Origin of the sequence: Mesorhizobium sp. B3-2-1, from assembly GCF_006439515.1 — a bacterium.
GTDB lineage: Bacteria > Pseudomonadota > Alphaproteobacteria > Rhizobiales > Rhizobiaceae > Mesorhizobium.
Window position 1 is genome coordinate 164187 of sequence record NZ_VFTI01000005.1, and the last position, 105024, is coordinate 269210.

Consider the following 105024-nt stretch of genomic DNA (forward strand, 5'->3'; position numbering starts at 1 on the left):
GAGCCATCATACGGCCTGGGTGCCGGAGCACTTCATAGGCGGCCACCCCGCCCTCGACCTTTCGAACGCCGTGTTTGATAGGCGCGACCCGCCGCCCCACAATGAACTCTTCACGTCCCCTTGGGACGTCGGGGCGTGGTTGCTCGCTGCCGGGCTGGCCGACGAGGGGGAAGCAGGAGCGGTCGCCGAAATACGGGATCGGCAGTTCCTCATCGACGTTCGTGAGATACGGGAATCGTCCTACGCGCTGTTTGAGGCGATCGCCTCGGACGTGGAAACGCCATTGCGGCCGCTTGGTCTTCTATTCACACGCGCCGCACGTGCGCTGGGAACCGAGCAAGTCGGATGCGATGGGACGCGGCTCGATCTCTCCTCCCATCAATGGGCCGACCCCGCCCTAGTGACCGCATTCCTTGCACATCTATCGATCGAGGCTTTTTTTACGCTGCCTCGCGCGAGGCTGCATGCATGCCCACGGTGTGGGTGGCTATTCGTGGACACCTCACGAGGCGGGAAGCGCCGCTGGTGCAGCATGCGGACTTGCGGGAATCGCGAGAAGATAGCCCGCCATCGGGGCCATCCGCCATCTTAACCGTCAAGACCGACAATGCGTTCCGGGCGCGATGGCGCGATTGGTGGCTGGGACGTCCGCTTTTCGAAACGACCAGGAACCACTCGACGGCTGGTACTGGACTCAAGCCGCACGAAGGCAATGGATTCCAGGAAACTTCCGAGACCGGAGAGAGTGCGGCATCATCATGATTGCGATCGGAAGGAACAATGCGGAAAGGGCCTCGTTGGTGGGGTGGCACGTTTGCTTGTAGATTGCTGCTGATGAAACTCGAGGACGAAGCCCGCCACAAGTCCGAAGATGTGGACAATGCCGTCCTCAAGGACTTCGTGCTTGCCTTGCAGCGGCGGGTCGAGGTGAACCACGACTTCGATATCCCTTATCTTGCCGGTTACAGCGAGGATGGGCGAACCGTCTATATCGACCGCCACTTACCGCGAACCATGGCGTCGAAAGGCCGGGCAGTAAGGCTTGCGCCCTTTTTGGTCACGCATGAGGTGGTCGAGAAATCGCTCTTGGATAAATTGCGACTTCACTATCTGCATGCCCACCAAATAGCGCTGCGGACGGAGCGAGATGCCGTCCTCGCAGCCCGTGTTTCATGGCAGGCTTACCAGGCCCTGATGAAGAGCAACGAGAAGCCCATCGACGAGGAGAAGGTGAAGGCCGTCCCTCACGACCTCGACCTGACGCCCTATCGAGATTTGAAAGATTTCCCAGTGCTGGATCGGTTGGTCAAAGCAGCCCAAGGATCGAAAGGGCAGAGATCGCAGCCGTCAGCGAAGAACCGCGCCAGATGATGAGTGGGCGAAAGTGGGCTGGACCTCCTTCGCTGTCAAGGCGTTGAGGCGCTACGCTCCCGTTCCGCCGACTGCTCGGATCAGCGATTGACACCGCGCGTGGCGTGAATACGGCGCAAAGCCAGCATTGATCGGCTCAAGAAGGGAAGAAGCGAGACTTTCTTGAATCCAGAACGCCCACGCCATCCCCTCCCCCTCACACCGCGATCTGCAGCGTCCCGTGGCGCCGCACCTCGGCCTCTATCTCCCTCACCAGCGTGTCCAGCGCGGGGTTGCGGGCGTTGCGGGCGCGGCGGATGACGTAGGCGAGGTCCGGGGGCTTGGGGAACTGCTTGTCGACTATCTCCATGCCGGGCTGCAGATGCCGCTGGCTGAGCAGCGCGACGCCGAGCCCGGAGGTCACGCCGGCGATGATGCCAGCGGCACTCGAACATTCGAACACGATCTCGAACACCGTTCCCTCGTCCTGGCCGAGATCTAGGCCCCAGCGGCGATAGAAGCAGTTGTCGTCGAAGGATAGGAACGGCACCGGGTCGCCTTTCACCAAGGTCAGTTCGGGCGACTTCACCCAATGCAGGCTCTCGCAGAAGAGCAGGATGTCGGTGGGCCGGACCTCGTGCTGGAACACCTGGATGATGGCCGCGTCGAGCGCCCCCTCGCCCAGCAGCTTCTGCAAGGCAAGGCTCATGCGCACTTGCGTGCGCACGCTCACCTCTGGGTAGAGCCGGCGAAACCGGCCAAGGATGCGCGAAAGATCCGTGCAGGTCGTGTCCTCGGTCATCCCAAGGGCGATTTTGCCTTGCAGCGTGCTTTTCGACAGGCTCAGGATCGCCTCGTCATGGATGCCCAGGATGCGCCTGGCATAGCCCAGCAGATCCTGCCCTGAACTGGTGAACATCGGCGCATTGGCCTTGCGGCTGAGGATTTCGCAGTCGAGACTCGCTTCCAGCCGCCTGATCTTGTGGCTGACGGCCGACTGCGACAGGCCCAGCACCTCGGCCGCGCGGGTGACGCCGCCATGTTTCTCGATCGTCACCATCGCTCGCAAGGCATCGACATCCAGGCGGCGGCTCATCACTCCAGCCATGACAATCCTCGTTCGAAACGAAAACAACGCTCCAGATCCTGGCCCGGAACCGGTCCCGGGCAAATGGATATGCCAGATTTCGTGGCTATTTCATGGATGCATCGAAATTTGTCATGTGCAAACGCCAGCGTGCCGCCATAAGTCCGCCCCGGCACCCATTCAACGCAGAGACCGCATGACGCTCCCGAAACATCAGCCCCTGCTCTGGCCGCTCATGGCGGCCGCGCTGGTTGTCAGCTGGAGTTCCGGCTTCGTCGGCATCCGCTACGCCAGCGAGAGCGCCGACGTCATGCTGGTGCTGTTCTGGCGAACCTTGATGTCGGGGCTGGTCCTTCTGCCCTTCGCGCTCATGATCGGGCCGCGCATCGGCGCACGTGCCTTGATGCAGCAGATGGCCTTCGGCGTGGCGATGATGTTCCTCTATCTCGGCGGCTTCGCGCTTGCCATCGGCCAGCGCGTGCCGACCGGCCTGGTCGCGCTGATCTCGGACCTCGTCCCTCTCGCCATCGCGGCGCTTTCGCAGCCCATACTGGGTCACCGGCTGACATCGAGGCAATGGACCGGAACGGCGCTCGGTGTGCTCGGTGTGCTGATCGTCTCGCTGAACAGCCTCAGCCTCGGAACGGCGCCGGCCTGGGCATATATTGTGACCATCGCCTCCATGATGGTCTTCGCCCTGGCGACCGTGCTGCAGAAGCGGATGGGGACAATCGACATGCCCATCCACCAGAGCCTTTGCATCCAATGCCTGACGGCGGCGATGCTTTTTGCCGCCTGCGCCGGCTGGAATGGCGGGCTGATGCCGCCCCTCGATGGCCGGTTCGAGTTCGGCATCGCGTGGCTGGTGCTGTTTTCGACCTTCTTCTGCTACGGCGTCTATTATGTGAGCCTGCGCCTCTACAGCGCCGCCCAGGTCAGCAGCGTGATCTATCTCAGCCCGCCGGTGACGATGCTGTGGGCCTGGCTGCTCTTCGGCGACCCGCTTTCATCGGCGATGGTCCTCGGCCTTGCGGTGACACTGTTCGGCGTCTGGCTGACATCCTCGCGCGGCACGGCATCGAAGGGCGAGGCAGGTCCGACCCCGGTCGGGCAGCCCGTCGGGCAACCGGCCGATTGATCGTGATCCCGCACCAAAACAACCATCCAACCCAAGGGAGTGAACCCCATGAAGCTGACTGATTTCAAGGCCCTCACCTTCGACTGCTACGGCACCCTCATAGATTGGGAATCCGGCATGATCGACGCCCTGAAGCCGCTGACCGGGCGGGTTGGCCGCGGTCTGAGCCGCGACGACATCCTGCAGGCGCATGCAAGGCATGAATCCAGCCAGCAGAACTGGACGCCCCAAAAACGCTACTGCGATCTTCTCGCCGTCGTCTACAAGCGGCTCGCCGAGGAATGGGGCGTCGTGGCCACGCCGGAGGAATGCATCGCCTATGGCCAAAGCGTGAAGGACTGGCCGGCCTTTGCCGACACACCCGCCGCCCTGCAATACCTCAAGCAGCACTACAGGCTGGTCATTCTCTCCAACGTCGACAATACGAGCTTCTCCTTCAGCAACAGGAAACTCGGCGTCGATTTCGATGCGATCTACACGGCGGAGGACATCGGCTCCTACAAGCCGTCGCCTCGGAATTTCGACTATATGCTCGAAAAGCTGGCGACGCTCGGGATTGGCGACAAGCAAGTCCTGCACACGGCCGAAAGCCTGTTCCACGATCACACCGTCGCCAACCGGCTGGGCCTCGCATCATGCTGGATCCACCGCCGGCACGCCGATCAGGGTTTTGGCGCCACGATGCATCCCGGCGACATGCCGAAAGTGAACTTCCGCTTCGACAGCATGGCCGACCTCGCGAAGGCACATAGGGAGGAATTGCGCGCCTGACGGAAGAGCCGCCGGGCCATCCCTCGCGCTGAAATCAGAACTCACCGGACGGCCGTCAAGTCTTCTTACGGGCGGCGCCGCGCTTTTCCGCCCGCCCACCGGAACCCCACAAGGCGCGGCTGAGCAAGCCCCTGCGTTTGCGCGGGACAAGATCGATATCGCTGACGAGCTTGGCGCCGCCCCTGCGCCGCTCGAGCGTGATCTTGCGGCTGTGGAACGCCTCCAGCTCGGCCCGGTGCGCCACGCTCAAGATGGTCACATTGGGCAGTTCTTGGATGATGGTCTCCATCATCCTGTCCTGGCTCTTCTCGTCGAGTGCCGCCGTTGCCTCATCCAGCACGACGATATCGGGCGCGTGCAGGAGGAGCCGCGCGAAGGCCAGCCGCTGCTTCTCGCCGCCCGACAGGGTCTGGTCCCATGGCGCCTCTTCGTCGATCCGGTCGCCGAGATAACCGAGCCCCACCTTGTCGAGGGCGGCCCTGATCTGTGGAACCGTCCAGTCGTCGGCAGCACCTGGATAGGCGGCCGCCCGGCGCAGCGTGCCCGAGGGAATGTAGGGACGCTGCGGCAGCATGAACAAGCGCTTGCCGGGGTGGAAATCGACGCTGCCGCCACCCCACGGCCACAGCCCCGCTATCGCCCGCACCAGCGTGCTCTTGCCCGTACCGGATTCGCCGGCCACCAGCAGCCGTTCGCCCGGTTGGATCACGACCTCGGTTTCCTTGACCACGGCGGTGCCGTCATCGAGCGACACGGAGAGATTGTTCAGGCTGAGCATCGTATCGTCCTTGGTCTCGCCATGACTGATGCGTCCGAGCGCGTCGCTTTCTTCCGCGCGCTCGAGCCCGTCGAGCGACATCATCAGCGAGGCGATGCGCCGTGCCGAGGCGTTCCAGTCGGCGAGACGCGGGTAGTTGTCGACCAGCCATCCGAACGCGCCCTGCACTATGGCAAAGGCCGATGCCGCCTGCATGACCTGCCCAAGCGACATCGAGCCATCGAGGAATTTTGGCGCGCTCAAAAGTACCGGCACCACGGGCGCGAACAGGCTCGACCCCTGGGAGACCAGCGCCGTGCGCATGTGCTGGCCAGCAAGCATCGCCCACCGCTTCAGCACGCCGGCGAAGGTCCTGTCGATGCCGCTGCGCTCCTCCTCCTCGCCGCCGAGCAAGGCAATGCTCTCGCCGTTTTCGCGCACGCGCGTCAGCGTGTAGCGAAATTCCGCTTCCACCTGGTTCTTCTGTTCGGAGAGTTCGACGAAATGCCGGCCGATGACCACCATCGAGGTGGAAGTGATGGCCGCATAGATGACCGCGGTGATGACGAGGAAGCCTGGAATGGTGATATTCGCCCCGCCGATCGGCAGCGTCAGCGCGCCGCCGATCGTCCACAGCACGACGATGAAGGTCGAGGCCGCCAGGAAGGCGTTGAGGACGCCGGAGACGAAATCCACGGGCGATTCGGTGGCGATCCGCAGATCCTCGGATATACGGGCCTCCGGGTTCTGGTGATCGCCGCGGACGAGATTGAGCTGGTAGTAGCGGCCGTTGGTGAGCCAGCGGCCGATGACCGATGTGGTGAGCCAGGAGCGCCAGCGACGCTGGATCGTCATGCGCAGATAGACCTGCGCGACGACGAGGCTGACGCTTCCAAGCACCAGCGGTACGAACACGGCGCTCAGGAAATAGACGGTCGGCGCATTGCGCTGTTCGATGGCGTCGAAGATCGCGCGGTTCCAGACATTGATGCCGTATTGGAAGCCGACATTGACGCAGATCAGGATCAGGAGCCCGATCGTGCACGGCCAGGCGAGCTTGTCGCCGCGCCGGCTCCAGTAGCCGCGCGCGCTGATCCAGAAACGCTTCAGCAGGTATTTCTTGCGCGCCTGCTCGGCCTGTTCGGGGCTCAGCTGCGGATCGGGTTCCGCCGCCGCTGGCGGCGGCGGCGCCTCGCCCACGACTTCGGATGCGACCTCGACATCGGGTGCCTTCTCCCGGCGGGGCTTCCTGGCACCGTTTGGCTTGGCGCCGCCGGCCGGCTTCGGTTTGGGTTTGATGTCTGTCACGAGGGCCATAACGGCGTGGAAATCGGAAGGTTTCATCGTCCTTCGCCATAGGACGCCTCCGGCCGTGCGAAGGCTATCCTGGTGCCCCGATATCTGCCACGCCGCGCCAGACCTCACCGCCGCACAATCGCCACCAAGCCACGCGAAGAGCTTGTAAAAACGGAGGTTCCACGATGCGTCTGGTCTGGACTTTGGTGTTCGCGCTGGCGAGCGGTGCGGCCTATGCCACTTCGCCGGAGGACGACTACATCGCCGCCCGCGACAATGCGATATCGGCCATCGCCGCGATGGAAAGCGCGAATGCCCCTGTCGAAACGCTCGATGCGGCCAATGAGAAGGCCCGCGCCGATCTCGAACAGCGCCTTTCCGCGCTTCTCGGGCCTTTCACGGTCCAGGGTTTTCCGGCGGCCGGCACGATCAACATCGAAAGCCTCAGTTCCTCCGATGTCGGCTTCGGCATGCTGGACGGACTTCGCCACGGCACCGAGGACGGCCCCAGCATCGTGGTATCGACGCGCGGGCTGGTCGAGCGCTGGCTGCGGTCACGCGCCGCCGAGACGGACGCCGATCTCAAACTGCCCACCGACTTCGACGCGGCGCTGAAACTCGATGCCTTCTACACCCAGGCCATCGGCAGCGATGCCGCGTTCACCGGCACGCTCGACTTCACCGTGAAGAAGCCTGACGGCGCCGACATGGCGATCGCCCGCCTCGGCGGCTGGGCACAGGATGTCGGGCCGAACTACGACCAGGAGGTCGTCGTCACGGTCGTCAAGGGCAACAGCGTCATGATCGCCGAGGCGCCCGCGACCGTCCCGAAAATCGCGGCCTGCGACGCGGTCTGGACCGCCGCCGATGCCGCCGCCCAGAAATTGATCAAGCAAACCACCGGCGACAGCGATGAGAATACATCCGATGCCGCCGACGCCGCCTGGGCAAAAGGCGACAGCGACTTCCGCGCCTGCATGGGCAAGAACCTGCCCGACAACCCCGTCTTCCCCGCACTGCTCGCCCAGGCACAGACGCTTGCCGACCACATGGCGGGGAAGTAGGGCGCGGAAGCTGCCAATCTCCCCCCCAGTGGGGGAGATGCCCGGCAGGGCAGAGGGGGGCGCGAAGGATCTCGGCTTACCAAAAAACCTGGGAGCAGCACGGGGTCGGCTGAGATGTCGGCGGGACAGCGCCCCCCTCTGGCCTGCCGGCCATCTCCCCCACAAGTGGGGAGATTGGAAACTTCGGCGCCGACGCCGATTCTTGCCCCCCTTGTCACCCCCGCACCCCATTACGATATTGTCGGCGCGCTGGCCTTGCTGAACGCGGTTGCCAGCACGGTTGAAAATGGTTGAAAGGAAGTCCCGGACGCGCCATGGCGCGACGGGCGGATGAACAGCGTGGGAAACTCGGCAATGACGACAGACACAAAAGCGACGGAAACCAAGGCATTCGAGGCGGATGTTTCGCGGCTGCTGCATATGATGGTGCACTCGGTCTATTCCGATAAGGACGTCTTCCTGCGCGAATTGATCTCCAACGCCGCCGACGCCTGCGAAAAGCTGCGCTTCGAGGCCGTCAGCCATCCGGAGTTGCTGGCCGACGATCCGAAGCCGCGCATCTCGATTTCAGCCGATCCCGACAGCAAGCTGATCACCGTCGAGGACAACGGCATCGGCATGAGCCGCGACGACATGACGGAGGCGCTGGGCACGATCGCGCGCTCGGGAACGCGCGCTTTCATCGAGCGCGTTGGCTCCGGCAATGCCAGCGAAGACACGCAGCTCATCGGCCAGTTCGGCGTCGGCTTCTACTCCGCTTTCATGGTGGCGACCCGCGTCGACGTCATCAGCCGCCTGGCGGGAAGCAATGAGGCCTGGCGCTGGTCGTCCGACGGCAAGGGTTCCTACGAGATCGCGCCCGCCCCGCTCGAAGCAGCACCCAGGCGCGGCACCCGCGTCGTGCTGCATCTGATGGACGACGCGGTGTCCTACACCGGATCCTACCGGCTCGAGCAACTGGCCAAGTCGCAGTCGGGCCATGTGCCGGTGCCGATCACGTTCATCGAGAAACCCGGCGCCGAAGCGCGCGACATTGCCGACGGCACAGCCCTTTGGATCAGGCCGAAGAGCGAGATCAAGCCCGAGGAATACACGGATTTCTACCGCAGTGTCGCCGGCCAGTATGACGAGCCGGCCGCCACGATCCATTTCCGCGCCGAGGGCCGGCAGGAATACAGCGTGCTCGCCTTCGTGCCAAGCTCGCGTCCCTTCGATCTCTTCGACCAGGACCGCAAGGGCCGCATCAAGCTCTATGTGCGCCGCGTCTTCATCACCGACGATGCCGATCTGTTGCCGCGTTACCTGCGCTTCATGCGCGGGCTGGTCGATTCCGCCGACCTGCCGCTCAACGTCTCGCGCGAGATGATCCAGGAAAGCCCGCTGCTGGCCGCGATCCGCAAGGGCCTGACCAACCGCGTGCTCGGCGATCTCTCAAAGCTCGCGGAGAACGAGGCCGAGACCTATGCCAAAATCTGGGAAAATTTCGGCGTCGTCCTCAAGGAAGGGCTCTACGAGGATCATGAACGCCGCGAGCAGTTGCTGAAGCTTGCCCGCTTCCGTTCGACCGCCTCGGGCGAAAATTGGCGCGGCCTTGCCGACTATGTCTCGGCGATGAAGGAAGGCCAGAAGGCGATCTTCTTCATGGCCGGCGACGACCGCGCGCGGCTCGAAGCCTCGCCGCAGCTCGAAGGTTTTCGGGCACGCGGCATAGAAGTGCTGCTGCTCACCGACCCCGTCGACAGCTTCTGGACGTCGATGGCGCCGGAATTCGACGGCAAGCCGTTCAAGTCGGTTACGCAAGGGGTGGCCGAACTCTCCGAGATTCCCTTGCTCGATGATGCCAAGAAGCCGGACGCGGCGACGCCCGAAGTCGATGGCTTCCTGGCCTTCGTCAAAGCGGCGCTTGGCGACGCCGTGTCGGATGTGAAGCCTTCCGACCGCCTGACCGAAAGCGCGGTCTGCCTGGTCGCGCCCGAGCACGGTCCCGACCGCCAGTTCGAGCGGCTGCTCAACGCCGCCGGCCGCCTCGACAAGACGGCCAAACCGATCCTCGAAATCAACCCCCGCCACGAGCGCGTGCTCGCGCTCGCCGGCCTCGGCGACGACGAGAAGGCCTTCAAGGACGATGCCGCCCACCTTCTCTACGACGAGGCGCGCGTGCTCGACGGCGACAAGCCCGCGGATGCCAGGGCGTTTTCCGAGCGCCTTGCCCGGCTGATCGCGCGGGGTATCTCGAAGGGCTGAGGAGCGCCGGCCAGCCCTCGTCGACAGGTTTGTCGATCGGGTCACGAGGCGGCGCTACGCAGCGACGCCGCCTTCAAGAATTCGACGTCTGTCGCAGCCGGCGACGAGCTGAAGTCCACTGGCTCAATCGCCTGGTGTAGACATCGCGCCTGCAATCACCCAATCTTGGCCTCGGGAACAAAACAGCGCTTCAAAGAAAGCGCGGACGTCCGGGTGCTCATGAAACGACGATGGACATTGTATGATCCACGGCTGGCCTGGATGCTCGTCGCGCCGGTGCTCCTGCTGCTGATCTTCTTCCTGGTGCTGCCGATCGCCGTGATGGCCGGCTATACCTTCTTCACCTTCGTCACCGCCGGCGTGGAAACGAGCGCGCTGACGACGGCGAACTGGCACGAATTCCTCACCGACAGCTATTATCACGGCTTCCTCCTGAAGACGCTGAGGGTCGGGGCCATGACGGCGCTGCTGTGCGGAGTGCTCGGCTATTTTCCCGCCTATTTCATCTGGGCCACGACCTTCAAGCACAAATGGCTGCTGCTGCTTTTGCTGATCGTGCCGTTCTGGATCAGCTTCACCATCCGCACCTTTTCCTGGATCAACATTCTGGGCGAACAGGGCGTCATCAACGTCGCGCTGCTCAAAATGGGCATCATCCATGAGCCGCTGCAGATGCTCTACAATGAAGGCGCGGTCATCCTGGGGATGCTGCACTTCCTGCTGCCCTACATGATCCTCAACGTCTATGTCAGCCTGGAGAGCATTGATCGCACGTTGATTTCGGCGGCTCGCTCAATGGGCTGCACGAGCGCGCAGGCGTTCCGCGAGGTCACGCTTCCGCTGTCGCTGCCCGGCGTGGCGGCGGGCCTGCTGCTCTGCTTCGTGCTGGCCGCCGGCAGCTATGTGACGCCGCAGCTTCTCGGCTCGGGCCGCGACGCGCTGTTCGGCAACCTGATCTACGACACCATCATGGGCGAGCTGAACTGGCCGATGGGCGCCACGCTTTCGATCGTGCTGTTCGTCGTGCTCGGCTTCTTCGCCGCCGTCTACACGCGCTACATGGGCATGTCGCAGATCGTCAAGGGGCTTGGCGGATGAAGGGATTGGGAGGGTGAGAGAAACACGGCGCAAGCAGGAAGGCAGATGGGCCTGGCGGCTGACCGGCTTCGTCACGGTCTGCGTCTACATCTTCATGTTCGCGCCGATCGTGGCGACGGTGATCCTGTCGTTCAACGCCTCGATGTTCGGCGGCTTCCCGATGACCGGCTTCAGCCTGCAATGGTACGGAAAGCTGATGGCCAACGAGGCGGTGCTGGCCGCCTTCCGCACGTCCTTGTGGATTGCGTTGGTCACCGCCATCGTCACCACCGCGATCGGCGTCACCACGGCATTTGCCTTGGTCCGCTTCGATTTTCGCGGCAAGCAGGCGCTGAGCACGCTGGTGATCCTGCCGGCACTCGTGCCCGAGACAATCCTCGGCGTCGGCTTGCTGGTGCTGATCAAGGCTGTCGACCAGCCGCGAACCATGCTTCTGCTGGTGCTCGGCCATATCCTGCTTGCCGTGCCCTATGTGGTGCTGATCGCCCAGGCGCGCATGATCGGCATCCGGCGCGTCTATGAGGAGGCGGCACTGTCGCTTGGCGCCTCGCGCTTCTCGTCCTTCCGCGAGATCACGCTGCCGCTGCTCATCCCGGCAGTGGTGGGCGGCGCCCTGCTCGCCTTCACCATCTCCTTCGACAACACCTCGGCCAGCCTGTTCTGGCGGCCGGCCGGCGTCGAGACCATGCCCACCCAGATCCTTTCGATGCTCAAGATCTCGATCAGCCCGGAAATCAACGCGCTCGGCACCGTGATGATCCTGGTGACCGTCGGCATCCCGCTCATCGGCGGCCTGATCCTGCAAAGCCTGACAAAACTGAGAAGACGTGGCGAACCAAAGGAGGAAACACAATGAAAATCACCACCACCAAGCGGCTGGAACGGCTGCACGATCGATATGCCAATGGCGACCTGAGCCGCCGCACTTTCCTGACGCTGACCGCGGCCGCGGCGGCATCGGCGGGCCTTTCCATGCCGTGGATGGGCCGGGCGCTCGCCGCGGTCCAGGAGGTTCGCTTCGACGGCTGGGGCGGCACGGTGCAGGACGCGATCGACAAGTTCGCCTTCCAGCCCTACACGGCCAAGACCAAGATCAAGGTGGTCCAGGGCACGTTCGGCGACGAGGACGAGATCATCACCAAGATCAAGACCGCCAAGCCCGGCGACTACCAGGTCATCCATTCTTCCGGCGTCAACTACTACATCAAATATGTGAATGGCGGCCTGACCTCGGAGATCAACGAGGCCAACATTCCAAATATGGCCAATGTGCTGCAGCCGATGATCGAGCCGTTCCGCAAGCTGACGCCAAAGCTTTCGGCCGTGCCCTACGACTACGGAACGACGGGCATCGCCTACAACACCAAGGTGATCTCGCCGGAGGAAGCCAAGGAAAAGGGCGCCGGGCTCCTGCTCGACAAGAAATATGCCGGCAAGGTCGGCGGCTATTCCGACATGACGACGCGCGTCTGGTACGCGGCGCTCGCCACCGGGCAGGACCCCAACAACCTCAAGGACATGGACGCCATCTGGGCCAAGGTGCGCGAGACGCGCGACCTCGCCAAGAAGTTCTGGAGCTCCGGCGCGGAACTGATGGACCTGCTTTCCAAGGGCGAGATCGTGGTGACCGACGCGTGGTCGGGACGCGTCGCCGCGCTGCAGGACCAGGGCCATCCGATCGGCTATCTCGATCCGGCCGGCTCCTATGCCTGGATGGAGGATATGCTGATCCTGAAGGGCTCGCCCATGGCCGAGTGCGAAGAGCTGATCAACTTCATGCTCGACCCGGCGACCTCGATCGCGGTGGCCGAGGGCCAGAGCTATCCCCCGTCGCTCGACCCGAACAAGGTCAAGCTGACCGAGAAGATCGAGAAGCTGCCGGCATTCGACAAGACCGGCACCATGAAGTCGCTGACCTTCGCCGATCCGACCTACTGGGCGACCAACGAGGACGCCTGGACCAAGCAGTGGAACAGGATCTCCAAAGGTGCCTGAAAGCCAAGGCACGACACTCCATCCCCGGCCTGTCCTGGCCGGGGTAGCCGGCGCGAGCGCGGCCGCCGAGGCAAACAGCCCGGCGGTCGAGTTCCGCGACATCGACATCGCCTATGGCAAGTTCGTCGCGGTGCGCGATTTCTCGCTCTCGATCCGCAAGGGCAGCTTCGTCACCCTGCTCGGGCCCTCGGGCTGCGGCAAGACCACGATCCTGCGCTCCATCGCCGGCCTGGTCGATATTTCGGGCGGCCAGATCATGATCGACGGGCGGCGTGTCGACGACGTCCCGATCTACAAGCGCAACATCGGGCTGGTCTTTCAGAGCTACGCGCTGTTCCCGCACAAGAACGTGTTCGACAACGTCGCCTTCGGCCTGAAGTACCGCAACGTGCCGAAGCCCGAGATCGCGCGCAAGGTCGGCAAGGCGCTCGAAATGGTGCGGCTGCCGGGCAGCGAGAAGAAGCTGCCGTCGCAACTGTCGGGCGGGCAGCAGCAGCGCATCGCGCTTGCCCGCGCCATCGTCTTCGAGCCGCAGGTGCTGCTGCTGGACGAACCGCTATCGGCGCTGGACGCCAACATGCGCGAGGAGATGCGCGTCGAGATCAAGAAGATCCAGAAGGAAACCGGCATCACCGCCATCTTCGTCACGCACGACCAGGAAGAAGCGCTCTCCATGTCGGATCGCATCGTGGTGATGAACGCGGGCGCCGTGGAGCAGATCGGTACTCCGGAGGAGGTCTATGAGAGGCCGGCCACGGCCTTCGTCGCCGACTTCCTTGGCAAGGCCAACATGCTTGCCGGGACCGTGAGCAGGTCCGGCCAAGGGACGGCAGCGGTGGTGCTTGGCACCGGTCAGACGATCAACGTGACCTGTCCAAGGCCGCTCGGCGACGGCAGCAAGGTCACTGTCGTGGTGCGGCCGCAGAAATTTTCGGTCGGTGCCGGAGCGAGCGCCAACCGGCTCACTGGCCGCGTCGTCTCGGCCTCGTATCTGGGCGGCAGCGCAATCTACGAGATCGACATCGGCGGCAGGACCAACCTCCGCGCCAACGCGCCGATCACCGGCCGCGTCCTTCGCGAAGGCGAAACGGCCGACCTCGGATTCGATGCCGAGGGCTGCGTTCTGCTCGACGAGGGCGGGCAGCGGATTTCATAGGCGCCGCACTCACGTCGCGAACTTCATTGTATCGCCGCATCGCCTGGCATGCGGTTTGGATGCCTGAGATGGGTCGGCGTGATGCCGATCTGCTGGCGGAACACGCGGCTGAAATGACCGGCATTGGTAAAGCCGCAGCGGTAGGCGATTTCGCCGATCTGCAGGTCGCTGCCTTCGAGCAGCGACTTCGCATGATGCACTCGTAACGCGAGATACGCCGCCATCGGGCCGATGCCGAGTTCCAGCCCGAAGAGCCGTTCGAGCTGGCGCCGCGAGCAGTTCAGGCGGCTCGCGATCTCGGCGACCGACAGTGTCTCCTGGAGGTTGCTCTCCATCAACAGCAAAGCGCGCTTCACCGCCCGGCTCGACGCCTCCGGAAACAGGTCGCCAACGGGCTGCACGTCCCTGCTGCTTCTGATGCGGTCGAGCACCAGGATCTTGGCGGCCTTTTCCGCCGCCTTCTGGCCGATGAACTGGGACACGAAATGGCCCGCGAGGTCGGCGGCACCCGTGCCGCCCGCGCATGTCGAGCGGCCCCGGTCGACGGAAAACAGGCTGTCGGCGTGAGCGTTGACCTCCGGGAACCGGCTGCGGAAGTCCTTGATGTGGAACCAGCTGACGGCGGCGCTGTAGCCGTCGAGCAGGCCGTAGCGCGCCAGCACGAAGCTTCCCGTGCAGAGCGCCGTCAGCGGCACCCCCTTCCCAGCTGCCCGCAACAGGAAGGCCTCCTTTTCGGAACTCAGGCTGCGGTTGGTGTCGAGCAGGCCGCCGACCACGACGACATTGTCGAAATCCTCGGGATTGCCGATGCCCCCGGTCGGCAGCAATTCGACGCCGCAACTTGCCCGGATCGGCAGACCGCGTTCGCCGACGATCTGCCAGTCGAACTCTATCCTGCGGCTGCGGTCGCCCTCATCGCCCGCCAGCCGCAGCGTGTCGATGAACAGCGACAGCGGCGACAGGGTGAAGTCGCGAACGAGGAGAAACGCAAATCGCCTGGCCATTGTTGTCCGGAACCGCCTTGTCTCAAGCTTATTCAGCCAGCACATTATCCTGGAACAGCGGACGATGTGTTTGCCAAAAGCGGCACCGGACTCGCTAAGGCTGGGTAGCGCCATCTGGACACCAAAGCCTAGGATGTCGCATCCTCTTCTTGGGACAAGGGGAGACTGCAATGGCCAGCAAAGTCAGGGCTATCCCAGCTTACACTGCCAAGGATTATCCTCATATCCGCCAGCTTTCCGGAGCCGATGATATGCCGGCGACTTGGGAAGAGTGGCATGCGGCTTTCGAAGCTGCCAAGACGGAGAGGCTCCGCCGGCGCGAATTTACCCACGCCAAAGTCCTCATCAGACCTGGAAAATTCAAAGGGTGGCTTGATGACAACTCACTTTCGGCTTTGGAGCATACGAGACAGCTCTACGCTCAGGAGCTCCTGGATACGAAACTGGCGAGACGGGAAGCGGACCGCGAGATGGAGCGAATGTTAATCGTTTCGCAACGACAATTGCTATTCTATCGGCCGCGACGCGTAGCGTACCACGACCCCGTCACCAAAAGCTCATTCGGTCTGATCCATGCGGTCATAGCCGGCTTATATCTCGCCTGGATGGCACATCATTGGCTTGGTTGAACCCGCGTGCCATCTCTCATAAAGCGCGGGCTAAGTTTGCAGATTTCAAACTGATGCACTACCCCCGCCTGCGCATGCCTGGGGAACTGTTGATCCTGATTTCGGTTGTCTGTCGTGCGAACGATCGTTCCACGGCAGGCACCTAGTGAGCGAAAAAGAGACATGAGCCCTGCACACAAGAAGCGCGGCTCCTTTCGGAAGATCCTGAGCGGCATTGCGGCGAAAATTGCCACCGCCCCCGATCGCAGGGCCGAGCAAGGCACGGGCACCGCGTCGATGGTTGCCGAATGGCCGCTGCCACCATCGGCGACGCTTGGCTCCTCCTTGCGTCTGAAAGGGATCGAACGCGAAATTCGAGCCAAGCTGCCGTGGACGGTGCGGAAATTTGCCAAGGCCGAGACGGGCCGCATTGTCTTGCGCCCGGTGCAGACTGACGCGGATGCGTTTGAGGCCGCCTCGGCAACCATCTCCAGGACGCTGGAGGGAATCGAGGCGCTGCCCGTGCTTCCGCGAGAGGCGGAGGACATTCTCGCCATCTCGTCGCGCGAGCGTCACAAATGGCTCAGGGATGGTCGCCTGAAAAGCATCGGCACGCGCACCGTGAAGATGCGCGGGCGATCCAAGGCCGTGACCTTCCACGTCTTCGATCCACGTCACATCGAGGACATTCTCGACCGTGACCTGGCGACCGCCTGGCGGGAGGAGGATGCGCTGGAAGCGTCCGAGAACGACGGCGCGGGGCCGGCAAGGCCGCACTGACGCGAGCTGGAAAGCGGACGGGCAAGGCGCGCAAGACCAGAAATTCGGGAAAGGACGATGCACCAAAGCTCGAAGGTTGGGACATGTTCGAGGCAGAGGGATTGCTACGTTAGAAGCAAATCCGTGGCGGTTTTCAGGTTATGGATATTTCGCCTTGTCTGGGCCGGCGGGGCTCAAATCGCCCTGTAACTCCTTCGGCAGGGGAAGGCTCGAACATTGCAGGTGCACGTTGCGGGCGAGCAGCTTTCGTTGCTTCTGCTCGTGCTCCTTGGTCGCCGCTATGATTCCCAACCCGTAGGGGCCAAGTGCGACGAATTCCCAACCCGGGTGCTGTTTTTCGCGGACCGCGTAGTCCGAAGCCGCCGCTCGGGCTTGCTGGCATTGCGGCGTCGTCCATTTCTGGTCCTGCTGCGAAAGCGAGGCTCCATAGTCGACCGGAGAGGTCGCGCATCCAGCCATCGTCGCGGCCAATGCCGACAATGCAAGCCCCGTCACAATTCTCATCCCAAACCCCTTGCCAACCAAAGAAAGTACACGGGCGCCTCCATCCCACAACGAGACCGCCGAGACCAGAGAGCCGGCTCGTTTCGTTGCGGTCTTCCCGCCGCCGGCTGAGAGAGAACGGGCGAAGGTTTCTCAGAACGCCGTTTCCTCGCCGCTCAATTCGTTCGGCAAGGTAAATTGGCCCTGCCAGGGAACAATCCATCATTTCGAAGGTTGGAGCGTCATATCCGATGGACGCTTCCCATGCCCGCGAACACTTTCAGTCGCCGCCAGATCCTGACAGTTGGAGCCTCGGCGGCGGCATCGGTGACGCTCGGCGCGAATACGGCCGCTGCACGGGAAATCAAAGGCGGCGTCGACGACCCCTGGCTGCCGCATCAGGCCGATGCGCCCGTGCCGCTCGAAAACCCTGGGTTTGCCTTCTTCACGCCCGCCGAGGCCGCGTTCGTGGAGTCGGCGACTGAAAGACTGATCCCTGAGGACGACCTCGGTCCCGGCGCCAAGGCGTGCGGGGTGGCACTTTTCATAGACCATCAGCTTGCCGGCGCGTATGGCCGCGCGGGCAATTGGTACATGCAGGGCCCGTGGGCAAAGGGCGAGAAAACGCAGGGCTTTCAGTCGCGAATGACGCCCGCCGATCTCTATCGCGCGGCTATCAAGGCGATCGACGAACACACGATGTCGGCGCAGGGGGGCAAGCTGTTCGCGGACCTCCCGGTTGAAGCGCAAGATGCGATGCTTTCGGACCTCGAGGGTGGCAAGGTCGATCTCGGCGGGGCAGACGCCAAGACCTTCTTCCAGATGCTTTGGCAAAACACCAAGGAAGGGATGTTTTCGGACCCGATCTATGGCGGCAACAAGGACATGGCTGGCTGGAAGATGCTGGGCTTCCCGGGCGCGCGCTACAACTACCTGGATTGGGTTGATCGGCACGGTGAACGCTATGACCAGCCGCCAGTCGGCATTCGCGGCAGGCCGGCGTGGAACGGCGCGGGATAACAGGCATGGCGCAAAGGCTTCCCGGCGTCGACGTGCTGCTGGTCGGGTTCGGCTGGACCGGGGCGATCATGGCGCAGGAGCTTACCGCCGCCGGCCACGACGTGCTGGCGATCGAGCGCGGCAGCTGGCGCGAGACCAGTACCGATTTCGCGCCGTCCTTCATCCAGGATGAATTGCGCTATCGTTACCATGGACACCTGTTCGAGCAGACCGCGCAGGAGACACTCACCTTCCGCAACACGCCCGACCAGACGGCCTTGCCGATGCGACGCCTCGGTTCGTTCCTGCCGGGTACCGGCGTCGGTGGCTCGATCCTGCACTGGAACGGCCAGGCGTTCCGTTTCCTGCCTTACGATTTCGAAATCCGCCGCCAGACTGCCGCTCGTTACGGGGAGGCGATGATCCCTCCGGATATGACGCTTCAGGACTGGGGCGTCACCTATGACGAACTGGAGCCTCACTACACGCGTTGGGAAGAGCTGTGCGGCATCTCGGGCCAGACGGGCAATCTGAAGGGGCAGAAACAGGCCGGAGGCAATCCTTTCGAAGGCCCGCGCTCCAAGCCGTACCCGACACCTCCGATGAAGCAGACTTACGGCCCCATGTTGTTCGGCGAAGCGGCCGCATCGTTGAAACTGCACCCGTTTCCGTGCCCCTCGGGCAACATGTCACAAGCCTATACGAATCCGCTGGGCGTCAGCATGGCGCCCTGCACCTATTGCGGCTTCTGCGAGAAATTCGGCTGCGGGAACTATTCCAAGGCGAGCGCCCAGACGACCATCCTGCCGGTGCTCATGCAGAGGAAGAACTTCACCCTGCGGACAGAGTGCGAGGTGACGCGGATCAACCTCGACGGTTCCGGCGCGCATGCCACTGGCGTGACCTATGTCGACGCCCATGGCAACGAATTCGAGCAGCCGGCCGAGCTCGTCATCGTCTGCGCCTACATCCTGCACAACGTGCACCTTTTGATGGCCTCGGGCATCGGCACCAGATACGATCCGGCGACCGGGCAAGGAACGCTTGGCAAGAACTACTGCTACCAGCTCACCCCTTCCGTCGACGTTTTCTTCGACGACAAGCTCCTCAATCCCTTCGTCGGCGCCGGCGCTCTGGGCATGATCGTCGACGACTGGAACGGCGACAATTTCGACCATGCCGGCCTCGGCTTCATCCACGGCGGCTACATTGGCGGCTATATGACCACCGGCAGGCCGATCGAGACGGAGCTGCTGCCGGAAGGCACGCCGAAATGGGGGGCCAAATGGAAGCAGGCGTTCGTGAAGAACTACCTGACCTCTATGTCGCTGTCCCTGATGGGGTCGGTAATGCCCAACAAGGCCAACTATCTCGACCTCGACCCGACCTATCGCGACGTCTACGGGCGCCCGCTGATGCGCATGACCTACGATTTCAAGCAGAACGAGTTGAAGCTGCAGGATTTCGCCATGGGCAAGATGGTGGACATCGCAAACGCTATGAAACCGCGCGAAATCAAGAAATCGCCACGCGGCCCGCACTACGACATCGCGCCTTATCAGTCCACGCATAATACGGGCGGGGCGATCATGGGCGTCAACCGGCGGGAAAGCGTGGTCAACCGCTATCTCCAACACTGGGACGTGCCGAACCTCTTCGTCGTCGGCGCCAGCGCCTTCCCTCATAACAGCGGCTATAATCCGACCGGCACGGTGAGCGCGCTTGCCCTATGGGCGGCAACGGCAATCCGCGACCAATATCTCAAGCATCCCGGCCCATTGGTCCAGTCATGAGGCAGCGCGCGCTCCTCACCCTTGCCGCCAGCGGCGCTCTGATCGGCGCGGGAATGCTGGTGTTCGGTCCGCTCGCGCATGGCCAGATCGGCGATTTCTCCAGACAGGAGCGCGGCCGCGAGCTCGTCGCCGCAGGCGATTGCGTGGCCTGCCACACGGCGCCCGACGGCAAACCCTTCGCCGGCAACAGGCCGATCGGAACGCCTTTCGGCACGATCTACTCGGCCAACATAACCCCCGACGCGGAGACCGGCATCGGCGCCTGGAACGAAGAGCAGTTCTACCGCGCGATGCATGAAGGAGTTGCCTCCGACGGCAGGCGGCTCTACCCGGCTTTCCCCTACCCGTGGTTCACCAAGGCGACGCGCGGAGACGTCGATGACATTCGCGCCTATCTGCGCACGCTGGAGCCGGTGCGCTCGACGCAGCGTCCCAATGAATTCACCTGGCCGTTGAACCACCGCATCGCAATGGCAGGATGGAACCGCTTGTTCTTCACTCCAGGCGAATTCAAGCCTGACAAGAACCAGTCGGCCGACTGGAACCGTGGCGCCTATCTGGTCGAAGGCCTTGGCCATTGCGGCGCATGTCACACGCCGAAGGACGTCTTCGGCGCCGACAAGACCTCGCAACGCTACCAAGGATCCGAGATACAGAACTGGTTCGCGCCGAACCTGACCAGCGACAAGCGCACCGGCCTCGGAACTTGGAGCGATCAGGATATTGTCGCCTTCCTGAAGGCCGGCCATAACAACCGCACCACCGCATACGGCCCGATGGCTGAGGTCGTGAAAGATTCCACCTCCAAAATGAGCGATGCGGATCTGAAGGCGATTGCGATCTACCTCAAGTCGCTGCCGGCTGCGCCCGCCGAGGAGCCGTCCGCTCCCCAAGGGGATGCGATGAGCGCGGGAAAGAGCATCTATGGCGACCAATGCTCAGCCTGCCACCAACTCGGAGGTGACGGCGTAAAGAACATGTTCCCCTCGCTGAAAGCCAGCGCTGCCGTACAGTCCCGCCAGCCGCTTTCGGTCGTGCGGCTCATCCTGAACGGCGGCCATCCCGCGTCCGGTCCGGCAATTCCGAACGCGCTGTCGATGCCGTCGTTCGGGTGGAAACTCTCGGACAATCAGGTCGCCGCGGTGGCGACTTACATCCGAAATGCCTGGGGAAATCAAGCCGAGCCAGTCTCCGCTGGGGACGTCAAGGCGCTGCGCGATTCAGTGCAGGCCGTAAACAGCGCCTACTAAGGCTGAACTATTGTGGGCAGCGGTTGTCCGGGTGTTCCGGCGAGAGCGCCGTGGTCAGATTCGGTCCGCCGCTTGGAACCAATGATGGGCAAGACTGTTCAGTTGTAACTTTGATGCCACGCTGACATTCTTGCCGACGGCCACCTTCAGGAGCTCCATCATGACTATTTCGTCTGGATTTCGTTCGATCGCCGTAGCCGCCATCGCCACCGCGGGCGTCAGCCTTGCCAGCGCCGCGCATGCCGACAGCGGTAAGATCCGCTTCTCCGTCTACAAGGCGGCGTTCTTTGTCGGCGGCTCCGGTGGCGAGGGCACGCTGACCTTTCATGGCCGCAGATATCCGATCTCGATCGGCGGCGTCTCGGGCGGCCTCGCCTTCGGCGTCTCCAAGACCTATTTCCAGGGCACCGTGCGCCACATCAGGCGCGCCCGAGACGTGACTGGCGTCTATGGCGCGGCCGGCGGCGGCGGCGCGCTCGGCAGAGGCGCCCAGGTGATCGTGATGACCAACGACAAGGGCGCCCAGCTCGAACTCACCGGCAGACAGGTGGGCCTGCAGGTCAACGCCGATCTCAGCGGCATGAGCATCTCGCTGAGGTAGGCCATCATTTCCAGAAGCGCGTCGCCATGATCACGCGACGCGCTTCGGCGCATCCAACGAAAACTCGAATCAGCTCCGCAAGCCCGGCGCTTCCTGTCCCGTGCGCTCGACATATTCGGTGTAGCCGCCGCCATAGGTGTGGATGCCTTCGGGCGTCAATTCGAGCACGCGGTTCGACAGCGCGGCCAAAAAGTGCCGGTCGTGCGAGACGAACAGCATCGTGCCTTCATATTGCGACAGCGCCTCGATCAGCATCTGCTTGGTGGTGATATCGAGGTGGTTGGTCGGCTCGTCCAGCACCAGAAGGTTGGGCGGGTCGAACAGCATCAGCGCCATCACCAGCCGCGCCTTCTCGCCGCCCGACAGCACCCGGCATTTCTTCTCGATCTCGTCACCGGAAAAGCCGAAGCAGCCGGCGAGCGCCCGAAGCGGCGCCTGGCCGGCCTGCGGGAAATTGTCCTCCAGCGTCTGGAACACGGTGCGCTCGCCTTCGAGCAACTCCATGGCGTGCTGGGCGAAATAGCCCATTTTCACGCTCGGTCCCCGCGCCACCGTGCCGGTGTCGGGATCGGAGGCGCCGGCCACCAGCTTCAGGAGCGTCGACTTACCCGCGCCGTTGACGCCCATGATGCACCAGCGCTCGCGGCGGCGGACCTGGAAGTCGAGCCCTCCATAAATGGTGCGGCTGCCATAGGCCTTGTGCACGTTCTTCAAGGTCACGACGTCCTCGCCGCAGCGCGGTGCCGGCTGGAACTCGAAATTCACCACCTGGCGGCGCTTTGGCGGCTCGACGCGGTCGATCTTGTCGAGCTTCTTGACCCGGCTCTGCACCTGGGCTGCATGCGAGGCGCGCGCCTTGAAGCGCTCGATGAAGGCGATCTCCTTGGCCAGCATCGCCTGCTGGCGCTCGAACTGCGCCTGTTGCTGCTTGTCGGCGATCGCCCGCTGCTGCTGATAGAATTCATAGTTGCCGGAATAGGCGGTGAGCGATCCCGCATCGATCTCGACGATCTTGTTGACGATGCGGTTCATGAACTCGCGGTCGTGCGAGGTCATCAACAGCGCGCCGTCATAGCCCTTCAAGAACTGCTCGAGCCAGATCAGGCTTTCCAGGTCGAGATGGTTCGACGGTTCGTCGAGCAGCATGACGTCGGGCCGCATCAGCAGGATGCGGGCCAGCGCCACGCGCATCTTCCAGCCGCCCGACAGCTTGCCGACATCGCCGTCCATCATCTCCTGGCTGAAGCCGAGACCGTCCAGCACTTCGCGCGCGCGTCCGTCCAGCGCATAGCCGTCGAGCTCCTCGAAGCGGTGCTGCGCCTCGCCATATTGTTCGATGATCTCGTCCATCCGGTCGGCCTGGTCGGGATCGGCCATGGCCGCCTCGAGTTCGGCCATCTCGCCCGCCACGTCGCTCACCGGCCCGGCGCCGTTCATCACCTCGGCCACCGCGCTGTGGCCCGCCATATCGCCGACATCCTGACTGAAATAGCCGATGGTGACGCCGCGATCGACCTGCACCTGGCCCTCGTCCGGCTGTTCCTGGCCCGTGATCATGCGAAACAAAGTCGTCTTGCCGGCGCCGTTCGGTCCGACGAGGCCAATCTTCTCGCCCTTCTGCAGCGAGGCCGACGCCTCGATGAAGACAAGCTGACGGCCGTTCTGCTTGCCGATGTTTTCAAGTCTGATCATGGGAATTCCAAGGGGTATCGATGCGGAATTGGGATTTGCCCGCGCCCTTACGCGAATGACGATGCCGGGGGAAGAGGCAGAAGCGCCGCAGATGCCTGACGGGGCGCGAGGCGCCGATCTCCTCAGCGGGGGAAATCGGCTGTCTGCATAGCCGCTCTCCCCTGCCCGCGCATATAAAAATCGACCGGCGGTCGAAATCCGTCAATGTCGAACGACTTCGGGTTGGCGGCCTGCACGGCCGACCATCGACAACAACAGGACAGGACCACGGCAATGGCCAAGATGCTTGTGATTTACAAAACCCCGGCCGATCCGGCCGCGTTCGACCGGCACTATTTCGACGTTCATATACCGCTCGCCAAGAAGCTCCCCGGCCTGCGGCGCTACGATGTCAGCAGGCGGCCCATGATCAAGCTCTCGGCGGGCGAGATGCCGTATCTGGTGGGGACACTATATTTCGACAGCCTCGATGACATCCGCGCCGCATTCACCAGCGAAGTCGGCGTCGCCTGCGCCGCCGACCGGCGGATATTGGCCCCGGGCGACGACGATCTGACGATGCTGCTGTTCGACGCCGACGAAGTGTGAACCCAGCCTCCAGAAACACTCCAGAAACAAGATTCAACATCCGGGAAAAACTGGCGAAAAGATCGTCTGCGATAACGATCCCGTGGCGGCCGGACAGCGGCCGCCGGACAACGCCAAGGGATATCGCCTGCAATGCAACGGGGATGGATGGGCGCCGTGATTGGCATTTCGCTTGCCATGCTCGCGGTCGCACAGCCGGGGGCGGAGGCGGCTGTCACCCGCAGCGAATATTGCAGCCGGCTCGGTCTTCAACTCGACGGAGCCATCCGGACCAGAGCCGAACCCGGCGCCAGCGCGGGCCAGATCGCAGAGGTAACGGCGCTCCAGGACAAGGCGAACCGGTTCTGTGCCGCGAGCAAGCAGGCGCAAGGCATCCGGACCTACGCCAACGCTCTGAAGCTCCTCGGCGTGACCCCGGTCGACCTCGACCAGTGACGGCAACTACCCCTGGAAGACCCGTCATGAACGGAGCGGCTTTTTCCTGCGCGCAATGCCGCGAGCGGTCCGCCCCCGTCCGCTCTCATGTCCGGAGGGATTGGATGGAAAAACAACCAGTTGCCCCAATTTCCCGATTCAGATGCTGAACGCGGTAACCATCGCCGAGCGCCGCTCTCACTTGCCCACAACTTTCCGACCGTGCCGCCGATCATCCCCGCGCCGAGAATTCCTATTTCTGATCGTCGCCTCCTGTTCAACGACCGCCGTCACCACGGCAGCCTCTTGCCATCGCGAAAAAAGCCGCCGGTCGGGCCGTCGTCCGGCAAGGTCGCGGCCCACACGATGCCCGCCGCCCCTTGCGCCACCGGGCGTCCGCCCGGTCCACCCATGTCGGTGGCGACCCAGCCCGGGCAGATCGCATTGACCAGCACGCCCGAGCCGCGCAGTTCCGCCGCCAGCACCCGGGTCAGCGCATTGAGCGCCGCCTTCGAGGTCGAATAGGCCGGCGCGCCCGCCCCCATCGAGGCCAGCGAACCGCCTTCGGAGGAGACATTGACCAGCCTGCCATGGCCGCCCGCCCCGAGCAGCGGCGCGAAGGCGGCCGCGGCCCGCCAGGCGCCGAAGACATTGGTCTCGAACGCCTCGCGGATGACGGTCCAGTCGGGCCGCAAGGCGCACGAGCCGGTGTCGTAGTGGATGGCGGCGTTGTTGATCAGCACGTCGAGCCGGCCGAACCGGCGCTGCACGTCGTCGGCTGCCCTCGCCGCAGCGTCAGGCGCGGCGACATCGAGCGCAATGGCCTCGACGGCGCCATCGAGCCCTTTCGCCGCCGCGTCGCCCTTGGCGAGATCCCGCACGCCGAGCAGGATGGTGAAGCCGAGTGCCGCGAGCTGCCGCCCGGTTTCAAGCCCGATTCCGCGATTGCCGCCGGTGACGAGGGCGACTTTACTGGTGTCCATGGGAAGCCTCCTGTCGGTCATCTCAGGGAAAATGGCCATCTACTTCTTTCCCTGAGGATAGATCGTCTCGCCACGCTTCAGCATTGCCACGAAGGTTTCGATCTTCTTCTTGCGGCCGGCCTCGGTCTTCATGTTGTGGGTCCGGAAGGCGAGCGAGAAGCGGTTCTGTGCGCTGAGCTTTTCCAGCATCGCCTTGGCCGCCGGCTCGGCATCGATCGCCGTTTGCAAATCATCGGGGATTTTCATCTCCTTGCCACTGCCATAGGCGCGCGCCCAGCGCCCGTCGGCCTTGGCTGCCTCGACCTCTCTCAACCCATGCTCGGTCATGCGGCCCTCCTCGACGAGGCGCGCGACATTGTCGACGTTGATCTTGCTCCAGATGCTGTTTTTGCCGCGCGGCGTGTAGCGCTGCAGGAAACTGTTCTCGTCCAGCCCCTTGCGCACGGCATCGATCCAGCCGAAGCACAGCACGACATCGATGGCTTCCTTCGGCGTGATCGACTTCAGTCCCGACCCGACCTTGTGCACCTTGATCCACACTTCGGTTTCCGTGGCGTGGTGTTCGCTGAGCCAGGCGTAAAAGCTCGCCGCGTCGGGAAATTCCTTGTCGGGATCGACCTTGACCGGCGCCATCAGTGCGCTTGCCCAATCAGTGTCGTTGTCGCTGGCGTCGTCCTCATCTTGCCTCCGGCATCGTGCGATTCCCGGCATCATCATGGCATGGTTCACCGCCAGTTTTGTCAACAGTGGAGCACGCGGCCGCCAGGCAACGGAACGCACCATCCATCGCCGCGTTGCGACAAGAGTGCAATCGCCATGGAGGATCGCGATGGCCGTGCAGACGGTTTTTGCCCAAGTCAGCTGCTCCGACCTCGAGCCCAGCATCGGTTGGTACGAAAGACTCTTCGGCAAGCCGCCGTTGCGCCGGCCGATGCCCGGCCTTGCCGGATGGCAGTTCACGGAAAGCGCCGAGGTGCAGCTCTTCGAGGACAAGGAAAAAGCCGGCACCTCGGCGCTGACGCTCGGCGTCCTGCCGCTGGCGCCGGAGCGGCAGAGACCGGTGGATGCAGGCCTCGAACCCGGCCCGATCGAGAAGGCCGACGATTTCTGGATCATGCGCATGCGCGATCCCGATGGCAATCTGGTGGTGTTCGCGAGTGCGGAGCGGGAATAGAGCCGCCGGAGCCCCAGGAGCTGAGCTCGTGCTCTACACCGGTGTCGGTACCGCCGGCGTCAGTCTGTGGCGGCGCATGATCTCCATCATGCTGGCCTTGTCCGGCGGGCCACCGGCGGCGGCATGGAACATTGCGAAAATCTCGCGAAAATAGTCTGGGCCGATCGCCGCCGGTGTCACGACACACAGTACCGTTGCGTCGTCGGCACCCTTGTTGTCGAACCGGTGGACGGCGCCGCGTGGAATGCATAGCGCCTCTCCCGGCCCGACATCGATCGCCTTGCCGTCGACGGTCCAGGTCAGCACTCCGTCAACGCCGTAGATCGTCTCTTCATAATGATCGTGGCTGTGCGCCGGCGCCAGCAGCCGCGATCCGCCAGCCACTTTTAACTCGAAGGCGGCGATGCTGCCGTTCGAACTGTCGCCCGTCACCAGGAAGCGAATCGATAGCATCTTGTCGCCGATGGTCTCTTCGGCTGGATTGACCTGAAGATTCATGGATGACATTGCGCAAACTCCTCCGGTAAATTACATTTACTAGCAATCAGTAAACTCAATTTACCGGATCGTCAATGCCCACCTCCACCGAAGTACTGCAGACCAAGACCGAGGACCTGTTGATTGGCGCCTTGCTGCGCGTGCCTGCCCAGGCAATCCAGCGCCGGCTGATCAAGGAGCTCAACGCCGCCGGTTTCGACGAATTGCGCCTGCCGCACATGGCGGTGCTGCAGTTTCCCGGCCCGGATGGCGCGCGGCCCGGCACGATCGCCGAGCGTGCCGGCATGAGCAAGCAGGCGATCAACCAGTTGCTCAGCAGTCTGGAAAGCTATGGCTATCTCCTTCGCTCCGACGGCGAAGGCAGCGCGCGCGTGGTGCGGTCCACCGAGCGCGGCCACGCCGCTTTCTGGAAAATGGTCGACATATTGCGTGACATCGAAGAGGAGTGGCGCACGGAACTCGGACCGGAGCGCTTTGCCCAACTGAAGGCACTGCTGTTCGTCGTCTGGGACAGCCCGCTGGTGCGCTGAGAGAGATGGCGCTCATATGCCGCCGGCACCATCGGCATCTCCGATGACACCATCGGTTTCTTCCGTTTCCGCTTTCCGCCTCGACCTGCCAATCCCCTGCCCTTGTCCCAATCCAGCAAAGGCAGAGCGAAATGCATCTTTCAAACCAGAAAGTCCTGATCGTCGGCGGCGGCTCCGGCATGGGTCTCGCGCTTGCAAGGCGCTGCCTCGAAGCCGGGGCCAAAGTCGTCATCGCCGGGCGCGGCGAGGACAGGCTGCGGCAGGCACGCGAGGCGCTGGGCAATCCCGCCGCCCTCGAAACAGCCATTGTCGACATCACGCGGGAAGACCAGGTTGCGGCCTTGTTCGCCGGGATCGGCGGTCTCGACCATATCGTCAGCACCGCCGCCGATATCGAAGGCGCCTACCGGCTGTTGCCGGAGCTCGATCTCGAGGCGGCGCGACGCGTGGTCGACAGCAAGCTCTTCGGCCCGTTGCTGCTCGCCAAGCACGGCGCGCCAGGGCTGGCCGTGACCGGCTCGATAACCTTCGTTTCCGGCATCGCCGCCTATCGCCCGGCCGCGCGCGGCTCGGTCGTCGCCGCCGTCAATGCCGCGCTCGAAGGGCTGGTGCGGGCGTTGGCGATAGAACTCGCACCGGTCCGCGTCAACGCCGTCTCGCCCGGCTGGGTCGATACCGGGATTTGGGCGCAGGTGGCCGGCGACAGGAAGGCAGAGACGCTTGCGGCGATGGCCGAGCGGCTGCCGGTCGGCAGGATCGGCCAGCCCGAGGACATCGCCGACGCCATTTTCTTCCTCATGGGCAATGGATTTACGACCGGCACGACGCTGCATGTCGAGGGCGGGCATCGCTTGGTCTAGCTGACGATGGCTTTCCCGGAATTGTTTGCAAACAAGGCCTTGGGGCGGTTCGCCGATTCAGATCCTGAGCCGGCACCGGAGCTTGCCGGCGCCAGTGTGTCGCGCGCGGCGGCAAGCAGGTGCCGGAGCGCCGGCGGCTGGACGCGCCGGCGCCGCCAGATCATCGTCAGCGGCGCCGCTTGGGCTCGGCCAGGCCACGGCAGTTCGATCAGTTCACGACGCTCGAGCGCGTCGCTGACAGCCAGACGTGGAACGAGGCCCAGCCCCACGCCGGCCGCCACCAGCCGGGCAATGGCGCCGATGCTGCCGACTTCGGCGGCAAGTTCCGAGGCACCGATGCCCGCCTCGGCGAAGGCGGTATCGAACATGTGCCGGTAGATGCATCCAGGCTCCGTCGCCACGAAACGTTTTGCGGCAAGGGCGGCAAGGTCGCACGGAACCAGGTTCTGCCCCGGCGCTGCGACCAGCACCAGCGGTTCGGCCGCTATCGTGTGCCTGGCGAAGCGTTGATCGGCACCGCCCTTCGAGGCATCGCGGCGATCGAAGCAGAAGGCGACATCGATGTCGCCGTCCTCCAGCTGGCGCAGCAGCGTGCCGCTGTCGGTCACCTTCATCCGCACCGCAATGTCAGGATGACTGGCCTGGAACTCCGGCAGCCAGGGCGCCAGCCGGGCCGAGGCAATCGTCTCCAGCGCACCGATGGTCAACGCGCCGCTGGTCTGCCCGGACGCAGCCTGAACGGCGGCACGCGCCTCGCCGTCGAGCCGCAGCAATTCTTCCGCGACGGGCTTCAGCGCCAGACCGGCCGGCGTCAGTTCCAGCCCCGCCTTCGAGCGCGCGAACAAGACAGCACCCAACTCGGCCTCCAGCGACTGGATCTGGTCGCTGACGCTCGACTGAGCGAGATGAACCGTCTCGGCGGCGCGCGTGATGTTGCGGCTGCGCGCCACGGCAAGAAAGGTCTTGAGCAGTCTGGGATGCATTATCGATGCAACGCCGCTACTGCAGCTGCGGCTTCTTCAAAAAACTGCCGCGATCGGCGGACTTGACGCGCAGCCAGGTCTCGCGGCCGTCACGCACCACCCGCATCGGGATCTCGGCACCGGCCGAACCGCTTTCCCAAAGCTTGCGATAGAAATCGGCGAGCCCATCGACCGTACCGTCGCGGACCTCGGAAATGACGTCGCCTTCGCGAAGGCCGGCCTTGGCCGCCGGGCCGCCCTCGGTCACACTCATCACCACCACCTTGCCGTCGCTTTCGGCCGAGAGCGCGCCGAGCCACGGGCGCGGCGGCTTGGCCACGTGGCCACGCGTGAGCAGGTCGTCGAGGATCGGCGGCAACAGGTCGATCGGCACCACCATGTTGATATCGGCAACCTCGCCGGCGCGGCTCATCTGCAGGCGCAGCGAACCGATGCCGAGCAGCGCCCCCTCGGCGTTGAACAACGGCGCGCCGCCCCAGGACGGATGCGCCGGCGCGATGAAGATCGCCTCGTCGAGCAGATACTCCCAATAGCCGGCGAATTCCTGCTTGGTGACGATCTTGGCCTCGACCGACCGACCGATGCCGTCGGCAAGCACCACCGAGTCGCCGATCCTGGCCTTGCCGGCATCGCCCAGCGCGACTGCCGGCAGACCGGTCGGCGCCAGCGCCTGAACGAGGCCGAAGCCCGATTCCTGGTCGTAGGCCAGCGCGTGCGCCGGGATGACGCGCCCGTCATGCGAGGTCAGCCAGACTTCCTCCGCCTCGGTGATGAGATAGCCGATGGTCAGCACCAGCCCGTCATCGCGGATGACGACCCCGCTGCCTTCCCGGAGTGTGCCCAGCGCGCCGGCGGTAAACGCGTCCTCCGGAACGGTCGCCCGCACAGCAACCACGGAGCGCGGATTGGGATTGATGGTCATGATTTTGTCCTGCGATGCGAATGCCTGGCGGCTTCTTCTATAGGTATGCCACGGGGGAGATGCTGCAAGGGGTGAGAAGCGGTGGCCATAGGGCGAACGCCCGGCAGGGCGATGCGTCGCGCCCCGCATTGACAATAGTTCAACACAAGTTGAACTTCTCTCTCCGCAGCCCTAGCTATGGGTGACCTGCCCCTCCTTCCACGATACGAGAGCCGACATGACCGAATACACCCCGCCGAAAGTATGGACCTGGAACAAGGGCAATGGCGGCGCCTTTGCCAGCATCAACCGGCCGATCGCCGGACCGACGCATGACAAGGATTTGCCCGTCGGCAAGCACCCCCTGCAGCTTTATTCGCTGGCGACGCCGAACGGCGTCAAGGTGACGGTGATGCTGGAAGAGCTCCTGGCACTTGGCCACGAGGGCGCCGAATACGATGCGTGGCTGATCCGCATCAACGATGGCGACCAGTTCGGCAGCGGCTTCGTCGATATCAACCCGAATTCCAAGATCCCGGCGCTGATGGATCGCAGCGGCAAGACCCCGGTGCGCGTCTTCGAATCCGGCTCGATCCTGGTCTATCTCGCCGAAAAATTTGGCGAATTCCTGCCGGCCGAACAGCCGGCCCGTGCCGAAGTCCTGTCCTGGTTGTTCTGGCAGATGGGCTCGGCCCCCTATCTGGGCGGCGGCTTCGGCCATTTCTACGCCTATGCGCCGGCAAAGTTCGAATATGCCATCGACCGCTTCTCGATGGAGGTTAAGCGTCAGCTCGACGTGCTCGACCGCCGTCTGGCCGAGGTGGAATATCTTGGCGGCACCGGCTATTCGATCGCCGACATGGCGGTCTGGCCCTGGTACGGCGGGCTGGCGCTCGGCCGGCAGTATAATGATTCCGCCACCTTCCTTTCGGTGCACGAGTATAAGAACGTGCAGCGCTGGGCGAAGGCGATCGACAAACGACCTGCGGTAAAGCGTGGCCGCATGGTCAACCGCGCCTTCGGCGAACCGGCCATGCAGCTGCACGAACGCCATGATGCCAGCGATTTCGACACGAAGACACAGGACAAGCTGGCCGCCGAGTAGATTCGGGACAGCTGTCGAAGGCCGGCGTCAAAATAAAAAAAGCCCATCACCAGCGTTAAGTCGGTGACGGGCTTTTTGCTTGATGCGTGAGACGGATCAGTGCAGCACCTCGACGACCTGACGGGTATCGGGGTCGACCAGCACGGTCTCGTCATTGATCACTGCCACTCGGTACCTGACGTTGGGAACTTCGCGCAGTTCGACCTTGTCCGGTACCGGCGAGCCGAGCTTGAGTTCGACGCCGAGCAGGTTCACCGACGCCAGCGGCTCTCTCTTGATGTATTCGCGAACGACCGTTTCCTGCTCTGGCTGCACAACGACGGTGCTGTCCGCCAGGGCCACGCCGGCACCGCCCAGCAGGACGATGGCAGCTGCGGCACTCGTAAGATAACGTTTCATGACAATCTCCATGGTTGGCGATTCCAGTCCCGCCCTGGAGGAAAACTCGTCCGTAACCCGGAGGTTCCATCCCTTTTCTTGAAATAAATATGGCAAATAACCAACAATATGCCACATTCTTTTAGCGCCGAGCGTGAGGATGTCAGCAAAGTTATGCTTTGCGTGCGCCAGAAATTTCTACATGTTATTGACAGAAGCAAAAACGTCATGCCTTGAAAAGGCGAGCGAAGACGTCTTCCGTGGATGGTTCGGTTCGCACACCGTCTTGCCGATAACTAACGTGTGCAGCCGGGTGTCGTTCCGAAGACCTGCCGAGCGTCCAAAAAAGGCTCGCGCCGGGAGCAGAGCGAGCCACCAAAGACCGGTGGAGGTGGCGCCTCACCGGGTCACGGCACGAAAACGCCGGCGTCGGCATCCGGTTCCAGCGGGGCGCGTAGCGTGGCTGCACCGGATGCAACGATGTCGACTTCATGGCGTTGGTGTCCTGTATTTTTCCGGACGAAATTTTCAGCACGGATATCGCGCCATGGCTCCCCGTCCTCCCGTCACCAAGCACCCCTTCACGCTGGTGTTTGTCATTTTCGCGTTCATGGCGCCGCTTGTCGGCCTTGCCTGGGGCGCTCACGAATGGATAGGCTGGTAGCCAACCGGTCCAAGCGGCTTTCAGCGCATCGCCTCACCAAAACGTGACCGTTCAATAATATAAGCAGCCTCTAAATGACCATGGGCTGATGGTATTTAACACGAGCTGTCGCCAACCCGGCGGCCGGAACAGGGGAGGATGGATCCATGAATATCAAAACTGTCTGCCTGGGAGTGTTGGCTGCCACCGTGATTGCCGGCTCGGCACTTGCTGGCATTCTCGACGAGCCGAAGATGATGGCACCCTTCTTCACCGACAAGACCATGAAGACCATGAAGTCGGACGCTGCCATGAAGAAGGTCTGGGCGAAAATGTCGAAGAAGAACCAGACCGCGATGATGAAGGAATGCCAGGACGCCGCGATGAGCAAGCCGCATGCCGAATTCTGCGCCAAGCTGAACGCGCTGGCCGGCCACGCCTGACGTCTTTAGGCAAGGGATGGCGGACCCGCGAGGTTCGCCATCCCAGCCGAGTTCAAAGCCGGACGCGATCCCTACGCAGCGGAGGCAAGGTGTTGACCGAATCCTCGCTTGCGGCGGCGTCTTGTTCACGCCTGTAGATCAGCCCCAGGACGAGCACGAAGTAGCCGACCTGCAAGACAACCAACGTCACCACTGTCCAGGCAAGCGCCTCCCAGAACGAACCGGTGGCCATATAGGCCCAGACCGCGATAAGGATCGTGGTCGCTGACATCCCGACGAGAAATGGCCCAAAATACATCAGCCTTCAAGATCGCCGAAACCGTTCCTGTCCCGGCGACTCCCTCCAAATCTCCACACCTGCACACAGGCTTTCATTATTTTAGCAACTACGCAAGTACGCGATCTCCGGCTCGACATCCACGTAGAAATTCGTTGCGCGGCGGCCTTGGCAGGAGCAGTTTGGTGCTCACGGACCGCGGTAATCGGGAAAAGAAGAAGACCGGGGGGATCGGGGAATGACGCTCAAGCTTATCGGAGCCGGTTTCGGCCGCACCGGCACATGGTCGACCTTTGCCGCGCTGAACAAGCTCGGCCTGCCCTGCTACCACATGCAGGAAGTGATCATAAACAAGGCCAATAAGGGCCATCTCGATTTCTGGCGCAAGGTGGCCAACAGCTCGCCAGGCACCCAGCACGACTGGAACCGCGTGTTCGCCAACTATACGGCCACCGTCGACAATCCAGGCTGCTGCGTCTGGAAGGAATTGATGGCCGCCTATCCCGACGCCAAGGTGCTGCTGACGCTGCACCCGCGCGGCGCCGAAGCGTGGTATGAAAGCACCATCGATACGATCTACTTCACCGAGAACCTATGGCAGTTCAAGATCCTGGAATGGCTCACCCCGTTCGGCCGGAAGTTCGGCGACATGTCGCGCAAGCTCATCTGGGGCCGCACACTGGCCGGCGTCATGGGCGACCGCGACAAGGCGGTGGCCCGCTACGTCAGCTATGTCGACGAAGTGAAGGCCGCCGTACCGCCGGAAAAGCTGCTGGTCTACAAGGTCAGTGAAGGCTGGGGGCCGCTCTGCCATTTCCTCGACGTGGCGCAGCCGAACGAGCCCTTCCCCAACCTGAACGACCGCGAAACGATCAAGAAGATCATCCGCGACATCATCAAGGGCTCCTACATCATGCTAGGGCTGACGGTGGCCGCCATCGCGACGGTGATCGCGGCATTGTGGTGGTGGCTGGGCTAGACTCGCCGCAAAAAATTGAGATGCGTGGATCAATGGTCATCTGCGGCAACGCCGATGTGATCGCCTTGGAGCTCGGCTTGGTCTCATCGCCTGAATTGCGCCGCCTTGCGACGCCTTCGCAATCGCCATGGCCTCGTCATCATGGCGGTCAGAAGGATCGCACGCTGCGCCCAGGGAAGGCTGCTGTGCCAGATTTCCCTGAGCCCTGCGGCCCTGAGGGCTCTTCGTTGGGTTCGGTGGTGGGTCCAGGCCTTGCTGATGCTCCCTGGGCGATAATACTTGTGACATAGCACCTGCGGCACACGCACAAAGGCGCCGAGCAACGACAGATGCAGAAGCCAAGTCCAGTCGGCGCAGTATTCGCCTTGGCTGTTGGGCTTTATCCCGCCGCTGCGATGGAATGCCCATGCCCTGAACAGCCCGCGATTGGGGACCCACCAGCCATGCGGCTGTTGCGCCATAACGAGGCCCCGCGACAGGCTATTATGAAGTCCCGACAACCGGTCGAAGGTGCTGGTCGCGCTGTCGCCGTTGACCTCGATCACTTCCACGTCGCTGTAGGCCAGCACCGCCGAGGGATTGTCCTGCAACGCTCGCACAAGCGTTTCCACATACGTTGGATCGACAACGTCATCATGGAAGGCAAAGAACATCAACTCACCTTCTGCACCGGCCATGAGATCGTTGGTGTTCCTTAGCCACCCGAGATTGTGTTGCCGGTTGAGGACACGCACATTGCGGTGCCCTGCGGCGAATTTAGCGACGATCTGCGGCGTGGCATCGGTCGAGCGGTCCTCGCCGATCAATATCTCCAGGTTCGGCCATGTCTGGGAGGCGAGACTGTCAAGCGTGCGGGAAATGAACGCGGCCGCATTATGGCACGGCACCAAAGCCGTAACCCGTGGGTGCCAGCCGGGCTGGGTGTGTGTGTCATGCATTCAGCCAACGCCGTAAAGTTGCTTTGCCAGCATGTCAGCAAGCCAGGGAGCAGTCGAATATTTTCCCGTGTCGACGGACAGATAATTGCCGCGCCGGGCAGTGCCAAACAGATCACGGCGGTGAATCGTGGCGCCGAGGTCGCTGAGAGAGCCTTGCCCCTGTGCAAAGACGAACCCGCCCCGGATGTCGATTGTCTGTGCCGCTTCGAAGAGGCGAGAGGCGTCCGGGATCAACCTGGTGATCTCCGTGCGAACCTCATCGACGAAGAACTGTCTCCGATTCACGGCGATTTCGTCGGGTTGTGCTAACGTCAATGCGCCGCTTTGCGCAACCAAGCCAGTTGGGTACCATGAGATATAGAAACGACGCCCGTCATAATTCTTGATGTCGCCAAAAGGACCGAGCGCAATCACCGATGATACAACATCGACCGGCCGGCCGGTGCCGCCGAACAGGCTAAGGCGATATCGGTGAGACCAGCCGGGGCTTGGTTCGATACCCGCAAGCCGATCGATTGCAAGCCGGCCTTCCCAAAGGCAGTTGACGACGACGTCGAATGTCTCCCTCCCGGTCTCAGCCGCAACCCGCCATTGCCCTTCGATTCCATCTGTCGGCGTCGCCGAGAGGATTTTCGACCTCATTCGCAGCGAAATGTTCGGTTCGCTCCTCACCACCTCGACCATCCGATCGGCGATCCACTGAGTATCGACCGATCGCTCAGGCACCCGGAACCCGGCGACGATGTCGTCACTATCTGTCATTGCGGCAAGCTCGGCTCGCGAAAGACGCACGGAACCAGCTTTTGACACGTCGACCAGATATTGCGATGCGTCCGGATGCTCACGCAGCAGCGCATCCACTTTACGAAATGTGCCAGACAGCGTCTGCGCATCGACTACCGAACGGCGATGGACAAGGTAGACATCGTCAGCCGGGGTCGTGTGTGGCCGAAGATCTTCGTCGAGCAATTGCGAGATGAGCTTGCCGAAACGCAGCCCGCCCGGAATGACATGCCTTGCCGTGCGCATCGAGGGGTCGGCACCATAGAGGTAGCCCAAGTGGATCTTCCCCTCGTTCCAACGGCTGGCGCAGCTGAGCGGCTCGTCCTCCTTGTCGAAGAGCGTAACCGCGCAACCCAGTCTTGCCATCATGATGGCAAGGCTGGCGCCCATGATCCCGGCGCCAAGGATCGCCACTCTGCCGCGAGTGAGCTTCATGGGCAACAAACCGCAGCGCACCGCCGCACGGCGGCCTCTGCGCAAAGCACCTGCCGGCCTTCAGTCATGGCTGCCAATTGTCTCGGAGACACACTTCCGTGGTCATTGGCCCGACTCCACATCCAACAAATAGCCCTTCGGGTCATACTCCGTATCGCTGAAAACGATCATGGTCGGATTGTCGCCGTGATACGTCTGGCTCGACCAGACCGGCGCTTCGATGAGCACGGCCTTGTTTGTTGAATCCAGAACGATCTGCTCGACCTCCTCCCGATACCGAAGCGCAATGTATATCTCTCCGGAGACATGCATGAACAGCTGTCGCCCCGTACGATGACCATGTCCTCCCCTTGTCGTCCCGTGCGGTGCGGTGACCACAAACGCCCTCCGCGGTTGAAAGCCGAATCTGCCGAACTGAACGAGCGTCAGGACCCCCCTGGCGTCACGATGAACCGATATTGAGATTTCTGCGACCTTGCCGCCAAACAAGACCCGGTCCGCCATCGTGCCCCCTCCCAAGCCTGTTATCCTGCCGGTGTGCGGCCAGGATGGCGACGTCGTTCTTCGATGTGGATAATGATAGCAGCGCCGGCTGCCGCACAATTATTTTCTAATGCATGTCGCCCGGAAGTGTCCTCGGCTCCGGATAGCGACATGCATAAAATCAGAAGCTTACAGCAGGTCAGGCGAATCCTATTCGCCGCGACATGCTGTAACCGATCAACCAGAACAAGGCCGGACGGCTGGCGCTTCGGCGCCGCTGCCAAAGTGACAGCGCGCGACCATGCGACTTGATTTATGCCAGGGCTGACCCCAGGAATTGACCGGGGTACTGCCGGACGGGTCACCAGTCCATGGCCGTTCGACCAGACTTCCCCTTCTCACATGGTGGTGAGGCCGATTGATTATATCTCGATTGGATGAAATAGCGGAACGTCCAATGGACATTGCCGGAACCGAACAGGCCCTCTCGGACCTTTGCGCACACCACACAAGACCTTGGTCCTATAAGGAAAACCGGATGGTTCGATCCGCGCCCGCGCAGGCAACGCCCGCCGGTCGGTCCAGAGGCGCCAGCACTTTGCCATCCCGCGCCATCTCCTACCGCACGCCCGCCTCATGGTTGGCCGACCATACCCCGCTAGGATGCCGGGCCTTGCAGCCCCTGCCTATTCCGCTTTCGCGGAAGTTTCGGCCGTCATCCAATGTGCGATGGTGTTGTTGCGGCGGTACGAGCCGCCCTGGTTGGCGCGGGCGCCGAGCACACCCCAACAATGCGCCCCCCGCCTGCGTCGACCATGGCAAGCGCCTGGGTACCACGGCTTTGCTGCCAGCCCGCTGGGCTGCGAGCTTAGCGCCAGAGATGACTTGCGGAAAGGGTCGCGTGCGGCCGTCAGGAGTGACGACAAGGATGCGGGCGCGGTATCCGCTAGGCTAGGGAGAGATGGGCAGTCTGGCCGAAGAGCCTGGCTCGCCGATGGGCGCCGCAGATGACTAACCGGTTACGACCGGCAGCAAGATGTATGTGCCACAGAGACAGAGCGATAGTATCAAGGCGGCCGCAACTACTCCTGCGTAGGCGGCACCTTTATTCTCGTTCAGGCGCTGTTCCTTGGTTGGCCAGAGACTGTAGACCAGCCAGCAGGCAAATAGCGTCAAGACCACGGAGCCCCCGAACATAAATAACTCAAAAGCGCGAAAATTATAGTGCCTGAGAATCGTACCCCCTATGACAATTGGCAGCGCGATCAACACTCGCATCTTGAAATGATGCCACAAGTCGGATTTCGCCATCGTATATGATTGTTGCCGTTGCTATTCGCGATTCCTAGCCTCTAAAAGCTTAAAGTTTCTGCTCACCCCAATTCCACCCACACCGGCGCATGGTCGCTGGCGCCGTCCTGCCCGCGCACGTCGCGGTCTATGCCCGCCCCGTTCAACCGGCGCACGAGCGGCTTCGACAACAGGATATGATCGAGCCGCAGACCGGCGTCGCGCGGCCAGCGGTTCCGGCGGTAATCCCAGAAGGTGTAGAGCGTCTCCTTCGGATATTTCTTGCGCAACGCATCGGTCCAACCTTGTTCGAGCAGCGAGGCGAAGGCGGCGCGGCTTTCCGGCTGCACCAGCGCGTTGTCGTCATAGGAGCGTGTGGCATAGATGTCGCGCGGCTCGGGCACGATGTTGTAGTCGCCGGCCAGCACCACAGGCAGGCCAGTGTCGAGCAGTTGTTCGGCATGCGCCTCCAGTCGCGCGTGCCAGGCGAGCTTGTAGGTAAATTTCGGCCCCGGTTGCGGATTGCCGTTGGGCGCATAGAGGCAGGCGATGATGATGCCGTCCACCGCCGCCTCGACGTAGCGGCTCTGCCGGTCGGCATCGTCGCCGGGCAAGGCATCGCGGGTCAGCACCGGTTCGGCACCGCGCGCGAGTATGGCGACGCCATTCCAGGTCGGCTCGCCCTTCCACACCGCGCCATAGCCGGCGTCGGCAAGCGCGGTGCGCGGAAACTGCGTGTCGCGCGCCTTCAATTCCTGCAGGCACACGACATCGGGTCTTGCGGTGGCGAGCCATGCCAGCAGGTTGTCCAGCCGGCTGTTGATGTTGTTGATGTTGAAGGAGGCGATCTTCATCGGGGATCAGGGGGCGATCCTGCCCGCCCACGCCTTCACCGTCTCCGCCAGCGTCGTCAGATGATCCGCGGTCGAGAAACCCGAAATGCTCTTGCGCGGCTTGAGATCATGGTCGCCGTCCTCGAGCCAGATCACTTCGATCGCATCGGAAAGACCGTAGGTCGCGACCTCGTCCTTCGTGCCGAACTCGTCGCGCGTGCCTTGAAAAATCAGCGTCGGCGTCTTCAGCCCGGCGAGATGTTTTGTCCGCAATTGCTCGGGTTTGCCGGGCGGATGGAAGGGATAACCGAGGCAGACCAGTCCCGATATCTCGCCCTTGGAAAACATCTCGTCGGCGACCATCGAGGCGACGCGCCCGCCCATCGACTTGCCGCCGATGATGAGCTTGCCCGTCACACCCTTCGCCCTGAGGTCGGCGATCGCCTTGATGTATTCCGGGTTCACCGTCTCGGCGCGCGGCGGCGGCTTGCGCTGGCCATAGCGGCGGGCGGCCATGTAGTGGAACTCGAAGCGCGCGACCTGGAACCCGACGCCGGCGAGCGCCTTGGCGGCGGCGGTCATCGAGGGGGAGTCCATGGAGGCACCCGCGCCATGCGCAAGCAGGATGGTGACGGGAGCGGTGTCGTGGCCATCGAAGAGGAAGGTGGTCATGGAAAGCCCATCTTATGGAAGCCGAGTTCCTTCGCGTTCAAGCACGACCATCGCGATCCTTCATCCCACAACGACTATGGTTGCGTAGGGGCTCCACGACAAACCCGCGACTGCAGATACTCGACCTGTGCAGCCAGCCATTGGGGCCAGCCTGCTGCATCAATCCCCCGGACCCACGTACAGGCAGCTTCTGGCCCGCGAACCTGTTCCATCAGGCAATAGTATGCAGTGTCCCGCCATGAACCGCACAGATTTGGGTAGGCATCCATCGTCTCCAGCGCCGAGGGCCAATCGTACCATCTCCGAATCCAATTGCCGACCTTCCCCTCGAGATCGTCGACGCACCGGGCTGTGAATTTGTCCAGGTCTTGTTCGTTGGCGACCCAGAAGGTGCCTCGGCTGGACGGTCGGAAATCTCCATGGATTCCTTCGAAGGCAACTCTGGCAAATACCTTGCTCTTCGTTGGAACGGCACCCTCGAATTTGACATTATACCAATTGGCCAACTCCCCAAACAACCTTGCGAACTTCTTCCACTTGAACACAGCCACCAACGAGCAGTCATATTCCCCATACCGGCGTTCCGCATAACAATCGAATTCAATGCTGAAGTCCGTTAGGTTGTCCGCTGATGCGACCTCCAACCTGGGGCTGCCCGGCTTGAACCATTTTTGTCCGACGCAAGCATGGAGCTCTTCGGCAACCCTCGTCCGAATGGTTTTGGAATCAAGCATTGCCGTCATGACGCCGACTTCGCCAATTGCATATCCACGAACTGGACGCCCCTGGCCGCCACCCCAGCCCATTCCGACACCGCGTCGAGCTCCAGATACCGCACCCACAGCCGCCGCGCCTCGAGCAAATTGCCGGCATCGAATTCAAGCCGCGCCAAGTTGAACACCGGGTCGGCGTAAGTCTTGTCGAGCGTGATCGCCTTCTGCAAGTGCCTTCGCGCCGAGGCGTCGCGGCCTTGCTCGCTCATCAGCCCGGCGAGGTTGAACCAGGCCTCGACGAAGGCCGGGTCGAGTTTGATCGCCCTGGCATAATCGTGCGCGGCTTCCGCGACGCGCCCGGACCCGCGCAAACAGTTGGCGCGGTTGAAGGCGGCGATGGCGTCGGTCGGATCGATGGCGAGGCAGCGCTGGTAGAGTGCGGCGGCACCGTCATGGTCGCCGCCCTCCTCGGCGGCTTCCGCCTCGGCGAACAAATCCTCCAGCGTGTCGTCGCCTTGTGCCGCCGCGCCCAGATCGAACAGCAACTGCCCGTCGACTTCGCTCTGGCCGCCTTCGAGGTAGATCGCGTCGGGCCGGCCATGCTGCGAGCCGACATTGAGCGACTTGGCGGTGAGCGAAGCCACCGGGCCGGAGCGGTGGACGGAGCGCGCGATCGCCCCCCATGTGGCGCCGCCCGCGATCAGCCCGGCATATTTGCGCGCCAGGATCAGGTCGCGGAAGGAATAGGGCTCGCCATCATGCTCGAAGGCATCGAAGAGCGACAACAGGTCGAGATCGGCGCCGGACAGCCTGGACTGGTCGATCAGCGATTGGCGCGACAGCGAAGACGCCTCGGGCGCCTTCATCAGCCCGAGCAGCCGCAGGAAACCGTTCTCGCTCAAGAGAATGCGCCCGGCCGCGCTCTCGGCGCCGAGACGACGTTCGATCTCGCTATCGCCATTTTTGGTGAGTCCGGCCTTCGTCAGCAGCAAGGTCCGTCCGAACACGACATGCGTGGTACGCCTGGTGACGCCGCGCCTGAGCTGGCCGTGCTGGCGCTCCACCTCGCGCGCGGCGAGCCTGAGCGGAAACGCCGCCAGCGCGCCGATCGTGCCGAAGACAGAACCCGGAACGGCCGGTGCCGTCATTTCTTGCTCTTACCGACTGCCTTGAGCAGGTTGGCCTTGAGCGGATTTTCAGGCGCACCACCCGCTGCCGCCTTCTTGGCGGCTGGCTTGGCGACCTCGTCGGCCTTGCTCTTCGACTTGGCCGGCGGCTTCGACTGCGACAGGCTGGCCTTCAGCGCGTCCATCAGGTTGATGACATTGCCGCGCTCCGGCGCCGCCGCGATGATCGGCTTGTGGCCCTTCAGCTTCTCGCGGATCATCGACATCAGCGCGATCTCGTAGCGGTCCTCGTAATTCTTCGGATCGAAGGTGGTTTCCTTCTGCTTGATCAGCGCTTCGGCGAGTTGCAGCATTTCCGGGTCAGGCTTGCCGGCCGGAATGTTGCCGAAATATTCAGCCGTGCCACGCACTTCGTTTGGGTTCCTCAACGTGCACACGAACATGCCGTTCTCGCGCGCTCCGATCGTCACCACGCGCTCGCGGCTGGACAGCACCAGCCGGGCGATGGCGAGCTTGCCGGACTTGCGCATGGCCTCGCGCAGCACCGCGAAGGTTTCCTCCGCCATCGCCCCGTCCGGCGCCATGTAATAAGGCGCGTCCTGGTAGATGACGTCTACCTCGTCCTCGTCGACGAAGGCCTCGATGTTCATCGTGTGGTTGGATTCGATACGCACCGCGTCGAGGTCGGCATCATCGATGATGATATACTGCTTGTCCTCGTACTCGTAGCCCTTGACCAGGTCCGCGCGTTCGACGAGCCCCAGTTCAGGATCGACCGGCTTCATGTTGATGCGGTTGTGGGTCTTCTTGTGCAGCTGGTTGAACGAGATGCGTTCGCTGGCGCTGGTGGCGGGGTATAGCCGCACCGGACAGCTGACCAGACTGAGCTTGAGGTAACCTTTCCAACTTGCCCTGGGCGCCATGATGAACTCCTACGCGGCCATGCGCTGACAGTTACTTCGCAGCGCTTCGTCCGAAGGACGAACAAGGCTGCGCAGATCCTACACCGACCCCGCACAATACCGGCAAATCCCTGACGAAATCTTCCCGCCGGTTTTCGGGGCACGGGCGGAGAATAATTCAAATTGTCGGAAGCGTCGATGGAGTCGGTGTGGCGCTGGCCGTTAGCCTGGGCGGCCATGGCTTCGTCATCCTAGGGCGAAGCAAGGAGCGAAGCGAAGCGGCGAAGACCCTATGATGACGAAGGAGAGGTCGGCAAATCCCGCGCGAACTCGTCGATGTCCGCCCATGGATCGCCGGACGTCTCCAAAAGCCCCGGCAGCGACGCATAATTCAAATCCTGCGGTGCATCGATCGCCTCCAGATCGCTCCAACTCACCGGTGTCGAGGCCGGCAGGTTGGTGCGGGCGCGCAGCGAATAGGGCGCCGCCGAGGTGTGGCCGCGCGCGTTGCGGTGATAGTCGATGAAGATGCGCCGCTTGCGGTTTTCCTTGCCCATGGTGGTGGTGAAGGTGTCGGGCGCGGTGGCCGCCAGATGCGTTGACATGGCGCTGGTCGCCTGGTGCAGCTTCTTCCAGTTCTGCTTGCCCGTCACCGGAACCGTGATGTGGATGCCGCTGCCGCCGGAGGTTTTTGCGAACGGCACAAGCCCGAGCCCCTCCAACTCGCCCTTGATGTGGACGGCGGCCTCCACCACCTCGCGCCACGAAATCCCCTCGCCCGGGTCGAGGTCGAAGACGATCTGGTCGGGCTTGTCGAGGCTCGTGCGATGCGTGCCCCAGGTGTGGAATTCGACAACGCCGAACTGCGCCAGTGCCAGATAGCCTTTCGCGCCTTCGACCGAGAGATAGGACTTGGTCTCGCCCTCGGAATTGGTCGCCTCGAACGTCACCACCGAAGGCGGCATGCCGGTGAAAGCATGGCGCTGGAAGAAGCAGTCCTTGGGCAGGCCGGTCGGGCAGCGCACCAGCGACACCGGGCGGCCAAGGATGTGCGGCAGCATGAAGTCGCCGACCAGCGCGTAATAGACGGCGATGTCGAGCTTGGTCGGCCCGGTCTTGCCGAACAGCCGCCGCGTCGGGTTTGTCACCCAGATCGTGGCAAGGTCGGCTTCGGCGATCAGCCGCTTGCGTTTTGCCGAAACCGGCGTCGACAGGCCGACGTCACGCAGACCCCGAAACACGCCGTGGCGCAGTGCATTGTCCGCGGTTCGGTTGGCAAAATGGATGCGCGCCGAAAACAGCGGCTTGACCCAGTGCATCTCGCGCATGATCTCGCGCGGCACGCCTTCCGGCGGCGTCGCGCCCGACGTGAGCGGCTCCAGCCGCGCCAGCAGATCGGCCGCGGTCCCGGCATCGAAGCCGGTGCCGACCTTGCCGCGATAGTGCAATTCACCGTCCACCCATTCGGCCATGCCGAGCGCGGCCAACCCCTCGGCCGCGGCCGAAGTGGTGTAGCCGGCGATGACGAAGTCGTCCTTTTCGAGCGACTTGGTCTTGGTCCAGCTCTTGGTGCGGCCGCTCTGATAGATTGCGGTGGCGCGCTTGGAGACCACGCCCTCCAGGCCGAGTTCCGTCACCTTGTCGTAAAGCCCTTGCCCCGAACCCTCGACATGGTCGGAGAACTGGATGGCGGAGTTGGCGCCAAGCCCGCCAAGCAGTTCGGCCAACAGCGCCTTGCGCCGGATGAGCGCCACCTTCATCAGGTCCCAGCCGTCGAGATGCAACAGGTCGAAGGCGTAGAAGTGCAGCTTGCTGCCGGCGCCCTGCGCCAGCGCGTCCTGCAGCAGCGCAAAGCGGGAAATACCCTTGGCGTCGAGCACGACGATCTCGCCGTCGATGATCGCCTCGCGGCACGGCAGCTTGGCGAACGCGCTGGCCAGGTCGCCGTAGCGCTTCGTCCAGTCGATGCCGCCACGCGTGATCAGCCGCACCTCCCCGTCGGAGATATGAGCCATGGTGCGGTAGCCGTCGAATTTGATCTCATGCAGCCAGAGCTCGTTCGTATTCTCGGAAAGGCTTTCGCCCCCCGGCGGCTTCGGCACCTGGGTTGCCAGTTGCGGCTCGACACGGCTCAGCGCTGGCGCCTTGGCCGCGCCGGGCAGCTCGCCCGGCTTCAGCGACCCAGGCTTTGGCGCGGACTTCGCGGCCGGTTTGGGCGGCGCCACCAGCTCCTCGATGCGCAGGCCGGATTTCACGCTTTCCGGTCGTGCTTCGAGGATGTTCAACGCCGTATCGGCGGCGAGGTCCCGCTCCTTGAACAGCAGCCAGTTCTTCTTGTTTTCGTCCTCGCCGGGCTTGTGCTTCAGCCGGGTCAACATCCAGCCGCCATTCAGCTTTTCGCCGGCCAGCCGGAACTTGAAGGCGCCGGTGCGCAGGCTCTTCTCGACATCGTCCATTGGCGCCCAGGTGCCGGTGTCCCACACGATCATCGGCCCACCGCCATATTCCCCTTCGGGGATGACGCCCTCGAAATCGATATATTCGAGCGGATGGTCCTCGGTCTCCACCGCCAGTCTTTTGTCGGCGGGATTGAGCGAGGGTCCGCGCGGCACCGCCCAGCTTTTCAAGACATCGCCGACCTGCAGGCGCAGATCGTAGTGGTCGGCGGTGGCGTGGTGCTTGTGGATGACGAAGCGGTTGCCGTCTCCTGCCATCGACCCGCCCGCCGGCTCCGGCGTCTTCGAGAATTCGCGCTTGGCGCGATAGGTTTTGAGTTTAGAGGGCACGTCAAAGGCCGGCGGTCGAAAATAACAACCGCCTCGTTCCGTCGCGCCCTCCTCTGTCCTGCCGGACATCTCCCCCTCTAGGGGGGAGATCGACGGTTTCGCCGCCGGCTCGTCCCTTGCCACATCGGAAATTGGCGAAGCCCGTCGTGACGGCCAATCTCCCCACTAGAGGGGGAGATGTCCGGCAGGACAGAGGGGGGCGCCGTAGGGCGCTACGTTGGCACCACTCGCGATTTTTCACGTGGTCTCAATCGTCAATCGCCGGTGTCAGCTCCAGCTCGGCCGGCGACAGCCCCTGCTGCAACTGGCTCAAGCGGAATTCGTCGACCCAGTAGGCTTCGCCGTCGACCAGCACGCGCGCACTGTAGGTGCCGCCGGAGAAACGCTGCGCGGTGATGTAGACCTTGTGGCGGTCGAGCGCCTTGCGCACCGCTGCGCGCTTGGAGTTCTGGCTGTTCACGGCAGTGGACATGCGCTTCGCCCTCGGTCGCCCGACACGGAACTCGGCCGCTCTTGGCGGCCCGGCGACTGGCCGCAAGGATGGCGGAGAGCGGCGCAAGTGTCAATTTCGCGGTCGCGCCGCTTCAGTTCTTCAACCGCCGCAAACGGCGCATCACGCCCTGCACGGCCTTGTAGAGCCGCGGCTTGGAGCGCACGAACAGCTCGGTTTTGCAGCGCAGCCTGATATAGGCGGTCGAGGCCCTGCCCTTCAGCGTCATCGCCTCGCACAATTCGGCCAGCACCGAGTTCGAGGCGCCGATATGCTGTTTGTATCCCTGTCCCCCGACTGAGAGATCGAAATAGCCGAGCCCTTGCGCCCGTCCCCACACCATCAGCTTGCCGATCATCGTCAGGCCCGGCGCGACGTTGGCCACTGCATCCTGGTCGATCCCGAGCAACAGGGCGTGCAAGGTGCCCTTCATGACCAGCACATACATGACAGCGAGATAGGCTTGACCGACGCGCAGCCCGAACAGCCGCACGGAGCCGTCGGACAGCCCTTGCAGGGCGGCATTGCGGTAGAACTCGACGATCGGCGCCTGCGTCAGGAGGTCGAAACGCCCGAGTTCGCGAAAACGGTTGAGCCTGAGGTCCAGCAGCGTGCCGAACTGCTCCTCGATCATATCGGGCGTCTCGGCTTCGACCAGTGCGAGGCCGCCGAGCTGTTCGAAGCGGCGGCAGTGCCTGTTGAAATTCTTGGTGAAGGACGACTTGCAGATACGTTTGATCAGCGTCTCCGGCTCGCCATCCATGACCAGGCCCGAGGCGATCTGGATGGAGTCGCGCGCCGCCGAAAGCAGCGCCAGCGGATTGGTCACGCCGTGGATTTCCTGCGGAATCCCCGCAATATGGATGCGGTCGGCCGGCGGCAGCACGGAGCGGACCGCCGCCCAGGCGGCGTCCGCGCTCTGCCGGGTCCAAGGCCTGGCATCGGCCAGCAGCGGCGCCGAATAATCGCACACGCCGCAGCTCAGCCATTCGATCACATAGTGACCGAGCGCCCGGCGCCGCATCAGCGGCAGCAGCATGACAGGCGCACCCGTGGCGGCGTCGCTGACTTCAACGACGAGCAGATCGGCGCTTTTGGGCATCAGCCGCCTGGCAATCCCTTCCACCCAGGCAAGGCCCTGGTGGCCGGTGCACAGGCCGGTCTCCTCGAGGCGCAGCCAGAGCTGCCTTACGGTGTCGAAGCTGGTATGCAGCCGCGCGGTATAGCGCGCGGTAGCGACAATGCCGGATCTGATCGGGGAACTTGCTTGAATCGGTGCATCCGCCTCCGCGACCAACTGCACTGCCTGGCTTGCCACATGCTTCTCCCATTCGTTCTGGCCCGCCTCGGCGTCATCCACGCAAGCGCCGCAAACCCCGCATCGTTCCCTGGACCGCTTTGAGCAGCCTTGGGTTGGATCGCACGAAAGCCTCGGCCCGCCTGCGGAACTCGATGACGGCATTGGCCACACTGCCCCGCATCGTGAACCCATGACAGAGTTCGACCAATACCGAACCCTTGGCGCCCATATGTTCCTTGTAGCTCTGGTTGCCGACCGACAGGTCGAAATACCCAAAACCCTGTTCGCGCGCCCAGCCGATCAACCTGCCCATGATTGCAAGCCCGGGTGACACATTGGGCACGACGCCCTGGTCCATCGCTATCAGGAGAGCATGAACAGTCCCTTGATGAACCAGCAGATATTGAACCGCGATCAGGGCCTCGCCGACGAGCAGCCCGAAAAGCCGCACCGAACCGTCCAACAGGCCCTGAACAGCCGCGTTCCGGTAGAAATCCACGATCTTCTCCTGCGTCAGCAGGTCGAAGCGGCCAAGCTCGCGAAAGCGGTCGAGCCGCATTCGCACCAGTTCGCCGAAGATACGCTCAACCTCAGACGGCGCGGCGGCTTCGACCAGCTCCACACCGCCAAGCCGTTCGAGGCGACGCCAGTCCTTGCCGAACTCCTTGACGAAGGACGGCCTGCAAAGACGCTTGAGGACTGTTTCCGGGTCGCCGTCGATGGCGAGGCCGAACGCGGTCTGGATGGAATCGCGTGTCGCCGGGAGCAAGGCCAGCGGATTGGCCACGCCGTGGATCTGTCGCGGAATTCCCACGATGTGGACGCGGTCCGACGGCGGCAGCGCCGAGCGCACCGCCGTCCACGCAGCCTGCGCGGATTGGCGTGACCACGGGCTGGCATCGGCCAGCAGCGGCGCCGCATAGTCGCAGACGCCACAACTCAACCATTCGACCACCCAATGGTGGAAGGCCCTGCGCCGCATCAGCGGCACCAGCATTCTGGGTTCGCCGGTCGCGGCGTCGGCCACCTCCACGATGAGGAGTTCCGCGCTTTCCGGCAGCAGCCGCCCGACGATCCCTTCCGCCCAGGCGAAATTCTGGTGACCGGTGCACACGCCCTCCGCCTGGAGGCGCAGCCAGAGCGGCCTGACCGCCTCCAGGCTGGTGTGCAGTTTCGCCGTATAGGCGTCGTTCGCCGCGATGGCGGCGGGATGCGGGACCTGCCCGCCGGGCAAGTCGGTCATCGCGGTGATTTGAACTGCCTGGCCTGACACATCCCTCTCCTATCGTCTTGCCGCGGCGAACGAAACCGCCCGCCGCCAGGAGCCCAGCCGGCTGTCGTGCTGCTGATCCGGGTGTTCGATGTTCCACATGCGGTGATGCATGAAATACCATGATGCCACGAGCACGAATATCTCGGAGACCGCCGAACCCAGCAGCGCCCACGGGGGGGAGGCGATCGACAGCAGGATCGCGATCGACGCCAGCCCGACGATGGCGCCGCCGAGGGTAATGAAGGCGACGATGCGGAAGTCGCCCATTATCTCGAGCACGATGCGGGGCATGATATAGAGCATGATCGGGACGAAATTCGCGGTCACGAAAAGCCCGATGAACCCCACCGACGCATCCTGGAGAGCCTGGGATTTTATCATGGGCAGGACAAACATGATGGCGCATCCATAGGCCACCGCGCCGAGCCCCATGACGACAGCCCACAGCTTCGCCTGCGCCCAGACACGGCGCGTTTCGTTGTTGCGCATCAGCTTGGCCAGTTCCGGTTGCGTCATGTTCACGAAGGCGAGGCTGATGATGCGCAGCGGCGCGAACAGCACGAGCACCGCCGCCAGCGGCGCATAGGCGGCCGGCCCGGCAATGCCCGCGACCAGCAGCGCCAGGCATTGGCCCTGGATGTTGGTTGTGGTGGCGCTGAATGCCGACCAGCAGAGCTGGGACCAGAGCTTTGCGTAGCGCCGCCGCGTCGGCATGCGGAAGCTGATGCGCATCGTGCGGCGCGCCAGCCGGACCAGGACGAATATGCCAAACAGATTGGCCGCCGCGAGTGCGGAGAACACGGACTGCAGCGCATCCCTGGCCAGCCAGATCGCCAGGCCGGCCATGACGATGCCGGCGATCGTGAAGGCGGCATCGCTGATGGAGACGATCACTTGTTGGCGGCGCGCGAAGAAGGCCGTGCGCATGTGGCTGCGCAGCGACCATGCGCCGACGAAGCAGCCGGCGGCAATTCCGCTGGGATCGCCCAAGAGATGCATCACGATCGCCGTGCCGACGGCCATCAGCAATGCAACGACCAGCGCCGCCGTCCCGAAGGCCACGTCATAGGCGTCGACGCCGGCGCTGTTGGTGCTCTTGCCCATCCATATCGAGGCGGGAACGGCGGTGAGCGACCTGATATAGGACAGGCCGACACCGCCCATTACCATGCCGATGGCGAAGAGGCCGTAGCCTTGCGCCGACAGCATGTGCAGCAGCGCGATGTTGAGGGCAAAGTGGAAGCCGCTCTGCATCGCCTCGCCGCCGATCATCAGCATGAGGCGGCGCACCAGATGGCCAGGGAGTTTCACGGCCGTGTCTCCGCCTGGCGGGCGGTTGCCGTCCGGCCCGGCTTGGCGATGGTTGCCTTCAGCTTGTCCGCGGCTATTGCCGCGATCGCCGCCGCCGCGACCGGCTCGCTGAAGACCGCCTCGTAGCGCGCGCGTCCGGCGGCGACAAAGGAGCGCCAGGCCTGGGGATGCAGGATGATTTCCTCGAGTTTGCCGGCGAGCGCGGCGGCATCGCCGGGCGGAACATGCCAACCCGTTTCGCCGTCGGCGACCACTTCGACCAGCCCGCCGATCGCCGACACCAGCGGCGGCCGGCCATAGGCCATCGCCTCGATGGCGACACGGCCGAGCGATTCCGGACGCCGCGACGGTACGGTGGCGATATCGGCCCAGCGATAATGCTCGGACGGGTCGGGGATGAAGGGCAGCACGCTGACACGTCCGGTGAGCCCCATGGTCTCGACCAGTTCGGCGAGCGCGTGCTCGCGTTCGACGCTTTCGAAGGCGCCGCCGACCAGCCGCACCTCGATCCTCGACTTGAGTTCCGCCGGCAGCGAAGCGATCGCCTCCAGAAGCACTTCCTGGCCCTTGATCCTGTTGATGCGGCCAAGCAGCAGCACCTTGAGCGGGCGCTTGCCGTCATAAGTCATCGGTTCGGCGGCGATCGGGCCGGCAACGCCATTATAGACCACATAGGACCGCGCGGATCCGGGGTCGCCAAACGCGGCGCGGGTGGCGCGCGAGTTGAAGATGAGATCGGCATGGCTCCAGTGCATCAGGCCGACGAGGATCCTGCGCATGGCGCCTTCGGGAATTTCGTGGATGTGCAGCACGGCCTTCTGCGGCAGAAGGCGCGCGGCCAGCGCGTAGTCGGCCACGATCGAGGTGTTGACATAGGTGAGATCGCAATCCCTGAGCCGCCGCCAGGCCCTCAGCACCGCGACCGGCAGCCGCACCATCTCGATGGTGGCAAGGCGCACGATGGCCTGGCGCCTCAGCACCCACAGCGGCTCGAAGACGATCCGGGTCGCATGCGGTTCGAGGATCTGTGTGATCGGTCCGCCGCGCGGCAGGACCACTTCGATGTCGGCTGACGGAAACGCGGCGCGCAGCGCGGCCACGCTCTCCGCGAAGCTGCGGTCGGAACCATAGAGTTCATAGCCCTGATGGATGCAGGCAATCCGCATATTCACATGCATCTTTCTGTCAGGGTGGTGACGATTCCGCCACCTGACGGATCAGGCGACTGGAGACTTCAAGCCCAATACCCCTTTGGACTTCACTTGTTGCCAGCATGGTGGCGAGCGGATGTGGAACCTCGATCACCATACCAATGCTGCACGTCCTCCGCCGGTGTGGCGCACAGAAGTCCACGAGCAAGGATCATGCCGGCCCTGATCTGACCGTCTGCTGGTCGCCAGCTTGCGGCATTGCCTTGTTTCGATACACATACGCCTGGATAGTTGACCGATAGTGAAACAACTCCGGCCGTTGGAAGAAATATTTTACACCCCGGTGCGATGATGGGCGGAACTGAGCCTGGCATGGATATCGCTGGGCTGTGGTTTCCAGACGGGACGGCCCGCGCATTGCGGAATCGAGCGGATTTGAAAGCGCCAGCAGCCATGAAACCGGAAGCGCCCACCATCCTGATCCTCGGGACGCGCGGCATTCCCGCCGCCCATGGCGGCTTTGAAACCTTCGCCGAGAAGCTGGCGCTGTTTCTTGTCGGGCGCGGCTGGAAGGTCGGCGTCTACTGCCAGGAAGAGGTCGACCGGGTCGACCAGAGGGTGCACGTCGACACCTGGAAAGGCATCGAGCTCATCCATGTCCAGGTCGCCTCGAAAGGCCCGCGCGCAACGCTGGAATTCGACTGGCAATGCGTGCTCGACGCCGCCCGCCGGCCCGGCGTCTGCCTGGTGCTCGGCTATAATGGCGCGGTTTTCCTGACCTGGCTGAGGCTGATGCGACGCAGGATCATCACGAACATGGACGGCATCGAGTGGCGCCGGCCCAAATGGGGCGTGGCGGCGCGCACATGGTTCTGGCTCAACGAATGGATCGGCGCCTGGGCCTCGCACCGTCTGGTCGCCGACCATCCCGTCATCGCCGATCACCTGGCGACGCGCCGGCCGCGCAGCGCAATCGCCACCATCACCTATGGCGCCGACCCGGTGGCTTCAGCACCGGAGGCGCCGGTGCGCGCGCTCGGCCTCGAGCCCGGCAAATACCTGATTTCGATCGCGCGCATCGAGCCCGACAACAACATCCTGCCCATCGTCGAGGCCTTCTGCAGCCAGAAGCGCGACATGAAGCTGGTGGTGCTGGGCACGCTTTCAGACCAGATCCCTTATCATGTCGCCGTCCGCAACGCGGCCAACGCCTCGGTCGTGCTGCCCGGCGCCATTTACGACCAGGCGGCGGTCAAGGCGCTGCGTTTTCATGCGCGCGCCTATCTGCATGGCCACACCGTCGGCGGCACCAACCCGTCGCTGGTCGAGGCGCTGGCCGCCGGCAACATGGTGATCGCCCACGACAACCCCTATAACAGATGGACCGCGGGTGCGGCCGCCATCTATTTCACCGACGCGCGTAACTGCGCCGAACGCATGCAACAGGCGCTGGAGGATGACACCCTGGTCAAGACCTGCGGCGCGGCCGCCAGGGCCCGCGCCAATGAAGTCTTCCGCTGGGACGATGTCCTGCTTGCCTATGAAACCGAAGCCTACCGGCTTCTGGGCGTGGGCGCCGCCGGCCCCGTACCGGTCGACCGCCCCTCTCCCGGCGCCGTATGACGGGCTGGTCCCGACGGCGGCTGCTCAGGACCGCGCTGTCGACGGCGCTGGTGCCCGCCACGGCAGCACTTTCTTCCGCACCGCCCGCGCTCGCCGCCACCGGCGACTGGCGCTTTCGCCGCGGCGTCAATGCCTGGCCCTGGTTCGCGCTGACGCGTGAGTTTCCCGCACCGCGCACCGACTATGCCTGGCCGCCCTTCCAGTCGCAGCGGCCAGTGCCGAAACCGGACGACCTTCGCCGGCTGCGCCAGACCGGGCTCGATTTCATCCGCCTGCCGGTCGATCCCGGCCCGTTCCTGGCCGCCGGCGCCGCCACGCACGCAAAATTGCTGACGATGCTGGACGATGCCGTGATGGCCGTCATCGATGCGGATCTCGGCATCATCGTCAACGTGCAGGCCAACGGCGCAACCCACTACTGGAATCCAGACCGCATGGTCTCCAGCACCGCCGCGCCGGAATTCGATGCCTATCGCACGCTGGTCGGCACGCTTGCCGGCAGGCTGCAGCGGTTCGCACAGGGCATGGTGGCGCTGGAACCGGTCAACGAACCGCCGCAATCCTGCTCCTCCAACGTCTGGTCGAACGTCCAGACGGCCCTTTTGACGGCGGCCAGGGCATCATCCCGGACCTTGCCGCTTGTCGTCACCGGCGGCTGCGGCTCGATGGTGAGCGGGCTCGCCGCGCTCGACCCGGAGCCGCTGGCGGCCTTCGAGCCGATCCTGTTCACCTTCCATTTCTACGAACCCTATCTGTTCAGCCATCAGGGCGCGCCCTGGATGCGTGAACCGGTCTACCGCGCGCTCAACAACGTGCCATGGCCGGCCTCCACCGGTTCGCTGGAACAGACGCTGGCCTCGGTCAGGGCGCGCATGGCTCAGGACACCGAAACCTCCGAAGCGGACAAGCAGGCCGCCTACGAGGAAACCGAACGCGTGCTGAAGGTCTATTTCGACGCCAGGCCCGACCGCTGGTTCGTCGACAAATATATCGGCCAGGCGCGCGACTGGGCCGACAGCCACGGCATCGCGCCGCAGCGCGTCATCATGGGCGAATTCGGCGCGCTGCGCACCGACGCTCGCTATGTCGCCGCCCCCAACCCCGACCGCGCCCGCTACATTTCCGATGTCAGGCAGAGCGCCGAGGCATCAGGCTTCCCCTGGGCCTTCTGGGACCTCTTCGACGGCATGGGCATGATGGACGACAAGACGCGGGCGCTGGACCCGGCGATGGTCGAGGCGCTTGGGTTGAGGATGCCGGAGTAGAGAAAGCGCTACGCGCGCCGCGCTTGCGCCGGCCGCCGCAACCCCACTTTCACCGGCCTGTAGAGCGCCAGCGCGATCACCACGAACTTGGTCATCAGCGTTGTCTTGGACGCCAGGCTTTCGGAGGTGTTGAGCAGGATCAGCCAGCCCAGCATCGGCAGCCAGATACCGGGATGGCAGCGGCGCGCCACTTCGTGCATGAACAGCACGAAGCCGAAAAACAACAACAGGGTGAAGAAAGCGCCCTGATAGAGGATCAGGCGGATGATCGGGTTCTCGATGCCCTGTTCGAGGCCGTTGATGCGGCGCAGGCTCTCAATGAGATCGATATCTGGGCCGATGATCAGGTCGCGCAGTTCGAAGTGTTTGAACAGGTCGAACATCTCGACGCGGGCATTGGCGCTGCCGGAGTCCGAGACGAAGCGCTCGAGCAGCGCGTCGAAAAAGCCATAGGAAGCGGCGAGCACGATAACGACCGGCACCAGCGCGGCAAGGATGAGGCCAAGTGCGGCGCCAAGCAGGTTGATACGCCCCGCACGCAAGGTGCGCAGGCCTTGGAGGAGCAGGTAGCAACCGCCGAGCACGATCGTCGTCACCATCGCCGAGCGCCCGCCAAAGGCGACCAGCGCCGCGCATTGCAGGCCGATCAGCCCGAGCCGCAGCGGCATGGACAGCGACCGCGAGCCAGAAAGCAGCGCCAGTACGTAGATCGAGGTGATCGTGGCATTGGACAGCGGATGGCCCTGGAGGGCTGTCGAGCGCAGGTCGTTCATGAACACCACGCCGTCGAGCCGATAGGGAAAGATCAGCGTCTTGGTGGCGAACTCGAACAGTGCCAGCAGTGCGTTCACAGTCATGATCGTGTGAACGACGGTCTGCATGCGGGCGAATATCTTTTCGTCGGCCTCGGCCAGCATCATCACCAGCAGCGCCGGCGCCACGAAGGTGTCGATCATGCCGGCCATGCCGGGACGCTGCCTGACGATGACGACGACCAGGAGCATGATCGACATGACGGTCATCAGCGCGCTGGCCGGCCGCCTGTCGGCGATGGCCAGCGTGTAGCCGACCGGGTTGCCGAACGTGCAGGCGCGCCAGGCAAACATCAGCACGAGCAGATAGGTGGAGGGATGGATCTTGGTGGCTGGATTGCCGATCAGGCCGTCGTAATTGTAGCCCACCAGCCACAGCATGCCGCCCGAAATGCCGAACAGCAGCGCCACCGCGGCGATCAGGCCGTAGCCGGTCACCCAATCGAGGGAATTGCCGCCGCGAGGCGCGGCCACGGCTTGACCCTGGCCGGCCCAGCCGGCCGCCGGGGTAGCGGGCCGGACGGCAACCATATCAGGCCGCCTCGTCGACCAGCAGGGCGCCGGTCGGCAACCGCCCCATGACGGAAATGGCCTGCGAGGCCGCCGTGACATCGCGCATCGGCGTCGCGTTGAGCGTGGCGACGAGCACGATCTCGTCGACCATGGCGACCAGCGGCGAGGCGTTGAGATTGTCGGCCAGTGCACCGCCGTCGACGACGACGAGTTCGAAATTGCGGCTCGCCTGGGCCAGCATATGCTGCGTGAAATAGACGCCCTGCGCCTCGGAGAAGGCAGCCTTTGGCCGACCCTTGCCCAGAACGGCGACGTTGCTGCCGGGCGCGTATTGGCTCAGCGCCTCGAAGGCATATTCGCCGCGCAGCACGTCGAGCAGGCCCGGCTGCGGTTCCTTCTGGCCCTTGCCGGCATTGGTGTCGATGAACAGGACGCGGCTGCCCCTGGCAGCCGCCGCGTTGGCCAGAAGGCGCGCCACCCGGCCCCGTTGCGCGGCGTCCTCTGGCGCCGACGTCACAAGGATGGACGGCACCAGCGGCCAGTTCGGCGGACGCTGGCTGGAGGAGAACAGGCGTCTCAGCGCCAGTCCGGCGACGGCGTCCATCTTCTGTCCGGCCGGCGTGGCGGCGCTGCCGAAAGGCCACCAGCGGCGGCGCGCCGATTTTGCCGGCAGCACGCCCACAACCGGCGCATCGATGGCCGATTGCATCTGCGCGCTGGAAAGCACCGTCGGCGATGAATATTCCGCGATCAGCGCCAGGCCGGTGCCCAGCCCCAGCCCGCCGAAAAACGCGCCGAACACGAGCAGCCCGAGCGGCGGCCAGCTCTTCTTCAGCGCCGGCATGGCGTTGGAGATGATGCGCGCATTGGTGCTGTCGACATTCACCTGCTCGCGCGTTTCCTGCGCCCGCTGCAGATAGGTGGCGTAGACGGAGCGCAACGCCTCGAGATCGCGCTGCAGTTCGCGCAGCTTGACCGAGGCCTGGTCGGTGTCGAGCGACTTGCTCTTCAAGCCCGCGACCTTGGCCTCCAGCGCCTGCTGGTTGGCCAGCGCCCGTTCGTAGTCGGTTTCGGCGGCGGCGCCGATGCGGCCGAGTTCGCGCGCGATGAGCGCGCGCGTGTCGCGCAATTGCTGCTGGGCCGCCATCATCGAGGGATGGCGCGGCCCGAGTTCCGTGCCGAGCTGGGAGACCTGGTCGACCAGCGTCGCCTCCTGCGCCCGCAGGCTCGAAATCACCGCCGAGCGCATCGCTTCCGAGGTCGCATCCGGCGCGCCGCCGGGCCGGCGCAACTGGTCGACCTGCGCCTTCAGCGCGACCGTGCGGCTCTGCGCGGCCGCGAGCTGCGTGTTGATCTCGGTCAGTTCCTGGTCGCTGACCAGATTGCCCGCGGCCATCACCATGTTATGGGCGGACTTGTAGGCCTCGACCGCATTCTCGGCCTGCTGGACGCGCTTGCGCTGCTCGTCCAGCCGCGCGGTGATGGAGTCGGAAGCGTCCGTGGCCATCTTGGCGCGCGCGGCGGCCTGGTCCGTCAGGTAGGCCTGCGCGATGGCATTGGCGAGCTTCGCCGCCTTGTCGGCGCTCTTGGCGGTGACGATCACGTCGAGGACCAGCACCTTGTCGGCCCGCTTGACCGCCAACCGCCGGCGCAGCGCATCGAGCGTCTTGCCCGTCCTGTCGGTTTCGGCCGAACCCGAGCCCAGCACGCCGCCGAGCAAATGGCTCAACAACCCGCCCTGTCCGTTGAATTCCGGATCCTTGGTCAGGTCGGTCGCCGCGATAGCCCTGAGCAACACGCTGCTCGACTGGACGACGGCGACCTGGCTTTCCACCATGGTGATGCCGCCATCGGGCGGAACGCGGCTCGGATTGACATCGTTGGTGACCACCTGCAAGTCCTGCGGATCGACGATGATCTCCGCCACCGAGCTGTAGAGCGCCGGCGTGAACAATCCATAGAGCAGCGCTCCAAGGGTCAGCAGCGCGGCTGTGGCGAGGATCAGGAAACGGCGGCGCACCAATATGCGCTTCAGGTCACCCAGTTCGACCGTCGAGGATGGATAGGACGCGGCCGGCGGTGGCTCCGGCGCATATTGCATCACCTCCGGAGCGTGTTGTTGCGGCAACGAGAGCAGGGATGATTGCAAAGGTCGCTCCGACAACACTCCATATGCCCCAAAAGATTAAATTGCGGCTTCAGCCTAGCTATTACTCCAACTGTTAAAACACTGTTAATTATGTTGGGAGCTCTTCTGATTTTTGGCACGGAGTTTGCGTGGCAGAGGCACGGGTCGTGTTGACAGGGCGCAAGCGAGCGGGAAACGAATGGAAATGGAGCAAACATCGGTCTCCAATCCAACCGTCGCCCACCTCTCGTGCCCAAAAATCGAACACCGGCCAGTTACCGAACATCAGAATTCTAGGGGTGCGACATGCAGGTGAGCCTGCGCCTGGACAGCGACTGCCTCCGTGCTTTTCACCTGCTGCTGTTGCAGCGCCTGGCCGCGCTCACGGATGTCGAGGTTCGCGTCGACGCACGCCCAGGCGGGAGCAGCATTCCAGGCAGCGTCGCTGCGCTGTTCCAGCTTGAAACGGTCATCCATGGCTTGCCCGCGGACGGGCTGGCCAAGCGCCTGCCGCTGTCAGCGCTGGCAGCCTGGCGCACGCAGCCTCCCGCCTCGCCCGACCTCGTGCTCGACCTCCGCGGCGACGTGCAACTGGAAGGAACGCGCGTCTGGCGTGTGACCTATGACGGCGCCGGCGGCGAAGCGGCCCTTTTGGCGTCGATCCTCGATGGCCGGACCCCGCTGGCCCGCATCGAGGAGAACGGCGCCGTGGTCGCCGAAGCACGGCTCGGAACCGAATATGGCGGCATCGCGCTCGCATCGTTCCAGGATATGCTGGCGCGCACGGCAAGCCTGATCCTGGCGGCGGTGACGGGCGCTGCACGCGGCGCCCTGCCCGTCCTGCCCGAGCCGGCGGACGGCAGGGCCGCGCCGTCGCTGCCCTCGGCCGGCAAGCTCGGCGTAAAGGCAGGCAAGGCGCTGGCGCGGCGCATCGTCCAGAAGATCTATCATCTCTGCTACAACGCCCCGCACTGGAAGGTCGGCTGGCGCGAGACGGGAGGGCGGGATCTGTTCGACCTGCGCGCGCATCCGGAATCGGGCTGGCAAGAGCTGCCCGATGATGGCAGCCGCTTCTACGCCGATCCGTTCCCGATCCTTTACCGGGGACAGGTAACCCTGTTCGTCGAGGACTATATCCACCGTCTCGGTAGAGCCATCATCTCCGCCGTGCCGTTCGGCCCGTCGGGGCCGATCGGCCGCCCGGAGCCGGTGCTCGACCTGCCCTACCATCTTTCCTACCCCTTCGTCTTCGAGCGTGACGGCGAGGTCTGGATGGTGCCGGAGAGCTGCGCCAACCGCACCGTGGATCTCTACCGCGCCACGGCCTTCCCCGGCGGATGGGTCAAGGAAGCGACGCTGCTGTCCGATATCGTCGCCAGCGACGCCACCTTGGTCGAGCATGGCGGCTCATGGTGGATGTTCGCCACCGTCCGGGACGGTGAAGGCATCGCCCGGGATGGCGGCGGCGCCTTCTCCGACGCGCTGCATCTGTGGTCGGCGCCGAACTTTCGCGGCCCGTGGACACCGCATCCCAAAAATCCGGTGCTGATCGACATCGCCTCGGCGCGACCGGCCGGCCGCATGGTGGAACGTGATGGCCAATTGCTGCGCCCGGTGCAGGACTGCCGCAGGAGCTACGGCGGCGCGCTTGGCATCGCACGCGTCACTCACCTTGATTTGAACGGCATGGACCAGCGTGTCGAGACGATCTTAACCCCCGGGGCGCTATGGAGTGGGCGTAAGCTGCACACGCTCAACGAGGCGGGCGGCCTGGAATTCATCGATGGCTCGGCGATCGCGCCGCGCTGGAAGCAGAAGAGGCGTAGTTAACCTAAACGTTTGTTGCTAGCAGCCACCCGCGCTGGTTGCTTGAGGTTGATTACGTCTGGAAGATATTTTCCGCCACAGCTTGTGGAGAAGGACGATGACTAGCATGAAGGGCAGCGAGATGAACACCATCGAGGCTGTCCCGGCCGAGGTCGATGTGGCGATCGTTGGCGCCGGAATGGCCGGCACCACGCTGGCAACCGCTTTGGGAAAAGCCGGCCGCAAGGTGGCGCTGATCGATCCGCACCGGGTTCATCACGACGAGTTCCGGGCCGAGAAGATCGGTACCGATCAGATACGGCTGTTCAAGAAGCTCGGCCTCGACGAAACGATCATGCGTCTCGTCACCCCGTTCGACGATATCCATGTCTTCCGCCTCGGCCAGCTGTTCGCGCGTGAGCGCAGGCCGGAGTATGCATTTTCCTATGGCGCGCTGATCAACGGGCTTCGTGACGCCCTTCCACCGCAAGTGCCGCTTACGGTCGGCAAGGTCGCCGAGGTCTCGACCGGCCCGGACCGGCAGCGCCTTGTGCTCACCGACGGCAGGATCATCGATGCACGCCTCCTGGTGGTGGCCACCGGTCACAGCGAAGCGGTGCGCCGCGCCATCGGCGTCGAGCGCGTCGAGCAATCGAAAGCCCATTCGCTGTCGATGGGCTTCGATCTCGCCATCTCCCAGCGCGACTGCGGCTTTCGGGCCGTCACCTGCTACGGCAAGCGGCCTTCGGATCGCGTCGCCTACATCACCGTTTTTCCCCTCGGCGACAAGATGCGGGCCAACATGTTCGTCTATCATACCGTCGCCGACCAATGGACGAGGGATTTCCGGGCCGATCCGCAAAAGATGCTTTGCGAGCTGATGCCCGAAATATCGGCGCAGTGCGGCAACTTCGCCGTCGCGAGTCCCGTCGAGGTCCGGCAGATCAATCTGACCACGACGCAGGGCCATCGCCGCGACGGGGTCGTCTTCATTGGCGACGCGTTCTGTACGACATGCCCGACGCCGGGGGTCGGCATAGGGCGGGTCATGATCGACGTCGATCAGCTCCATTCAGTCCACATTCCACGCTGGCTGGAAACACCAGGCATGGCGTCTGACAAGATCGGGACTTTTTACGACGATCCGGTCAAGGTCGCTTCCGATGATGCCGGCATGCGTGTGAGCGTCTATGCCAGGCAGATCACCACCGAGACCGGACTGGAATGGCGCGCGCGGCGCCTGCGTAACAACACGGCACGCCAGCTGATGATCATCGGCCGCAAGGTAGCCCATTTGGGATTGCGGCGGGAGCCGGGCGTGGCCTGAGCAGCCTCCCACCCCTCTATCGTCATTGAAGGCACTTCCCGGTGCTGCCGTGAGGACAGCACCTCTTCCCTTCTCTCCCCCCGCGGCAGAAGGGAAGCGCCGGGGCGCTTCACCGGCATAATGAGATAGCGCTGAAAAAAAGCGGATCCAGTGCCGTTCAGTCGGAACAAGCGGTGCGCCGACAGGTTATGCCCGCAGGAGATCCTGTCATGGTCAAGAATATCGACCGCGCGTTGCAGGATGCCATTCTGGCGATGCGCACTCTTCGCAAATCCATAATCGATCATGGGCATATGGACGCCATGGCCGAATTTGATGGCTTGATGAGCGTGACCATATCCGAGGCCGAGCGCCAACTCATCAGTTGGCAGGCCAGTCATCGCCACGAACGATCAGGCCAGGCAAAATCCTGACGCGATCGCTCGTAGTCGGCATCCGGCGGAACCTTGCCGCACACGGTTGGTTTTATGGAATGTGACATGCCGCCGGAGAACGAAGTGACCCGATTGGTCGACAAGCAGAAGCTTGAGAGAGCGGATCGCGAGTCGCGGATCATCCTCGACGCCGAACGTCAGGCCCGCGACGCAAAGACCGCCCGCCTTCGCAAGCAGCGTCTGTCCGCCGAGCCGAGCGGCGAGCAACAGAAGCCCCCACCGCCAAAGCGGCGGAGGTGACGACGTGCTCTTTCCGCAAAAGCAAAAGGCGCGATCGACCGATCGCGCCTTTGTTTCGGCAAGCGGAATGCGCTCAGGTCGGCGCACCCGAAGATACAGTTTGAGCAGTGACGGCCGAAAGCCGTTCGCGCTTCTGCCAAGTCGGCTTCTCGTATTTCTTCATCAGCTATTCCCCCTATTGGATACCGCAGTGAAGACCGGCTTCGCAGCGAATGTCAATCGTGCCAGGACGGCCATCTTGATTTCGAGCGAAACGCTCCTGCGCCGGGTAAATCGGTCTACCATGCTTTTAAATCCGCCAGTCCGGGATAGATTTAGGACCGAGAAAGCGCCACAAGCCGCTTCGGGAGGACCTTGCCATGTCAGACACCGCCTTGCCGCTGGTCATCAGCGCGCCCGAGCCGCGCACGCTCGAGCTGATCTTCACGCCGCCGCAGCTGGCGCGGCTCAGGGCGCATTACCGGATCGTCGAGACGACGCCGGACGGCGTGGCGCGACTGCCGGCCGGGGTGCTGGCCGAGGCCCGCTACATCGTCGGCCAGCCGCCGATCTCGCCCGAGACGCTTGAAGCGATGAAGGCGCTGCGCTGCGTCTTCAACGTCGAGAGCAATCTCCTCGACAACATGCCCTACGAAACGCTGTTTTCGCGCGGCATCCATGTCGTCACCACGGGCCTGGTCTTCGCCGAGCCGGTGGCCGAGCTCGGCCTGGCCATGGCGCTCAACCTTGCCCGCGGCATCGTCGATGCCGACCTCGCTTTCCGCCAAGGGCAGGAGCTGTGGGGCGGCGAAGGCAACCGGACCGCGCGGCTGCTTTCGGGCGCCGATGTCGGCATCATCGGCTTCGGCGACCTCGGCCGCGCGCTCAACCGCCTGCTGTCGGGCTTCCGCACCCGCACGAAGGTGTTCGACCCCTGGCTGCCGCCGTCGATACTCAGCGAGAATGGCGTCGAGCCGGCCTCGCTGGACGCGGTCCTGTCGCAAAGCGACTTCGTCTTCGTCGTCGCCTCGGTGACCTCCGAGAACCAGGGTTTTCTGGGCGCCGATGCTTTCGCCAGCATGCGCCAAGGCGCTGCCTTCATCCTGCTCAGCCGTGCCGGCGTGGTCGATTTCCCCGCCTTGATGGCGGCGGTGAAGAGCGGCCATATCCTTGCCGCCAGCGACGTCTTCCCCGAAGAGCCGCTGGCGGGCGACCATCCCGTGCGCGCACTGCCCGGCTTCCTGCGCTCCGCCCATCGCGCCGGCGCCCTCGACATCGCCTTCAAGCGCATGGGCGACATGGTGCTGGAAGACATGGACCTGATCGATCGCGGCCTGCCGCCGATGCGCTCCAAACGCGCCGAGCGCGAGACGGTCTCGAGGATGCGCTCGAAGCCGTCGGACAGGAACTAGGCCCGGCCCATGCCGAGACGCTTACCTTGGCGAAAGCTTGAAAAAAGTCCGGTGCGGGCGCTTTCTCCGGCGTATCGGGAAAGGGGAATTCACATAAAAAACCTATCAGAAGCCGCCCCTGGTGAAGCGCGACAAGCTGTCGTCCGTGACGGGGGTCTGCCCCCGTCGGTTCTATGATTTTATACGGGGATAGGAACGATCGCGCCGCCGGCGGGTTTTGCAATGGCCGGGCGGGTGGAAAGCCCGGCGTACTCCAGAAGGCCCGTCACGAGTCGCGTCGGTGGCGGGCCTTTCCCTGTCGGCCCGCAGGCAGCGATATTGGCAGCGTCCAGACCGGAGGGGCCGGTCTGTCTGCCGGTCCTCATGCGCCAGGAGGGTCGCAGCCCGCGGCAGGCGATGCCGATGTCCGGCGTCGTCAGCCTCGACGACCCGCGCCTTGACCAGCTTGTGGCCAGCCTCGCGCGCGAAGGCTAGAGTGGTCGGGGCCAATGATGATTTGGCCGGGCCAACGAGAGGGTCGCGATGCTCAACACGGTCGACTATGGCGGCAAGGAAGCCGATATCGTCCACGCGCTGGAAGAAGACATCATCTTCGGCCGTCTGGCGCCCGGCACGCGCCTGGTCGAGGACGTGCTTCTGGCCCGCTTCCCGGTCTCGCGCCACACCATTCGCCAGGCCTTGTACCAGTTGGAAAGGCTCGGCGTCGCCACGCGCGAGCGCAACAAGGGCGCCATGGTGCGCCGGCTCGCGCCCGAGGAGGTCCGCCAGATCTACGAGGTGCGCGAGATGCTGCAGCGCCAGGCCGCGCTGATGATCCGCCTGCCGGCGAGCGACGCGCTGATCGCCGAATTGACCGCGATCCACCACGTCTACAGCGGCCATGTCGACGCCGGCTATCTCAGAGGCATCCACGAGGCCAATGACCGTTTCCACCTCACCATGTTCTCGGCCTGCGGCAACGCCTATCTGGTGTCCTCGATCGAGCACTATATGCGCCTCAGCCTGCCGGTACGGGCCAATTCGCTGGCCGACCGGGACAAGCTCGACATCTCGCGCCAGCACCACCTGATGATGATCGAGGCGCTGAAACGCAGCGACAACTGGGTTCTGGCGCAGCTCTGCGTCGACCATCTCCAGCCGAGCAAGGTTTTTTATCTCCAGGAGGTAGAGACAGGGCCGGCGGGCTAGCGCCGGCTGGAGAACCGCGCATCGCCGCAAAATTGGGTCCTGCGGCTCCCGACTGTCCCTATCTGACCTTCACGACCACCTTGCCCTTGGCACGTCCCGTTTCGACATAGGCCAAGGCCTCGTTGGTCTGTTCGAACGGAAAAGTCCGGTCCATGACGGGACGTATGACGCCGGTTTCGATGAGCGACGTGATCCGGCTCAGCTGGTCGCCCTGCGCCCACATGAACAGGAAGGAATAGTCTACGCCGGCGCGTTTGGCCCTGCGGCGTATGCCAAGACTAAGCAGCCTCAGCACCAGCTTCAGCACGATGTTCAGGCCTTGCTTCCTGGCGAACTCGGGATCAGGCGGACCGGAAATGGAAATTAGCTTCCCGCCCGGCTTCAGCACGCCCAGCGATTTCTCGAGCGTCTTGGCATCCTGGCTGTTCACGACGACATCGTAGCCCTGCAGCACCTTCTCGAAATCGTCCTTGCGATAATCGACGACGACATCGGCGCCGAGACTTTTCATCAAATCCGTACTCGCCGCGCTCGCCGTTGTCGCAACCGTCGCGCCGAGATGCTTCGCCAGCTGGATGGCAAACGTGCCCACCCCGCCGGAGCCGGCCTGGATGAAGACCTTCTGGCCTTTCCTCAGCCCTGCCCTTTCGACCAGCACCTGCCAGGCGGTCAGGCCGACCAGCGGAATGGAGGCGGCCTCCTCCATGCTGAGGTTTTTCGGCTTCAGGGCCACGTCGGCCTCATCCATGGCGATGAATTCGGCGAAAGTCCCGATCCGGCCATCGCGCGGCCGCGCATAGACTTCGTCACCGGCTTTGAACTTGCGGACCTTCGATCCGGCCCGCACGACGATGCCGGCCACGTCATGGCCCAGGATGAAGGGTGGGCGATAGGGCAGCAGGGGTTTGAACTCCCCGTCGCGGACTTTGGAATCCAGCAGGTTCACGCCGGCGGCATGGATTTCTACCAGGACATCATTGTCTCCCAGCTCCGGCTGCGGCATGTCGGCAAGCCGCAGCGCGCCTTTTTTCTGATATTTGTCGACGACGAAGGCTTTCATCATATTCGCTTTCTGAAATCTTTCTCGATGTCCGGCACGAAACAGGCCGGCTTGACCAGGTTTGTCGTGGTTGCGTGTCGCATGCGCATGAAATCCTTCGCCTTGTTGGCATTCAGACCGGCAAACGGAACTGCTTGCGCAAGGTCTTGTCGAACGTCCCGGCGGGTGCGAAGCGGCGCAACAGGCTGACCTGGCGCGCTGCCTTGCCGACGGTATAACGCCGCCGCGGACTGGCATCGGTCGCCGCCTTGACCACCGTATCCGCCACTATTTCTGGCCGATCGGCTTTGGGCATCACATCGGCAAGCAGCGCCTTGAACCCGGCTCGCGCCTGATCGTATTCTTTCAACAGGGAATCCGGCTCGATTCCGTTCTGGTCGAAAACGGTACGCACGAATGCCGGCTCGATGACCGAGACGCGAATATTGAAGGCACGAACCTCGTGATCAAGCGATTCCGAATAGCCTTCGAGCGCGTGCTTCACCGCCGAGTAGTGAGCTGAGTATGGCGCGGGTACCAATCCCAGAATCGAGCCGATGTTGACGACGCGCCCTTGGCCACGCCGCCGCATCGACGGCAACACTGCATTGGTCATGCGGATGACGCCGAACAGATTGACGTCGAACAGGGACTGCACCTGTGCGATCGAGGACTCTTCGGCGCCGCCCAACAGGCCGATACCGGCATTGTTGACCAGCAGGTCGATCCGACCGGTCTGCGCGAGCACGTTCGAAACGAGGGCGTTGACCGAGTCCCCGTCAGTCACATCGCACGCCAGCATGGACACATTTGCTGGGCCATTGCCTGTCGCCCGGCGGCTTGTCCCGAAGACGGTGAACCCCACCCGCGCCAAGGCCTCGGCGCTTGCGCGACCAATGCCGGAAGAAGCTCCGGTTACGATCGCGGTCTTTCCAGAATGTGCTTTCATTTGACGCTCCAAAGCCACCAGGGCTAGCCTTCTTCGATTGATTGGATTATACTCGTAATATCATATTATGCTCATAATACAATAGCGAGCAGAAAGGAAAAATCATGCGATACGAGAAGGGCCGGAAGGACGCATCGCGCAGCCGGATCATGGAGGTCGCCACACAACGGTTCCGCGGCGACGGCATTGCCGCCTCGGGACTGGCAAGCATCATGAGCGACGCCGGGCTGACCAACGGCGCCTTCTATCCGCATTTTCCCTCCAAGGCGGTACTTGTCCAGGAATGCGTGGCGGCGGCGCTGGAGGGACAGTCAGGCCAGATCGCGCAGGCGCTAGCCTCCGGCGGCCTGGCAACGGCCATAGACGCCTATCTGTCGACGCAGCACCGCGATAATCCGGGAACGGGCTGTGCTTCCGCCGCCCTGTTGCCGGAAATCGCGCGGGAGCAGCCGGAAACGCGACAACTCTACACCGAACGCTTGATGACTTTGGTGCGCCAGGTGTCAGCCGCTCTCCCGCCGCATACAGGCGATCCGGAAGCCGTGGCATTCGGCATCTTCGCGACGCTCATCGGCACGCTTCAACTGGCCCGCGCGGTGGAGGGCACCGACCTGTCGGATCGCATCCTGGCGGCCGGAGCGGATGCGGCCCGGTCGCTGGCGCAGCCACGCAGGGGCGACGAGGCGCCGTAGAGGATTGGACGGCAAAGCTGTTAGCCCGGAGCGGCCAAGGCCGCCGGGCGGCAGCCGTCCGAGGCCGGCGCGACCATGGCTGTAGAAACGGACATCGAACACTGAAACTCTCCGCGAGCTGCGTGATCGCCTCCCCGGGCGATGACAAGACCCTCCAATCAATGCCTCGCTGGCGGGGCGTTTTTTTGCAGCGCCGGGGCCGCCGTGTCGAGCCTCCGGAACCATCCGCAAATCGCGAAGTTGTCCAAACGGCCGCAAGCCTGCGCCTTCGGTCATATTCGCCGGTCTCGCCCTCCGGAGGTCGTCGATATCGCCCGAAGGGCGAGCCATTGCGATCCGGTTCCCCACTCTAGGCGTTCAGCGTGACGCCGCGAATTCCATCGATCGACATAGTTGCCGCGCTTCCATGAAGCGGTTGCACGCTTCTCCTGGTTCCGGCCATGTTGCACTGCGAAAGATTTATTGCATTGCGATAGCGGCCTGTTCGGCCGAGATTGGCAAGGGCTGGATCTTGGGGGGCTGGGCTTACACCAAGGAGGCCTCGTGGCGGCATCGTTTCGGCCTGATATACAGGGCTTGCGCGCGCTGGCGGTCGGCGGCGTCGTCGCCTACCATTTTGGCCTCACCGCGCTGCCCGGCGGCTTTGCCGGCGTCGACATCTTCTTCGTCATCTCCGGCTGGCTGATCACGACCCATCTGATGCGGGAGATCACCGAGACCGGCCGGCTCGACCTCTGGCGCTTCTATGCCCGGCGCGCGCGCCGCCTGCTGCCGGCCGCCATCTTCGTCATCCTGGCCACGCTCGCCGCCGGCACGCTCGTCCTGGCGCCGCAGGAGCAGGCGCTCTATTCGCGCGGCGCCATGTATGCGGCGGCCTACACCATCAATCTGTGGCTGCTGCGCTGGTCGTTCGACTACTTCGCCGCCGACGCCTTGAGCAATCCCTTCATCCACTTCTGGTCGCTGTCGGTGGAGGAGCAGTTCTATCTCGTCTGGCCGGCACTGCTCATCTTCGCCGCCTGGCTATATCCGGGCCGGCGCATGACGGTGGCCGTGATCGGGATCGTCGGCCTCGCTTCCTTCGCCGCCTGCCTCTGGCTCACCAGCCTCTCGCCGGCCTGGGCCTTCTACTTCTCGCCGCTGCGCGCCTGGGAGTTCGCCGCCGGCGGCCTGGCGACGTTCGCAGCGCCAGCCTTGTGGCGGCATCAGTCCTGGCTGCGGGCGGCACAGGGATGGCTGGGGCTGGCGCTGATCGCCGTCGCCTATCTCGCCTTGAGCGAAGCCCTGCCCTTCCCCGGCTGGTACGCGCTGCTGCCCGTTGCCGGCACCGTGCTGGTGCTCTTGAGCGGCGCCGGCAGGCAGGGCGACGCCCCGGCCAGCACCCGTTGGCAGGCCTTGGCACCCGCCGCCATGCTCTCGCTGGCGCCCTTGCAGTGGGTCGGCACGCTCTCCTATTCGCTCTATCTCTGGCACTGGCCCATCATCGTCTATGCCGGGATGCTGGAGCCGGACCTCGGTGTCGCGCAGCGCATCGGCTGCGCCGTACTGGCGCTTGCCTTGTCGGCGGCGACCTACCGGCTGATCGAGAACCCGGCGCGGCGCGGCGACTGGCTGGCGGCGGCCGCGCGCGCCTTCAACACCGGCCCGGGCGCAAAACCGCTTCGGCTGTTTCCCGGACTGGCCCTCGCCCCGGCCCTTGTGCTGACCGCCGCCGGCGTGGCGGCGGCCTACGCCAACGCGCATCTGGCCACCCGCAACATCGACCCTACCCAGCGCGGCATCGAAGAGGCCGCCGAACAGCCTTCCATTGCACGCGCCGTCGACAAGAACTGCCTGCTCGACTTCCACACGGTGAAACCGAAACCTTGCACCTTCGGACCGGCCGACGCCGCCCACACCATCGTGCTGTTCGGCGATTCGCATGCCGACCATTGGTCGACGCCGCTGGTCGAAGCGGCAAAACGCAACGACACCAAAGTGGTCACCTACCTCAAATCCTCATGCCGCGCCTCGCGGCTGTCGACCTTCAACGCCGTGCTCAAGCGCGACTACACCGAGTGCGACGCCTGGCGCGAACAGGCGATTTCAGACATCATCCGCCGCAAGCCGCGCCTGGTGGTGATCTCGGAATTCTCGATCGGCAATCTGACGCGCGACATGTCCGCCGCAAGCCGCAAGGCCGAGACCGCGCGCTGGCAGGCCGGCCTGCGCTCCACCTTGCAGGCCTTCAGCAAGGCCGGCGTCGAAACCGCCGTCATCCGCGACACGCCGATCGGCGACAGCTTCGCGGACGCCTGCGTTGCCCGCGCGCTGTGGTGGCGCGAGGCGCCGTCGCTGTGCGACACGCCGAGGGCGGAGGCCGCCAATGACGGCGCCGCCGCGCAAGAGCGCGCGGTGGTGAAAAGCGTGCCCGACACGCGCTATGTCGACCTCACCGACCGCTTCTGCGGCTCGACCGAATGCCACGTCTTCATCGGCGGCAAACTCGCTTTCCGCGACCGGCATCACTTGGCGACGGCGTTTGCCGAAACGCTGGAAGGACCGCTGGAAAAGGCACTGTTTTAGAGGGGGCGCCTCTTCCTTCTCTCACGAGGGGAGAAGGAAGAAGCGCTCCCTTATCCAGCCACCAGATCAGCCACATACCGCTCCAGCGTCACCTTCCCGCGTTCCGGCCTGGTCCGATCATAGGTGCCATCGACCGTCAGCTCCGTCATGCGCGCATAGGATTGCGCGGCTTCCGGCGAAAAACCCATGTCCTCGAACGTCTCCACCCAATGCTCTCGGGGCACCGAGACCACGCTGACCTCCTTGCCGAGCGCCTCGCCGAAGGCGGCGGCGACGTCCCTCGCCGTGTAGCCCGATGGCCCTTCGACATGATGCAGGCCGTTCTTGTCCGTCGGTTCCATCAGCAATCGCGCGGCCGCTTCGCCGAGATCGCGCGGCGCCACCATGGGCAGTTCGAAATCCGCCGGGAAGAGCGTGTTGACCACGCCCTCGCGCCTGGCTGTCTCCAGCGAGGCATCCCAGTTGCTCATGTAATAGGCGGCGCGGATGATGCTGGCCGCGATGGGCTGGCGATGCAGTTTCTCTTCCAGCTCATGCAGGATGGTGAGGTCGCCAGCAGGCTCGCCGGCCTGCGCGCCGTAGGTCGATTCCGCGACCACCTTCTCCAGCCCCGAGCCGTCCAGCGCCGCAACGATCGCCTCCACCGACCTGCGCTCCCGGGCATCCGTATCGGTCGAAGGATCGGCCGGCGGATTGAGCAGGAACGCCCGCGTGCCGCGCCTGAACACGCCACGCAGCGCCTCGACATCGAGCACGTCCGCCACCGCCACCTCGGCACCTTGCGCGGCCAGAGGCGACGCGTTTGCCTTATCGCGCGTCACGACCGTGACCGGCTCGCCTTGCCGCAGCAACGCTGCCGCAGCGGCCGAGCCGACATGCCCGGTGCCGCCAAGAATGATATGCATGATCCAATCTCCCTTGCTGGTTGCATACAGGGGAAATGGATGGCGGCGGCCGAGGTTCAAAGTTCGCGTCACCATGCTGACACGTATGGCCACGCACCGCACCATCGCAGCGGCCCGCTTTTGCCGTCACGGCGCGCGGTTCCAGCCATCGATCCACCGATTTATGGGAACAGGGTCGCTACCGCAGCGTTTATTAGACACACCTTGAAGAGGAGGTTGTCATGAAAAAGCTTTTGCTTGCATCCGTGATAGCAGTCGCTTCGGCGTTTGCGGTGATCGCTCCCGCAAATGCCGCCAGCATCACGCTCGGCATCGGGAATGGCTATGATGGCGATTACTACGTTCCCAGATATCGCGACTATTACGGCGGCTATTCCGACTATGGCCCCTATTATGGCCGTCACCACTACCGTTACAGCATGTATGACGATAGCTATGAGCCGCGCTATTTCGGCATGCACAGCCATCGTTGCCGTATCGAGATAGTGAACCACTGGCGTCATCACCACCGGGTCATCGAAAGAGTGCGTGTCTGCGGTTATTGACCTTATTTGTCCGGCTGGCATTAGCCGGCCGGACCGAACATAACATTCGAGATTCCGAATTTGCCGGCAGCGCCCAGCATCGCTGGCTGGGCGCACAACGCTACCGCCCCATCATCATTCCATAGTGCACGGCCAGCAGGTCGAGCCCTACCTTCAGCAGCTTCGTCACCACGTCGCGTCCTTCGCCATCCTGCTCGGCCACGGTCTTCACCGGCTGTTCCAGGCACACGACCTTCTGCACGATTGCCGTCACGTCCCAATGCCCGAGCGCCCGTGTCGCGGCGGCATGCGCGCGGCCGGCGTTGAGCACGCTGTCGGCGATGCCGCCGCCAATGCGGCCGCCGTCGACGCGCTCCGTCCAGAGCATCGGCTTGATATCGGCCCGCTGGCTGCACTGGAAATGCTCGCGGTAGCGCAGGCCGGCCTCGCGCTGCTGGCGCGACAGCGAGGTGATGCCCAGGAGCGGATCGACATTGCGCACCCGCACGATGCCGCCGGTGGAAGTGTGGCCGTCATTCGACACCTCGTAGACGCGCCGCGCCTCCGCCGTGCCCGATGTCAGCCGCTTGCGGCCGAACGCATCGTCCCTCAGCGCGAAATCATGGCCGACCTCGCGGCGGATGCGCACCTGCTCGGCCTCGCCCTTCGGCAGTTTCGGCGCCTGCGGCCCGGCGGCTTTGGTTTTCTTGGGCATGGGGTGGTTCCTCTTGGTTGGGTGTTCGAGTGATGGCCTTGCTGAACCTGGGTTCCCCTCCGCCGCTTTGCGGGGGCGAGGAACCCAAGCCGGCGCCGCGCCGCGCCAGTAGTTCCCGCATCACCCGCCGCTCGCGCACTTCGATGCAGAGCTGCGCGCTCGAAGGGCAGAACTGCGCGTTGCCGCTCCTCACCTCGCCGCGCACGAAGCGCTGGATGGCGGCCTGCAGGTCGGCCAATTCGGCATCTCTGATGGCGCCGAGATAGCCGCGCAGCTGCATCTCGACATCAGTCAGTGCGGATTGCGGAAAGCAGGAGAACATTGCCGCCAGCGCCTTCGTCGCCTGCTGCAGTTCGGCCGTGGTCATATCCGCGGATCTCCTCGATGATGGCGTTGGCGGCGTCGCCGTGGGTTTTCGGCCTGATCCAGCCCGGCGGTTTCTTGGGCCGACCCAGGCCGTGCGATCCCGAAGCCGCCTCACGGCCCCGAATCGAAATCCCCGGTCTTTCGCGCGCCCCGCGCGCTGAAAAAGCGGAAGCTTCTTCCATCTGATTTCTGGAATCTGGAGAATGCCGCATCAAAACATCGGCATTTGCCTGGACATGCGCCTTTGCTTTCAAGGCGGTGGCGGCCCCGCCGCGCGCGCCGGCGGCCGCCCTCGCCTCGCTCTTGAGCCGCGCCTTGTGCAACTCCTTCGTCAGCCTCTTGTGGCCAATCTCCCCGTCCTCGCGCTCGAAGAAGGCCAACAGCTCGGCGCTGATCGCCCGCCATCGTTTCAACGGCAGGCGCGCCACGCGCGCCAGCCTGGCGTCGTCGTCGGGCAGGCTGCCGCCGGCATTCCACATTGCCATCAGAAGCAGCATGTAGGCGCCGATCTGTTCGGTCGAGAGCTGCAGCGTGTCGCCGACGAAATCGGAGACGTAGAGCTGCATGAAAGGCCGTTCGCTCATGCCGCGCTCCACGCCGCGCTAATGGAACCAGCCGCCGGTCCGGACGTTATGACGCGTCCATGGCTAGGGGAGGTTTGCCCATGACGGCTTTCATGCCGGTGACCCTGCGTTTCTGCGACAACAAGACCATGCTGGTCGGCTCGGTGGCCGATGCGGCGACGGCGCTTCGTTACCAATGGCCCGACAAGACCGCGCCGGCCTATCTCGAAGCAGCACGGCTCATCCGGCTCGCGGTCGAGGGCACCTGCTGCCCACGCCCCGCCTTCGAGGCCTTTCGCGAGGCGGCCAGGCAACAGGGCATATTGGTAGCCAAGCCAAGAAGCCGCGCGCATGAGTGGCTCGACGCGGCGGCGAGCCCCTGAAACGGCGGCGATGCAACCGCTTGCCGGCCTTGTGCGTTTATGAGCGTCGGCTTGAATGCCGCGCCTGGGCCGAAGGTGAATGCCATGGGTACGATGAAAACCGGAGTGCCGCTCAAAGTGTCCCTGGACGGACATGTCGAGGAGATCGAGAATGTCAGCGACGCCGCCGATTTCCTGCAGCGCTGGCCGATCGAGCGACGGGGCCACGTCTATCGTAGTGCGCTCAACGCCTGCAGCGCCGCCATCGCGGCGCAGATTTCGCAAGCCGATGCGATAAAAGTATTCACCGGCTTTGCCCGCGTTGCCGGCATCCTGGTTGCCGGCGGCGGCCCGGCGACGATGCTGGAGCGACGGACGGTGCAGAGCCGTCTGCCCAAACAGGGCCGCCAGATGCCGAAATAGCGGTGCGGCGCGAGTGCTGTTCAAGCAATTCTCCCAATATTTTCCACATCGACCGAGATTGGCGAAAGCGTCGGTGCCGGCTTTTTCTCCCCGTCATTACACGGAGAGAAATGTCCGGCAGGGCAATGAGGGCAGTGCCAGCGTTTCCATAGGTTGACGTCTGCCCGAGTTCCAAATTCCGTTATGTCGGCGCCGCCCCTCATCCGCCTGCCGGCACCTTCTCCCCGTTGAACGGGGAGAAGGGACTTACCCGGCCTCGCAAACACGGCGCTGGAACCGCGCCTGATGATAGGTGCAGTAGCTTTTCATCGCCCTGGTGCGCATGCCGCAGCACAGCATGTCCTGGCCTGGCCGCCCGCCGGGCGCACCATTTTGAGGGTCTTCCTCCACTCTCAGGTCGAGCGGAGCTCGGCAGCGATTGAACAGGCAGTCGATGAAGCGCATGGCCACGCCATGTGGCTGCCGGCCGATGGGACCACGTGGCGGCGCAGGTACCTCGATACGGTAGGTTTGCCCATCGGCGATCAGCACGCCCGCCTCGCGCTGGAAAAGCCGTGGCCGGACGGGCGAAGGAGCCCGCTTCGGCCGTGTGGCCGATTTGACCGCCGGCTGCAGGCTGGCGCCGGAACGGCTGGCTTCCACCTTGGCGGCGCGGCTCGCTGCCTTGGCCATCGCCGTGCGGGCCGCCGGCCGGCCCTTGCCATTGGCAAAGCCGATCGCACCCAGCATGGCGCTGCGGTGGACGATGCCGATAATGGCGTTGCGCGATACGCGCGCGCCGCGCTGCGCGCTGAACGCCGCCGCGATCCCCGATGCCGAAAGCCCGTCCCTCAGCCAGGCGCCGATCGCCTGCAATTCGCTGTCGCTGTAGCTTGCCATGTCCGTCTCCATTGCGCGGCCAGCGGCCGCCGCGCACGGCGCCGTCAGGCAAGCGTCGGGGTTTGCCCGCAGCCGCCATGGGCTGCCGGGGCCTGGTCCGGCCTGTCGGCCGCTGGATTGCCTGTGGAAGGGTTGCTTTCAGCCCCGCCGGTCGGCCGACTGGGCAAGGCGCGCAAGCCGCGCCAACGCCATGTCCCCGTCAGGTGCGGAAACCGCCCTGCCCGTCGTCGGCTCGTACAGAATGACGGTGCCGTCCTGCGTGCGGATCAGGGAACAACCCGCGGCCGGGTCGAATGGGGGGCCGGAGCCGCAGGGAGCGGCGGCTCCGGCCGTTCCGGCCGCCGGTGACGGGCAGGCCGGACGCGAGGCCGATGCACCAAGGCAATCGGCTTCGCGCTTCGCCCCGGCCGGGGAGGAGGCGGCCGGGGCGGAAGGGAAAGGGCAGCCTGGCAAGGCCGGGCTGGAGGCGCTGTCGACTCTGAGGGGATTGAGCTTTTGCATGAAGTGATATAAGCATAACTCAAAAACTGATGCAAGTCATTCTTTCATGGACGAAAGCAGGACTTGTTGGTCACATGAGGCCATGGTGAAAACGCAACTGTCGATCAGGGTCGGGGCCGCGATCCGCCAGGCCCGCAAGCAGCGCGGCCTGGTCATGCGCCACATAGCCGAGCACAACGACACCGACGTCGCGGCCGTCGGCAACTGGGAAACCGGGCGCAACCTGCCCAAGACCGAGAACCTGTTGAAGACCGCTGCCTTCCTGCGCGTCGACCCCGTGGCGCTCGGCAAGGGCGAGGTCGTCTTCCTCGACGATGCCGGCCCGGTGGCGGACGCCGAGATCGTCACTGATGCCGGCCCGCTGCCGGCCGGAGCGATGGATATTCCGGTGCTGGGCGCCGCCGTCGGCGGTGACGACGGCGACTTCACCTTCAACGGCGAGCCTGCGGGGTACGTGCAGCGTCCGCCGGGAGTCCGCAACCTGCCGAAAGTGTTCGCGCTGCATGTGCTCTCGGATTCCATGGTGCCGCGCTATGAACCCGGCGACATGATCTATTGCGGCGGCCGCGACGCGGTGCCGGGCGACCACGTGGTGATCGAGAGCTTTCCCGAAGAAAACGAGAAGAACGGCAAGGCCTTCATCAAGAAGCTGGTCCGGCGCACCGCGGGCGAGTTGGTGGTCGAGCAGTACAATCCGCCGAAGACGCTGACCTTCAACCGCTACGCCATCAAGCAGGTCTGGCGCGTCATTCCGCTGAAGGAACTGCTGGGATATTAGGGCGCCCTTTCCTTCTCCCCTTTCGGGGCACGAAGGGCGGGCGAGGCCCGTGACTCGCCCAGGGCGGTGGCCTCGCGAAGCGGGGTCGGATGAGGGCGCTCCAGAGAACGCCGACGTCTCACTTCGCTGGAACACCCCTCAACCGTCTCGGCGCTAACGCGCCGATCCACCTTCTCCCACAAGGGGCACAAGGGGAGAAGGAAGAACCAGACCTCTCAAGCCCGCCTCGATCCTTCCAGCGGCATTTCGCGGTCGCTCAGCATCCGCGCTTCCGAGCGCACGCGCTGGCGCTCGTCGATGAACGCGGCCTGGATCGAGACCGCGCTGCCCGGCAGCCCTTCGGCACGGCAGGCCGAGCAGACGATGCGACCCGACAGCGCGGCCAGCGGCGTGTTCCCGTTCACCCCGAAGCGCTTCAACTGATCGGGCCGCCACCACCTGTTGCGGCCGCAATCGGCGCACTCGACCGACAGCGAGGCAACCTGCGCGATCACTGCTTCCCTGCCCGGCAACGCCATCGTTCCTCCGTCCGTTTGTTCCTGATTTGTTCGTATCTTCCCGTGTTTTGAAGCAGGAGTCGAGTCGCAGTTTCCAGACTCCTCCAAAAGTCTCTCTTTTACATCAGTTTGAGTTCTGCTTATATTTGACTTGCAAGCGTGAGTCGGCGCTGGCTTGCACGCGCCAGAACCGGGAGCAAGAATGGATGCCGCCGATTTCGCCCGCGCCTGCGGTTACACCGGCGACAGTCCAGCTTTGCTCGAAGCCTTCGAGGCGATCCGCCGCAACGGCATCGAGCAAGCCCGCCTGGATCATTTCAGGCGCAAGGCCGTCATCGACGAATTGAAATCGTCGGAGCTGCTGTTCCTGGCCGCGATTGGCCCAGCGCTGTCGGCGCATGAAGCCGTCGAGGATGCAGCCCGCTTCATCGCCGGCTGGCGCAACATGCCGCGCTGGCGCCAGGAACGGCGCTTGCCCGATCTCGCCAGGGCAAGGCAGCAGCTTCTCCTGGCCCGTTTCTTCCGCCGCTTCGGCCATGAAGCAAGGCAAGCGGCTTGAGCTGCGGCGGCTCGATAGCGCCATTTGCGGGTTTCAGGCGAGGACTTTTGCAAGCAACGCGGCAGCCGGTTTTCCCTTCTCCCACAAGGGGAGAAGGAAAAACCACCCCCTCACCGCCTCACCCGTGATTTCAGCCAGCGGTCGAACGCCACCGCCAGGATCAGGATCAGCCCGATGACGATGCTTTGTGTGTAGGACGAGACGTTGTTGAACTGCAGCCCGTTCTGCAGCACGCCGATCAGGGCCGCGCCCACCACCGTGCCCCCGACCGAGCCGATGCCGCCGAACAGCGAGGTGCCGCCGATGACGACGGCCGAGATCACCGTCAGTTCATAGCCGATGCCGGCGACCGCTTCGGAGGAATTCAGCCGCGCCGACAGCACGAAGGCGGCAAGCCCGGCGAAGAAGCCGACGATGACATAGACGGAGACCAGGATACGGTCGACGCGCAGGCCCGATAGCCGCGCGGCCTCCGCATTGCCGCCGACGGCGTAGACGGCGCGGCCGTAGCGGGTGTAGCGCAGCACGATGTGGCACAGGATGGCGGCGATGGCGAAGATCAGCGCCGGCACCGGCACCGGGCCGATCAGCCCGGTGCCGAACCAGCGCATCGAGGCGTCGAAGCCCGAGATCGGCCCGCCATTGGAGATGGTCAGCGTCAGCCCGCGGAATACCGTCAGCCCGCCCAGCGTGACGACGAAGGGCGGCACTTTCAGCCTTGTGATGGCGAACCCCTGCACGCCGCCGGCGAGCGCACCGACCACGACGGCGGCCAGCAGCGCGGCGAACCAGCCAAAACCCTGCGTGCCTGAGGTCGACAGCGAGAGCGTATTGGCGGTGCCGCCCTTGGCGACAACGGCCGCCACCATGCCGCAGAAGGCGAGCAGCGAGCCGACCGACAGGTCGATGCCGGCGGTGAGGATGACGAAGGTCATGCCGAGCGCGATCAGCCCGGTGATCGAGATCTGGCGCGTGATGTTGAACAGGTTGATCGGGTCGATGAAGCTCGGCTTCAGCACGGTGAAGACGACGACCAGCGCCGCCAGGAACAGCAGCGGCCCGAAGCTCATCAAAAGCCGCGCGATCGTCACGCCGCCGCGCTGGTTCTGTTCCTCGGCGATGCTCATCGTGCCTGCCCTTCCGCGTCCTGTCCCGGCGCGTCCTGTCCCGGCGTATCCTGCCTGTCGAGCGCCATCAATTCCATCAGCTTTTCCTCGTTTGCCTCGACGCCCGGCATCTGCCCGGTGATGCGCCCCTTGCGCATGGTGACGATGCGGTCCGACACCGCCAGCACCTCGGGCAGCTCGGACGAAATCATCATCACCGCGATGCCGCGCGCCGCCAGTTGCACCAGGATCTGGTGCACTTCCGCCTTGGCGCCGACATCGACGCCGCGGGTCGGCTCGTCGACGATCAGCACTTTCGGGTCGCGCGCCAGCCAGCGCGCCAGGATCACCTTCTGCTGGTTGCCGCCCGACAGGCCCTCGATCGCCTGTTCGGCCGACGCCATGCGGATCGACAGCATCTTCCTGAACCCCGACAGCGCGTCGCGCTCGCGCCGCTCGGCCATGAAACCGAAGCCGTTGCTGAAGCGCCCGAGCGAGGCGACGGAGAAATTCGGCAGGATACCGAGCGCGGCAAAAATCGCCTGTTGCTTGCGGTCCTCCGGCACCAGGCCGATGCCGAGTGCGATGGCGTCGGCCGGCGACGCGGGCGCGATTGGTTTGCCATCGAGCGTGATCGTTCCCGCCGCGATGCGGTCGGCGCCGAAAATGGCGCGCGCCAGCTCGGTGCGGCCGGAGCCGACGAGGCCGGCGACACCGAGGATCTCGCCGGCCTTGAGATCTATGTCGACACCGTCCAGCACGATGGCATGCGGCGCCTCGGGGTCGCGCACGGTGCGCAAGCCGCGCACGGAAAGCACGACATCGCCGGCCACCGCGCGTTGAGCCGGCCGTGCGTAAAGTTCGGAGGCGGCGCGCCCGACCATCTTTTCGATGATGGCGGGCAGCTTGATCGGTCCGCCCTGACGGTCGAGATGCCCCGCCAGCCTGCCGTCGCGCAGCACCGTCATGCGGTCGCAGATGGCGGATGCCTCTTCCAGCCGATGGGTGACGAACATGATGGCAACATGGTCCTTGCGCAGCCGGTCCATGATCGACAGCAGCCGCTGCACCTCTGTCTCGGTCAGCGCCGAGGTCGGCTCGTCCATGATGATCAGCCGGCTTTTCAACGACAGCGCACGGGCGATCTCGACCAGCTGCTGCTCGGCCACCGACAGTGCCGATACCGACGTCATCGGGTCGATGGAGAGACCGACGCGGGCAATGATGGCGCGGGAATCCTGTTCCATCTTGCGCCAGCTCACCAGCCCGAGCGGGCCGACCGGTGCGCGGCCGATGAAAATATTCTCCGCCACCGTCAACGTCGGGATCAGGCTGAGCTCCTGGTAGATGGTGACGATGCCCAGCCGCTTTGCATCCTGCGGGCTCGCCGGCTGGTATTCGGCGCCATCGAAGGTGATACGGCCGCCGGAAGGCGGCATGACGCCGGACAGGATTTTCAGAAGCGTCGATTTGCCGGCGCCGTTTTCGCCAAGCAGGCCGAGAATTTCGCCGGGGCGGACGTCGAGCGAGACATCGCTCAGCGCGGTGACGCCGGCGAAATGCTTGGTGACGCCCTCGACGGCAAGCAGGACGGGGGATGCGGCTTCAGCTAAAGGCAAAGACTTCTCCTTGTTGCCATCCCTGCATGAGTCAAGTTGCGCCTGAGCGCCCCCCTCTGTCCTGCCGGACATCTCCCCCTCAAGGAGGGAGATTGGCAGCCTGAACGCCAGCGCCCTTTCCTGCAATGCTGGAGATTGGCGAAGGCGGAAGAGACATCCGATCTCCCCCCTCGAGGGGGAGATGTCCGGCAGGACAGAGGGGGGTGCTGTCCCGCCGGCCTTTCCAGTCGGCCTACTTCGTCTCGTTCAGCCTCTCAGCCTTGTCGAGATTGTCCTTGCCGATGACGATGGGCGTCAGCAGCACCAGCTTCTCCTTCGGCTCGGTCTTGTTCTTGGCGTAGGCGACCGCGATCTGCACGGCGGTGCGCGACTGCTTGCCGGGGAACTGTTCGACCGTGCCGGCGAGCTTGCCGTCGCGCACGGCGACCAGCGCTTCCGGCAGCGCATCGAAGCCGTAGATCTTGACGTCGCTGAAGTTGCGCGCGGCGCACGCCTCGAGCGCGCCCAGCGCCATGTCGTCATTGGCGCAGATGATGGCGTCCGGCTTGCCGTTGGCGGCAAGGCCGGCTTCCGTCACCGTCAGCGCCTCGGCGCGGGCGAAGTTGGCGGTCTGCTCATAGATGATCTGGTACTTGTCCTTCAGCGGATCGAGCACATTGTGCACGCCCTTGTTGCGGTCGATGGCGGGACCCGCGCCCGGCTGGCCCTGCAGGTGGAACAGCTTGGCGCCATTGGGGAATGCCGCCACCACGGCCTGGGCTTCCGCTTCGCCGCCCTTCACATTGTCGGCGCCGACATGGGCCAGAATGCCCTGGACGCCGTCGACGCGGCGGTCGATCGTCACCACGGGAACGCCGGCCTTGACCGCTTCCTCGATGGCCGGCGCCAGCGCGTTGACGTCGAGCGGCGAGATGACGATCGCATTGACCTTCTGCACCAGCGCCGCCTCGATGTCGGCGGTCTGCTTGGTGGCCGAGTTCTGGCCGTCGCTCTCGGTCAGGTTGACGCCTTGCGCCTGCGCTTCGGCCTTGATCTCGTTCAGCATATGCACGAAGAACGGAAAGCCGAGACTGGGCACCGAGCCGAGAATGGTGAGCTTGTCCTCGGCGAAAGCCGAGCGTGCGGCCAACATCATGGCGCCCGCGGCCACGGACGTCATCAGGAATTCACGTCTGTTCATGGGTTCCTCCTCCACTGAAGCGCACGTCCCTTAAAACCGGGACCGGTTTCAGGAAGGATCATGCGCCGGTTAAAGTGTTGGAGCATCCTCCTTGCGCCAAGAACGCATGCAGCTCCAGCTGACCGCCGCCTAAATTCCTCCGATCGGCGTCAACAAGAGGATGCTAACCCAGGGTCAACCGTTTGTGCAACATCGATATAACAGAGCCGGACGGCGACTTGTCGGAATTGTCCGAATTTTGGATTCTTGGTGCGCCGCTCCTTCGAGGGCCATGGCTTCCTTCCAGCGGATCGATGCCTTTGCCGAAGCCCATGACTATACGCGATCGGGGTTTCTGGCGAAGGCGGCGGAGAAGTTGATGGCGCTTGAAGCGGCCTAGCCCGGTCACGCCTCAAACATTGCAATCGACATAGCGGGCGTTACTTCACGGTCTGCGAGAGTTTGGCTGCTCCCTTGGCCAGCCGTCTCGTGTCGTGCGAGCGCCTAAAAGCGGTACGGTTTGGGAGGACCACGCACGACAAGGCCTGAATTTTGGAATCCATCTCCGGAGAAATCGCATGAAGCCGCAAATCATCTGCCATATGCTTGCCTCGCTCGACGGCAGCCTTCATCCGAGCCGCTATACCGCCAGCCCCGATGGCAGCCGGGCCGAGTGGTCGGGTCTCTATGAACAGATCCACAACGACCTCGAAGGCGACGCCTGGATCGTCGGCCGCGTCACCATGGCGGAGATGAGCAAAGCCGGCGCGCACCCGCCGGCGCATGGGGGCAAGGTCGACCGGCCGCATCATTTCGCGCGGCGCGACGCGGGCAGCTATGCCGTGGCGCTCGATGCCTCCGGCAAGCTGCACTTCGCCAAACCCGATATCGGCGGCGACCATGTCGTGGTGCTGCTCGGGCGTGATGTCGCCGACAGCCATCTGGCCGAACTCGCCGCCGACGGCGTGTCCTATATCGTGTCGGAAACGGCCAACATCGATCTCGCCGCGATGCTCGACGTGCTCGGGCGCGAACTCGGCATCCGCCGGCTGCTGCTCGAAGGCGGCGCCGGTATCAACGGCTCCTTCTTCGCGGCGGGGCTTATCGACGAACTCAGCCTTCTCATTGCCCCCGCGCTCGATGCGCGGGCGGCAAACCAGGGCTTTGTCGAGTTCGGCGAGGCCGGCCTTGCCGGCAAGGTGCGGTTGTCGCTCACGGATTGCAAAGCCCTCGCGCATGGCCTCGTCCATTTGCGCTATGCCGTCAGCCCTCCCTGAAGCCGCCACCTTTTAGGCGCCTCAATACCGCATGGCGTCGAGATCGGCGATCAGCGTCGGCCCGGTCGGATGCCAGCCGAGCCGCGCCTGGGTCAGCGCGCTGGAAGCCGGCAGGTCCATGGGAGCGAACATCGCCATCCAGCCGAAATGCTCCGCCGCCTTTTCCGGCGCGATCGAAACCACCGGCAGGTTCAGGCCCCGGCCAAGCGCCTCGGCGATGGCGCGCACCTCGACGCCTTCCTCGCCGACGGCGTGATAGCGTGCGCCCGGCTGCCGCTTTTCCACGGCAAGGCGATAGAGGCGCGCCACGTCGAGGAGATGGCCCGCCGCAAAGCGATTGCGGCCTTCACCGACATAGGCCGAGACGCCTTTCTGGCGCGCGATTTCGACGAGCGGCGAGATCAGCCCCTGCTTGACCGTGTCATGGACCTGCGGCAGCCGCATCACCGACACGTTGATGCCCGCCTCCAGCAGGGCATTTCCGGCGAGTTCCGAGGCGACGCGGGGATTGGGATGGCTGGGATTGAAGACGTCCTCGACCGCCAACTCACCATGTCCGGGGGCGCCCATGCCGGTGCCCGACGTGATCACCAGCGGCCGGTCGGAGCCGGCGAGTGCCTGGCCGAGTGCCGCGATCACGCGCCCGTCCTTTTCGCAATTCTCGGCAAACCGCGAAAAATCATGGTCGAATGCGGTGTGGATCACGGCCTCCGCTTTCGCCGCGCCGTCGCGCAGCCCCTCGGGATCCTCGAGGGTTCCGCGATACACCTCCACGCCCGCGGCGGCCAACGCTTCGGCGCCGGCATCGGAGCGGGTGACGCCGACCACCTGATGGCCGGCCTGGATGAGTTCGGGGACAATCGCCGAACCGATGAAGCCGGTGGCGCCGGTAAGAAAGATATGCATGCAAAATCTCCTGCACAGTTGCCTGCGTAATATCGCTGCCCTATTATTCCATTAAAGTAGTGATCTTATCATGGTATAATGACTACCAGCTTGAAGGCTAACAGGATGCCCAACACTTCCACCGGTTCGCTCGCGGCATTTCTGAAAGACCGGCGCACCCGGCTCGACCCCGCATCGTTCGGCTTCTCCGGGCGCAGGCGCACGCCAGGGCTGCGCCGGGAAGAGGTCGCCCAGCGCGCCAACATCAGCCCGACCTGGTACACATGGCTGGAACAGGGCCGCGGCGGCGCGCCTTCGGCCGACGTGCTGAACCGGATCGCCAAGGGGCTGCTGCTGACCGAGGCCGAGCGCGAACATCTTTTCATGCTCGGGCTGGGGCGCCCGCCGGAGGTCCGCTACGTCGGCGCCGAGGGCGTCAGCCCCCGGCTGCAGCGCCTCATCGACACGCTCGAGGCGAGCCCGGCCCTGATCAAGACGGCGACCTGGGATGTCGTTGCCTGGAACCGCGCCGCGCAGGTCGTGCTCACCGACTACAGCGTCCTGCCCCCCGGTCAGCGCAACATCCTGCGCTTCATGTTCCTGAGCCCCACCATCCGCGCCAAGCAGCACGATTGGGAAAACCTCGCCCGCTTCGTGGTCGGTGCGTTCCGGGCCGACGCGGCACGCGCCGGCGCAGTGTCGGAGGTCGCCCAGTTGGTGGACGAGCTTTGCGGCGCCAGCCCCGAGTTTGCTGCCCTGTGGCGGGAAAACGACGTGCTCAGCCATGGCGACGGAACAAAGCGCCTGAAGCATCCCGAACTCGGCGACATCGAGCTCGAATATTCGGCCTTCGCGGTCGACGGCCGGCCGGATCTGAGCCTGACCGTCTACAACCCGGTGGACAGCAAGGTCGCCGATCGAATTCGCGCGCTGGCCCGGCGCCTCCAAGAGCAAGCGGCGGCCCTGTCGCGATGACGCTGAATCCGTCGCACACCGCCTTCAGGATCTGCAAAGTCGGCCCCCAGTAAAGATTGGCATGCGGGCGGATCGACGGTTCGGCGAAATCGCTGAGCGTCAGCGAGGCGTCTGGCGAAATCGGTCATGGGCGCAAGGCCTGCACGGCCCAGTTTGCTCCACAGCCGATTTCCCTCACAGGATGTTTGTCGCCAGCCGGTCCAGCCTGGAGTCTTCGCGGTATATGGCGCGGACAAGCACGGCGGCGGCAATGCCGGTCAGAGCGCCGCCAAGCACATCCGTCGCGTAATGGATGCCCACAGACAGCCGCGAGCAGCAAACCAGCAGCGCCATTGCTCCGAACAAGAGCGCGCGCCTCGGAAGCGCCTGCAGGACGAATGCGGCAACGATGGCGAAAGCCGCTGTCGCGTGATCCGAAGGGAACGACCAGTCGATGCTGGCGGGAATGATGAGGTGGGTCACGCCGGCGTCGTAGGGACGCACTCGATGCACGAAGAGCAGGATGATCTGGTTGGCGCCAAGTCCGATCAGGAAGACAGTCCGGCTGCGATCGCGGCATGACGCACATGCGTCCTGTCCGTCCTGCTCCACCATTGCAGCACGACGCAGGCCACCAGAAGCGGAACACCGAATTTCGTCACGGCTATCATGATCTGATCCAGCACTGGGCATATTCCCGCCGCCGAATTGATCCAATGTGTAATCGTCACGTCCATCAACTCACCCTGTCATCGAAGCGCCACGCCAAACGCCAGGAGACTGCATGAACGAGCAGCGTGTCCACCAGATTTTCGAGGTCAGCCTGCTGCTAAAAGGCGCACACGCCCTGGTCGAATGCGTCGGCGGCCTGCTGCTTGCCGTCGTCGGCACCGGCACGATCGTGTCGCTGGTGAACAGGCTCACGCAGGAAGAGCTGGTCGACGACCCGCACGATTTCATCGCCGGCCATTTGATGGACGCGGCAAGCCATTTCTCTGTCGGCACGCAGCATTTCTACGCATTCTACCTTCTCAGTCACGGCCTCATCAAGATTGCCCTGGTCGCAGGCCTGTTGTGGGGCAAGCTATGGGCCTATCCGGCATCGCTTGTCGCCTTGCTGGTCTTCATCGTCTACCAGCTCTACCGCTTCAGCTATACTCACTCGGCCGGGTTGATCGTGCTCACCATATTCGACCTGATCGTCATCTGGCTGATCTGGCATGAGTACCGCCTCGTTCTGCGGCACAAGGTAGCAAGCCGCTAGCGGTACGGCATTCGCCCACCGGATCAAAGTCCATGGCTGCAATGTCCCCCACCGGAAGGTGTCCTGCGCGGAATGCCGGTAGGTGGATCTGGGAGTTCTGCTGCGACGATCGCGAGGTCAGGATCGGCGAAACCGCAGCCCTTACAGGCCGGCTCGAAGACACTTCCGGGCGACATGCATTAAAGGGCATCGACCCGCGCAAATTCCGATTGCTCAGGCAATCCACCTTGCGTAGCCGGCCCGCCACCAGCCCGGCGGCGGGCCACACGCCGTTACTGGATGATCTTGACGATCTTGCGGGTGCCTGGATCCACGATCACGGTATGGTTGTCGACGACGGTGTAGCGGTACTTGACGTTGGGAACTTCGTGCAGCTCGACCGTATCGGGCAAAGCCGTGCCGACATTGAGTTCCACGCCGGGAATCTTGATCGAAGCCAGCGGCTGCTTCTTCACATATTCCTTGATCACCGTTTCCTGCTCGGGCTGGATGACGACGTCCTCGGCCGCGGCCGCGCCGACTCCTGCGAGCAACAGAACCGCGGCTACGGCGGCAAGATTCTTTTTCATGAATTCCTCCATCTGCAATCCGCACAGCCACAACATTGTCACTGCGCTGCGGATCGAACTTCAGGTAGCATCGAATGTTCCAGGCTTGGGCTTCGGTCCCATCGGCCCAAGACTTAAGTCCCATATAAAAACGCAATAGTCCTGCCGGAACCGTCGCCGGGAACGGCTGCCTTTCGCGCTCGTTGTTCGCTGCGAGGACACGGCGGGTAGTTGCTAAAAGCCGGACAGTAACTGCGAATTTTTTTGCAAATTGGCGCAGCTACGTCCCTTCCTGCGCCAATAGGGTTCGCTCACCGCTTCCATGCGGTGGGCGAACCCTAAATTCCCTGGTTTTGGGCCGAGATGTGAGGAGATTCGGATGTTCGGCGACAAGCAAACCCGCCTTATCGAGGCGGCGCTATTGATGGCGGTCCCGTTATCGGCCTTGATTGCCGTCCTGCTCGTCAGCTTTACCTTAAGCTGGTAGCAGCCCTCGCTACCGGCTGGCCGCCGGTGCGCAGGCTGTGCCCTTATCGTTCGACCCGCAACTCGGACCGAAGTCCGAAGTGTCGGGCGCATTGGTCCTAAACGTTGAACGTAGTCCGCTGGTGCTCGTTGCCGATTGCAGGTGCGTGATTTGGAGGAAAGGCAATGCAGCTTGGTGAGATCATAGCCAACATCTTGCCATCCTCTTGCTGGTCTGTTTTCTCGCCGGCACGTTCGTTCTTTTCGGAAAGCCATTGTGGCCAGAGCAGCATGTGCGCATGGTCATCATTCCGCCGGTCGACACGATGTCGACAGCCTCGACCGGCCGGAATGACACACCTGTCCTCCCGGGCACTTTCGACACCAACCTTGCCCATCCAAGGCCGTCCTGACGGGCATCATGGGTGCGCGCGGCAGCGAACGCAGGTGCGCGCAAACAGCCGGAACCAAAATGACCGGCAACGGTTTCCCACTTGAAGGGACCGTAGCCACGGAAACAGCAGTAATGGAACTTCTTCTGACCTTGGAACTGGCCAGGGCTAGGCAGCGACTTAACCGAGCGGAACTCGCCCTCGAACGTGCAAACGCGATGTTGGACGAACACTGTGGCGTTGGTATCAATCTGACGCTTTGTGACAGGATACGATCCGCGCAACAACGTGTCGGCGAGGCGAAGGCTCGTCTTGTGAAGCTCGATCACGCCAGCACGGATTCAGTTCGCACCGGTTGAAGCTTGCACGCCACTTGAGAGAGGTGCGCGCCCGGATCCTCGTGCACTCGCCAGTTCAGCCTCGATCCAAATTCTACTGGCAACCCGGTGCCTGGGAACGCTCATGTCTTGCGCCGCGAACCGGTCGAGCGTTGGCCGCTGAGATGCGGACGCCAGCCATGCACTCGGTCCCGCCCCGCGGCCTTGGCGCCGTAGAGCGCCTCGTCGGCGCGGCTCAGGAGATCGGCGATCTCCATGGCGGCGTCGGCCTCGAAGGTGCTGACACCGATGCTGACGGTGACGATGCCTTTTTCGCTGCCGGCATGCGCAAGAGCGAGGTCGCGCACCTTGCTCCTGAGGTTTTCGGCGATGACGAAGGCCCCCCGCGCGTCGGTCTCGGGCAGGATGAGCCCGAACTCCTCGCCGCCGTAACGGGCGGCGGCGTCCGCCGGCCGGCGGGCTGCGGCCTCGATGCAGCGGCTGACGACGCGCAGGCAGTCATCGCCAGCCGGATGGCCGTAATGGTCGTTGAACCGCTTGAACCAGTCGACGTCGATGATGAGCAGGCTGAGCGGCATCGCGTTGCGGGTGGCGCGGGCGAATTCGCGCGCCAGCGCTTCGTCGAAGGCGCGCCGCGTCAACAGTTCGGTCAGGCCGTCGCGGTGCGCCAGGAGGTTCAGCTTCTCATTGGCGGCCATCAGTTCGGCCTCGATCTGCTTGGCTTCGGTGATGTCGGAAAACACGCTGAGGCTTCCGCCATCGCCGGTCGGCCGGGTGCGCACATCGAGCCAGCGCCCGTCGGCAAGCCGGACCAGGCGGTGGCTGACGAGCTTCTGCGAGGCCATGATGTCGGCGATCCAGTCCTCGACCGCGTCCGGCGGTGTGGTCCCCTCGCCGCGCGCCGCCGCGGCGCGCAGGATGTCACGGTAGTCGGCACCCGGAACTCTTAATTCGGCCGTCTTCGGAAACATGGCGCGATACTGTGCGTTGCACAGCACCAGCACGCCATCCGGGTCGAACATCACCAGGCCGTCGGCCATGTGCGTCAAGGCGTCTCCGAGCCGGACCCGGCTTTCCGCCAGCTCGGTCTCGAGTTGCTTGCGCGCGGTGATGTCGCGATTGTGGGTGATCAGGCCGACGACCGCCCCGGTCCTGTCGCGGAACGGAGCTTTCAAGGTCGCCAGCCAGCCATCGGTGCCGTCCTCGTGGCGAAGGCGCTGTTCGATGGTGGCCGAGGCGCCCGACGCAAGCGCGACAAGCTCGTCCTCGCGGAAGCCTTTGGCCGTCTCATGCGGAAAGAAGTCGAAGTCCGTCTTGCCGATCAGTGCCTTGGCGTCGGGCGCATGCAGCAATTCGGCCGTTGCCGGGTTGGCCGCGATGAACCGTCCGTCGAGATCCTTGACGTTGAGGCAATCGGGCAGCGTCTCCACCACGGTCTTGTAAATGCGCCGGGACCGCAGCGCTTCGAGGCGACGCCGCTCCTGGTAGAACGTCAGCCCCGACAGCACCACCGAGACAAAGATGAGCAGGGAGGAAGGCAGCGCCACATCAGGCAGAACCATTCGCAGGACATCCCGCGGCAGGACGCTGAGGCCAAGCAGTGACGCCGCCGCCGCGGCCCCGCCAAGGATCATGATGTCGAGTATGGTGGCGTGGCGGCCCTTCAGGGCCAGGTTTCCGGCAACACCGACCAGCATGGCTGCCGCTATTCCCACCGCGCCGGCGAAGGTGCCGATGCCGCCCTCGAATGTCCGGAAGGCGCCGGCCATGACCCCGGCGACGATGCCGGCGACAGGACCGCCGAAGAAGCCGGCAATGGCGATCATCGTCGCCCTGAGATCGGCGAGAACACCAGGCTGCAACTGCATGGGTGTGAGCATCAGAACGATGGCGCCGGCGCCCATCAGCACGCCGAAGGTCGCTGCCTTTACGGCGGCCGGCCAGCGATCCAGCCACACATGCGTGTGGATCCAGACCGAAACGAACATCGCCACGACCGCGAGATTGGCCAGCAATTCGGACCAGGGCGAACCCATTGCGCGCCTTTTTCCCTTCATCGGGCTTTCGCCGTACCGCCTCTTCGATAGACCTCCAATGACAACAAAGTGTTACATCAGGGGATTTGCCCTTTGGTCGAAAAGGGAAACACGGCGGCAGGGTCGAAAAGGCCGACACATGCGGCGGGACGATATCGGTCAGGTATCACCCCCAGCGCATCCCACCGACAAAATCAATGAACGCCCGCAGCGGCGCCGGCGTCAGGCGGCGGCCGGGATAATAGAGGAACGGGCCTGAAAATTCCTGCCACCAGGGCTCCAGCACCGGCTCCAGCCGGCCGTCGTCGAAATACGGGCGCAGCCAGTCCTCGAACAGCGAGACGATGCCGCCGCCGGCGACCGCCACCTCGAGCGCAAGCGCCATCGCCGTGCCGGTGCTGACCAGCAGCGGTCCAGTCGGTTCGACGCTCACCACCTCGCCATCGCGCTCGAACTCCCAGGGCGGCGTGAAACCGCTGGCGAAGCGGCCGCGCAGGCAGGCATGATCGAGCAGGTCGCGCGGATGGCCGGGCCGGCCGTGCCGGTCGAGATAGGCCGTTGCGGCGGCGGTGGCGAAGCGCTGCCGGCGCGGGCCGATCGGCACGGCGATCATGTCCTGCTCCAGCCGCTCGTCATAGCGGATACCGGCGTCGCAGCCGCTCGCCAGTATGTCGACGAAACTGTCCTCGGCGGTCACTTCCAGGCGAATTTCGGGATAGGCCGCGAGAAAGGGCGGCAAAAGGCGCGGCAGCACCAGTTTCGCAGCGACGACAGGCACGTTAAGCCGCAGCGTGCCGGCCGGGCGGCTGCGAAAACCGTTGACCACGTCGAGCGCCGCTTCGACCTCGCCGAGCGCGGGGCCGAGCCGCTCGAGCAGCCGCGCACCGGCCTCGGTCGGCGCCACGCTGCGCGTGGTACGGTTGAGGAGCCGCACGCCGAGACCGCTCTCCAGCCGCCGCACCGTCTCCGAGAGGCTGGAGGCGCTGACGCCGCTTACCCGGGCTGCCTCGCGGAAGCCGCCGGCGCGCGCCACCGCCATGAATGCCTGGAGGTCGCCGAGATCCGCCATTGTTCGCTTTTCCGCACAGGTCGTACCAATTGCATCATATTATCGTGCAGGCAGGCGTTGTCTATATCTGGCTGATCCAACGGAGATGAGACCATGACAGACATCAGCAAGGCCGGAAGCTTCAGGCTCGGCGACCGCACCGTGAAGCGCCTCGGCTACGGCGCCATGCAACTGGCCGGACCGGGCGTCTTCGGCCCGCCGAAGGACCGTGACGCCGCGCTCGCCGTGCTGCGCGAGGCTGTTGCCAGCGGCGTCGACCACATCGACACATCGGATTTCTACGGCCCGCACGTCACCAACCAGATCATCCGCGAGGCGCTGCATCCCTACCCCGCCAACCTCACCGTCGTCACCAAGATCAGTGCCCGGCGCGGCGCGGATGCATCGTGGATCCCCGCAATGTCACCGCGGGAGCTGACGCAGGCCGTGCACGACAATCTGCGCAATCTCGGGCTGGACGTGCTCGAGGTCGTGAACCTGCGCTCCATGCATGGCATCCACGGACCCGTCGAGGGATCGCTCGAGCCGCAGCTCGACACGCTCGCCGAACTGCAGCGCCGGGGCCTGGTGCGCCATATCGGCCTGAGCAACGTCACCCGCAAACAGATCGCGCAGGGACGCGGCATGGTCGACATCGTCTGCGTGCAGAACCAATACAACATCGCGCATCGCCAGGATGACGGGCTGATCGACGAGCTTGCCGCCGACGGCATCGCTTATGTGCCGTTCTTCCCGCTCGGCGGTTTCACGCCGCTGCAGTCGGGCACGCTTGCCGACGTCGCGCAAAAGCTCGGCGCCACCCCCATGCAGGTGGCGCTCGCCTGGCTGTTGCAGCGCTCCCCCAACATCCTGCTGATCCCCGGCACCTCGTCGGTCGGGCATCTCAGGGAGAATCTGGCGGCGGCCGAGCTGACGCTACCGGCCGACGCGATCGAGGTGCTGAACGGGATAGGCGGCGAGGCCAAGGCGGCCTGAGGTTTCCAGCAGAACTCTGCCGGGTAGGAACTTGCTCCCCGGCAGCCGCCCTCACCTTCACGGCCTCGCGGCTGTGGTACCGCACGGACAGGCCGAAATGAACGCGTCCACCGCATCCGACCGCAGCTTTGCTGTCGGGCGGATTTTCGACGCACCCGTCGAGCGCGTGCTCGCCGACACTCATCCATGACCGAAAATGCGTGCCAGCCGTTTCTTCAGCGCCCGCAGGGACAGGCGCCACCTCAGCGAAAATCCCGCGACGCGCCAGCGCACTGTCCGCATGGCGTCGGCATGAACGGCATCGACGCTCATGCTGCCGTCGCCGAGCAGAAGGTTGGGGCCGGAGGCCGGCCGCATGATACCGCGCAACGCCTGGGCATGCATCTGGGCGTAGCGGCTGTAGTCGGCGCCCGCCTCCCACCCGGGCGGTCGCGCCAGGACCGTCGGGTTGCTATTGATCTCGAAGGTCTGGACCTGGCCGTCGACGATGCCGTAGTCGATGCGGCCATAGTCGATGCCGGCCAGCGCAAAGACGCGCTCGATCTGCGCGGCATGCGGATTTTGCGCTACATAGGCGCGGCTCTCGGCCCTGTCCGCCTCGCTGAAGCGGGTGCCGGGAAACTTGATGTACCAGCTTTCATTGATGAAGCAGTGCTGCGGATAGACCGTCGGTCCGACCTTGTAGGCCGAATATTTGCGAAACCGCCCGTCGGCCGATGGCGCTGCGCCATATTCGACGATCATCAGGTCCGGGTCGCTGCGAATACGCGCCGGCAAACTGGCGATGGCCCGCTCCAGGCCATCCGCACTGTCGATCAATCCGGTCACCGGCGGCTCATGCTGGCTCTCCCAGCGCACGAAGATGGGAAAGCGATGGATTGCCTTGCGGTCCTCCAGGCGATGCACGTCGAAATGGTTGAGGCCGGCCGCCTTCAGCCGTTTCAGCAGGTCGAAGCGACGAGGCACGATCGCCGGACTGTTGAGCAGCAACAGGTCGGGATTGAGGGAGCCAATCCGCCTGTGCAGCGAAATAGCCGCCTGCAGCCGCGCGGCGGACAGCCTTTCGAAGTCGGTGAAGATGAAGGTGCCGGGCGCGACGGGCCCAAGCCTAGCCATATGCTCATAGGGAATGATCCGCACCAGGTCGCCTAGTCCATGGTCATAATAGCCAAGCATCACGCCCACCGTGTAAGCGTGTTGGCGGGTGCAGAAATAGTAGATCGGTCCTTGATCGGTGGTCATGGCCGGCTAATGGTTTCCCGGCGCGCTCGACGCATGCCTGGTCTGGCTGGCAAGGTGGAGTTTTTTGAAAAGCGATGCATACCGGGCCCTCCTCCTCGTTCGAGGCAGTCGAGCATCCATGGCAAGGGATTCGAGCCGGTGCCTTCGAGGCCGCCGCCGACACTTATGCCATCCATGATGAAATGCGGCGGCTGGCCCCCGTCTGGCAGGCGCCGTGGGGCGATGTCTATGTCACCGGATACGATCTCGTTTCGAGCAGTCTTGCCAATCGCAGCCTGTCGCACGTGCCGCCGGGTAGCGAGGCGGCGGGGCCGAATTCGGCGACACGCGACTGGCTGATCTACCAGGAAGGCAGGGCCCATGCCGCGTTGCGCCAATCCCTGCAGCAACCCTTTGTCGGCAAGGGTATGGCAGCCCTGCGCCCAGCGGTCGCGCAAGCGGTTGACGAACTCGTCGGCGATGCCGGCCTGTCGGGCCCCGTCGATGTCGTCGCCGCCTTCACGCGCGCCGTCCCCGAACGTGTTATCTGCCGCCTGTTGGGCGTGCCGGGGAAGGACATGCCGCTGATCCGCGCCTGGTCGGTTTCGATCCGCACGATGCTCGACACCGGCTTCGACGACGCCTTTGGCGGCCGCGCCAACCCGGCCGACGAGATGTCCGGCTATTTCGTCGAGCATCTGCGCCATCTGCTCGCCGCCCAGCGCCTGCCGCCGTTGCTGACGGGCATGCCGGCTCTGGTCGACGCGCTGGGGCTGACGGCTGCCGGCCGCAACATCGCCTTCCTGGCCTTTGCCGGCCATGAGACCACGGTGCATCTCATCGGCAACATGCTGTTCCATCTTGCCCACCAGCCCGACCAATGGTCGGCACTGCGGGCCGATCGCCGGCTTGCCGCCAGCGCCGTTGCCGAAACGCTGCGGCTGGAAAGCCCGGTGCAGAAGATCTGCCGCTGGCCGCTCGAGCCCGTGGTTGTTGGCGGCCAGGAGATCGGAAAGGACCGGCTGATGGTGCTGCTGGTCGGCGCCGCCAATCGCGACCCTTCCCAGTTTGCCGATGCATCCCGTTTCAACCTTCGCCGCGCCGGCAAGCAGAACCTCGCCTTTGGCCGGGGCGCGCATGTCTGCATAGGCAGGGCGCTGGCCGAGATGGAAGGCAATGCGATGCTGGAAGCCGCACTCGTCCGCTGGAAAGCCATCGAGCCTGTCGCCTGGCGATGGATGAACAATTCCTCCATCCGTGGCCTGGACGCATTGACGTTGCGCCTGACGGCCTGACCGGGACAGCCCGGTTCCTTCCTCGCCAGACATCACGGCAAATTCCGATTCCAGTTCAGAGGGGTAGCGTGTCATCCTAAACTCCCGCTTCGCCGGCATCGAGGGCCGACAGAAGTGCGTCGTCCGATTGCCTGAGCAGGATTGGCGCCTTCATGCCGGCAATGCTCGCGCCGCCTTTCATGCGGTGGCGCTTCAGCCTGCCATAGAGGTCGTCGACGGTGGTCGCCCGCAACGCGCCCAACTGACCGATGCGGCGTGCATATTCATATTGCGGATTGGCCATCAGTGCGTGCTCGACGGCTGGACCGGGCGGCGCAATTCTCCCTGCGGTTCCCCCGGTTTCGACGAAAAGCCGATAGTGCGGGTGCGGCGCCGCGACCGCGACGAGCAGCGCATAGGTGCGGGGATCGAGCCCTGTATCGGCAAGACAGCGCGCGACGAAGGCTTCCGTGAGTTTTTCGCCGCAGAGATCCGACACCATGCCGGCGCGACCGATGAAGCGCAGGCGCGGCGTATCGCCGGTGAAGCCACAAACCTCGACCATGTCTTGCGTGTCGTAGCGATAGAGCCCCGAGCCCGTGGTGACGATCAGCCGGTAGCAGCCGCCGACCTCCAGCTGCCAGGCAAAACGGCCGGCACCGCTGTCGTCGAGAAATTCGAAGAACCCGCTTTGCGATGCCAGGATGCAGCCGGGACCATCGGCATACGGAAATGACACGGCGGCCTCGGTCGACATCAGTCCTTTCGACTGGATGAAGGTTTGGGGAAATTGCCCCTGCAATTCGGCGGCAAAGCCGCGGCTCGAGGCATCGGTCCAGCAGCTGATCGTGTCGAGCCGAGGCCAGATCGCCGACAGCCCCGCGCCGGATCCTCCAAGAGCTGCCTCCAGAACGGCAATGCGGCGGCTCACCCTGCCCGCCGGCCGCGTAGCGCCAAGCCTGTCCGCGAGTTCCGGCAGCAGGCTCGCCGCATCGCGCTGCATGGCGCGCAGGATCTCCGTCAAATAGGTCGGGCTCCAGACCCAGATCAGGCTCAGCTCATCGGCGGCCAATAGGTGCAGGCAGGTCTGCCTTTGCCAGCTGGCGAAATCGCCGAGCAGCCTGAGCTCCATCGGAACGGCCGAAAGCTCGATGAGGCTGTCGCGCAAGGCGCCGAAATAGGCAAAAGGCACCGGACTGCCGAGCCTGTGGGCGCCGACGCGTTCGTCCGCGCCGCGGCCCACGGGGCTCAGCGCGAAATAGCCGTTTCCTTGCGCCACACCCGGCCGGCGGCGGATCAGGTCCGCCAGCCAGGGATAAAGGCAAGAGGTGAAGGCCCGCAGGCCGCTGTCCGTATAGGGGATATATTTCGAGCCGCCCGAACTGCCGCCGGTCTGCTCCAGGAACCGGACCGGCTCGGCGGTCAGCACATTGCCAGCGCCATCGACTGTGCGCCTGATGTAAGGCAGCAACGCCTCGTAATCGGCGACTGGAACCAGATCGCGAAACGCTTCGGCCGATGTGGCGCTGGCGAAAGCGTGGTCGCGGCCGAATTCCGTCCCGGCATTGGCTTCGATCAGCCCCCGCAACAGCTCGCGCTGCGTCGTCTCCAATTGGCCAAGCAGCGCCTGAAAACCGGCTTCGGCGGCAGCGGTCGCGCCGGCAATCCGTGCCCAGGCCTCAGCGGCCATCGCGCACCCCTTCGGCAAAGCTCGTGGCGCCATAGCGCTTCAAATTGCCGATCTCGAGTTCGGTCAGGCAGGCGAGTTCGACGCCCCGGAAATAGAAAGGATTGGCCTTGAGAAAGAACGCGGCGAAGCGGTTTCGAATCGCTGTGTCCTCTACATCCGCCCATTCTTCCCGCAAATGACCTTGCGACGAACCGAAGTCGATCAGCCCTGTGGAGGGTTCGAAAGAATGGCCATGGCGCGCAACCGCTATCGTGTCACGTATTGTCCGCAGTTGGCTCGAATCCTGGGCATCGACGGCTGGAACGAACTCGCGGAAGAAATTGGGCAGGATACGGAATGTCCTATGGCCGCCTATGATGGAGAACCAGAACAGCCGACCCTCGACCTGGGCCTTGGCAGCGCCGGCCGCGCGGAAAAAACCTTGCAGGAGCACGGGATTGCCCCAAAGCGAGGAATGCAGGACGGTGTCCCCGGAGAAGAGGTAATGTACGGTCTCGGCGCCGATCGCCTGGTGCCGGACGAGATAGGTCGAGAAACCGATGATCTTCCGGCTGCGGCGGACCAGCACGACGGCGTCCTTCTCGGACAGATCGCGCTCGAAAAGGTCGCGATCGATAGCCTCGTAGTAGGTCTCGTAGAGGGCGAACATCTGGTCGCGGTCGGCCGGCGCCAGTTCCGCGACCGGCGTTATTCCTGACTCTATGAAATCCGCTCGGCCCGCACCAAGTCCCAAGTAGTCTGTCCCGCCCTATCACCCCGATCCACGAATATCAGCCATGGCTTGCAAAGTTCAACCCGGTCCTCGACGATTCGTTCCTTGGTCTTGCCGGCAATCCAGCCGCGTGGCTTGCCCGGCTTGCGGTGCCCACCTCACCCATGGCATCTGTCGGCTGGAACGGATCACCGGCAGCAGCATGGCCCCACGACCACCACCGCCCGGCAGGCCGCCACCCGGCAAGCCACGCAGCGCCGGGCCTCCCGGCGTCAGCCTGAGCCGCGCGCTGTCGAAACTCGGCCTGTGTTCGCGCACGCAGGCGCAGTTGCTGATCGCGGATGGCCGCGTGCGCGTCGGCGGAAAGGTGGTGCGCGATGCCTCGCTGCGCGTCGACTTGAACCGCGATCGCATCGTCGTCGATGGCGAAGCGGTCGTTGCCGAGCGCAAGGTCTACGTCATGCTCAACAAGCCGCGCGGGCTCGTCACCACCCGCGACGATCCGCTCGAGCGCGACACCGTCTATGCCTGTCTCGAAGGGCTCGGCTTGCCCTACGTCTCGCCGGTCGGCCGTCTCGACAAGGCGAGCGAAGGCCTGCTGCTGATGACAAACGACACGCAGTTCGCCAACCGCCTGATGGACCCGGCCTCGCATCTGCCCAAGACCTACCACGTGCAGGTCGCCACGGTGCCGGATGAAACGCTGCTGGACCAGCTCCGCGCCGGCGTCACAGTCGACGGCGAGACCCTGGCGGCAAACTCGATCCAACTGCTGCGCAGCGGCGGCCGCACCGCCTGGCTGGAGATCGTGCTCGACGAAGGCAAGAACCGCCACATCCGCCGCCTGCTCGCCGCGTATGGCATCGAGGTCAAGCGCCTCATCCGCATCGCCATCGGCCGGCTGCCGCTCGGCGACCTCGCCAAGGGCACGGCGCGGCATTTGACGGCGGAGGAACTGGCATTGCTGGCGGGCTGAAAAAACGTCCCGCCCGCCAGGCCGAACGCGGCCTGGCCATTCATTGCGGCACTGGCGATCGGATCGAGTTAATGCATGTCGCCCGGAAGTGTCCTCGGTTCCGGGACAACGACATGCATGAAATCAGAAGCCTACAGCAGGTCGGGCGAATTCTATTCGCCGCGACATGCTGTAGAGCAGTCGATCAGGCCTTGTTGGTGATCCACATGGTTGGCGCGCCGACCACGCCGGCGCTCGCCATCGCCTCTTTTAATTTTGGGTTTTTGATGAAGGCCTGCGCTTCGGCGGCACTGGCGAAATCATGCGTTACGGTGACGTCGTTGGGGTTGTCCGCCGCCTGATAGACGGCCTCTGCCTTCACGCCGTTGGCCTTTTGAACCGGGGCGAACCCGTCATAGACTTTGCGCCAGGCCTCGTAGTCGGACACGGTATGTCTCACGAACAGCGTCGTCATCGTACATTCCTCCCAGGCTGTTGCTTGTTGGTGCCCAAGAGATCGGCGATGGGCCGTCCAGTTTATCGCCCCAATCATATCCTTGGCAAACCGACGAACGAATGGGTAGTGGGTCAGTTTGAAATTTGCGCTTCGCCACCTTCCCCGGACATCCATAGGGCAATGAATGCTATGTGCATTCCGCTGACTGCTAGGCGCCGAAGGTAGAAATCTCGAGCGAAATTTATGCCTTCGGCCTGCCAGGTAAGAATAGTCCAGTTTTTACTTTATTATATAGCAATATTATAGCGGCGCCCAAGGCGAATATGACGACCATAAACGGAAATCTGTATGGCCTAAACCAAGCCGGGAAGAAGGGGAAACCGACTTGGACTGGAATGATGATCGCGCTGCAAATGTATACAACAATGTTGCGGAAGTTGAATTGCTGTGTTTGTTTCTTCACTTTCGGTCCGCTTTCGTCGTGCTGCATGCCTCTAGGCTATAGCAGTTTTCTCGCGCTTTCTATAGGGACCGCGCACAAGCGGCTTCTCGGCTTCCTTCGCCTCGATGAGAGCAACGATATCCGCGATCTCCCAAAGCTTGTCGGTCACACTAGCGGCCATCGCCGGGGTCACGCGTAACGTGGCATGGATGCGCACGAAATTGTAGTACATGAAATGCAGGGCAACCGCGTTGGCGTGGGCTTCCACCTTCTTTGAAAAGCCGTAAGCGCCTATTGTGATCGGGGCTAAATTTCAAACTGACCCACTACCAACGAATGAGTAGCGTATTAATTTGAAATAGGCTGTTGCGCATTACCCCGGCGATGGCCGCTGGCGACTGACAAGCTTTGGGAGATCTGCGATATTGTCGCGCTGATCGAGGCTAAAGAGGCGGAGAAGCTTCAGGTTCGCGGACCGGGACAAAGGCGGAGGGAAATTTGCAATATGAATGGACCGATAATCCTCATTTATTTATTCCAATAACAGTCTGCGTCATTGTATTGGCGTTGAGCTTTGCAGCTATGTTCATCTCACTTTCAGGTATAATTCTGCGCACTGACTTCTATGGATCGATTGATGAGCAGAACCTTCCTTGGAGCGAGCGAATGGGGAGCCGAGACGCAAGGCTCCATGCTCAATTTTGGGCACCCCGTTTCCAAGTGGCGCGCCGGGTACTTGCATATGGCGCTGTTGTCTTTTTTTGTACCTTCGGGGTGGTGGCGCTTATATTGGCTGTCTTCGGCCATCCGTCTTGATCAAAATTTCAAACTGACCCACTACCCACGAACGAGAGCCGCCTGAAAGGCCCCCCACGAAAGATTTTTACTCGCGTACCGATGATTTCCACCCGCCTCCGCTGTCCTGATCATTAGGCGCCGGAATCCTCCGGGCCGGAAAGCGAGGTGATCCATGGGATCGTTGCAAGGTCAAAATGTCGTCGTGGTCGGAGGCAGCCGGGGCGTCGGCCGCTCCATCGTGCAAGCCGCGCTGATCGAGGGAGCAACCGTGCTCGCCGTCGCCCGGGGCGCGGACGCTCTGAAGGAACTCTCCTGGGAGGCATCAGGCGTAAAGACGCTCGTAGCGGATGCTACGCGGGAGGCGGCTCCAGATGCGGTCTTCGCCGCTCTCGAACCGGATGTGCTGGTGATCTGCGCCGGTGCCTTCGCCCCATCGGCACCCATTCAGGACCAAGGCTGGGGCGAGTTCTCGGCCAATTGGGAAATGGACGTCAAGGCGTCCTTCCTGTTCTGCCGGGCAGCGCTGCGCGGCCGGCTGAAGCCCGGCAGCCGCGTGGTGCTGATCTCAAGCGGCGCTGCATTCAGCGGCGGCCCGCCCAATTCGGGCGGCTACTCCGGCGCCAAGCGCATGCAGTTGTTCCTCGCCGCCCATAGCCAGAAGGAAGCCGACCGGCTTGGCCTCGGCCTGCGTTTCATGGCGCTGGCGCCGATGCGCATCATGGCCGGCACCGGCGTCGGCCAGCGCGGCATCACGGGCGTTTCGGCCTATCTCGGCATCAGCCCGGCGGATTTCCTGGCCAGCATGACCGATATGCAGACGCCCGCCGATGTCGGGCGCGCCGTGGTGACGCTTGCCGGCGGCAGGATGCCAGGCGTCACCTTCACGGTGAGCGGCAGCGGCCTTGCGGCGGCGGCGTGAGGCGCGCAGGATGGCCCGAAATCATCATGGCGGGCTGGAAATGACAGATGCTCCTGGCGCTTCCGGGCCATTGGGCCGGCCGGTCCTCGACCGGCCTGCCTTCGAGCGCCTGACCATCACCCACCGCCGCGAACTCAAGCTGCACTGCTACCGGATGATGGGCTCGCTCCACGAGGCCAACGACCTTGTCCAGGACACGTTCCTGAAAGCATGGCGCGGCCGGGCGCAATTCGGCGGCCACGGCTCGCCGCGTGGCTGGCTCTACGCCATTGCCACCAACAATTGCCTCAACGCGATCAAGGCCAGGTCGTCGGCGCGCCGCATTCTCGAAGAGCCCGCACGGCCGTCGACCGAAGGCCGCGCCGCCGCCGGCCCGGCCGCCGAACTCGCCTGGCTCGAGCCCTACCCCGACGCCGAGCTGCCGGACCTCGCCGATGGCGCACCCGGCCCGGAAGCGCGTTACGAAACCCGCGAGGCCGTCCGGCTGGCCTTCGTCGCGGCGATCCAGTTTCTGCCGCCGAGGCAGCGCGCCGTGCTGCTGCTGTGCGACGTGCTCGGCTGGTCGGCGCTGGAAACGGCGCAATTGCTGGGCGGCTCGACGGCGTCGGTCAACAGCGCCCTGCAGCGGGCGCGCGCCACACTTGGCGAACGCTTCCCCAAGGGGCGGCCACTGCAGCGCGCGCGGCCGAGCGCCGACGAGGACCTGCTGCTCGAACGCTATATCAGCACCTGGGAGGCCGCCAATCTCGACGGCTTCATCGAACTCCTGCGCGAAGACGCCACCTACCACATGCCGCCATGGCACGACTGGTACCAGGGCCGCCAGGCAATCCACGGCTTCTTCGAGACCGTGTGGAGCAATTTCGCCGGCTACCGCGTGGTGGCGACAAGGGCCAATGGCCAGCCCGCCGTGGCGATCTATGCGCGGCGCCATCAGGATGCCGAGTGGCGCGCGCAATCGCTGCACGTCATCGAGCCGGCCGACGGCCAGATCGCCGCGCTGACAGTCTATGTCGGCCCGCTCGGCCCCGATTTGTTCGCGGCTTTCAACCTGCCGCCGGTCTGGTCCGAGCCGCAAGCGCAGCCATCGCAACCCGTCTCCTGACAGAAAGCTGGCAGGAGACCTGGGTTATGGATCGGTCGGGAGCCCGGTCGCGGCTTCGAGATCAAGGAGCCAATGCGATGAATTTCGTCTCCGTCCGCATCATCACGTCCGATGTCCAGCGCCTCGTGCGCTTCTACGGTGAGATCACCGGCATGCCGGTGACGGTGTACACCGAAGACTTCGCCGAACTGGCGACGCCGGCCTGCACGCTGGCGATCGGCAGCACGCGCACCTTGATGCTGTTCGGCGGCGACATCGCCCGCCCCGCCGACAACCACACGGCCATCCTCGAATTCCGCGTCGGCGACGTCGATGCCGAATTCGCCCGGCTGTCGGATATCATCAAGGGCACGACCGTGCAGCAGCCGACCACCATGCCCTGGGGCAACCGCTCGTTGCTGTTTCGCGACCCCGACGGCAATCTGGTGAATTTCTTCCAGCCTGTCACCGCCGAGGCGATTCGGAAGTTCGAGAGGTAGGTTTTCGTCAGGACGAAGCAGCCGCGAAGCGGCGTCGCGGAGACCCTGGTATCCATGCCGTGACATCGATCGAGGGGTGCAGCGGAGCAGGATCGGCACCGTTGGCGACGCCTTGAGCTCGCGGCATGGATCCTCGGGTCTGCGCCGCGTCGCTTCGCTCCTTGCTCCGCCCGTGGATGACGAAACGATTGATGTCGGCGCTAAGCTGCCAGCCCTACCTCAGATTCCACTTGCGCACGACCGGCTCGCCGAGGTCATGCTCGTAGCCGAGCACGCTGATGCTGGCTGTGTCGAGCACGAACAGCGCCCCGCCTTCCGGCGGCAGCCCGAGCCAGCGGGCGGCGAGCACGCGCAGGAAATGCGCGCTGGAAAAGATCAGTATGTCGGCATTGGCCTTGCGCAGACGGTCGATGATCCTGTCGGCACGGGCGCCGACATCGGCCGCCATCTCGCCTTGCGGGCAGCCGTCGCGAAACACGTTCCAGCCCGGCCGCTCGGCCAGGATTTCTTTCGTGGCGCGCCCTTCATAAGCGCCGTAATCCCATTCCTGCAGGTCGTCCATCCTGACGCTGCGCTCCCCAAAGCCGGCGAGCACGCTGGTGTTGTAGGCGCGCTGAGAAGGGCTCGACCACACCGCCGAAAACGACAGGCCCTTGAGCCGATCCGCGACGCCGTGCGCGGCCGCCTCGCCGGCCGGCGTTAGCGGCATGTCGGTGCGCCCGGTATGCTGCCCCGAAAGGCTCCATGCCGTCTCGCCATGCCGGACCAGATGGATCTGCGGAAACGCGTTGCTCATGGGGTGCCTTTCGGAGTTGTCGGCACCTTAGAGGACGATTCCGCCAAGGGGAATCCGGCTGGCTAAATCTGCGCGGTGCTTCTTCTCGATAGGTTGGCGCCGCCCCTCATCTGGCTGCCGCCATCTTCTCCCCGTATAGTGACGGGGAGAAGGACGCATTCGTCGATGATTTCGCGAATCTCCAGCGCCGCAGAAAGAGCGCCAAGGTCGCAACTGCCCTTTCTCCCCGTCTCTATACGGGGAGAAATGCCCGGCAGGGCAATGAGGGGCGGCGCCGACGCCAACAATTGACCGCGCGAGAAACCAAGCTCTGGATATCAAGCCACATTTCTGGCCCTGATGCCCGCCGCATTGGCTCAATGAATGAGCGCGGGGGCATAACTATCTCTGTTGGATAGTCATCACCGGAACATGTCCGCCCGCGGACAATCCTGGCACGACAGGTCGGATCATCATGTACAAACATCTGCTCATCGCCACCGACGGCTCTGAACTGGCCGACAAGGGCGTTGCCCATGGCCTCACGCTGGCCAAGGGCATCGGCGCCGCCGTCACCTTCATCACCGTCTCGGAACAATTCCCGATCTTCGCCTGGGGCGGCGCCATGGCCGGCTATGCCGCCGGCGATGAACTGGCCGCCTACCAGGAAGAATCGCGCCGCTATGGCAAGGAAGTGCTCGACAAGTGCAAGGCATCCGCCGATGCCGCCGGCGTGTCCGCCAAGCTCGTCCATGTCGAGGACAAGAGGCCTGCCGAGGCGATCCTGGAACTGTCCAAGGCGCAAGGCTGCGACCTGATCGTCATGGCCTCGCACGGCCGCCGGGGCCTCGGCAGGCTGCTTCTGGGCAGCCAGACGGCGGAGGTGCTGTCCTACACCGAGATCCCGGTCCTGGTGGTGCGGTAACGGCCGCAACTCACTTTTTACAGAATGGCGCGGTCGATCAAGGCTGCTTCAGGCGCGCAATGGGCGATGGTGCTGAGCGGTGCGCAGTCGGCCCTTGCCGGCGGCTTCTTCATCAAACAGGCAATCGGCGCCGCGGCGCCTGACATCACCGATATCGCGCCTTACGCCGCGTTCGGCGCCTTCTATTTTCTCGTCTCGGCGGCATGGCTGAGCGTCACGCAGGCACGCAAGCGCACCGTCTGATCCTCCAAAGTGCTGGGCCTGGCCGAAACACGCGCAAGACGGTATGCGGCCGGGCCCCTTTTTACCCCCGCAGCACAGCCTCCAGCGCGAGATAGGCACCCAGCACCAGCAGGCCGGCGAAGAACACCGTGCGGAAGGTCTCGACGCCCATCCTCTGGCGCAGCGCCTGGCCGATGACCATGCCGGCCAGCGCCGGCGCCAGGGCCAGGACAGACCCCGCCAGTTGCCCGGTCGGCGAGAGAAACGCGCCGGTTCTGAACAATCCGAAGCCAAGGGCCACGGTCGATACGGTGAAGGACAGGCCGAGCGCCTGGATGAGGTCCTCTTTCTCCAGCCGCAGCGATTGCAGGTAAGGCACCGCCGGGATGACGAAGACGCCGGTGGCGCCGGTGACCAGTCCGGTCGCCACACCGACCAGCGGCGACATCCAGGCTTCGTGGCGCGCCGGCGTGGTGAAGCCGACCTTGGCGAGGCCGGCCAGCGCATAGAGCACCAGCGCGGCGCCAAGCCCGGCCGAGGCCATCGTCGTGTGAGCGCCGGTCAATAGGCCGGCGCCGGTTACGGTACCGATGACGACGCCGGCCATCATCGTCCACAGGCGCCTGCAGAGCCCGCCGAAGGACAGGCCAGTGAACAACTGCCAGAGATTGGTGAGCAGCGACGGGATCAACAACAGGGCGGCGGCCTGCGCCGGCGGCATGGTCACCGCCAGCAGGCCCATCGCCACGGTCGGCAACCCCATGCCGACCACGCCCTTGACGAGGCCGGCAGCGAGGAAAACGGCGCCGATGAAGGCTATGGCCCCGCTCAGCATGGATGGACCTTGGGCACGCCGGTTCCTTCAGTCATGCAACAGCATGTCCGTCGCCTCGGCATCCGGCTTTGCGGGCACGGCATCGCGGCTGACGGAAGCCGTCGTCACCGCGCATCCCCGCAAGCCAGATTGCGCTTGGGCGGTGGCAAGCGAAGCCACCGCGAGCGCCAGCACGATCGCCGCGCTTTCAAGAATCCCGAGCCCTTGCCGGCCTGATGTTTTTTCACGCATCACACATCTCCATCGCAAATGATTTGACTGACATGCAGGCCGCCCGCAATGTGGAAGTTGCGCTGCCAGCCTTCGGCCTGAACGAAGGCTGATTGGGGCACGATACGATTGCGGGAGCGAAAAAATGCGCTTCGACCTCACCGATCTCCGGCTGTTCCTGTTGGTGGCCGAACGCGGCAGCATCACGGGTGGCGCCGAACTTGCCGGCCTCGCCCTCGCCTCAGCCAGCGCGCGCATCAAGGGCATGGAGGAAAGCCTGGGCGCGCCGCTTCTGGAGCGGCGACGACGCGGCGTGGTGCCGACGGCGGCCGGACAGGCGCTGCTCCATCATGCGCGGGCGGTGCAGAACCAGATCGAAGCCATGGCCGGCGACCTCGGCGCCTATGCCACGGGACTGCGCGCCCGCGTGCGGCTGATGGCCAACACGGCGGCGACCAGTGAGCTGCTGCGCGACACACTGCCGGCTTTCCTGGCGGCGCATCCCGGGATCGACATCGACCTCGACGAACGCCCCAGCCATGAGATCGCCGAGGCGGTGGCGAACGGTGCGACCGATCTCGGCATCGCCGCCAGTTGGGCCGGCCTTTCGCATCTCGAGCAGAAGCCGTTTTTCGTCGACCGGCTCGTGGTGATCATCGCGCGGACCCAGCCCGGCCTAGAAAGCCATACCGCCGCCCTTGCCGACGTTCTCGGCGAGCCCTTCGTCGGCTTGAGCGCCGGCCATCCCTTGCAGGAGCACATAGCCCGCCAGGCTGCCCGGCTCGGCGGCCACCTGCACTTCCGCATCCGTGTGCCTGGCCTCGACAACGTCTGCCGGCTGGTCTCGCAAGGCGCCGGCATCGCCATCGTGCCCGAAAGTGCCGCGCGCCGCGCCGCCCGCACGCTGCGCAGCCTGCGGCTCACCGACGACTGGGCCACGCGCCAGCTCAATCTCTGCGCCCGCAGCTTCGAGGCGCTGACGCCGCAGGCGAAACTGCTGGCGGCGGCGCTGACCTGAGGTCAACCGCACCGCCCGCATTCACACCACCGCCAGCACCTTGCCCGTGTCGTGCTGGCGCACGAAGTCGACGCGTCCGCCGTCCCAGTGGTAACTGTAGTGGCGGCCCTGGACCGGGACATCGATGACGTCTGGCCAGAAGATGCCGATGCACTCGCCATCGGGCATGCGCACGCTGTTCCACACCAGCCCGTCGCTGCCGGCGGCCCGCAGCGCCCGCCCTTCCGCCTGCGACGCCGTATAGTCGTCCGGGTCGAGCACGCCGGGCACGGCGTTGACGTCGTCGAGATCGCGGTCGACGCTGCCGATCAGCACGCGGAAATCGGCCGTCCAGCCGGGCGCCTCGTTGGTGGCGCGCATGAAGTTCTGGTGATGGTGGATGGTTTCGGTCAGCGCCACGTCCTCGCTGTCGCCGGCATAATAGATGCCGTAGCTGCCATCCGAGAAGCGGCCGGGCCGCAAGGTCGAGCAATGCACGAAAGGCGCCATGACGAAGCTGGCGCCGGGGCCGGAAACCCGCCTTGCGGCCGGCACCTTGCCGAGATCGCCAAGTTCGAGCCGGATACGCGGATTGGTCTTCTCCTCGACGGCGGCCAGCGCCTCCCAGTCGCGCGGGTCGGCGATGTCCTCGAACAGGTCGATCGGCGGATGGATGGAGCGGATGATGCGATAGGTCTGGGGCCAGTGGACGCGGCGCCGGACCGCAAGCCCACTCACCATGCACCACGCTCAGCATCGAGCCATTCGCGCATCGCCGCGAGGTCGGCAATGTCGCCGCGCAGCATCAGGTCGAGCGCCGATTGCCCGCCGAAGGCGGCATTGGGCTTGCGGATCCAGGCGTAGCCGCGCGCCGGTTCGGTGAAGAGGTAGCGCAGCCCTTTGTGGATGCCCATCAGATGCGCCATCCGGGTACGCAGGTCGCGGTCGATCCTGCCGACGCCGCCTTCTTTCCACCGCGCCCAGGTGCGCGCCGAGATGCCGCCAAGCAGGACGCAGGCCTCGAAGTCGCTGAGATTCCACGCCTTGAACAGGTTGACCGTGGTCCGCGCCAAGGCGCCCGCCTCTTCATCCGAGATGGCGCTGCCGACCGTGGCTGGCGTGGTGACGATGGACTGAAGCTGCATGTCTAGACCTCGCTAATGGCAGATATATAGCGTGTATCTGCCAATTGGCAAGGATGAGGCGGAATCAAGGGCAACTGCGTCAGACAAGTTTCGAACTTGGAGGGAGACGGCATCGCTCAAGTTGGCGCTGCCCCTCACCTGCCTGCCGGCATCCTCTCCCCGTATAGTGACGGGGAGAGGGGCGCTGTCGTCACCGCTTTCGCCAAATCATCAGCATTGCAAGAATGGCGCCGGCGTCGCTGGCAGTGTCCAGCGGATAGATGGGTAACAGAATGAACCGGATACATAGGTAACAGTTTTCTCCCCCTAAGATGCGGTTGCCG

At 64.1% G+C, this 105024-nt stretch carries 104 protein-coding genes and 3 pseudogenes; 52 read left to right on the forward strand and 55 right to left on the reverse strand.

Annotated features, from left to right (window positions below; genetic code table 11):
• Positions 1-19: 19 nt before the first annotated feature.
• Together FJW08_RS07415 and FJW08_RS07420 are read left to right on the forward strand one after the other, a co-directional pair.
• Entirely contained in the window at positions 20-592 is a 573-nt protein-coding gene (locus FJW08_RS07415) for a CGNR zinc finger domain-containing protein (RefSeq protein WP_140809959.1), read from the forward strand.
• A 242-nt stretch (positions 593-834) separates the two neighbouring features.
• A complete protein-coding gene (locus tag FJW08_RS07420) occupies positions 835-1371 on the forward strand; it encodes a hypothetical protein (RefSeq protein WP_140809961.1) in 537 nt (178 codons plus the stop codon).
• A gap of 196 nt (positions 1372-1567) precedes the next feature.
• Here the strand turns inward: FJW08_RS07420 and FJW08_RS07425 are convergent, their stop codons facing one another.
• Positions 1568-2458, reverse strand: a complete 891-nt coding sequence (locus tag FJW08_RS07425; protein ID WP_140809962.1) for a LysR family transcriptional regulator — start codon at positions 2456-2458, stop codon at positions 1568-1570.
• Between the two features lie 175 nt (positions 2459-2633).
• Between FJW08_RS07425 and FJW08_RS07430 the strand changes: the two genes are divergently transcribed.
• Together FJW08_RS07430 and FJW08_RS07435 are read left to right on the forward strand one after the other, a co-directional pair.
• Positions 2634-3575: a DMT family transporter gene (locus FJW08_RS07430; RefSeq protein ID WP_140809963.1), complete on the forward strand. Its 942-nt coding sequence runs from the start codon at positions 2634-2636 to the stop codon at positions 3573-3575.
• Between the two features lie 48 nt (positions 3576-3623).
• Positions 3624-4346 carry a haloacid dehalogenase type II gene (locus FJW08_RS07435; protein ID WP_140809964.1) on the forward strand — a complete coding sequence of 241 codons (723 nt, stop codon included), beginning with the start codon at positions 3624-3626 and terminating at the stop codon, positions 4344-4346.
• Between the two features lie 55 nt (positions 4347-4401).
• Here the strand turns inward: FJW08_RS07435 and FJW08_RS07440 are convergent, their stop codons facing one another.
• The gene (locus tag FJW08_RS07440; protein WP_140810066.1) at positions 4402-6411 is read right to left on the reverse strand and encodes an ABC transporter ATP-binding protein/permease; all 2010 of its coding nucleotides are present in this window, start codon (positions 6409-6411) and stop codon (positions 4402-4404) included.
• 173 nt (positions 6412-6584) lie between these two features.
• On the opposite strand from FJW08_RS07440, the gene FJW08_RS07445 reads away from it, so the two are divergent.
• The 6 genes from FJW08_RS07445 to FJW08_RS07475 all read left to right on the forward strand — a co-directional run bounded on the left by FJW08_RS07445 (position 6585) and on the right by FJW08_RS07475 (position 13956).
• Complete coding sequence (locus FJW08_RS07445; RefSeq protein ID WP_140809965.1) at positions 6585-7463, forward strand: hypothetical protein; 879 nt, start codon at positions 6585-6587, stop codon at positions 7461-7463.
• Positions 7464-7817: 354 nt separating this feature from the next.
• On the forward strand, positions 7818-9707 hold the full coding sequence (gene htpG, locus FJW08_RS07455) for a molecular chaperone HtpG (RefSeq protein WP_140809967.1): 1890 nt from the start codon (positions 7818-7820) through the stop codon (positions 9705-9707).
• 219 nt (positions 9708-9926) lie between these two features.
• Complete coding sequence (locus tag FJW08_RS07460; RefSeq protein WP_140809969.1) at positions 9927-10805, forward strand: ABC transporter permease; 879 nt, start codon at positions 9927-9929, stop codon at positions 10803-10805.
• A gap of 13 nt (positions 10806-10818) precedes the next feature.
• Positions 10819-11661, forward strand: a complete 843-nt coding sequence (locus FJW08_RS07465) for an ABC transporter permease (protein WP_140809970.1) — start codon at positions 10819-10821, stop codon at positions 11659-11661.
• Positions 11658-12800 (forward strand): ABC transporter substrate-binding protein, encoded by a 1143-nt coding sequence (locus FJW08_RS07470; protein WP_140809971.1) that lies wholly within the window; start codon positions 11658-11660, stop codon positions 12798-12800. The genes FJW08_RS07465 and FJW08_RS07470 overlap by 4 nt, the downstream gene beginning before the upstream one ends.
• A complete protein-coding gene (locus tag FJW08_RS07475) occupies positions 12793-13956 on the forward strand; it encodes an ABC transporter ATP-binding protein (RefSeq protein ID WP_140809972.1) in 1164 nt (387 codons plus the stop codon). The genes FJW08_RS07470 and FJW08_RS07475 overlap by 8 nt, the downstream gene beginning before the upstream one ends.
• A 23-nt stretch (positions 13957-13979) precedes the next feature.
• Here FJW08_RS07475 and FJW08_RS07480 read toward each other — a convergent pair whose 3' ends face one another.
• Entirely contained in the window at positions 13980-14960 is a 981-nt protein-coding gene (locus FJW08_RS07480) for a GlxA family transcriptional regulator (RefSeq protein WP_140809973.1), read from the reverse strand.
• A gap of 170 nt (positions 14961-15130) precedes the next feature.
• Here FJW08_RS07480 and FJW08_RS07485 point away from each other — a divergent pair, with 170 nt between their 5' ends.
• Positions 15131-15589, forward strand: a complete 459-nt coding sequence (locus tag FJW08_RS07485; protein ID WP_140759697.1) for a hypothetical protein — start codon at positions 15131-15133, stop codon at positions 15587-15589.
• Between the two features lie 162 nt (positions 15590-15751).
• A pseudogene (locus FJW08_RS07490) lies at positions 15752-16461 on the forward strand (hypothetical protein).
• 25 nt (positions 16462-16486) lie between these two features.
• Here FJW08_RS07490 and FJW08_RS07495 read toward each other — a convergent pair.
• Complete coding sequence (locus FJW08_RS07495) at positions 16487-16852, reverse strand: hypothetical protein (RefSeq protein ID WP_140809974.1); 366 nt, start codon at positions 16850-16852, stop codon at positions 16487-16489.
• Between the two features lie 243 nt (positions 16853-17095).
• Here FJW08_RS07495 and FJW08_RS07500 point away from each other — a divergent pair, with 243 nt between their 5' ends.
• The 4 genes from FJW08_RS07500 to FJW08_RS07515 all read left to right on the forward strand — a co-directional run bounded on the left by FJW08_RS07500 (position 17096) and on the right by FJW08_RS07515 (position 21474).
• A complete protein-coding gene (locus tag FJW08_RS07500; protein WP_140809975.1) occupies positions 17096-17851 on the forward strand; it encodes a gluconate 2-dehydrogenase subunit 3 family protein in 756 nt (251 codons plus the stop codon).
• Positions 17852-17856: 5 nt separating this feature from the next.
• Positions 17857-19623: a GMC family oxidoreductase gene (locus FJW08_RS07505; RefSeq protein ID WP_140759706.1), complete on the forward strand. Its 1767-nt coding sequence runs from the start codon at positions 17857-17859 to the stop codon at positions 19621-19623.
• Complete coding sequence (locus FJW08_RS07510; protein ID WP_140809977.1) at positions 19620-20873, forward strand: cytochrome c; 1254 nt, start codon at positions 19620-19622, stop codon at positions 20871-20873. Before FJW08_RS07505 ends, FJW08_RS07510 begins: the two co-directional genes overlap by 4 nt.
• Before the next feature lie 160 nt (positions 20874-21033).
• Positions 21034-21474, forward strand: a complete 441-nt coding sequence (locus FJW08_RS07515; protein WP_140809978.1) for a hypothetical protein — start codon at positions 21034-21036, stop codon at positions 21472-21474.
• A gap of 69 nt (positions 21475-21543) precedes the next feature.
• On the opposite strand, the gene FJW08_RS07520 is transcribed toward FJW08_RS07515, so the two are convergent.
• Positions 21544-23166 (reverse strand): ABC-F family ATP-binding cassette domain-containing protein, encoded by a 1623-nt coding sequence (locus FJW08_RS07520; RefSeq protein WP_140809979.1) that lies wholly within the window; start codon positions 23164-23166, stop codon positions 21544-21546.
• Positions 23167-23370: 204 nt separating this feature from the next.
• Between FJW08_RS07520 and FJW08_RS07525 the strand changes: the two genes are divergently transcribed.
• Both FJW08_RS07525 and FJW08_RS07530 read left to right on the forward strand, forming a co-directional pair.
• Complete coding sequence (locus FJW08_RS07525) at positions 23371-23754, forward strand: EthD family reductase (protein WP_246682264.1); 384 nt, start codon at positions 23371-23373, stop codon at positions 23752-23754.
• Between the two features lie 147 nt (positions 23755-23901).
• On the forward strand, positions 23902-24189 hold the full coding sequence (locus tag FJW08_RS07530; protein WP_140809980.1) for a hypothetical protein: 288 nt from the start codon (positions 23902-23904) through the stop codon (positions 24187-24189).
• A gap of 269 nt (positions 24190-24458) precedes the next feature.
• Here the strand turns inward: FJW08_RS07530 and FJW08_RS07535 are convergent, their stop codons facing one another.
• Both FJW08_RS07535 and FJW08_RS07540 read right to left on the reverse strand, forming a co-directional pair.
• Positions 24459-25151, reverse strand: a complete 693-nt coding sequence (locus FJW08_RS07535) for an SDR family NAD(P)-dependent oxidoreductase (RefSeq protein WP_140809981.1) — start codon at positions 25149-25151, stop codon at positions 24459-24461.
• A gap of 39 nt (positions 25152-25190) precedes the next feature.
• On the reverse strand, positions 25191-25784 hold the full coding sequence (locus FJW08_RS07540; RefSeq protein WP_140809982.1) for a YdeI/OmpD-associated family protein: 594 nt from the start codon (positions 25782-25784) through the stop codon (positions 25191-25193).
• Positions 25785-25980: 196 nt separating this feature from the next.
• On the opposite strand from FJW08_RS07540, the gene FJW08_RS07545 reads away from it, so the two are divergent.
• On the forward strand, positions 25981-26325 hold the full coding sequence (locus FJW08_RS07545) for a VOC family protein (protein ID WP_140809983.1): 345 nt from the start codon (positions 25981-25983) through the stop codon (positions 26323-26325).
• 33 nt (positions 26326-26358) lie between these two features.
• Here FJW08_RS07545 and FJW08_RS07550 read toward each other — a convergent pair whose 3' ends face one another.
• Positions 26359-26832, reverse strand: a complete 474-nt coding sequence (locus FJW08_RS07550) for a cupin domain-containing protein (protein ID WP_140809985.1) — start codon at positions 26830-26832, stop codon at positions 26359-26361.
• A 65-nt stretch (positions 26833-26897) separates the two neighbouring features.
• Between FJW08_RS07550 and FJW08_RS07555 the strand changes: the two genes are divergently transcribed.
• Both FJW08_RS07555 and FJW08_RS07560 read left to right on the forward strand, forming a co-directional pair.
• Complete coding sequence (locus FJW08_RS07555) at positions 26898-27353, forward strand: MarR family winged helix-turn-helix transcriptional regulator (protein WP_140809986.1); 456 nt, start codon at positions 26898-26900, stop codon at positions 27351-27353.
• 131 nt (positions 27354-27484) lie between these two features.
• A complete protein-coding gene (locus FJW08_RS07560; RefSeq protein WP_140809987.1) occupies positions 27485-28213 on the forward strand; it encodes an SDR family oxidoreductase in 729 nt (242 codons plus the stop codon).
• On the opposite strand, the gene FJW08_RS07565 is transcribed toward FJW08_RS07560, so the two are convergent.
• Positions 28210-29196: a LysR family transcriptional regulator gene (locus tag FJW08_RS07565; RefSeq protein WP_140809988.1), complete on the reverse strand. Its 987-nt coding sequence runs from the start codon at positions 29194-29196 to the stop codon at positions 28210-28212. The genes FJW08_RS07560 and FJW08_RS07565 overlap by 4 nt on opposite strands.
• A gap of 16 nt (positions 29197-29212) precedes the next feature.
• Complete coding sequence (locus tag FJW08_RS07570; protein ID WP_140809989.1) at positions 29213-30118, reverse strand: S1C family serine protease; 906 nt, start codon at positions 30116-30118, stop codon at positions 29213-29215.
• Between the two features lie 217 nt (positions 30119-30335).
• Between FJW08_RS07570 and yghU the strand changes: the two genes are divergently transcribed.
• The gene (gene yghU / locus FJW08_RS07575) at positions 30336-31202 is read left to right on the forward strand and encodes a glutathione-dependent disulfide-bond oxidoreductase (RefSeq protein ID WP_140809990.1); all 867 of its coding nucleotides are present in this window, start codon (positions 30336-30338) and stop codon (positions 31200-31202) included.
• A 96-nt stretch (positions 31203-31298) separates the two neighbouring features.
• Here the strand turns inward: yghU and FJW08_RS07580 are convergent, their stop codons facing one another.
• The gene (locus tag FJW08_RS07580; protein ID WP_140759747.1) at positions 31299-31601 is read right to left on the reverse strand and encodes a DUF1236 domain-containing protein; all 303 of its coding nucleotides are present in this window, start codon (positions 31599-31601) and stop codon (positions 31299-31301) included.
• Positions 31602-32390: 789 nt separating this feature from the next.
• Between FJW08_RS07580 and FJW08_RS07585 the strand changes: the two genes are divergently transcribed.
• A complete protein-coding gene (locus FJW08_RS07585) occupies positions 32391-32666 on the forward strand; it encodes a hypothetical protein (RefSeq protein WP_140759750.1) in 276 nt (91 codons plus the stop codon).
• 52 nt (positions 32667-32718) lie between these two features.
• On the opposite strand, the gene FJW08_RS07590 is transcribed toward FJW08_RS07585, so the two are convergent.
• Positions 32719-32937: an exopolysaccharide production repressor protein gene (locus FJW08_RS07590; RefSeq protein ID WP_318013036.1), complete on the reverse strand. Its 219-nt coding sequence runs from the start codon at positions 32935-32937 to the stop codon at positions 32719-32721.
• 244 nt (positions 32938-33181) lie between these two features.
• On the opposite strand from FJW08_RS07590, the gene FJW08_RS07595 reads away from it, so the two are divergent.
• Complete coding sequence (locus FJW08_RS07595) at positions 33182-33922, forward strand: sulfotransferase family protein (protein WP_140809991.1); 741 nt, start codon at positions 33182-33184, stop codon at positions 33920-33922.
• An 83-nt stretch (positions 33923-34005) separates the two neighbouring features.
• Here FJW08_RS07595 and FJW08_RS07600 read toward each other — a convergent pair whose 3' ends face one another.
• From FJW08_RS07600 to FJW08_RS07670, 14 genes are all read right to left on the reverse strand, one after another.
• Complete coding sequence (locus FJW08_RS07600) at positions 34006-34860, reverse strand: glycosyltransferase (protein ID WP_140809993.1); 855 nt, start codon at positions 34858-34860, stop codon at positions 34006-34008.
• Complete coding sequence (locus FJW08_RS07605) at positions 34861-36078, reverse strand: FAD-dependent oxidoreductase (RefSeq protein WP_140809994.1); 1218 nt, start codon at positions 36076-36078, stop codon at positions 34861-34863.
• Between the two features lie 102 nt (positions 36079-36180).
• On the reverse strand, positions 36181-36582 hold the full coding sequence (locus tag FJW08_RS07610; RefSeq protein ID WP_140809995.1) for an FdtA/QdtA family cupin domain-containing protein: 402 nt from the start codon (positions 36580-36582) through the stop codon (positions 36181-36183).
• Positions 36583-37934: 1352 nt separating this feature from the next.
• A complete protein-coding gene (locus tag FJW08_RS07615) occupies positions 37935-38705 on the reverse strand; it encodes an exodeoxyribonuclease III (protein ID WP_140809996.1) in 771 nt (256 codons plus the stop codon).
• Between the two features lie 6 nt (positions 38706-38711).
• Positions 38712-39356, reverse strand: a complete 645-nt coding sequence (locus FJW08_RS07620; protein WP_140809997.1) for an alpha/beta family hydrolase — start codon at positions 39354-39356, stop codon at positions 38712-38714.
• 74 nt (positions 39357-39430) lie between these two features.
• A complete protein-coding gene (locus FJW08_RS07625) occupies positions 39431-40099 on the reverse strand; it encodes a hypothetical protein (protein WP_140809998.1) in 669 nt (222 codons plus the stop codon).
• The gene (locus FJW08_RS07630) at positions 40096-41217 is read right to left on the reverse strand and encodes a tetratricopeptide repeat protein (protein ID WP_140809999.1); all 1122 of its coding nucleotides are present in this window, start codon (positions 41215-41217) and stop codon (positions 40096-40098) included. The genes FJW08_RS07625 and FJW08_RS07630 overlap by 4 nt, the downstream gene beginning before the upstream one ends.
• On the reverse strand, positions 41214-42119 hold the full coding sequence (locus FJW08_RS07635) for a Ku protein (RefSeq protein ID WP_140759780.1): 906 nt from the start codon (positions 42117-42119) through the stop codon (positions 41214-41216). The genes FJW08_RS07630 and FJW08_RS07635 overlap by 4 nt, the downstream gene beginning before the upstream one ends.
• Positions 42120-42388: 269 nt before the next feature.
• Entirely contained in the window at positions 42389-44884 is a 2496-nt protein-coding gene (ligD, locus tag FJW08_RS07640) for a DNA ligase D (RefSeq protein WP_140810000.1), read from the reverse strand.
• 247 nt (positions 44885-45131) lie between these two features.
• Positions 45132-45356 (reverse strand): hypothetical protein, encoded by a 225-nt coding sequence (locus FJW08_RS07650; RefSeq protein ID WP_140810002.1) that lies wholly within the window; start codon positions 45354-45356, stop codon positions 45132-45134.
• 112 nt (positions 45357-45468) lie between these two features.
• The gene (locus FJW08_RS07655) at positions 45469-46692 is read right to left on the reverse strand and encodes a GNAT family N-acetyltransferase (RefSeq protein WP_140810003.1); all 1224 of its coding nucleotides are present in this window, start codon (positions 46690-46692) and stop codon (positions 45469-45471) included.
• A gap of 34 nt (positions 46693-46726) precedes the next feature.
• The gene (locus FJW08_RS07660) at positions 46727-47947 is read right to left on the reverse strand and encodes a GNAT family N-acetyltransferase (protein ID WP_140759790.1); all 1221 of its coding nucleotides are present in this window, start codon (positions 47945-47947) and stop codon (positions 46727-46729) included.
• A gap of 9 nt (positions 47948-47956) precedes the next feature.
• A complete protein-coding gene (locus tag FJW08_RS07665) occupies positions 47957-49258 on the reverse strand; it encodes a hypothetical protein (RefSeq protein ID WP_181178663.1) in 1302 nt (433 codons plus the stop codon).
• A complete protein-coding gene (locus tag FJW08_RS07670; RefSeq protein WP_246682265.1) occupies positions 49255-50436 on the reverse strand; it encodes a glycosyltransferase in 1182 nt (393 codons plus the stop codon). The genes FJW08_RS07665 and FJW08_RS07670 overlap by 4 nt, the downstream gene beginning before the upstream one ends.
• Before the next feature lie 426 nt (positions 50437-50862).
• On the opposite strand from FJW08_RS07670, the gene FJW08_RS07675 reads away from it, so the two are divergent.
• Both FJW08_RS07675 and FJW08_RS07680 read left to right on the forward strand, forming a co-directional pair.
• The gene (locus FJW08_RS07675; protein ID WP_140810004.1) at positions 50863-52032 is read left to right on the forward strand and encodes a DUF1972 domain-containing protein; all 1170 of its coding nucleotides are present in this window, start codon (positions 50863-50865) and stop codon (positions 52030-52032) included.
• The gene (locus FJW08_RS07680) at positions 52029-53297 is read left to right on the forward strand and encodes a cellulase family glycosylhydrolase (protein WP_140810005.1); all 1269 of its coding nucleotides are present in this window, start codon (positions 52029-52031) and stop codon (positions 53295-53297) included. The genes FJW08_RS07675 and FJW08_RS07680 overlap by 4 nt, the downstream gene beginning before the upstream one ends.
• A gap of 8 nt (positions 53298-53305) precedes the next feature.
• On the opposite strand, the gene FJW08_RS07685 is transcribed toward FJW08_RS07680, so the two are convergent.
• Positions 53306-54640, reverse strand: a complete 1335-nt coding sequence (locus FJW08_RS07685) for a VpsF family polysaccharide biosynthesis protein (RefSeq protein ID WP_140810006.1) — start codon at positions 54638-54640, stop codon at positions 53306-53308.
• 1 nt (position 54641) lies between these two features.
• On the reverse strand, positions 54642-56771 hold the full coding sequence (locus FJW08_RS07690) for a Wzz/FepE/Etk N-terminal domain-containing protein (RefSeq protein WP_140810007.1): 2130 nt from the start codon (positions 56769-56771) through the stop codon (positions 54642-54644).
• A gap of 285 nt (positions 56772-57056) precedes the next feature.
• Between FJW08_RS07690 and FJW08_RS07695 the strand changes: the two genes are divergently transcribed.
• The 6 genes from FJW08_RS07695 to FJW08_RS07720 all read left to right on the forward strand — a co-directional run bounded on the left by FJW08_RS07695 (position 57057) and on the right by FJW08_RS07720 (position 63136).
• Complete coding sequence (locus FJW08_RS07695) at positions 57057-58580, forward strand: formyl transferase (RefSeq protein WP_140810008.1); 1524 nt, start codon at positions 57057-57059, stop codon at positions 58578-58580.
• A 94-nt stretch (positions 58581-58674) separates the two neighbouring features.
• Positions 58675-59883 carry an NAD(P)/FAD-dependent oxidoreductase gene (locus FJW08_RS07700; protein ID WP_181182859.1) on the forward strand — a complete coding sequence of 403 codons (1209 nt, stop codon included), beginning with the start codon at positions 58675-58677 and terminating at the stop codon, positions 59881-59883.
• A gap of 209 nt (positions 59884-60092) precedes the next feature.
• Positions 60093-60296 (forward strand): hypothetical protein, encoded by a 204-nt coding sequence (locus FJW08_RS07705; RefSeq protein WP_140759805.1) that lies wholly within the window; start codon positions 60093-60095, stop codon positions 60294-60296.
• 66 nt (positions 60297-60362) lie between these two features.
• The gene (locus FJW08_RS07710; protein ID WP_140759807.1) at positions 60363-60557 is read left to right on the forward strand and encodes a hypothetical protein; all 195 of its coding nucleotides are present in this window, start codon (positions 60363-60365) and stop codon (positions 60555-60557) included.
• 359 nt (positions 60558-60916) lie between these two features.
• Positions 60917-61948, forward strand: a complete 1032-nt coding sequence (locus tag FJW08_RS07715; protein WP_140810010.1) for a hydroxyacid dehydrogenase — start codon at positions 60917-60919, stop codon at positions 61946-61948.
• Positions 61949-62470: 522 nt separating this feature from the next.
• Positions 62471-63136 (forward strand): GntR family transcriptional regulator, encoded by a 666-nt coding sequence (locus FJW08_RS07720; RefSeq protein ID WP_140759811.1) that lies wholly within the window; start codon positions 62471-62473, stop codon positions 63134-63136.
• A gap of 58 nt (positions 63137-63194) precedes the next feature.
• Here the strand turns inward: FJW08_RS07720 and FJW08_RS07725 are convergent, their stop codons facing one another.
• Complete coding sequence (locus FJW08_RS07725) at positions 63195-64196, reverse strand: NADP-dependent oxidoreductase (protein WP_140810071.1); 1002 nt, start codon at positions 64194-64196, stop codon at positions 63195-63197.
• Positions 64197-64308: 112 nt separating this feature from the next.
• Positions 64309-65124, reverse strand: a complete 816-nt coding sequence (locus FJW08_RS07730; protein ID WP_140810072.1) for an oxidoreductase — start codon at positions 65122-65124, stop codon at positions 64309-64311.
• A gap of 104 nt (positions 65125-65228) precedes the next feature.
• Between FJW08_RS07730 and FJW08_RS07735 the strand changes: the two genes are divergently transcribed.
• On the forward strand, positions 65229-65816 hold the full coding sequence (locus FJW08_RS07735; RefSeq protein WP_140810011.1) for a TetR/AcrR family transcriptional regulator: 588 nt from the start codon (positions 65229-65231) through the stop codon (positions 65814-65816).
• A gap of 543 nt (positions 65817-66359) precedes the next feature.
• Positions 66360-68381, forward strand: a complete 2022-nt coding sequence (locus tag FJW08_RS07740; RefSeq protein WP_140810012.1) for an acyltransferase family protein — start codon at positions 66360-66362, stop codon at positions 68379-68381.
• Positions 68382-68431: 50 nt separating this feature from the next.
• Here the strand turns inward: FJW08_RS07740 and FJW08_RS07745 are convergent, their stop codons facing one another.
• The gene (locus FJW08_RS07745; protein WP_140810013.1) at positions 68432-69286 is read right to left on the reverse strand and encodes an NmrA family NAD(P)-binding protein; all 855 of its coding nucleotides are present in this window, start codon (positions 69284-69286) and stop codon (positions 68432-68434) included.
• 221 nt (positions 69287-69507) lie between these two features.
• Here FJW08_RS07745 and FJW08_RS07750 point away from each other — a divergent pair, with 221 nt between their 5' ends.
• Positions 69508-69831 carry a hypothetical protein gene (locus tag FJW08_RS07750; RefSeq protein WP_140810014.1) on the forward strand — a complete coding sequence of 108 codons (324 nt, stop codon included), beginning with the start codon at positions 69508-69510 and terminating at the stop codon, positions 69829-69831.
• Positions 69832-69931: 100 nt separating this feature from the next.
• Here FJW08_RS07750 and FJW08_RS07755 read toward each other — a convergent pair whose 3' ends face one another.
• The 3 genes from FJW08_RS07755 to FJW08_RS07765 are packed head-to-tail and all read right to left on the reverse strand — an operon-like array spanning position 69932 to position 71475.
• Positions 69932-70525 carry a DUF6456 domain-containing protein gene (locus FJW08_RS07755; protein WP_140810015.1) on the reverse strand — a complete coding sequence of 198 codons (594 nt, stop codon included), beginning with the start codon at positions 70523-70525 and terminating at the stop codon, positions 69932-69934.
• Complete coding sequence (locus FJW08_RS07760; RefSeq protein ID WP_140810016.1) at positions 70431-70892, reverse strand: hypothetical protein; 462 nt, start codon at positions 70890-70892, stop codon at positions 70431-70433. Before FJW08_RS07760 ends, FJW08_RS07755 begins: the two co-directional genes overlap by 95 nt.
• Positions 70813-71475 carry a DUF1376 domain-containing protein gene (locus FJW08_RS07765; RefSeq protein ID WP_140810017.1) on the reverse strand — a complete coding sequence of 221 codons (663 nt, stop codon included), beginning with the start codon at positions 71473-71475 and terminating at the stop codon, positions 70813-70815. Before FJW08_RS07765 ends, FJW08_RS07760 begins: the two co-directional genes overlap by 80 nt.
• Before the next feature lie 80 nt (positions 71476-71555).
• Between FJW08_RS07765 and FJW08_RS07770 the strand changes: the two genes are divergently transcribed.
• On the forward strand, positions 71556-71837 hold the full coding sequence (locus tag FJW08_RS07770; protein WP_140759840.1) for a DUF982 domain-containing protein: 282 nt from the start codon (positions 71556-71558) through the stop codon (positions 71835-71837).
• Between the two features lie 84 nt (positions 71838-71921).
• Positions 71922-72239, forward strand: coding sequence for a DUF982 domain-containing protein (locus FJW08_RS07775; protein WP_224596297.1), 318 nt, complete (start codon positions 71922-71924; stop codon positions 72237-72239).
• A 246-nt stretch (positions 72240-72485) separates the two neighbouring features.
• On the opposite strand, the gene FJW08_RS07780 is transcribed toward FJW08_RS07775, so the two are convergent.
• Positions 72486-73118: a GcrA family cell cycle regulator gene (locus FJW08_RS07780; RefSeq protein WP_140810018.1), complete on the reverse strand. Its 633-nt coding sequence runs from the start codon at positions 73116-73118 to the stop codon at positions 72486-72488.
• Between the two features lie 583 nt (positions 73119-73701).
• Here FJW08_RS07780 and FJW08_RS07790 point away from each other — a divergent pair.
• On the forward strand, positions 73702-74397 hold the full coding sequence (locus FJW08_RS07790; protein WP_181182860.1) for a helix-turn-helix transcriptional regulator: 696 nt from the start codon (positions 73702-73704) through the stop codon (positions 74395-74397).
• Between the two features lie 215 nt (positions 74398-74612).
• On the opposite strand, the gene FJW08_RS07795 is transcribed toward FJW08_RS07790, so the two are convergent.
• A complete protein-coding gene (locus tag FJW08_RS07795) occupies positions 74613-74915 on the reverse strand; it encodes a hypothetical protein (RefSeq protein ID WP_140810021.1) in 303 nt (100 codons plus the stop codon).
• Positions 74916-75096: 181 nt separating this feature from the next.
• Here FJW08_RS07795 and FJW08_RS07800 point away from each other — a divergent pair, with 181 nt between their 5' ends.
• Positions 75097-75453, forward strand: coding sequence for a hypothetical protein (locus FJW08_RS07800; protein WP_140810022.1), 357 nt, complete (start codon positions 75097-75099; stop codon positions 75451-75453).
• 110 nt (positions 75454-75563) lie between these two features.
• Here FJW08_RS07800 and FJW08_RS07805 read toward each other — a convergent pair whose 3' ends face one another.
• From FJW08_RS07805 to FJW08_RS07820, 3 genes are all read right to left on the reverse strand, one after another.
• Positions 75564-76580, reverse strand: coding sequence for an ABC transporter permease (locus tag FJW08_RS07805; protein WP_140759855.1), 1017 nt, complete (start codon positions 76578-76580; stop codon positions 75564-75566).
• Complete coding sequence (locus tag FJW08_RS07810; RefSeq protein WP_140810023.1) at positions 76577-78178, reverse strand: sugar ABC transporter ATP-binding protein; 1602 nt, start codon at positions 78176-78178, stop codon at positions 76577-76579. Before FJW08_RS07810 ends, FJW08_RS07805 begins: the two co-directional genes overlap by 4 nt.
• Positions 78179-78410: 232 nt before the next feature.
• Positions 78411-79358, reverse strand: a complete 948-nt coding sequence (locus FJW08_RS07820) for a substrate-binding domain-containing protein (RefSeq protein WP_140763545.1) — start codon at positions 79356-79358, stop codon at positions 78411-78413.
• Positions 79359-79915: 557 nt separating this feature from the next.
• On the opposite strand from FJW08_RS07820, the gene FJW08_RS07830 reads away from it, so the two are divergent.
• Positions 79916-80614, forward strand: a complete 699-nt coding sequence (locus FJW08_RS07830) for a RibD family protein (RefSeq protein WP_140810024.1) — start codon at positions 79916-79918, stop codon at positions 80612-80614.
• A gap of 21 nt (positions 80615-80635) precedes the next feature.
• On the opposite strand, the gene FJW08_RS07835 is transcribed toward FJW08_RS07830, so the two are convergent.
• Positions 80636-81520 carry an SDR family oxidoreductase gene (locus tag FJW08_RS07835; RefSeq protein ID WP_140810025.1) on the reverse strand — a complete coding sequence of 295 codons (885 nt, stop codon included), beginning with the start codon at positions 81518-81520 and terminating at the stop codon, positions 80636-80638.
• Between the two features lie 105 nt (positions 81521-81625).
• On the opposite strand from FJW08_RS07835, the gene FJW08_RS07840 reads away from it, so the two are divergent.
• Positions 81626-82474: a helix-turn-helix transcriptional regulator gene (locus FJW08_RS07840; RefSeq protein WP_181182861.1), complete on the forward strand. Its 849-nt coding sequence runs from the start codon at positions 81626-81628 to the stop codon at positions 82472-82474.
• A 174-nt stretch (positions 82475-82648) separates the two neighbouring features.
• Here FJW08_RS07840 and FJW08_RS07850 read toward each other — a convergent pair whose 3' ends face one another.
• Positions 82649-83068, reverse strand: coding sequence for a phosphatase PAP2 family protein (locus tag FJW08_RS07850; protein WP_348642657.1), 420 nt, complete (start codon positions 83066-83068; stop codon positions 82649-82651).
• 169 nt (positions 83069-83237) lie between these two features.
• On the opposite strand from FJW08_RS07850, the gene FJW08_RS07855 reads away from it, so the two are divergent.
• The gene (locus tag FJW08_RS07855; RefSeq protein ID WP_140810028.1) at positions 83238-83717 is read left to right on the forward strand and encodes a DUF2127 domain-containing protein; all 480 of its coding nucleotides are present in this window, start codon (positions 83238-83240) and stop codon (positions 83715-83717) included.
• A gap of 272 nt (positions 83718-83989) precedes the next feature.
• Here FJW08_RS07855 and FJW08_RS07860 read toward each other — a convergent pair whose 3' ends face one another.
• Positions 83990-84286 carry a DUF1236 domain-containing protein gene (locus FJW08_RS07860; protein WP_140763566.1) on the reverse strand — a complete coding sequence of 99 codons (297 nt, stop codon included), beginning with the start codon at positions 84284-84286 and terminating at the stop codon, positions 83990-83992.
• A 563-nt stretch (positions 84287-84849) separates the two neighbouring features.
• Positions 84850-85128, reverse strand: a complete 279-nt coding sequence (locus tag FJW08_RS32325; RefSeq protein WP_181182862.1) for a hypothetical protein — start codon at positions 85126-85128, stop codon at positions 84850-84852.
• Positions 85129-85202: 74 nt separating this feature from the next.
• Between FJW08_RS32325 and FJW08_RS07870 the strand changes: the two genes are divergently transcribed.
• Complete coding sequence (locus FJW08_RS07870) at positions 85203-85481, forward strand: hypothetical protein (protein WP_224596317.1); 279 nt, start codon at positions 85203-85205, stop codon at positions 85479-85481.
• A gap of 101 nt (positions 85482-85582) precedes the next feature.
• On the opposite strand, the gene FJW08_RS07875 is transcribed toward FJW08_RS07870, so the two are convergent.
• Both FJW08_RS07875 and FJW08_RS07880 read right to left on the reverse strand, forming a co-directional pair.
• A complete protein-coding gene (locus tag FJW08_RS07875) occupies positions 85583-87496 on the reverse strand; it encodes a diguanylate cyclase (protein ID WP_140810029.1) in 1914 nt (637 codons plus the stop codon).
• A 166-nt stretch (positions 87497-87662) separates the two neighbouring features.
• Positions 87663-88565, reverse strand: a complete 903-nt coding sequence (locus FJW08_RS07880; RefSeq protein ID WP_140810030.1) for a LysR family transcriptional regulator — start codon at positions 88563-88565, stop codon at positions 87663-87665.
• 93 nt (positions 88566-88658) lie between these two features.
• Between FJW08_RS07880 and FJW08_RS07885 the strand changes: the two genes are divergently transcribed.
• Positions 88659-89540 (forward strand): aldo/keto reductase family oxidoreductase, encoded by an 882-nt coding sequence (locus FJW08_RS07885; RefSeq protein ID WP_140763578.1) that lies wholly within the window; start codon positions 88659-88661, stop codon positions 89538-89540.
• Between the two features lie 180 nt (positions 89541-89720).
• Here FJW08_RS07885 and FJW08_RS07890 read toward each other — a convergent pair whose 3' ends face one another.
• A complete protein-coding gene (locus tag FJW08_RS07890) occupies positions 89721-90782 on the reverse strand; it encodes a hypothetical protein (protein ID WP_140810031.1) in 1062 nt (353 codons plus the stop codon).
• Between the two features lie 74 nt (positions 90783-90856).
• Between FJW08_RS07890 and FJW08_RS07895 the strand changes: the two genes are divergently transcribed.
• Positions 90857-92056: a cytochrome P450 gene (locus FJW08_RS07895; RefSeq protein ID WP_140763584.1), complete on the forward strand. Its 1200-nt coding sequence runs from the start codon at positions 90857-90859 to the stop codon at positions 92054-92056.
• Positions 92057-92132: 76 nt separating this feature from the next.
• Here the strand turns inward: FJW08_RS07895 and FJW08_RS07900 are convergent, their stop codons facing one another.
• Complete coding sequence (locus tag FJW08_RS07900) at positions 92133-93725, reverse strand: GH3 auxin-responsive promoter family protein (protein WP_181178775.1); 1593 nt, start codon at positions 93723-93725, stop codon at positions 92133-92135.
• The gene (locus FJW08_RS07905; RefSeq protein WP_140763590.1) at positions 93715-94458 is read right to left on the reverse strand and encodes a hypothetical protein; all 744 of its coding nucleotides are present in this window, start codon (positions 94456-94458) and stop codon (positions 93715-93717) included. The genes FJW08_RS07900 and FJW08_RS07905 overlap by 11 nt, the downstream gene beginning before the upstream one ends.
• A gap of 181 nt (positions 94459-94639) precedes the next feature.
• Between FJW08_RS07905 and FJW08_RS07910 the strand changes: the two genes are divergently transcribed.
• Positions 94640-95413 carry a pseudouridine synthase gene (locus FJW08_RS07910; RefSeq protein WP_140810032.1) on the forward strand — a complete coding sequence of 258 codons (774 nt, stop codon included), beginning with the start codon at positions 94640-94642 and terminating at the stop codon, positions 95411-95413.
• 184 nt (positions 95414-95597) lie between these two features.
• Here FJW08_RS07910 and FJW08_RS07915 read toward each other — a convergent pair whose 3' ends face one another.
• Both FJW08_RS07915 and FJW08_RS07920 read right to left on the reverse strand, forming a co-directional pair.
• Positions 95598-95867, reverse strand: a complete 270-nt coding sequence (locus FJW08_RS07915; protein ID WP_140810033.1) for a cyclase — start codon at positions 95865-95867, stop codon at positions 95598-95600.
• 476 nt (positions 95868-96343) lie between these two features.
• Positions 96344-96571, reverse strand: a pseudogene (locus FJW08_RS07920) (IS1 family transposase); the annotation flags it as partial.
• Positions 96572-97261: 690 nt separating this feature from the next.
• On the opposite strand from FJW08_RS07920, the gene FJW08_RS07925 reads away from it, so the two are divergent.
• The 3 genes from FJW08_RS07925 (at position 97262) to FJW08_RS07935 (ending at position 99592) form a co-directional block, all read left to right on the forward strand.
• On the forward strand, positions 97262-98008 hold the full coding sequence (locus FJW08_RS07925) for an SDR family NAD(P)-dependent oxidoreductase (RefSeq protein WP_140810035.1): 747 nt from the start codon (positions 97262-97264) through the stop codon (positions 98006-98008).
• 40 nt (positions 98009-98048) lie between these two features.
• Positions 98049-99113 (forward strand): RNA polymerase subunit sigma-70, encoded by a 1065-nt coding sequence (locus FJW08_RS07930; protein WP_140810036.1) that lies wholly within the window; start codon positions 98049-98051, stop codon positions 99111-99113.
• Positions 99114-99190: 77 nt separating this feature from the next.
• Positions 99191-99592 (forward strand): VOC family protein, encoded by a 402-nt coding sequence (locus tag FJW08_RS07935; RefSeq protein WP_140763596.1) that lies wholly within the window; start codon positions 99191-99193, stop codon positions 99590-99592.
• A gap of 214 nt (positions 99593-99806) precedes the next feature.
• On the opposite strand, the gene FJW08_RS07940 is transcribed toward FJW08_RS07935, so the two are convergent.
• Entirely contained in the window at positions 99807-100388 is a 582-nt protein-coding gene (locus FJW08_RS07940; protein ID WP_140810037.1) for a histidine phosphatase family protein, read from the reverse strand.
• A 454-nt stretch (positions 100389-100842) separates the two neighbouring features.
• Here FJW08_RS07940 and FJW08_RS07950 point away from each other — a divergent pair, with 454 nt between their 5' ends.
• Positions 100843-101292, forward strand: a complete 450-nt coding sequence (locus FJW08_RS07950; RefSeq protein WP_140810038.1) for a universal stress protein — start codon at positions 100843-100845, stop codon at positions 101290-101292.
• Positions 101293-101331: 39 nt separating this feature from the next.
• A pseudogene (locus tag FJW08_RS07955) lies at positions 101332-101535 on the forward strand (DUF308 domain-containing protein); the annotation flags it as partial.
• Between the two features lie 61 nt (positions 101536-101596).
• On the opposite strand, the gene FJW08_RS07960 reads toward FJW08_RS07955, so the two are convergent.
• On the reverse strand, positions 101597-102349 hold the full coding sequence (locus FJW08_RS07960) for a sulfite exporter TauE/SafE family protein (protein ID WP_140810039.1): 753 nt from the start codon (positions 102347-102349) through the stop codon (positions 101597-101599).
• Between the two features lie 27 nt (positions 102350-102376).
• Positions 102377-102580: a hypothetical protein gene (locus tag FJW08_RS07965; protein WP_140810041.1), complete on the reverse strand. Its 204-nt coding sequence runs from the start codon at positions 102578-102580 to the stop codon at positions 102377-102379.
• A 124-nt stretch (positions 102581-102704) separates the two neighbouring features.
• Here FJW08_RS07965 and FJW08_RS07970 point away from each other — a divergent pair, with 124 nt between their 5' ends.
• Positions 102705-103577: a LysR substrate-binding domain-containing protein gene (locus FJW08_RS07970; protein ID WP_140810042.1), complete on the forward strand. Its 873-nt coding sequence runs from the start codon at positions 102705-102707 to the stop codon at positions 103575-103577.
• Positions 103578-103598: 21 nt separating this feature from the next.
• On the opposite strand, the gene FJW08_RS07975 is transcribed toward FJW08_RS07970, so the two are convergent.
• Together FJW08_RS07975 and FJW08_RS07980 are read right to left on the reverse strand one after the other, a co-directional pair.
• Positions 103599-104297: an RES family NAD+ phosphorylase gene (locus FJW08_RS07975; RefSeq protein ID WP_140810043.1), complete on the reverse strand. Its 699-nt coding sequence runs from the start codon at positions 104295-104297 to the stop codon at positions 103599-103601.
• Positions 104291-104701, reverse strand: a complete 411-nt coding sequence (locus FJW08_RS07980) for an MbcA/ParS/Xre antitoxin family protein (protein WP_140810044.1) — start codon at positions 104699-104701, stop codon at positions 104291-104293. The genes FJW08_RS07975 and FJW08_RS07980 overlap by 7 nt, the downstream gene beginning before the upstream one ends.
• Positions 104702-105024: the final 323 nt, after the last annotated feature.

Excerpts from the sequence above, each read along its gene's own strand:
- FJW08_RS07420 (WP_140809961.1), top strand. The coding sequence starts at position 835 with ATGAAACTCGAGGACGAAGCCCGCCACAAGTCCGAAGATGTGGACAAT.
- FJW08_RS07425 (WP_140809962.1), bottom strand. The coding sequence starts at position 2,458 with ATGGCTGGAGTGATGAGCCGCCGCCTGGATGTCGATGCCTTGCGAGCG.
- FJW08_RS07430 (WP_140809963.1), top strand. The coding sequence starts at position 2,634 with ATGACGCTCCCGAAACATCAGCCCCTGCTCTGGCCGCTCATGGCGGCC.
- FJW08_RS07435 (WP_140809964.1), top strand. The coding sequence starts at position 3,624 with ATGAAGCTGACTGATTTCAAGGCCCTCACCTTCGACTGCTACGGCACC.
- FJW08_RS07445 (WP_140809965.1), top strand. The coding sequence starts at position 6,585 with ATGCGTCTGGTCTGGACTTTGGTGTTCGCGCTGGCGAGCGGTGCGGCC.
- htpG (WP_140809967.1), top strand. The coding sequence starts at position 7,818 with ATGACGACAGACACAAAAGCGACGGAAACCAAGGCATTCGAGGCGGAT.
- FJW08_RS07460 (WP_140809969.1), top strand. The coding sequence starts at position 9,927 with ATGAAACGACGATGGACATTGTATGATCCACGGCTGGCCTGGATGCTC.
- FJW08_RS07470 (WP_140809971.1), top strand. The coding sequence starts at position 11,658 with ATGAAAATCACCACCACCAAGCGGCTGGAACGGCTGCACGATCGATAT.
- FJW08_RS07480 (WP_140809973.1), bottom strand. The coding sequence starts at position 14,960 with ATGGCCAGGCGATTTGCGTTTCTCCTCGTTCGCGACTTCACCCTGTCG.
- FJW08_RS07485 (WP_140759697.1), top strand. The coding sequence starts at position 15,131 with ATGGCCAGCAAAGTCAGGGCTATCCCAGCTTACACTGCCAAGGATTAT.
- FJW08_RS07495 (WP_140809974.1), bottom strand. The coding sequence starts at position 16,852 with ATGAGAATTGTGACGGGGCTTGCATTGTCGGCATTGGCCGCGACGATG.
- FJW08_RS07500 (WP_140809975.1), top strand. The coding sequence starts at position 17,096 with ATGCCCGCGAACACTTTCAGTCGCCGCCAGATCCTGACAGTTGGAGCC.
- FJW08_RS07505 (WP_140759706.1), top strand. The coding sequence starts at position 17,857 with ATGGCGCAAAGGCTTCCCGGCGTCGACGTGCTGCTGGTCGGGTTCGGC.
- FJW08_RS07510 (WP_140809977.1), top strand. The coding sequence starts at position 19,620 with ATGAGGCAGCGCGCGCTCCTCACCCTTGCCGCCAGCGGCGCTCTGATC.
- FJW08_RS07515 (WP_140809978.1), top strand. The coding sequence starts at position 21,034 with ATGACTATTTCGTCTGGATTTCGTTCGATCGCCGTAGCCGCCATCGCC.
- FJW08_RS07520 (WP_140809979.1), bottom strand. The coding sequence starts at position 23,166 with ATGATCAGACTTGAAAACATCGGCAAGCAGAACGGCCGTCAGCTTGTC.
- FJW08_RS07525 (WP_246682264.1), top strand. The coding sequence starts at position 23,371 with ATGTCGAACGACTTCGGGTTGGCGGCCTGCACGGCCGACCATCGACAA.
- FJW08_RS07530 (WP_140809980.1), top strand. The coding sequence starts at position 23,902 with ATGGGCGCCGTGATTGGCATTTCGCTTGCCATGCTCGCGGTCGCACAG.
- FJW08_RS07535 (WP_140809981.1), bottom strand. The coding sequence starts at position 25,151 with ATGGACACCAGTAAAGTCGCCCTCGTCACCGGCGGCAATCGCGGAATC.
- FJW08_RS07540 (WP_140809982.1), bottom strand. The coding sequence starts at position 25,784 with ATGGCGCCGGTCAAGGTCGATCCCGACAAGGAATTTCCCGACGCGGCG.
- FJW08_RS07545 (WP_140809983.1), top strand. The coding sequence starts at position 25,981 with ATGGCCGTGCAGACGGTTTTTGCCCAAGTCAGCTGCTCCGACCTCGAG.
- FJW08_RS07550 (WP_140809985.1), bottom strand. The coding sequence starts at position 26,832 with ATGTCATCCATGAATCTTCAGGTCAATCCAGCCGAAGAGACCATCGGC.
- FJW08_RS07555 (WP_140809986.1), top strand. The coding sequence starts at position 26,898 with ATGCCCACCTCCACCGAAGTACTGCAGACCAAGACCGAGGACCTGTTG.
- FJW08_RS07560 (WP_140809987.1), top strand. The coding sequence starts at position 27,485 with ATGCATCTTTCAAACCAGAAAGTCCTGATCGTCGGCGGCGGCTCCGGC.
- FJW08_RS07565 (WP_140809988.1), bottom strand. The coding sequence starts at position 29,196 with ATGCATCCCAGACTGCTCAAGACCTTTCTTGCCGTGGCGCGCAGCCGC.
- FJW08_RS07570 (WP_140809989.1), bottom strand. The coding sequence starts at position 30,118 with ATGACCATCAATCCCAATCCGCGCTCCGTGGTTGCTGTGCGGGCGACC.
- yghU (WP_140809990.1), top strand. The coding sequence starts at position 30,336 with ATGACCGAATACACCCCGCCGAAAGTATGGACCTGGAACAAGGGCAAT.
- FJW08_RS07580 (WP_140759747.1), bottom strand. The coding sequence starts at position 31,601 with ATGAAACGTTATCTTACGAGTGCCGCAGCTGCCATCGTCCTGCTGGGC.
- FJW08_RS07585 (WP_140759750.1), top strand. The coding sequence starts at position 32,391 with ATGAATATCAAAACTGTCTGCCTGGGAGTGTTGGCTGCCACCGTGATT.
- FJW08_RS07590 (WP_318013036.1), bottom strand. The coding sequence starts at position 32,937 with ATGTCAGCGACCACGATCCTTATCGCGGTCTGGGCCTATATGGCCACC.
- FJW08_RS07595 (WP_140809991.1), top strand. The coding sequence starts at position 33,182 with ATGACGCTCAAGCTTATCGGAGCCGGTTTCGGCCGCACCGGCACATGG.
- FJW08_RS07600 (WP_140809993.1), bottom strand. The coding sequence starts at position 34,860 with ATGCATGACACACACACCCAGCCCGGCTGGCACCCACGGGTTACGGCT.
- FJW08_RS07605 (WP_140809994.1), bottom strand. The coding sequence starts at position 36,078 with ATGAAGCTCACTCGCGGCAGAGTGGCGATCCTTGGCGCCGGGATCATG.
- FJW08_RS07610 (WP_140809995.1), bottom strand. The coding sequence starts at position 36,582 with ATGGCGGACCGGGTCTTGTTTGGCGGCAAGGTCGCAGAAATCTCAATA.
- FJW08_RS07615 (WP_140809996.1), bottom strand. The coding sequence starts at position 38,705 with ATGAAGATCGCCTCCTTCAACATCAACAACATCAACAGCCGGCTGGAC.
- FJW08_RS07620 (WP_140809997.1), bottom strand. The coding sequence starts at position 39,356 with ATGACCACCTTCCTCTTCGATGGCCACGACACCGCTCCCGTCACCATC.
- FJW08_RS07625 (WP_140809998.1), bottom strand. The coding sequence starts at position 40,099 with ATGACGGCAATGCTTGATTCCAAAACCATTCGGACGAGGGTTGCCGAA.
- FJW08_RS07630 (WP_140809999.1), bottom strand. The coding sequence starts at position 41,217 with ATGACGGCACCGGCCGTTCCGGGTTCTGTCTTCGGCACGATCGGCGCG.
- FJW08_RS07635 (WP_140759780.1), bottom strand. The coding sequence starts at position 42,119 with ATGGCGCCCAGGGCAAGTTGGAAAGGTTACCTCAAGCTCAGTCTGGTC.
- FJW08_RS07650 (WP_140810002.1), bottom strand. The coding sequence starts at position 45,356 with ATGTCCACTGCCGTGAACAGCCAGAACTCCAAGCGCGCAGCGGTGCGC.
- FJW08_RS07670 (WP_246682265.1), bottom strand. The coding sequence starts at position 50,436 with ATGCATGTGAATATGCGGATTGCCTGCATCCATCAGGGCTATGAACTC.
- FJW08_RS07675 (WP_140810004.1), top strand. The coding sequence starts at position 50,863 with ATGAAACCGGAAGCGCCCACCATCCTGATCCTCGGGACGCGCGGCATT.
- FJW08_RS07680 (WP_140810005.1), top strand. The coding sequence starts at position 52,029 with ATGACGGGCTGGTCCCGACGGCGGCTGCTCAGGACCGCGCTGTCGACG.
- FJW08_RS07685 (WP_140810006.1), bottom strand. The coding sequence starts at position 54,640 with ATGGTTGCCGTCCGGCCCGCTACCCCGGCGGCCGGCTGGGCCGGCCAG.
- FJW08_RS07695 (WP_140810008.1), top strand. The coding sequence starts at position 57,057 with ATGCAGGTGAGCCTGCGCCTGGACAGCGACTGCCTCCGTGCTTTTCAC.
- FJW08_RS07700 (WP_181182859.1), top strand. The coding sequence starts at position 58,675 with ATGACTAGCATGAAGGGCAGCGAGATGAACACCATCGAGGCTGTCCCG.
- FJW08_RS07705 (WP_140759805.1), top strand. The coding sequence starts at position 60,093 with ATGGTCAAGAATATCGACCGCGCGTTGCAGGATGCCATTCTGGCGATG.
- FJW08_RS07710 (WP_140759807.1), top strand. The coding sequence starts at position 60,363 with ATGCCGCCGGAGAACGAAGTGACCCGATTGGTCGACAAGCAGAAGCTT.
- FJW08_RS07715 (WP_140810010.1), top strand. The coding sequence starts at position 60,917 with ATGTCAGACACCGCCTTGCCGCTGGTCATCAGCGCGCCCGAGCCGCGC.
- FJW08_RS07720 (WP_140759811.1), top strand. The coding sequence starts at position 62,471 with ATGCTCAACACGGTCGACTATGGCGGCAAGGAAGCCGATATCGTCCAC.
- FJW08_RS07725 (WP_140810071.1), bottom strand. The coding sequence starts at position 64,196 with ATGAAAGCCTTCGTCGTCGACAAATATCAGAAAAAAGGCGCGCTGCGG.
- FJW08_RS07730 (WP_140810072.1), bottom strand. The coding sequence starts at position 65,124 with ATGAAAGCACATTCTGGAAAGACCGCGATCGTAACCGGAGCTTCTTCC.
- FJW08_RS07735 (WP_140810011.1), top strand. The coding sequence starts at position 65,229 with ATGCGATACGAGAAGGGCCGGAAGGACGCATCGCGCAGCCGGATCATG.
- FJW08_RS07745 (WP_140810013.1), bottom strand. The coding sequence starts at position 69,286 with ATGCATATCATTCTTGGCGGCACCGGGCATGTCGGCTCGGCCGCTGCG.
- FJW08_RS07750 (WP_140810014.1), top strand. The coding sequence starts at position 69,508 with ATGAAAAAGCTTTTGCTTGCATCCGTGATAGCAGTCGCTTCGGCGTTT.
- FJW08_RS07755 (WP_140810015.1), bottom strand. The coding sequence starts at position 70,525 with ATGCCCAAGAAAACCAAAGCCGCCGGGCCGCAGGCGCCGAAACTGCCG.
- FJW08_RS07760 (WP_140810016.1), bottom strand. The coding sequence starts at position 70,892 with ATGACCACGGCCGAACTGCAGCAGGCGACGAAGGCGCTGGCGGCAATG.
- FJW08_RS07765 (WP_140810017.1), bottom strand. The coding sequence starts at position 71,475 with ATGAGCGAACGGCCTTTCATGCAGCTCTACGTCTCCGATTTCGTCGGC.
- FJW08_RS07770 (WP_140759840.1), top strand. The coding sequence starts at position 71,556 with ATGACGGCTTTCATGCCGGTGACCCTGCGTTTCTGCGACAACAAGACC.
- FJW08_RS07775 (WP_224596297.1), top strand. The coding sequence starts at position 71,922 with ATGGGTACGATGAAAACCGGAGTGCCGCTCAAAGTGTCCCTGGACGGA.
- FJW08_RS07780 (WP_140810018.1), bottom strand. The coding sequence starts at position 73,118 with ATGGCAAGCTACAGCGACAGCGAATTGCAGGCGATCGGCGCCTGGCTG.
- FJW08_RS07790 (WP_181182860.1), top strand. The coding sequence starts at position 73,702 with ATGGTGAAAACGCAACTGTCGATCAGGGTCGGGGCCGCGATCCGCCAG.
- FJW08_RS07795 (WP_140810021.1), bottom strand. The coding sequence starts at position 74,915 with ATGGCGTTGCCGGGCAGGGAAGCAGTGATCGCGCAGGTTGCCTCGCTG.
- FJW08_RS07800 (WP_140810022.1), top strand. The coding sequence starts at position 75,097 with ATGGATGCCGCCGATTTCGCCCGCGCCTGCGGTTACACCGGCGACAGT.
- FJW08_RS07805 (WP_140759855.1), bottom strand. The coding sequence starts at position 76,580 with ATGAGCATCGCCGAGGAACAGAACCAGCGCGGCGGCGTGACGATCGCG.
- FJW08_RS07820 (WP_140763545.1), bottom strand. The coding sequence starts at position 79,358 with ATGAACAGACGTGAATTCCTGATGACGTCCGTGGCCGCGGGCGCCATG.
- FJW08_RS07830 (WP_140810024.1), top strand. The coding sequence starts at position 79,916 with ATGAAGCCGCAAATCATCTGCCATATGCTTGCCTCGCTCGACGGCAGC.
- FJW08_RS07835 (WP_140810025.1), bottom strand. The coding sequence starts at position 81,520 with ATGCATATCTTTCTTACCGGCGCCACCGGCTTCATCGGTTCGGCGATT.
- FJW08_RS07840 (WP_181182861.1), top strand. The coding sequence starts at position 81,626 with ATGCCCAACACTTCCACCGGTTCGCTCGCGGCATTTCTGAAAGACCGG.
- FJW08_RS07850 (WP_348642657.1), bottom strand. The coding sequence starts at position 83,068 with ATGGTGGAGCAGGACGGACAGGACGCATGTGCGTCATGCCGCGATCGC.
- FJW08_RS07855 (WP_140810028.1), top strand. The coding sequence starts at position 83,238 with ATGAACGAGCAGCGTGTCCACCAGATTTTCGAGGTCAGCCTGCTGCTA.
- FJW08_RS07860 (WP_140763566.1), bottom strand. The coding sequence starts at position 84,286 with ATGAAAAAGAATCTTGCCGCCGTAGCCGCGGTTCTGTTGCTCGCAGGA.
- FJW08_RS32325 (WP_181182862.1), bottom strand. The coding sequence starts at position 85,128 with ATGGGCAAGGTTGGTGTCGAAAGTGCCCGGGAGGACAGGTGTGTCATT.
- FJW08_RS07870 (WP_224596317.1), top strand. The coding sequence starts at position 85,203 with ATGACCGGCAACGGTTTCCCACTTGAAGGGACCGTAGCCACGGAAACA.
- FJW08_RS07875 (WP_140810029.1), bottom strand. The coding sequence starts at position 87,496 with ATGGGTTCGCCCTGGTCCGAATTGCTGGCCAATCTCGCGGTCGTGGCG.
- FJW08_RS07880 (WP_140810030.1), bottom strand. The coding sequence starts at position 88,565 with ATGGCGGATCTCGGCGACCTCCAGGCATTCATGGCGGTGGCGCGCGCC.
- FJW08_RS07885 (WP_140763578.1), top strand. The coding sequence starts at position 88,659 with ATGACAGACATCAGCAAGGCCGGAAGCTTCAGGCTCGGCGACCGCACC.
- FJW08_RS07890 (WP_140810031.1), bottom strand. The coding sequence starts at position 90,782 with ATGACCACCGATCAAGGACCGATCTACTATTTCTGCACCCGCCAACAC.
- FJW08_RS07895 (WP_140763584.1), top strand. The coding sequence starts at position 90,857 with ATGCATACCGGGCCCTCCTCCTCGTTCGAGGCAGTCGAGCATCCATGG.
- FJW08_RS07900 (WP_181178775.1), bottom strand. The coding sequence starts at position 93,725 with ATGGCCGCTGAGGCCTGGGCACGGATTGCCGGCGCGACCGCTGCCGCC.
- FJW08_RS07910 (WP_140810032.1), top strand. The coding sequence starts at position 94,640 with ATGGCCCCACGACCACCACCGCCCGGCAGGCCGCCACCCGGCAAGCCA.
- FJW08_RS07915 (WP_140810033.1), bottom strand. The coding sequence starts at position 95,867 with ATGACGACGCTGTTCGTGAGACATACCGTGTCCGACTACGAGGCCTGG.
- FJW08_RS07925 (WP_140810035.1), top strand. The coding sequence starts at position 97,262 with ATGGGATCGTTGCAAGGTCAAAATGTCGTCGTGGTCGGAGGCAGCCGG.
- FJW08_RS07930 (WP_140810036.1), top strand. The coding sequence starts at position 98,049 with ATGACAGATGCTCCTGGCGCTTCCGGGCCATTGGGCCGGCCGGTCCTC.
- FJW08_RS07935 (WP_140763596.1), top strand. The coding sequence starts at position 99,191 with ATGAATTTCGTCTCCGTCCGCATCATCACGTCCGATGTCCAGCGCCTC.
- FJW08_RS07940 (WP_140810037.1), bottom strand. The coding sequence starts at position 100,388 with ATGAGCAACGCGTTTCCGCAGATCCATCTGGTCCGGCATGGCGAGACG.
- FJW08_RS07950 (WP_140810038.1), top strand. The coding sequence starts at position 100,843 with ATGTACAAACATCTGCTCATCGCCACCGACGGCTCTGAACTGGCCGAC.
- FJW08_RS07960 (WP_140810039.1), bottom strand. The coding sequence starts at position 102,349 with ATGCTGAGCGGGGCCATAGCCTTCATCGGCGCCGTTTTCCTCGCTGCC.
- FJW08_RS07965 (WP_140810041.1), bottom strand. The coding sequence starts at position 102,580 with ATGCGTGAAAAAACATCAGGCCGGCAAGGGCTCGGGATTCTTGAAAGC.
- FJW08_RS07970 (WP_140810042.1), top strand. The coding sequence starts at position 102,705 with ATGCGCTTCGACCTCACCGATCTCCGGCTGTTCCTGTTGGTGGCCGAA.
- FJW08_RS07975 (WP_140810043.1), bottom strand. The coding sequence starts at position 104,297 with ATGGTGAGTGGGCTTGCGGTCCGGCGCCGCGTCCACTGGCCCCAGACC.
- FJW08_RS07980 (WP_140810044.1), bottom strand. The coding sequence starts at position 104,701 with ATGCAGCTTCAGTCCATCGTCACCACGCCAGCCACGGTCGGCAGCGCC.